The sequence below is a fragment of the Halonotius aquaticus genome, from assembly GCF_003605575.1.
Taxonomy (GTDB): domain Archaea; phylum Halobacteriota; class Halobacteria; order Halobacteriales; family Haloferacaceae; genus Halonotius; species Halonotius aquaticus.
In genome coordinates, this window is the sequence record NZ_QKNY01000018.1 from 223,770 (window position 1) to 333,241 (window position 109,472).

124 protein-coding genes, 1 tRNA gene, 1 other RNA gene and 2 pseudogenes (2 of these 128 cut by a window edge) are annotated in these 109,472 nt (G+C 62.9%); 63 read left to right on the top strand and 65 right to left on the bottom strand.

The annotated features are described in order from the left end of the window. Window positions 1-5, top strand: partial view of a transcriptional regulator gene (locus DM826_RS10710; protein WP_120103418.1) — the end only. Its footprint begins 286 nt before the window's first position; 5 of the gene's 291 nt are visible here — the last part of the coding sequence; the start codon falls outside the window, past its left edge; the stop codon is at window positions 3-5. A 6-nt stretch (window positions 6-11) separates the two neighbouring features. On the opposite strand, the gene DM826_RS10715 is transcribed toward DM826_RS10710, so the two are convergent. The 5 genes from DM826_RS10715 to DM826_RS10730 form a co-directional block, all read right to left on the bottom strand. Next, window positions 12-2,264, bottom strand: coding sequence for an NADP-dependent malic enzyme (locus DM826_RS10715; protein ID WP_120103419.1), 2,253 nt, complete (start codon window positions 2,262-2,264; stop codon window positions 12-14). A gap of 492 nt (window positions 2,265-2,756) precedes the next feature. Next, a complete protein-coding gene (locus DM826_RS13325; RefSeq protein ID WP_321167533.1) occupies window positions 2,757-3,644 on the bottom strand; it encodes a PAS domain-containing sensor histidine kinase in 888 nt (295 codons plus the stop codon). Between the two features lie 3 nt (window positions 3,645-3,647). Next, window positions 3,648-4,148: a PAS domain-containing protein gene (locus DM826_RS13330; RefSeq protein ID WP_321167531.1), complete on the bottom strand. Its 501-nt coding sequence runs from the start codon at window positions 4,146-4,148 to the stop codon at window positions 3,648-3,650. Window positions 4,149-4,268: 120 nt separating this feature from the next. Further along, window positions 4,269-5,384: a DUF7544 domain-containing protein gene (locus DM826_RS10725; protein ID WP_120103420.1), complete on the bottom strand. Its 1,116-nt coding sequence runs from the start codon at window positions 5,382-5,384 to the stop codon at window positions 4,269-4,271. Window positions 5,385-5,436: 52 nt separating this feature from the next. Continuing rightward, the gene (locus DM826_RS10730) at window positions 5,437-6,558 is read right to left on the bottom strand and encodes a M24 family metallopeptidase (RefSeq protein ID WP_120103421.1); all 1,122 of its coding nucleotides are present in this window, start codon (window positions 6,556-6,558) and stop codon (window positions 5,437-5,439) included. Window positions 6,559-6,664: 106 nt separating this feature from the next. Here DM826_RS10730 and DM826_RS10735 point away from each other — a divergent pair, with 106 nt between their 5' ends. Continuing rightward, window positions 6,665-7,534, top strand: a complete 870-nt coding sequence (locus tag DM826_RS10735) for a COX15/CtaA family protein (RefSeq protein WP_233735777.1) — start codon at window positions 6,665-6,667, stop codon at window positions 7,532-7,534. 39 nt (window positions 7,535-7,573) lie between these two features. On the opposite strand, the gene DM826_RS10740 is transcribed toward DM826_RS10735, so the two are convergent. The 4 genes from DM826_RS10740 to DM826_RS10750 are packed head-to-tail and all read right to left on the bottom strand — an operon-like array spanning window position 7,574 to window position 9,734. Further along, complete coding sequence (locus DM826_RS10740; RefSeq protein WP_120103422.1) at window positions 7,574-9,067, bottom strand: replication factor C large subunit; 1,494 nt, start codon at window positions 9,065-9,067, stop codon at window positions 7,574-7,576. A 37-nt stretch (window positions 9,068-9,104) separates the two neighbouring features. Further along, the gene (locus DM826_RS12880) at window positions 9,105-9,323 is read right to left on the bottom strand and encodes a hypothetical protein (RefSeq protein ID WP_165853300.1); all 219 of its coding nucleotides are present in this window, start codon (window positions 9,321-9,323) and stop codon (window positions 9,105-9,107) included. Then, window positions 9,289-9,453 (bottom strand): DUF5615 family PIN-like protein, encoded by a 165-nt coding sequence (locus DM826_RS13390; protein ID WP_165853301.1) that lies wholly within the window; start codon window positions 9,451-9,453, stop codon window positions 9,289-9,291. Before DM826_RS13390 ends, DM826_RS12880 begins: the two co-directional genes overlap by 35 nt. Window positions 9,454-9,455: 2 nt before the next feature. Beyond that, window positions 9,456-9,734: a DUF433 domain-containing protein gene (locus DM826_RS10750; protein WP_120103424.1), complete on the bottom strand. Its 279-nt coding sequence runs from the start codon at window positions 9,732-9,734 to the stop codon at window positions 9,456-9,458. Window positions 9,735-9,840: 106 nt separating this feature from the next. Here DM826_RS10750 and DM826_RS10755 point away from each other — a divergent pair, with 106 nt between their 5' ends. Together DM826_RS10755 and DM826_RS10760 are read left to right on the top strand one after the other, a co-directional pair. After that, on the top strand, window positions 9,841-10,278 hold the full coding sequence (locus tag DM826_RS10755; RefSeq protein WP_120103425.1) for a pyridoxamine 5'-phosphate oxidase family protein: 438 nt from the start codon (window positions 9,841-9,843) through the stop codon (window positions 10,276-10,278). Window positions 10,279-10,407: 129 nt separating this feature from the next. After that, on the top strand, window positions 10,408-11,115 hold the full coding sequence (locus DM826_RS10760) for a helix-turn-helix domain-containing protein (RefSeq protein ID WP_120103426.1): 708 nt from the start codon (window positions 10,408-10,410) through the stop codon (window positions 11,113-11,115). A gap of 19 nt (window positions 11,116-11,134) precedes the next feature. On the opposite strand, the gene DM826_RS13090 is transcribed toward DM826_RS10760, so the two are convergent. The 8 genes from DM826_RS13090 to rnpB all read right to left on the bottom strand — a co-directional run bounded on the left by DM826_RS13090 (window position 11,135) and on the right by rnpB (window position 18,418). Continuing rightward, on the bottom strand, window positions 11,135-11,305 hold the full coding sequence (locus DM826_RS13090; RefSeq protein WP_165853302.1) for a hypothetical protein: 171 nt from the start codon (window positions 11,303-11,305) through the stop codon (window positions 11,135-11,137). A 64-nt stretch (window positions 11,306-11,369) separates the two neighbouring features. Continuing rightward, a complete protein-coding gene (locus DM826_RS10765; protein WP_120103427.1) occupies window positions 11,370-12,842 on the bottom strand; it encodes a lipase maturation factor family protein in 1,473 nt (490 codons plus the stop codon). A gap of 74 nt (window positions 12,843-12,916) precedes the next feature. Then, window positions 12,917-13,291 carry a DUF5811 family protein gene (locus DM826_RS10770; RefSeq protein ID WP_120103428.1) on the bottom strand — a complete coding sequence of 125 codons (375 nt, stop codon included), beginning with the start codon at window positions 13,289-13,291 and terminating at the stop codon, window positions 12,917-12,919. An 83-nt stretch (window positions 13,292-13,374) separates the two neighbouring features. Beyond that, window positions 13,375-13,854: a pyruvoyl-dependent arginine decarboxylase gene (locus tag DM826_RS10775; protein ID WP_120103429.1), complete on the bottom strand. Its 480-nt coding sequence runs from the start codon at window positions 13,852-13,854 to the stop codon at window positions 13,375-13,377. 111 nt (window positions 13,855-13,965) lie between these two features. Further along, window positions 13,966-15,189, bottom strand: a complete 1,224-nt coding sequence (pan2, locus tag DM826_RS10780; protein WP_120103430.1) for a proteasome-activating nucleotidase Pan2 — start codon at window positions 15,187-15,189, stop codon at window positions 13,966-13,968. A 96-nt stretch (window positions 15,190-15,285) separates the two neighbouring features. Continuing rightward, window positions 15,286-17,094 carry an oligoendopeptidase F gene (gene pepF / locus DM826_RS10785; protein ID WP_120103431.1) on the bottom strand — a complete coding sequence of 603 codons (1,809 nt, stop codon included), beginning with the start codon at window positions 17,092-17,094 and terminating at the stop codon, window positions 15,286-15,288. A gap of 24 nt (window positions 17,095-17,118) precedes the next feature. Beyond that, the gene (gene truA, locus DM826_RS10790) at window positions 17,119-17,973 is read right to left on the bottom strand and encodes a tRNA pseudouridine(38-40) synthase TruA (RefSeq protein ID WP_120103432.1); all 855 of its coding nucleotides are present in this window, start codon (window positions 17,971-17,973) and stop codon (window positions 17,119-17,121) included. A gap of 60 nt (window positions 17,974-18,033) precedes the next feature. Beyond that, window positions 18,034-18,418: RNase P RNA component (rnpB, locus tag DM826_RS10795), an RNA gene on the bottom strand. A 117-nt stretch (window positions 18,419-18,535) separates the two neighbouring features. On the opposite strand from rnpB, the gene DM826_RS10800 reads away from it, so the two are divergent. Next, entirely contained in the window at window positions 18,536-19,138 is a 603-nt protein-coding gene (locus DM826_RS10800; RefSeq protein ID WP_120103433.1) for a TIGR00296 family protein, read from the top strand. A gap of 18 nt (window positions 19,139-19,156) precedes the next feature. On the opposite strand, the gene DM826_RS10805 is transcribed toward DM826_RS10800, so the two are convergent. From DM826_RS10805 to DM826_RS10820, 4 genes are all read right to left on the bottom strand, one after another. Continuing rightward, on the bottom strand, window positions 19,157-20,329 hold the full coding sequence (locus tag DM826_RS10805; RefSeq protein WP_120103434.1) for a nicotinate phosphoribosyltransferase: 1,173 nt from the start codon (window positions 20,327-20,329) through the stop codon (window positions 19,157-19,159). Window positions 20,330-20,383: 54 nt separating this feature from the next. Continuing rightward, on the bottom strand, window positions 20,384-21,946 hold the full coding sequence (locus DM826_RS10810; RefSeq protein WP_120103435.1) for an Hvo_1808 family surface protein: 1,563 nt from the start codon (window positions 21,944-21,946) through the stop codon (window positions 20,384-20,386). 31 nt (window positions 21,947-21,977) lie between these two features. Further along, window positions 21,978-22,547 (bottom strand): NUDIX hydrolase, encoded by a 570-nt coding sequence (locus DM826_RS10815; protein ID WP_120103436.1) that lies wholly within the window; start codon window positions 22,545-22,547, stop codon window positions 21,978-21,980. A gap of 200 nt (window positions 22,548-22,747) precedes the next feature. Beyond that, complete coding sequence (locus DM826_RS10820) at window positions 22,748-23,161, bottom strand: Lrp/AsnC family transcriptional regulator (RefSeq protein ID WP_120103437.1); 414 nt, start codon at window positions 23,159-23,161, stop codon at window positions 22,748-22,750. Window positions 23,162-23,257: 96 nt separating this feature from the next. Here DM826_RS10820 and carA point away from each other — a divergent pair, with 96 nt between their 5' ends. The 5 genes from carA to DM826_RS10845 all read left to right on the top strand — a co-directional run bounded on the left by carA (window position 23,258) and on the right by DM826_RS10845 (window position 26,419). Beyond that, on the top strand, window positions 23,258-24,319 hold the full coding sequence (gene carA, locus DM826_RS10825; RefSeq protein WP_120103438.1) for a glutamine-hydrolyzing carbamoyl-phosphate synthase small subunit: 1,062 nt from the start codon (window positions 23,258-23,260) through the stop codon (window positions 24,317-24,319). Window positions 24,320-24,422: 103 nt separating this feature from the next. Next, window positions 24,423-24,815: a DUF5778 family protein gene (locus tag DM826_RS10830; protein ID WP_120103439.1), complete on the top strand. Its 393-nt coding sequence runs from the start codon at window positions 24,423-24,425 to the stop codon at window positions 24,813-24,815. Between the two features lie 70 nt (window positions 24,816-24,885). Beyond that, a complete protein-coding gene (locus tag DM826_RS10835) occupies window positions 24,886-25,107 on the top strand; it encodes a hypothetical protein (protein ID WP_120103440.1) in 222 nt (73 codons plus the stop codon). 97 nt (window positions 25,108-25,204) lie between these two features. Then, window positions 25,205-25,453, top strand: a complete 249-nt coding sequence (locus DM826_RS10840; protein WP_120084019.1) for a hypothetical protein — start codon at window positions 25,205-25,207, stop codon at window positions 25,451-25,453. Window positions 25,454-25,543: 90 nt separating this feature from the next. Continuing rightward, window positions 25,544-26,419, top strand: coding sequence for a homoserine kinase (locus tag DM826_RS10845; protein WP_120103441.1), 876 nt, complete (start codon window positions 25,544-25,546; stop codon window positions 26,417-26,419). 107 nt (window positions 26,420-26,526) lie between these two features. Here DM826_RS10845 and pdxS read toward each other — a convergent pair whose 3' ends face one another. The 26 genes from pdxS to DM826_RS10975 all read right to left on the bottom strand — a co-directional run bounded on the left by pdxS (window position 26,527) and on the right by DM826_RS10975 (window position 42,112). After that, window positions 26,527-27,435 carry a pyridoxal 5'-phosphate synthase lyase subunit PdxS gene (gene pdxS, locus DM826_RS10850; protein ID WP_120103442.1) on the bottom strand — a complete coding sequence of 303 codons (909 nt, stop codon included), beginning with the start codon at window positions 27,433-27,435 and terminating at the stop codon, window positions 26,527-26,529. Between the two features lie 151 nt (window positions 27,436-27,586). After that, a complete protein-coding gene (gene secY, locus DM826_RS10855) occupies window positions 27,587-29,065 on the bottom strand; it encodes a preprotein translocase subunit SecY (RefSeq protein WP_120103443.1) in 1,479 nt (492 codons plus the stop codon). 3 nt (window positions 29,066-29,068) lie between these two features. Further along, the gene (locus DM826_RS10860; protein ID WP_120103444.1) at window positions 29,069-29,551 is read right to left on the bottom strand and encodes an uL15m family ribosomal protein; all 483 of its coding nucleotides are present in this window, start codon (window positions 29,549-29,551) and stop codon (window positions 29,069-29,071) included. Further along, complete coding sequence (gene rpmD / locus DM826_RS10865; protein WP_120103445.1) at window positions 29,551-30,015, bottom strand: 50S ribosomal protein L30; 465 nt, start codon at window positions 30,013-30,015, stop codon at window positions 29,551-29,553. Before rpmD ends, DM826_RS10860 begins: the two co-directional genes overlap by 1 nt. After that, window positions 30,015-30,662: a 30S ribosomal protein S5 gene (locus DM826_RS10870; RefSeq protein WP_120103446.1), complete on the bottom strand. Its 648-nt coding sequence runs from the start codon at window positions 30,660-30,662 to the stop codon at window positions 30,015-30,017. The genes rpmD and DM826_RS10870 overlap by 1 nt, the downstream gene beginning before the upstream one ends. Then, the gene (locus DM826_RS10875; RefSeq protein ID WP_120103447.1) at window positions 30,659-31,213 is read right to left on the bottom strand and encodes a 50S ribosomal protein L18; all 555 of its coding nucleotides are present in this window, start codon (window positions 31,211-31,213) and stop codon (window positions 30,659-30,661) included. The genes DM826_RS10870 and DM826_RS10875 overlap by 4 nt, the downstream gene beginning before the upstream one ends. Continuing rightward, entirely contained in the window at window positions 31,213-31,671 is a 459-nt protein-coding gene (locus DM826_RS10880; protein ID WP_120103448.1) for a 50S ribosomal protein L19e, read from the bottom strand. Before DM826_RS10880 ends, DM826_RS10875 begins: the two co-directional genes overlap by 1 nt. Next, window positions 31,664-32,383, bottom strand: a complete 720-nt coding sequence (locus tag DM826_RS10885; RefSeq protein ID WP_120103449.1) for a 50S ribosomal protein L32e — start codon at window positions 32,381-32,383, stop codon at window positions 31,664-31,666. Before DM826_RS10885 ends, DM826_RS10880 begins: the two co-directional genes overlap by 8 nt. 1 nt (window position 32,384) lies before the next feature. Next, entirely contained in the window at window positions 32,385-32,924 is a 540-nt protein-coding gene (locus DM826_RS10890; protein WP_120103450.1) for a 50S ribosomal protein L6, read from the bottom strand. Window positions 32,925-32,926: 2 nt separating this feature from the next. After that, window positions 32,927-33,319, bottom strand: coding sequence for a 30S ribosomal protein S8 (locus tag DM826_RS10895; RefSeq protein ID WP_120103451.1), 393 nt, complete (start codon window positions 33,317-33,319; stop codon window positions 32,927-32,929). Between the two features lie 2 nt (window positions 33,320-33,321). Continuing rightward, on the bottom strand, window positions 33,322-33,516 hold the full coding sequence (locus DM826_RS10900) for a 30S ribosomal protein S14 (RefSeq protein WP_120103452.1): 195 nt from the start codon (window positions 33,514-33,516) through the stop codon (window positions 33,322-33,324). Next, window positions 33,513-34,037 (bottom strand): 50S ribosomal protein L5, encoded by a 525-nt coding sequence (locus tag DM826_RS10905; protein WP_120103453.1) that lies wholly within the window; start codon window positions 34,035-34,037, stop codon window positions 33,513-33,515. The genes DM826_RS10900 and DM826_RS10905 overlap by 4 nt, the downstream gene beginning before the upstream one ends. After that, window positions 34,034-34,807, bottom strand: a complete 774-nt coding sequence (locus DM826_RS10910) for a 30S ribosomal protein S4e (protein ID WP_120103454.1) — start codon at window positions 34,805-34,807, stop codon at window positions 34,034-34,036. Before DM826_RS10910 ends, DM826_RS10905 begins: the two co-directional genes overlap by 4 nt. Further along, window positions 34,804-35,166, bottom strand: coding sequence for a 50S ribosomal protein L24 (gene rplX, locus DM826_RS10915; protein ID WP_120103455.1), 363 nt, complete (start codon window positions 35,164-35,166; stop codon window positions 34,804-34,806). The genes DM826_RS10910 and rplX overlap by 4 nt, the downstream gene beginning before the upstream one ends. Continuing rightward, window positions 35,163-35,561 carry a 50S ribosomal protein L14 gene (locus DM826_RS10920; protein WP_120084042.1) on the bottom strand — a complete coding sequence of 133 codons (399 nt, stop codon included), beginning with the start codon at window positions 35,559-35,561 and terminating at the stop codon, window positions 35,163-35,165. The genes rplX and DM826_RS10920 overlap by 4 nt, the downstream gene beginning before the upstream one ends. Continuing rightward, window positions 35,561-35,902 carry a 30S ribosomal protein S17 gene (locus DM826_RS10925; protein WP_120103456.1) on the bottom strand — a complete coding sequence of 114 codons (342 nt, stop codon included), beginning with the start codon at window positions 35,900-35,902 and terminating at the stop codon, window positions 35,561-35,563. Before DM826_RS10925 ends, DM826_RS10920 begins: the two co-directional genes overlap by 1 nt. After that, window positions 35,893-36,375 carry a ribonuclease P protein component 1 gene (locus DM826_RS10930; protein ID WP_120103457.1) on the bottom strand — a complete coding sequence of 161 codons (483 nt, stop codon included), beginning with the start codon at window positions 36,373-36,375 and terminating at the stop codon, window positions 35,893-35,895. The genes DM826_RS10925 and DM826_RS10930 overlap by 10 nt, the downstream gene beginning before the upstream one ends. Before the next feature lie 2 nt (window positions 36,376-36,377). Beyond that, window positions 36,378-36,608, bottom strand: coding sequence for a 50S ribosomal protein L29 (rpmC, locus tag DM826_RS10935; protein ID WP_120103458.1), 231 nt, complete (start codon window positions 36,606-36,608; stop codon window positions 36,378-36,380). After that, window positions 36,608-37,591 carry a 30S ribosomal protein S3 gene (locus DM826_RS10940; protein WP_120103459.1) on the bottom strand — a complete coding sequence of 328 codons (984 nt, stop codon included), beginning with the start codon at window positions 37,589-37,591 and terminating at the stop codon, window positions 36,608-36,610. The genes rpmC and DM826_RS10940 overlap by 1 nt, the downstream gene beginning before the upstream one ends. Then, window positions 37,591-38,058 (bottom strand): 50S ribosomal protein L22, encoded by a 468-nt coding sequence (locus DM826_RS10945; RefSeq protein WP_120103460.1) that lies wholly within the window; start codon window positions 38,056-38,058, stop codon window positions 37,591-37,593. Before DM826_RS10945 ends, DM826_RS10940 begins: the two co-directional genes overlap by 1 nt. A 2-nt stretch (window positions 38,059-38,060) precedes the next feature. After that, a complete protein-coding gene (locus DM826_RS10950) occupies window positions 38,061-38,483 on the bottom strand; it encodes a 30S ribosomal protein S19 (protein ID WP_120103461.1) in 423 nt (140 codons plus the stop codon). Continuing rightward, window positions 38,483-39,211: a 50S ribosomal protein L2 gene (locus tag DM826_RS10955; RefSeq protein ID WP_120103462.1), complete on the bottom strand. Its 729-nt coding sequence runs from the start codon at window positions 39,209-39,211 to the stop codon at window positions 38,483-38,485. The genes DM826_RS10950 and DM826_RS10955 overlap by 1 nt, the downstream gene beginning before the upstream one ends. Before the next feature lies 1 nt (window position 39,212). Then, window positions 39,213-39,467 carry a 50S ribosomal protein L23 gene (locus DM826_RS10960; RefSeq protein ID WP_120103463.1) on the bottom strand — a complete coding sequence of 85 codons (255 nt, stop codon included), beginning with the start codon at window positions 39,465-39,467 and terminating at the stop codon, window positions 39,213-39,215. Beyond that, window positions 39,464-40,210, bottom strand: a complete 747-nt coding sequence (gene rpl4p, locus DM826_RS10965) for a 50S ribosomal protein L4 (protein WP_120103464.1) — start codon at window positions 40,208-40,210, stop codon at window positions 39,464-39,466. Before rpl4p ends, DM826_RS10960 begins: the two co-directional genes overlap by 4 nt. Before the next feature lie 2 nt (window positions 40,211-40,212). Beyond that, window positions 40,213-41,229, bottom strand: a complete 1,017-nt coding sequence (locus DM826_RS10970) for a 50S ribosomal protein L3 (RefSeq protein ID WP_120103465.1) — start codon at window positions 41,227-41,229, stop codon at window positions 40,213-40,215. 4 nt (window positions 41,230-41,233) lie between these two features. After that, entirely contained in the window at window positions 41,234-42,112 is an 879-nt protein-coding gene (locus DM826_RS10975; protein WP_120103466.1) for a putative RNA uridine N3 methyltransferase, read from the bottom strand. 225 nt (window positions 42,113-42,337) lie between these two features. On the opposite strand from DM826_RS10975, the gene DM826_RS10980 reads away from it, so the two are divergent. The 3 genes from DM826_RS10980 (at window position 42,338) to DM826_RS10990 (ending at window position 45,602) form a co-directional block, all read left to right on the top strand. Continuing rightward, window positions 42,338-43,378 carry an NAD(P)-dependent alcohol dehydrogenase gene (locus DM826_RS10980; protein WP_120103467.1) on the top strand — a complete coding sequence of 347 codons (1,041 nt, stop codon included), beginning with the start codon at window positions 42,338-42,340 and terminating at the stop codon, window positions 43,376-43,378. Window positions 43,379-43,564: 186 nt separating this feature from the next. Next, on the top strand, window positions 43,565-44,809 hold the full coding sequence (locus DM826_RS10985) for an inorganic phosphate transporter (protein ID WP_120103468.1): 1,245 nt from the start codon (window positions 43,565-43,567) through the stop codon (window positions 44,807-44,809). Between the two features lie 85 nt (window positions 44,810-44,894). Continuing rightward, window positions 44,895-45,602, top strand: coding sequence for a DUF2270 domain-containing protein (locus DM826_RS10990; RefSeq protein ID WP_120103469.1), 708 nt, complete (start codon window positions 44,895-44,897; stop codon window positions 45,600-45,602). Between the two features lie 139 nt (window positions 45,603-45,741). Here DM826_RS10990 and DM826_RS10995 read toward each other — a convergent pair whose 3' ends face one another. Beyond that, window positions 45,742-46,605: a DUF4870 domain-containing protein gene (locus tag DM826_RS10995; protein WP_120103470.1), complete on the bottom strand. Its 864-nt coding sequence runs from the start codon at window positions 46,603-46,605 to the stop codon at window positions 45,742-45,744. 403 nt (window positions 46,606-47,008) lie between these two features. Here DM826_RS10995 and DM826_RS11000 point away from each other — a divergent pair. The 4 genes from DM826_RS11000 (at window position 47,009) to DM826_RS11015 (ending at window position 49,781) form a co-directional block, all read left to right on the top strand. Further along, a tRNA-Gly gene (locus DM826_RS11000) sits at window positions 47,009-47,079 on the top strand. Window positions 47,080-47,167: 88 nt separating this feature from the next. Then, the gene (locus DM826_RS11005; RefSeq protein ID WP_120103471.1) at window positions 47,168-47,506 is read left to right on the top strand and encodes an MTH1187 family thiamine-binding protein; all 339 of its coding nucleotides are present in this window, start codon (window positions 47,168-47,170) and stop codon (window positions 47,504-47,506) included. Between the two features lie 23 nt (window positions 47,507-47,529). Then, window positions 47,530-48,465 (top strand): methenyltetrahydromethanopterin cyclohydrolase, encoded by a 936-nt coding sequence (mch, locus tag DM826_RS11010; RefSeq protein ID WP_120103472.1) that lies wholly within the window; start codon window positions 47,530-47,532, stop codon window positions 48,463-48,465. Window positions 48,466-48,563: 98 nt separating this feature from the next. Next, entirely contained in the window at window positions 48,564-49,781 is a 1,218-nt protein-coding gene (locus DM826_RS11015; protein ID WP_120103473.1) for a potassium channel family protein, read from the top strand. On the opposite strand, the gene DM826_RS11020 is transcribed toward DM826_RS11015, so the two are convergent. The 4 genes from DM826_RS11020 to DM826_RS11035 all read right to left on the bottom strand — a co-directional run bounded on the left by DM826_RS11020 (window position 49,778) and on the right by DM826_RS11035 (window position 53,412). Further along, on the bottom strand, window positions 49,778-51,409 hold the full coding sequence (locus tag DM826_RS11020; RefSeq protein WP_120103474.1) for a GTPBP1 family GTP-binding protein: 1,632 nt from the start codon (window positions 51,407-51,409) through the stop codon (window positions 49,778-49,780). The two genes, DM826_RS11015 and DM826_RS11020, sit on opposite strands and share 4 nt — an antisense overlap. 110 nt (window positions 51,410-51,519) lie before the next feature. Beyond that, window positions 51,520-52,047, bottom strand: a complete 528-nt coding sequence (locus tag DM826_RS11025) for a DnaJ domain-containing protein (RefSeq protein ID WP_120103475.1) — start codon at window positions 52,045-52,047, stop codon at window positions 51,520-51,522. Window positions 52,048-52,122: 75 nt separating this feature from the next. Beyond that, entirely contained in the window at window positions 52,123-52,938 is an 816-nt protein-coding gene (gene pyrF / locus DM826_RS11030) for an orotidine-5'-phosphate decarboxylase (protein ID WP_120103476.1), read from the bottom strand. Between the two features lie 72 nt (window positions 52,939-53,010). Continuing rightward, on the bottom strand, window positions 53,011-53,412 hold the full coding sequence (locus tag DM826_RS11035) for a universal stress protein (RefSeq protein ID WP_120103477.1): 402 nt from the start codon (window positions 53,410-53,412) through the stop codon (window positions 53,011-53,013). A gap of 101 nt (window positions 53,413-53,513) precedes the next feature. On the opposite strand from DM826_RS11035, the gene DM826_RS11040 reads away from it, so the two are divergent. From DM826_RS11040 to tgtA, 4 genes are all read left to right on the top strand, one after another. Continuing rightward, entirely contained in the window at window positions 53,514-54,062 is a 549-nt protein-coding gene (locus DM826_RS11040) for an NUDIX hydrolase (RefSeq protein WP_120103478.1), read from the top strand. A 24-nt stretch (window positions 54,063-54,086) separates the two neighbouring features. After that, complete coding sequence (locus tag DM826_RS11045) at window positions 54,087-55,232, top strand: ISH3 family transposase (protein WP_120103479.1); 1,146 nt, start codon at window positions 54,087-54,089, stop codon at window positions 55,230-55,232. Window positions 55,233-55,523: 291 nt separating this feature from the next. Then, on the top strand, window positions 55,524-55,790 hold the full coding sequence (locus DM826_RS11050; protein WP_133304675.1) for a hypothetical protein: 267 nt from the start codon (window positions 55,524-55,526) through the stop codon (window positions 55,788-55,790). Window positions 55,791-55,863: 73 nt separating this feature from the next. Next, complete coding sequence (gene tgtA, locus DM826_RS11055) at window positions 55,864-57,354, top strand: tRNA guanosine(15) transglycosylase TgtA (protein ID WP_120103481.1); 1,491 nt, start codon at window positions 55,864-55,866, stop codon at window positions 57,352-57,354. Here tgtA and DM826_RS11060 read toward each other — a convergent pair. Then, window positions 57,351-59,242 (bottom strand): annotated as a pseudogene (locus tag DM826_RS11060) (ABC transporter ATP-binding protein). The gene tgtA and the pseudogene DM826_RS11060 overlap by 4 nt on opposite strands. Window positions 59,243-59,303: 61 nt before the next feature. Then, the gene (locus DM826_RS11065; protein WP_120103482.1) at window positions 59,304-59,762 is read right to left on the bottom strand and encodes a pyridoxamine 5'-phosphate oxidase family protein; all 459 of its coding nucleotides are present in this window, start codon (window positions 59,760-59,762) and stop codon (window positions 59,304-59,306) included. 102 nt (window positions 59,763-59,864) lie between these two features. On the opposite strand from DM826_RS11065, the gene arcS reads away from it, so the two are divergent. Beyond that, complete coding sequence (gene arcS / locus DM826_RS11070) at window positions 59,865-61,622, top strand: archaeosine synthase subunit alpha (RefSeq protein WP_120103483.1); 1,758 nt, start codon at window positions 59,865-59,867, stop codon at window positions 61,620-61,622. Window positions 61,623-61,636: 14 nt separating this feature from the next. Here the strand turns inward: arcS and DM826_RS11075 are convergent, their stop codons facing one another. Then, window positions 61,637-63,196, bottom strand: coding sequence for an HTTM domain-containing protein (locus tag DM826_RS11075; protein WP_120103484.1), 1,560 nt, complete (start codon window positions 63,194-63,196; stop codon window positions 61,637-61,639). A 399-nt stretch (window positions 63,197-63,595) separates the two neighbouring features. Between DM826_RS11075 and DM826_RS11080 the strand changes: the two genes are divergently transcribed. The 4 genes from DM826_RS11080 to DM826_RS11095 are packed head-to-tail and all read left to right on the top strand — an operon-like array spanning window position 63,596 to window position 66,361. Further along, a complete protein-coding gene (locus DM826_RS11080; RefSeq protein WP_120103485.1) occupies window positions 63,596-64,399 on the top strand; it encodes a YqjF family protein in 804 nt (267 codons plus the stop codon). After that, window positions 64,396-64,842: a thiol-disulfide oxidoreductase DCC family protein gene (locus tag DM826_RS11085; RefSeq protein WP_120103486.1), complete on the top strand. Its 447-nt coding sequence runs from the start codon at window positions 64,396-64,398 to the stop codon at window positions 64,840-64,842. The genes DM826_RS11080 and DM826_RS11085 overlap by 4 nt, the downstream gene beginning before the upstream one ends. A gap of 17 nt (window positions 64,843-64,859) precedes the next feature. Further along, window positions 64,860-65,276, top strand: a complete 417-nt coding sequence (locus DM826_RS11090) for a VanZ family protein (protein WP_120103487.1) — start codon at window positions 64,860-64,862, stop codon at window positions 65,274-65,276. A gap of 8 nt (window positions 65,277-65,284) precedes the next feature. After that, the gene (locus tag DM826_RS11095) at window positions 65,285-66,361 is read left to right on the top strand and encodes an archaeosine biosynthesis radical SAM protein RaSEA (RefSeq protein WP_120103488.1); all 1,077 of its coding nucleotides are present in this window, start codon (window positions 65,285-65,287) and stop codon (window positions 66,359-66,361) included. A gap of 21 nt (window positions 66,362-66,382) precedes the next feature. Here DM826_RS11095 and purQ read toward each other — a convergent pair whose 3' ends face one another. The 5 genes and pseudogenes from purQ to DM826_RS11120 all read right to left on the bottom strand — a co-directional run. After that, on the bottom strand, window positions 66,383-67,060 hold the full coding sequence (purQ, locus tag DM826_RS11100; RefSeq protein ID WP_120103489.1) for a phosphoribosylformylglycinamidine synthase I: 678 nt from the start codon (window positions 67,058-67,060) through the stop codon (window positions 66,383-66,385). Continuing rightward, window positions 67,057-67,320, bottom strand: a complete 264-nt coding sequence (purS, locus tag DM826_RS11105) for a phosphoribosylformylglycinamidine synthase subunit PurS (protein ID WP_120103490.1) — start codon at window positions 67,318-67,320, stop codon at window positions 67,057-67,059. The genes purQ and purS overlap by 4 nt, the downstream gene beginning before the upstream one ends. 61 nt (window positions 67,321-67,381) lie before the next feature. Beyond that, window positions 67,382-68,659 carry an aminotransferase class V-fold PLP-dependent enzyme gene (locus DM826_RS11110; RefSeq protein ID WP_120103491.1) on the bottom strand — a complete coding sequence of 426 codons (1,278 nt, stop codon included), beginning with the start codon at window positions 68,657-68,659 and terminating at the stop codon, window positions 67,382-67,384. Between the two features lie 91 nt (window positions 68,660-68,750). Next, a complete protein-coding gene (locus tag DM826_RS11115) occupies window positions 68,751-69,050 on the bottom strand; it encodes a DUF424 domain-containing protein (protein ID WP_120103492.1) in 300 nt (99 codons plus the stop codon). A gap of 5 nt (window positions 69,051-69,055) precedes the next feature. Next, window positions 69,056-69,793 (bottom strand): annotated as a pseudogene (locus tag DM826_RS11120) (tetratricopeptide repeat protein); the annotation flags it as partial. Between the two features lie 89 nt (window positions 69,794-69,882). Here DM826_RS11120 and DM826_RS11125 point away from each other — a divergent pair. Then, window positions 69,883-70,569 (top strand): metallophosphoesterase family protein, encoded by a 687-nt coding sequence (locus tag DM826_RS11125; RefSeq protein WP_120103493.1) that lies wholly within the window; start codon window positions 69,883-69,885, stop codon window positions 70,567-70,569. 17 nt (window positions 70,570-70,586) lie between these two features. On the opposite strand, the gene DM826_RS11130 is transcribed toward DM826_RS11125, so the two are convergent. Then, the gene (locus tag DM826_RS11130; RefSeq protein ID WP_120103494.1) at window positions 70,587-71,765 is read right to left on the bottom strand and encodes an aspartate kinase; all 1,179 of its coding nucleotides are present in this window, start codon (window positions 71,763-71,765) and stop codon (window positions 70,587-70,589) included. Between the two features lie 184 nt (window positions 71,766-71,949). On the opposite strand from DM826_RS11130, the gene DM826_RS11135 reads away from it, so the two are divergent. From DM826_RS11135 to DM826_RS11150, 4 genes are all read left to right on the top strand, one after another. Beyond that, window positions 71,950-72,822 (top strand): HVO_0234 family beta-propeller protein, encoded by an 873-nt coding sequence (locus tag DM826_RS11135; protein ID WP_120103495.1) that lies wholly within the window; start codon window positions 71,950-71,952, stop codon window positions 72,820-72,822. A 48-nt stretch (window positions 72,823-72,870) separates the two neighbouring features. Continuing rightward, window positions 72,871-73,728: a ribose-phosphate diphosphokinase gene (gene prs, locus DM826_RS11140; protein WP_120103496.1), complete on the top strand. Its 858-nt coding sequence runs from the start codon at window positions 72,871-72,873 to the stop codon at window positions 73,726-73,728. Window positions 73,729-73,791: 63 nt separating this feature from the next. Further along, a complete protein-coding gene (locus DM826_RS11145) occupies window positions 73,792-74,208 on the top strand; it encodes an HIT family protein (RefSeq protein WP_120103497.1) in 417 nt (138 codons plus the stop codon). Between the two features lie 128 nt (window positions 74,209-74,336). Continuing rightward, window positions 74,337-75,212: a transcription initiation factor IIB gene (locus DM826_RS11150; protein WP_120103498.1), complete on the top strand. Its 876-nt coding sequence runs from the start codon at window positions 74,337-74,339 to the stop codon at window positions 75,210-75,212. 75 nt (window positions 75,213-75,287) lie between these two features. Here DM826_RS11150 and DM826_RS11155 read toward each other — a convergent pair whose 3' ends face one another. Further along, window positions 75,288-76,397, bottom strand: a complete 1,110-nt coding sequence (locus DM826_RS11155) for a 60S ribosomal export protein NMD3 (RefSeq protein WP_120103810.1) — start codon at window positions 76,395-76,397, stop codon at window positions 75,288-75,290. A gap of 100 nt (window positions 76,398-76,497) precedes the next feature. Between DM826_RS11155 and DM826_RS11160 the strand changes: the two genes are divergently transcribed. The 11 genes from DM826_RS11160 (at window position 76,498) to DM826_RS11210 (ending at window position 89,931) form a co-directional block, all read left to right on the top strand. Then, window positions 76,498-78,048, top strand: a complete 1,551-nt coding sequence (locus DM826_RS11160) for an Hsp70 family protein (protein WP_165853303.1) — start codon at window positions 76,498-76,500, stop codon at window positions 78,046-78,048. Continuing rightward, on the top strand, window positions 78,049-79,179 hold the full coding sequence (locus tag DM826_RS11165; RefSeq protein ID WP_120103500.1) for a J domain-containing protein: 1,131 nt from the start codon (window positions 78,049-78,051) through the stop codon (window positions 79,177-79,179). Window positions 79,180-79,232: 53 nt separating this feature from the next. Further along, window positions 79,233-80,102, top strand: coding sequence for a zinc metalloprotease HtpX (gene htpX / locus DM826_RS11170; RefSeq protein WP_120103501.1), 870 nt, complete (start codon window positions 79,233-79,235; stop codon window positions 80,100-80,102). A gap of 67 nt (window positions 80,103-80,169) precedes the next feature. Beyond that, window positions 80,170-80,778, top strand: a complete 609-nt coding sequence (gene pspAB, locus DM826_RS11175; protein WP_120103502.1) for a PspA-associated protein PspAB — start codon at window positions 80,170-80,172, stop codon at window positions 80,776-80,778. Between the two features lie 148 nt (window positions 80,779-80,926). Continuing rightward, complete coding sequence (gene radA / locus DM826_RS11180; protein ID WP_120103503.1) at window positions 80,927-81,958, top strand: DNA repair and recombination protein RadA; 1,032 nt, start codon at window positions 80,927-80,929, stop codon at window positions 81,956-81,958. 420 nt (window positions 81,959-82,378) lie between these two features. After that, window positions 82,379-84,070 carry an ammonium transporter gene (locus DM826_RS11185; RefSeq protein ID WP_120103504.1) on the top strand — a complete coding sequence of 564 codons (1,692 nt, stop codon included), beginning with the start codon at window positions 82,379-82,381 and terminating at the stop codon, window positions 84,068-84,070. 218 nt (window positions 84,071-84,288) lie between these two features. Further along, window positions 84,289-85,626, top strand: a complete 1,338-nt coding sequence (gene hemL, locus DM826_RS11190) for a glutamate-1-semialdehyde 2,1-aminomutase (protein ID WP_120103505.1) — start codon at window positions 84,289-84,291, stop codon at window positions 85,624-85,626. A gap of 51 nt (window positions 85,627-85,677) precedes the next feature. Next, the gene (hemC, locus tag DM826_RS11195) at window positions 85,678-86,865 is read left to right on the top strand and encodes a hydroxymethylbilane synthase (protein ID WP_120103506.1); all 1,188 of its coding nucleotides are present in this window, start codon (window positions 85,678-85,680) and stop codon (window positions 86,863-86,865) included. Further along, entirely contained in the window at window positions 86,858-87,652 is a 795-nt protein-coding gene (gene cobA / locus DM826_RS11200; RefSeq protein ID WP_120103507.1) for a uroporphyrinogen-III C-methyltransferase, read from the top strand. The genes hemC and cobA overlap by 8 nt, the downstream gene beginning before the upstream one ends. After that, on the top strand, window positions 87,649-88,395 hold the full coding sequence (locus tag DM826_RS11205) for a uroporphyrinogen-III synthase (protein WP_120103508.1): 747 nt from the start codon (window positions 87,649-87,651) through the stop codon (window positions 88,393-88,395). The genes cobA and DM826_RS11205 overlap by 4 nt, the downstream gene beginning before the upstream one ends. Before the next feature lie 60 nt (window positions 88,396-88,455). Continuing rightward, window positions 88,456-89,931: a single-stranded-DNA-specific exonuclease RecJ gene (locus tag DM826_RS11210; protein ID WP_120103509.1), complete on the top strand. Its 1,476-nt coding sequence runs from the start codon at window positions 88,456-88,458 to the stop codon at window positions 89,929-89,931. Between the two features lie 5 nt (window positions 89,932-89,936). On the opposite strand, the gene DM826_RS11215 is transcribed toward DM826_RS11210, so the two are convergent. Continuing rightward, complete coding sequence (locus DM826_RS11215) at window positions 89,937-90,533, bottom strand: HalX domain-containing protein (RefSeq protein ID WP_120103510.1); 597 nt, start codon at window positions 90,531-90,533, stop codon at window positions 89,937-89,939. A 223-nt stretch (window positions 90,534-90,756) separates the two neighbouring features. Between DM826_RS11215 and DM826_RS11220 the strand changes: the two genes are divergently transcribed. Beyond that, window positions 90,757-91,500 (top strand): RAD55 family ATPase, encoded by a 744-nt coding sequence (locus tag DM826_RS11220; protein ID WP_120103511.1) that lies wholly within the window; start codon window positions 90,757-90,759, stop codon window positions 91,498-91,500. A gap of 9 nt (window positions 91,501-91,509) precedes the next feature. Here DM826_RS11220 and DM826_RS11225 read toward each other — a convergent pair whose 3' ends face one another. Next, window positions 91,510-91,842 carry an ArsR/SmtB family transcription factor gene (locus tag DM826_RS11225; RefSeq protein ID WP_120103512.1) on the bottom strand — a complete coding sequence of 111 codons (333 nt, stop codon included), beginning with the start codon at window positions 91,840-91,842 and terminating at the stop codon, window positions 91,510-91,512. A 432-nt stretch (window positions 91,843-92,274) separates the two neighbouring features. On the opposite strand from DM826_RS11225, the gene DM826_RS11230 reads away from it, so the two are divergent. From DM826_RS11230 to DM826_RS11325, 20 genes are all read left to right on the top strand, one after another. Next, window positions 92,275-92,835, top strand: a complete 561-nt coding sequence (locus DM826_RS11230) for a hypothetical protein (RefSeq protein ID WP_449405070.1) — start codon at window positions 92,275-92,277, stop codon at window positions 92,833-92,835. A gap of 282 nt (window positions 92,836-93,117) precedes the next feature. Further along, window positions 93,118-93,693 carry an archaellin/type IV pilin N-terminal domain-containing protein gene (locus DM826_RS11235; RefSeq protein ID WP_120103514.1) on the top strand — a complete coding sequence of 192 codons (576 nt, stop codon included), beginning with the start codon at window positions 93,118-93,120 and terminating at the stop codon, window positions 93,691-93,693. A gap of 279 nt (window positions 93,694-93,972) precedes the next feature. After that, window positions 93,973-94,515 (top strand): flagellin, encoded by a 543-nt coding sequence (locus DM826_RS11240; RefSeq protein ID WP_394338554.1) that lies wholly within the window; start codon window positions 93,973-93,975, stop codon window positions 94,513-94,515. Between the two features lie 332 nt (window positions 94,516-94,847). Further along, window positions 94,848-95,426 (top strand): archaellin/type IV pilin N-terminal domain-containing protein, encoded by a 579-nt coding sequence (locus DM826_RS11245; protein ID WP_120103516.1) that lies wholly within the window; start codon window positions 94,848-94,850, stop codon window positions 95,424-95,426. A 141-nt stretch (window positions 95,427-95,567) separates the two neighbouring features. Continuing rightward, window positions 95,568-96,026 (top strand): hypothetical protein, encoded by a 459-nt coding sequence (locus tag DM826_RS11250; RefSeq protein ID WP_120103517.1) that lies wholly within the window; start codon window positions 95,568-95,570, stop codon window positions 96,024-96,026. A 122-nt stretch (window positions 96,027-96,148) separates the two neighbouring features. After that, a complete protein-coding gene (locus DM826_RS11255) occupies window positions 96,149-96,892 on the top strand; it encodes a DUF7500 family protein (RefSeq protein WP_120103518.1) in 744 nt (247 codons plus the stop codon). A 132-nt stretch (window positions 96,893-97,024) separates the two neighbouring features. Continuing rightward, entirely contained in the window at window positions 97,025-97,387 is a 363-nt protein-coding gene (gene cheY / locus DM826_RS11260; protein WP_120103519.1) for a chemotaxis protein CheY, read from the top strand. Between the two features lies 1 nt (window position 97,388). Then, window positions 97,389-98,579: a chemotaxis protein CheC gene (locus tag DM826_RS11265; RefSeq protein WP_120103520.1), complete on the top strand. Its 1,191-nt coding sequence runs from the start codon at window positions 97,389-97,391 to the stop codon at window positions 98,577-98,579. A gap of 16 nt (window positions 98,580-98,595) precedes the next feature. Beyond that, window positions 98,596-99,102, top strand: coding sequence for a chemotaxis protein CheD (locus tag DM826_RS11270; RefSeq protein ID WP_120103521.1), 507 nt, complete (start codon window positions 98,596-98,598; stop codon window positions 99,100-99,102). Window positions 99,103-99,206: 104 nt separating this feature from the next. Then, on the top strand, window positions 99,207-101,249 hold the full coding sequence (locus DM826_RS11275; RefSeq protein ID WP_120103522.1) for a FlaD/FlaE family flagellar protein: 2,043 nt from the start codon (window positions 99,207-99,209) through the stop codon (window positions 101,247-101,249). Next, window positions 101,239-101,658, top strand: coding sequence for a flagellin (locus DM826_RS11280; protein ID WP_120103523.1), 420 nt, complete (start codon window positions 101,239-101,241; stop codon window positions 101,656-101,658). Before DM826_RS11275 ends, DM826_RS11280 begins: the two co-directional genes overlap by 11 nt. Before the next feature lies 1 nt (window position 101,659). Beyond that, window positions 101,660-102,118: a flagellar protein G gene (locus DM826_RS11285; RefSeq protein ID WP_120103524.1), complete on the top strand. Its 459-nt coding sequence runs from the start codon at window positions 101,660-101,662 to the stop codon at window positions 102,116-102,118. Window positions 102,119-102,121: 3 nt separating this feature from the next. Further along, window positions 102,122-102,880 (top strand): ATPase domain-containing protein, encoded by a 759-nt coding sequence (locus tag DM826_RS11290; RefSeq protein WP_120103525.1) that lies wholly within the window; start codon window positions 102,122-102,124, stop codon window positions 102,878-102,880. A gap of 2 nt (window positions 102,881-102,882) precedes the next feature. Then, window positions 102,883-104,559, top strand: a complete 1,677-nt coding sequence (locus tag DM826_RS11295) for a type II/IV secretion system ATPase subunit (protein ID WP_120103526.1) — start codon at window positions 102,883-102,885, stop codon at window positions 104,557-104,559. 7 nt (window positions 104,560-104,566) lie between these two features. Continuing rightward, complete coding sequence (flaJ, locus tag DM826_RS11300; protein ID WP_120103527.1) at window positions 104,567-106,312, top strand: archaellar assembly protein FlaJ; 1,746 nt, start codon at window positions 104,567-104,569, stop codon at window positions 106,310-106,312. A gap of 51 nt (window positions 106,313-106,363) precedes the next feature. Beyond that, complete coding sequence (gene hisA, locus DM826_RS11305) at window positions 106,364-107,101, top strand: 1-(5-phosphoribosyl)-5-[(5-phosphoribosylamino)methylideneamino]imidazole-4-carboxamide isomerase (RefSeq protein ID WP_120103528.1); 738 nt, start codon at window positions 106,364-106,366, stop codon at window positions 107,099-107,101. A gap of 51 nt (window positions 107,102-107,152) precedes the next feature. After that, window positions 107,153-107,764, top strand: a complete 612-nt coding sequence (gene hisB, locus DM826_RS11310; protein WP_120103529.1) for an imidazoleglycerol-phosphate dehydratase HisB — start codon at window positions 107,153-107,155, stop codon at window positions 107,762-107,764. 9 nt (window positions 107,765-107,773) lie between these two features. Next, a complete protein-coding gene (locus DM826_RS11315; protein WP_120103530.1) occupies window positions 107,774-108,274 on the top strand; it encodes an amino acid-binding protein in 501 nt (166 codons plus the stop codon). Between the two features lies 1 nt (window position 108,275). Further along, window positions 108,276-108,752 carry a hypothetical protein gene (locus tag DM826_RS11320; RefSeq protein WP_120103531.1) on the top strand — a complete coding sequence of 159 codons (477 nt, stop codon included), beginning with the start codon at window positions 108,276-108,278 and terminating at the stop codon, window positions 108,750-108,752. A 39-nt stretch (window positions 108,753-108,791) separates the two neighbouring features. After that, window positions 108,792-109,424, top strand: coding sequence for an IMPACT family protein (locus DM826_RS11325; protein WP_120103532.1), 633 nt, complete (start codon window positions 108,792-108,794; stop codon window positions 109,422-109,424). Between the two features lie 9 nt (window positions 109,425-109,433). On the opposite strand, the gene upp is transcribed toward DM826_RS11325, so the two are convergent. Then, window positions 109,434-109,472: the end of a uracil phosphoribosyltransferase gene (upp, locus tag DM826_RS11330; protein WP_120103533.1), read on the bottom strand. It continues 639 nt past the right edge of the window; 39 of the gene's 678 nt are visible here — the last part of the coding sequence; its start codon lies beyond the right edge, outside the window; it ends in the stop codon at window positions 109,434-109,436.

Below are 109,472 nucleotides of genomic sequence, written 5' to 3' on the forward strand. Positions count from 1 at the left end.
CCTAACGGCTGTTAGCCGGAGTCCTGGGCGTCGACGACGGCGACACCGGCGAGGTTGACGATATCCTTGACCTCATCGCCGCGCTGGAGAACGTGTACCGGCTTGTCCATCCCGACAAGCATCGGGCCGATCGCCGCCGCGCCGCCGAGCCGTTGGAGGAGTTTGTAGCCGATGTTGCCCGACTCCAGATTCGGGAAAATAAGGACGTTTGCGGGCGCGTCGAGTTGCGCGAAATCGTAGGTGTCGCTGAGGATATCCTCGACGACTGCGGTGTCGGCCTGCATCTCGCCGTCAACCGGGAAGTCGACCGCTCCGTCCCCGTGGAGCCGTGAGACAGCCTCCCGGATGGTGGCCGTCGCCTCGTTGCGAACGCTGCCGAAGTTCGAGTACGACAGCATGGCGGCTCGCGGCTCAACGTTGAAACTGCGGGCCAACTCGGCGGTGTGTTTGGTGACCTCCGCCAGCACGTCGGCGTCGGGGTGCTGATTGACCGTCGTATCGGCACAGAAGACAACGCGATTTTTGAACGCAAGCAGGTAGACCCCGGCGGCGTAGTTCGCGTCGTCTGCGGTGCCGATCACCTGCAGCGGCGCGCGCAACGCCGAGGGGTAGTGGTGGGTGAGCCCGGTCAACATCGCGTCGGCGTCGCCGGATTCGACCATCACACTGCCGAGATAGTTGGTGTCGCCTTCGATGAGCTCGGCCGCCTCGCTGCGGGTAATCCCCTTGCGACGCCGTAGCTCATACAGCTGGTCGGCGTAGGCGTCGAGTTCACGGCCGCTGGGGTCGACGACCTCCGGCTCGAAGGCCAATCCGAGGCTATCCGCCGTCTGGCGGATCTCGGCTTCGTCGCCCAGGAGTACGGGATCGGCGATCCCCTCCTCGTCGAGCTGGTAGGCCGCCCGGATCATCTTTTCATCCGTGCCCTCGGCGAGGGCAACGCGTTTGGGATCGCTTTTGGCCTTGTTGAGGACGATCCGCATCATCTCACGGGATTTGCCGAGCCGGGCCTCTAGCTGTTCGGCGTAGGTGTCGAGGTCGTCGATCTCGGTGCGCGCACAGCCGCTGTCCATCGCCGCCTCGGCGACCGCGGGGGCGACCTCGAACAGCACCCGTGGATCAAGGGGTTTCGGGATCACGTAGTCGGGGCCGAATTGGAGGGGTTGATCGCCGTAGGCTTTGACGACCTCGTCAGGAACGTCCTTACGGGCTAACTCTGCCAGCGCCTCGGCGGCGGCGCGTTTCATCGCCTCGTTGATATCGGTCGCCCGGACGTCGAGCGCGCCACGGAAGATGAACGGGAAGCCGAGGACGTTGTTGACCATGTTTGGATAATCGGAGCGGCCGGTAGCAACGATCACGTCGTCCTCGCGGGCGGCTTTCGCCGACTCATAGTCGATCTCGGGATCGGGGTTGGCCATCGCAAAAATGATCGGGTTGTCGGCCATCGAGCGCACCATCTCTTGGGAGACGATGCCGCCGACAGAGAGCCCGACGAAGACATCCGCACCGTCCATCGCGTCGGCGAGGTCACCGTCGGGCACATCGCGGGCAAACCGCTGTTTGTACTCGTTGAGGTCATCCCGGTCGGTTGTGATGATCCCCGAGGAGTCACACATCGTGATATTGTCGTGGTCGACGCCGAGTGAGACGTAGAACTCGGCTGTCGCGATCGCCGAGGCCCCAGCCCCAGAGAAGACGATATCCAACTCATCGAGGGGCTTGCCGGTGATGTCGGCCGCGTTCAGCAGGGCTGCACCCGAAATAATGGCTGTACCGTGTTGGTCGTCGTGAAAGACGGGGATATCCATCCGCTCGCCGAGCCGATTTTCGATCTCGAAGCACTCGGGAGCCTTGATATCCTCCAGGTTGATGCCGCCGAAGGTCGGCTCCATGGCGGCAACCGACTCGACGAAGGCGTCGGGATCGCTGATGTCGAGTTCGATATCGAAGACATCGATGTCGGCGAACCGCTTGAACAGGACGCCCTTGCCCTCCATGACGGGTTTGGAGGCCTGCGCGCCGATGTCGCCGAGGCCGAGGACGGCCGAGCCGTTGGAGACGACGCCGACGAGGTTGCCCTTCGCGGTGTACTCGAAGGCGGCCGTTGGATCGTCGTCGATATCGCGACAGGGGGCGGCAACGCCCGGCGAGTACGCTAAACTCAGGTCGCGTTGGGTGTTGGTCGGTTTCGTCGTCTCGATTGCGATTTTTCCCGCTGGCGGTTCCCGGTGGTACTCGCGTGCATCGTCATCTAATCCCATACCACGCTGATGCCGGGGCAGTCACAAAAGTACTGGCTCCGCCGGCCGGCGATCGACCCGTTCTCCCGCTGCGATCAGGGTGGTGTCAGAGCTCCGGTGGCGGTGGCGAATATGGCGAACTCGTACTTCGGTCGGAGAGTTGGGAGATGGAGCCGTGCAACATACGCAGGGTGAGTCGGTCACTCACGTTATCCACATCAGTCCTCTATCCGTCGGTGGTCTTTTAGGTGTCTTACAGCGCGGGCAACGTATATTCACACTAACATTGTAAATTCGTCCGTATTTGACACATTTAGTTGTAGTTCTGTTCATTTATGCTCGTAGCTTTTAACAATACATAAATATTTGCGCTAATTATTGTTAACTGCCATAATTTACGCTGTCGTATTTCTCAATCGCAGATGCACGCCTTTCATCTTGCATACCAACTGGTGACAAGACCAACCGGTTGTTTCGCCGCGTTCGATCAGATCAGAGCCCGTTTCGACAGCCTCACCTGTCTCGTTTCGGCAGCGTCACCCGGATTCGGTTGCCGCCGGCCTCGCGTGTTTCAACCGCGATCGATCCCTCGGAGAGTTCGATGACCCAGTAGATGAGCCAGAAGCCGAGGCCGCTGCTGTGGTACAGCGCGTCCATCTCATGGTCGCCGGTGAGCACGCTGGCCTCCATGGTTGGGATGGCGACACCGTTGTCCTCGACGGTCAGCGTGACCGCGTCGTCGACGGCGACGGTCACGTCGACAGTCGGGCAGTCGTCGGTGTTGTGCGTGACGGCGTTCTCGATCAACTCGACGACCGCCGCTTCGAGCGCGTTGATCCCGCAGGTCGGCGCGGTCTCGGGCGTCGACAGCGTGAGTTCGGCATCGGGATAGCGGTCGCGGACGGTCTCGACGCCGGCTCCGACGACCGCCGTAAGATCGAGCGGGCCCGACGATTTCCCGTCGGTCAGCGCCTCGATGATGCCGCGCTGTTTCTCCGCGCTGGAGAGGAGATTTTCGCCTGTGCGCCGGATGACGGCGGCGCGGTCGGCGGCCTCGGGCGCCGTCTCCTCGATCAGCTCGGCGTTGCCGATGATGACGCCCATGTCGTTGCGGACGTTGTGTCTGAGGAGCGTGTCCATCACCGCAAGCTGTCGCTCGCGGCGGCGCCGGTCGGTGATATCGCGGGCGAAACCGGCGATCCGGACGACATCACCGGCTTCGATGATCGGCTCGGCCTGTACCCACACCCAGTGTTGGTACTCTGTCGCCGCGTCGACCCGGTACTCCATCTCAACTGATTGGCCGTCAACGAGACAGTCCATCGCCTCCGTCACCGCCGGTCTGTCGTCGGGATGAACCGCAGCAAGGAACGCCTCGGGGTCGGCTTCGATGGCCTCGATCGGCTATCCGAACACCGACTCGTAGGCAGGGTTGACAAACAGTAACTCCGACCAGTCGCCGCTGAACAGCCACAACACGTCGCTGGTCGTTGCCGACAGCTCACGGAGGCGCGTCGACAGCGTCCGGCACTCCTGTTTGGTGCGCTCGCGGTCGGTAACATCGCGGGAGCTGACGACGTAGCCATCGAGGCGATCGTCGGTCACGTTCGACATTTGGCTTTCCAGCCAGACCCAGGAGTCGTCGGCCGCTCGAAAGCGGTATTTGACGCTACCGGCGGTGTATCCCTCGCGGTTGATCGTCTCGGTGAACCGTTCCCGAACCGCATCGACATCGTCAGGGTGGAGATAGTCGAAAGTGTTGGTGCCGACGAGATCGTCCGGCTCGTAGCCGAGGATGCGCCGCGCTGCGTCGTTGACGTAGGTGAACCGCCCGTCGTCGTCGAGGAGAGCGATCTTGTCTTGAGCGTGATCAAGGAGGACGCCAAGTGAGGCCGAGCGTGACATGGATGGGGTACCGCTTGAGGCAGCGTGAACCCGGGTCGGAGACTGCGGGACTAACTAAATAATCGTGATATATGCGTAAAAAACTGTGCCGTAAGCGGCGTCTCGGATAACGAACTTCGATTACTCGACGACCGCCGTTTCGCCACCGTCGTCGATGGCGTCCGTCTGGGGTCGCAGCCGCAGATCGTCGTCACAGGCCGCCAGCATCGCCACCTCGTAGTTCGTGACGTAGGTCAACACCGCGACCTGCACCGGTAACAGCAACACCCAGCCAATCAACAGCGTCACCAGCGCCAGCAGGCCTAACACCAGAAGTGCGGCGTTGGAGGCGGTCACCGCACTGACGCTCCCAAAGACGCCGAAGACGATGACGAGAGCGATGACCCCACCGATGGTAAGGACGATCCCGTAGACGAGTATCGAGAGGATCGCTCGGGCGATGCCGACCGCCAACAGCAGCAGGAAGTGGACGACAAGATAGACGCCGAACTGTGACAGTTGCCCGCGGAAAACGGGCCAGAATCGCCGCCACCCGTCGAGGACGCCGCTGTCGGTGACGACCATCGTCGGGACGACAAACTCGCTTGTGATCCGGCTCACGATCGTCGAGAGGAGCATGACGCCGATGACAAGGAGGCCAGCCGCCACAAACACCAGCGGGCCAACCGGAATGTCGGCAACTGCGAAGAACACCACGAGTCCAGCGAGCGGCCCGACAGTCAGCAGTCCGAGCCCAAATTTAAACACATACAACCGGAGCGCCTGGCCGAATCGACGTTTGGCCGGCTCGATGAGCCGAACCGTGTCGGTCTGGAGATCGTCGTAGAAGACGAATCGCAACGTCTCCGTGAGGAGGCCGAGCACCAGCACGATGGCGAATGCCAGGAGGCCGATCGCAACGAGGAGCCCGAGTTCGGCACCGGCCATCTCAAACAGTTCACTCGGCGGCGGCACCTCACCGGTCGGCGGCGCGCCGGCGGTCACGTTACCGTCGGGGGCGAACTCGCCACCCGTCGGCGAAGCGGTGATGTTCTCATCCGGGGTTACATTGCCACCGGCAGGGCCATCGCCGGGGAACGAGGAGGGGAGGTTCAACAGGCCGAGGCCGGAGCCGCCCGTCCCGACGAAGATCGAGATGAGGGCGAGTTTCAGCCATCGACCGACAGCAAACGGGGACAGAAACGACCGAGTTTCCTCGATCGCTTCGTCGACACTATCGATCGCGTGCCATGACATATGTGTGACCAGTCCTGACGCCCTCAAAGGGGTTTCGAAGGCTCAAATCGCGTTAGGGATCCCGATGCAGCACCGCTGGCCGGGTGAGTGTGGCGTCGCCGTCGACGGCGTCAACGGCGGCCACATCGATCGTCGGCCACGCGTCGGGCAGCGTCAGCGGTTCGATGGTGTTGTCAGTGACCAAGACGGTACCCTCGCTTTTCGCGCCCTGCACGGTCGGATTCCACGCGTAGGCCATCGGCGTGAAGACAGAGGCGTCGTGATCGGGCGTGGCGATCCACTCCCGGCCAGCGAAGCCGGCAGCCCCACCCTGATGATGGTGTGTCCACTCATCAGGCCAGTCGACAGCGACGTAGGCCCGCTGGATGGCGTCAAACACGTCGCCGGCGGTGCCACCGTCGGCTGCAACCTGCTGGGTCGCCGCCAGCGCGCTTACCTCGACGGCCGCAGCAGCATGGTGGCGGTCGGCGAGCCAGTCGGGCGCGTCGAAGGCAACCGTTCGGGTCGCACTCGCATAGAGGCCGCCGCGGTGGGCCGTGACCGACAGCAACGCGTAGTCGCCAAGTGCCGTCTCGGTCGGCGTGTAGTGGCGGTACCCCTGAGCACGCTTGTCGCCACCGACGAGAACCACCGGCGCGACGAGCCCGCGGGCTTCGAGTGCCGCCCGGAGTTCGGTGGCGACCTCGCGTTCGGTGTCCGTGGCGGCGATCGACCGCCCGACAGCCTCGATGGCCGCGGCCACATCCGCGCCGACCGCCCGATAGCGATCGATATCGGCGTCGGTTAGCGGCTGGCGGAGTGTTGTTGGGTCGACCGTCGCAAAGCCCGGCACGTCGAAATCGGCAGCGGCCGGCGTCGGCGACCGCTCGGCGACAGCCTCGGCCAGCGAGTCGGCATACCAGTCGGCGGCGGCGACCGTGAACTCGGATGGAAGCTCTTCGTCGCGGAGCCGCGGGGCTTCGATGGTGTCGGTGACGACGCGGAAGCCAGCCTCGCGGTCGTAGCCGGCGGCGGCGACGCCGACCGGCCCCTCGCGGTCGACGACGTTGCTGCCGCCGGTCAGCCACGCGAAGCTGTTGGGACGAGCAAACCAGACGGCCGCGAGATCGGTCGCATCGAGATAGGTAGCAAGTCGTGCCCGGCGGTCGGCTAACGGCGGCGTTGCAGGTGGCATATCACGCTCTTAGATTGCAGCTACTTGAAGCCGGAGCACCGCCGTCCGAATGCAGTGAACGCGCGTGTGAACAAGCCTAAATAGCCAGCGGCCCGACTTGCGGCAAATGCTTGAACGCCCAAACTGGTTCACGTTTCGACGGTTTGCGGCGGTCACGACAGCCCTGACGGTGTCGCTGATTACCCTCGGCGTCTACACCTCAGCGACCGGCTCCGGGCTGGCCTGTCAGGCCCAGTGGCCGCTGTGTTCCGACCAGTTGATCCCGACGCTGACGATCAACCCGGATTTTATCGAGTGGTTCCACCGGTTCGTTGCGATGATCACCGGCTTCTTCATTCTCGGGACGGCCGGCTGGGCGTGGCAACGCGGTGATCGGCGGACGACACGCGCCGCTGTCGGGGCGGTTGTCCTGCTCCCGCTGCAGATCTCGATCGGCGCGATCACCGTGACGATCAACGGGCTCGTGCCGTGGGGGTATGCGGTTCCGACGCATGCGGCGCACCTCGTGGCCGCGCTGTCGATCTTCACGCTGTTGTCGCTGACGACGATCTACGCCTACCGCGAGCACCACAGTCGCCCGCCACGCACACGGAGTCGACGCGCCCTCGGTGTTGCCCTCGTCGCCCTGTTGGTCAGTGGCCTGTTTAGCCGTGGCGTCCCGCTGTTGCAGTATTCGCCGGGCGCCCAAGCGTGGTATTACGCCGTGTCGCTGGTCGCGGTTGTCGGACTGTTGGCGACGGTGCACTGGCTGACCGGCGTCGACCGGCTCGGCCGGCAGTTGGCCGGTGCCGCCCTTGTGATCATCGTCGGCACCATGCTGATCGGCCGGGATCTCATCGTCTACACGCCGACCGTCCAACTGCTCAATTTCGGGCTGTATGTGGCCGCAGTAGTGCTCGTCTCCGCCGGGCTCTGGCGACTGTTCGGGAGGGCACCGTCGCCGTCGACACCGTTTGGAACCGAGCACTCAGAGTAGGACGCATCGTCGACAAGTCATGAAAGGCGTGCCCGCCGCCTACATAAAGTCGTTGAGCCCGGCCTGATTCTCATCGTCATCAGCAGTCTCGGCTGTGGCATCGCCGTCAGTGTCGGCGTCGACAGCGGAGCCGCTTGCCTCGCTGTCGTCGCCACGACTGGAGGCGGCAGGATCGCTGTCCGTCCCATCGGCGTCGCCGCCGTCGAGTGTGCCCCCGGCGAACGCGCCGCCGGAGTGGGCTTCGATCGCCTCCGCACGCAGTTCCTCGGCGTCGGCGACGATCGACTCAACCTTGTTCGTTGACTCGCCGCTGCCGGTGATAAACGAGACCGCCGCTTCGTCGAGGTCGTAGGCCGCCGTCATCGCCACGGTCAACTCTCGAGGTTTGCAGTGGTGTGTCATCGCCGACAGGAAGGGCAACACCGCTCGGCGGGCGGTGTCGATGCTGAGCCCGCTCCGCTCGGCGATCCGTTGACAGACTTCGTCTGCGGTCTCGTTGGAGCCGGGCCAAAACTGCGGGCGGTTGTAGCGCGTCCAGCCGCCAGAGGTACCGTCGCGGGCGGCAGCAACCCCGGCGGCCGCGTTGTCGGTCGCATACCGCCAGTAGCTGTAGTTTTGGGTGGCGCGCACGCGACCCAGCCAGCGGTCGGCGTTGGCTAAGACGTCGTAGGCACGAGCGGCCTCTTTGGGCTCATAGACCGCCAGCAGGTTGTTTTCGAGCCACTTCGTCAGGTCATCGGGTGTCTCATCGACCCGGTAGGCCGACTGCAGGGCCTCCTCAGCAGATTCTTCCTTGAGAACGGCATCGAGAAACGGAAAGAGATCCATCGCTCGATCCCGGCCGCTGGTGACGACATCCTCGGCCGTGATCGCATCGCGGCCTTCCGCGGCGGCCTGGAGGTCTTTGATCGCCCCCCGGAGGTCGCCGTCGTTAGTGTCGGCGATCACGTCGAGGGCGTCCTGTTCGTACTCGATGTCCTCGCGGCGACAGATATCCCGGAGGACAGGAACGATCGATCGACTCGACACATCGCGGAACTCGATGTCCTCACAGGCGTTTCTGAGGCCGCGGGACATCTCGTAGAACTCGTTGGCGATGAGGACGATCGGTTGGCTGGCGTCTTTGACCAGCTTCGTGATCGCCGACGCGCCGCCGCGGTCGTAGGTGCCGTGGATGTTGTCGGCCTCATCAAGGATGACGAGTTGGCGGCTTTCGGTGTCGCCGCCGCGCGCGCCGCCACCGCCCGCACTGCCAGCCAAGGTGGCGTTGTTCGCCGCCCGCCCGGCAAACCGCTCGATCACGTCGGCGGTTCGCTGGTCGGAGGCGTTGAGTTCGACCGTCTCCCAGCCCATATCGTTGGCCAGCGCGTGGGCCGCGGAGGTCTTGCCGACCCCCGGCGAGCCATAGAGGATCACCGCCTGTCCGTGGTCGTCCCACGTTTCGGCCCACTCGTGGAACGCATCGCGGGCTTTGTCGTTGCCGCGAACCTCCGAGAGGGTGGTCGGACGGTAGCGTTCGGTCCAATCAGCCATTATCCGGATGTGGCTCGTCGCTTGCTTAGTGGTTGCGCTACCGACGCCACTCATCGAGCCACACGAGCGCGTCAGCGAGTTCGTCGGGCGGATAGGCGGCAAGGACACGTTCAAGCGTCCGCACCGCAGCCTCGGGGTCATCGCGCAGATAGTTCCCGTCAGTGTAGACGACGATCCCGGCGTGGGTGACAGTTTCCTGTAGGTCGCCGGCAAAATCCTTCTTATCGTGTGAGCAGAATATGGCCGTTCTCAGCACAATATTCCAGGAGGCGTTTGTCGGCCGTCGACGCGGCGACGGTAGCTTTCGCTTCGAGAACGTCATGGCCGTTCGAGCGAAGCGTCGTGACGAACACACGAGGAACGTGTTCGTCAGCAAGAAACGTCACGGCTACGTCGCGGGTTCAGGTGGAGACAGCGATTGCTCTGCAAGCGTCGTTTCAGCAGTATCACGCTCCTGGCGGAAGGTACGCATTTCCGCTGGGTGTTCGTGGTAGTACGCCAGCGCGGTATACACCGCACCCAGAGAGATATCAAGTTGGTCGGCAACATCAACTGGCTCGTGATCACCATCAACGACTAGTTCGTAGACGTGGAGGACACCAACGCGTGTGTCCGCAATTCGGGGGCTTCCGCCGAGTACGTCCTCAGTACGGACGATCATCGTCATTAGCTGAGTATACCGCGGGAACGGATATAAATCTCCGTGTGGAGGATAGAACGCTGTGGCTGCGATAGCCGGTAGATTCATGCAGACTGTCCTGAAAGTGTGTGGTATGACAGATCATCAATCACACGCGATGGACGACAACGAGATCGGTGCCCTGCTCGGTACCGGCGGCACCGGCGTGATCGCCTTCGCCGACGAGGACGAGCCATACGCCATCCCGATCTCCTACGGCTACGATGACGACGCCGAGGCGTTCTACATCCGGTGTGGGTTTGCCCCCGACAGCGAGAAACGCCGGTTTGTCGACGACGGCGTCACGGCGTCGTTGGTCATTACCGACGACACCGGCACCTGGCGGAGCGTCATCGCCCGTGGGCAGCTCACCGAGATTTCCGAACCCGCGATCGAGGGCGGGGCCGCCCAAAGCATTCGCCGGATGAACATCCCCTACGTGACGATTCACGAGACGCCAGCGACAGCGATGGAGTTTGAACTCTACCGACTTGACCCCGAGTCGGTCACCGGTCGCAAGGAACAACCCTGACCGGCCGGGCGACACGACAACACCAGCGGCCGGCGAGAGACGTACGACAGTTGTCTAGCCTGTGGTTCGACAGATTTTTTCCCAAACCGTCGGTAGCGGTGATATGGGACAACTGGCGGTGTGTCGGCGATGACGACGACCGTACGTGAGGATCTCGCCCACCGGATCGCCGGTGAGGTCACACTGAGTGATGATCCCGGAGCCACGCTGAAAAAATGGCGTACCGATTTCAACATCTCCCAGACGGAGTTGGCTGCCCAACTTGACGTGTCGTCGTCGGTGATCTCGGATTACGAGAGCGGTCGGCGGGAGAGCCCCGGCATCGGCATCGTCCGCCGGCTGGTCACCGCCCTGCTCGACGTCGACGAGACCCGCGGCGGCAGCCACATCCGGCAGTACGGCCGCGTGCTGTCGGCCGGCTTCGAGAGCGACATCGTCCACGACCTGCGGGAGTATCCGGCTGCACTCCCGCTCGATGATTTTTATGACGCCCTCGACGCTACCGAGGTCAGCGAGGGCAAGTGGGATTACGTCAACGGCCACACCGTCATCAACAGCATCCAGACGATCACCCGCCTGAGCAACGAGGAATTTTATCGGCTCTATGGCCAAAGCACCGACCGCGGCCTCGTTTTCACCAACGTGAGCCGCGGCGAGGGACCGCTGGTCGCCATGCGCGTCGTCACCCCGACCCCGAACGCGGTCGTCCTGCATGGAATCGAGGCAGACGACCTCTGGGAACACGCTCCCGCCCTCGCCGAGATCGATGGCTTCTCGCTGGCGACATCGACCCGGGATCTCGAGGACGCGCTGGCGGAACTGCGGGAGCTAGCCTGATTGGCGGTATCGACACCGCTCAATAGTCGAGCTGGCTGTTGATTCCGACTGCGAGCGCAAGAACGCCACCGACGGCGACAACAACGCTGCCGAGCCACGCCTGCGAGGACGCGTCGACGATCTGACTCCCCCAGAGGCCAGCGAGGAGGGCGAGACCGCCGGCGACGATGAACTGGACGAACCGTTCCATCGCTTGCGTTGTTGCCGCGGCACCGACGAGAAGGTTACCGTTTGCGCAGCCACGCGGAAGCGACTCAGAGCACACGGCGACGCCCGATTCCACCCTCGCGCAAGTCGGATTCCGATACCGGCATGACGTACGTCCCTACTCGTTCGCGTCGCCACCAGTCGCCGGTTTCGGCGCGCTCCTCGCGGGTCGCAAAGCGGTAGCGATAGCGACGCACGCGGAGTTGTTCCGGCGGCGCGTCGGGAAACGGATTTGATTCGAGCAGCGACAGCGTCGCCGCGTCGTTCTCGAAGAGGGCCGCGAGGAAGGCTGTGAACCACCGCTGTCGCGGGCCAGGTTGGGGTCGCATCGCGGCGAACCAAAGTTGCCAGTCCAGTCGCAGGTGGTAGGGCGCCCACTGCGGCGGTCGCTCGTCGGTGCGGACAGGCTGGCCCTTGAACTCATAGGCCTGCCAGTCGTCCTCGGTAGGATTGCTCGCCGTCGTCCCCTCAACGACCAGTTGGAAGCGGTCGGTCGTCACCGAGCCGAACGCGCCGTAGGTGTTAACGAGTTTGAGCGGGTCGAAAGCGGTGTTCATCACCTGCGACCGCGAGAGCATGTTCGCGGTCGGCTGGATGCTGAGCGCGGCAACGACGATAGCAAGGAGGATCGACGCCGCTGAGAGCCAGGCTGGCGTTGCCGTCGTTGCGGGGACGGTGATCGGCAACACGGTCGTCAGAACGCCGTCGCTGAACAGCGCGACCGACTGGACGATAGTCAGCGCGTTCAGGAACGCGAAATTGCCCGTGAGCATAAGCCAGCCCTGAAAGCCGATGGTCGCCACGCCGGCGGCCGCGGCGAACGGCTGCGGGGCGAAATAAAGAAAGGGCACCGCGAGTTCGACGACGTGGTTGCCCAGTGTTTCGAGCCGATGGAACCGATCCGGCAACCGATGGGCGAACCAACTCAGCGGGTTCGGGATGGGCTGGGTTTCGTAGTGGTAGTCAAGACATGTCAGGTCGCGCCAGCAGTCGTCGCCGCGGATCTTGATCAGCCCCGCGCCGAACATATTGCGGAACAGCAGCCACTTCAACAGCCAGATCACGACCACGGGCGGCTGGCTTGGCCCCGCGCCGAGAAAGACAGCGAGAAAGCCGGTTTCCAGCAGCATCGACTCCCAGCCGTAGCCGTAGAAGACGCGGCCGGCGTTGACGAACGACTGGTAGAACCCCCACAGCAGGAGCCACAGCAGCATCGATGCCGGCACGGCGTAGGGCGCGGGCAGCCAGTAGGGGCCAGCCAGCAAGGCGACAGTCGAGAGGGCAACACCAGTCCATGCGACAAGCCCGATGGTGCGGTCGCTCGAAAAGAAATAGAACAGACTGGGTCGCTCCCAGAAGGTGGTACCCTCGACGTACTCCTCGATCGGGAGCAACCCGTCCTCACCGGCCAGCGGACGGAACTGCGTGGCGGCGACGAGAAACGCCAGCAGGTAGATGACCGCGAGGCCGCGCTGGAAGACGAAGCGAACGAGCCAGTAGCTCCCGGCCTCCGGCAGCATACGCGACGCTGGTGGCGTCAACGACAAATACGTACCGCAAACCGACGACTGCGACCGTCAGAAACCCGCGATAGCTATCGGGCTGTCGGCGTGATGCCGTCGCCGACGGCGTCCATCACTTGGAGGACAGCACTGGCAGCCAGCCCTTGGGCGACCTCGCGTTGGGTCTCGTCGTCGAGACCGGCTTCCAGCTCATCAACGTCGGGCGTGTAGCCCGCGGTCACGGGGTGGCCGGCCGGCGGGTCGACCGCAACGGTGGCGGTTGGGCCGCCGTCTTGGAGTTCCGAGCCGACATGGTAGCCCTCCGGGAGATACGACTCCGTCTCAGAAACGATGGCTGCGACAGCGTGTCGGAGCGCGCGCTTCTGGCCGCCCGAGAGTTCGACATCGGCGGTTGGCTGGTCGTCGATGCCCATCCCGGCACCTGCCCCCGGATAGTTTCCGTTCATTTGAGAGTCAAGGAGAATAGGTGCGGCCGTGATAAAAAGGCGTCGGCGACGGCGATCCTCCGGGCGGCGTTGGGTCAACCGCGTCAGCAGATCGGCTCGCTGTCGCCGTAGGCTGCGAGCACGACCGCCGCGGTGTGGCCGCCACCGTCAGCGTCGACCGTGGACACAAGCGTGTCGCGATCGGTAAACTCCCACTCGCGGAGCTCACAGCCGGCATCGAGTCCGCGGCGGGCGGCAGCCTCGACGGCGTCGGGATCGGTGCCGGAGGCTTCATAGAACAGTCCGGGGCCCGGCCCGGTCGCCCACGCGATTGCGGTCGTCGCCGTCTCGGCTGCCTCGTCGGGGGCGACGACAGACCGCCCCTCAACGACGGTCAACTGGTTGCCGGCTGCCCCAAGATCAGGCGCGCGGTCGACAACCTCGATCGTCGCGTCGGCCGGGATGACAGAGGAAACAGCAACCAGATTGTAGTTGTGGAGGTTCGCGTCGGCGAGTGCGGCGTCGTAGGCAGCCATCGCCGTGGGGGCGCGGCCGATCCCGCCGGCGACGTGGATCGTCGTCATTACCATACCGCGGCGGCCCGGCGGGTAATCGGTTACGGATCACCACGAGAAATGAAACGGGGTCACGTAGCTGCTGTTGGTGGATACCGCCGTCAGTCGTCGATAGCGGGATTAGTGACGGTACCGAACGACGCCGTCGTCGGTCTCATTGGCGTCGAGTTTCTCGCGGGCGTCGTCGATATCCTCCCGGGAGACGGTCGTCCGGTCGTCGCGGATGGCGAACATCCCGGCCTCGGTGATGAGGCTCTCGATGTCCGCGCCGCTGTAGCCATCAAGCTCGGCTGCGAGGTCAGCAAAGTCGACATCGCTGTCAACGTTGATCTGCTGGCTGTGGATCTCAAGGATGCGCTCGCGACCCTCGGCGTTCGGCTTCGGCACCTCGATGAGGCGGTCGAAGCGGCCCGGACGCAAGATGGCCTCATCCAGCATATCGAAGCGGTTCGTGGCGGCCATCAGCTGAATCTCGCCGCGCTCGTCGAACCCGTCCATCTCCGAGAGCAACTGCATCATTGTTCGCTGAACCTCGGCGTCGCCGGAGGTCTTCGAATCGGTTCGCCGGGAGGCGACAGCGTCGATCTCGTCGATGAAGACCACGGCTGGCTCGCGTTCGGCGGCCAGCGAGAACAGATCGCGGACGAGCCGTGCGCCCTCGCCGATGAATTTTTGGACGAGTTCGGAGCCCGTCATCTTGATGAACGTGGCGTCGCTCTCGTTGGCGACAGCCTTGGCGAGCATCGTCTTGCCGGTGCCTGGTGGGCCGTGCATCAGCACACCCGACGGTGGGTCGATGCCGACGGCGTCGAACTGCTCTGGGTTTTCGATGGCGTCTTCGACGGCCTCCCGCACCTCCGTCACCTGGTCGTCGATCCCGCCGATGTCGTCGTAGGTTACGTTGGGGGATTCGGTGACTTCCATCGCCTGTGCTCGGGCATCTGTCTCGTCGTCAAGCACCTGCTGGATGCCGAAGGATTCGTTGATGGCGACGCGGTCGCCGGATTCGAGTTCGTCTTCCAGCTCCGGCGTCACCTCGGTGAGTACCTCCTGGTTGTTGCCGTGCTGTTTGATGACGACGTTGCCGTCGTCGGTCAACTCCTCGACGCTGGCGATGTAGAGGGCGGCCGTCTTCAAGGCCTCATTGCGATCTTTGAGCCGGCTGACCTCCTGGTGGAGGTCGGTTCGCTGTTCGGTGGCTTCCGAAAGCCGGGTTTCGAGCTCCTCGTTGACAGCCATAAGCCGCTTAAAGTGTTTCTTGAGTGCCGACAGCCGCTCGGCGGGCGACATCTCAGGATCCAGATCCAGCCGTGGGCGGTCGGGAATCGACGGGCTACGTGACATTCATCATGTGATTCGGTCTGCCGGTAAATGTGCCTTTGGGTCGCGGGGAATGTGCCGTGGTACCACGGTTCTTGTCAGCGACACCGATCGAACGGCTCAGCGCAGCTCGTCGATCCGATCAAGATACGTATCGTAGACACCGAGGGCCGATTCGATGGGGTCGGCACTGGTCATGTCGATGCCGGCGAGTTCGAGGGCCTCGATCGGGTAGACGCTGCCGCCGGCGGCCAGCATCTCGCGGTAGTCGGCAGCAGCCGACTCGTCGACTGCGTCGGTAGCTGAATCGCCGAGAATCCCATCAACGATGGCGACCGCCGCAGAGATGCCGGTCGCATACTGGTAGACATAGAAGTTGTAGTAGAAGTGCGGGATTCGCTGCCACTCGCGGTGAATCCGGTCGTCGATGACGGCTGGCTCGTAGTAGTCGCTCTTGAGCCCACCGTAGAGCTCGTCGAAGACGTCCGGCGTCAGCGGCTCGTCGTTCTCGGCGCGTTCGTGGATCCGCTGTTCGAATTCGGCAAACATCGTCTGCCGATAGAGCGTCGACCGGAACCGTTCGAGGTATTCGTCGAGGACGTGCAGCCGGAGTTCGTCATCGTCGACAGTCTCAAGCAGGTGCTGGGTGAGCAGTGTCTCGTTGACCGTCGAGGCGACCTCGGCGACGAAGATCTCATAGCTTGCGTCGTGCCACGGCTGGGCCTCCTGTGCCAACTCCGAGTGCATCGAGTGGCCCAACTCGTGGGCCAGCGTAAACATCGAGGAGATGTCGTCCTGGTAGTTCATCAGGATGAACGGCTGGGTGTCGTAGGTGCCCGAGGAGAACGCGCCGGAGCGTTTGCCGCGATTCTCATACACATCGACCCACCGGCTATCCAACCCCTCGGCGAGTCGATCGCGGTAGGATTCACCCAGCGGTTCGACCGCCTCGATGATCCACTCCTTTGCCTGCTCGTACTCGACATCCGGCCCCTCCTCGCCGGTGATCGAGGTGTAGAGATCCCACATCTGCAGGTCGTCGACGCCGAGCGCGTCGCGTTTGATCTCGGCATGGCGGTGGAGGGAATCGAGATTGTCATGCACAGTCTCGACGAGCGTATCGTAAACTTCGACGGGGACATTTGGGCCATCGAGAGCAGCCTCGCGGGCTGTCTCGTAGTTCCGTGCGCGGGCGACCTTCACGTCCTTGCGAACCTGCTTTTTCAGCGATGTGCCGACAGTGTTGCGGACGGTCTCCCACTCGTCGTAGTAAGCCTCATGGACGCGCTGGCGAAACGCACGGTTCTCGTGTTTCTGGAGCGTCGTGAAGTTGGCCTGGCTGATCTCGATGTCCTCGCCGTCTGGATCCTCGACGGTCGGAAACTCCATGTCGGCGTTCGACAACATCGAATAGATCTCACTCGGCGACGACGTGACCTCGCCCAGCTCCGCCAGCAGCTCCTCGACTTCCGTCGAGCGCGTGTGGGGCTTGCCCCGAAGCACGTCATCGAAGAAGTGCTCGTACTCGGCGAGAGCCGGCTCCTCCTCAATGAACGCATCAATGTCGTCTTCGGTCAGCTCCTGGATCTCAGGTTCGATGTAGGAGGTCGCGCTGGAGGCCTCCGAGGAGAGCGCTTCAGCTTTCCCCGAGAGTGCCTGATACTCCTGATTTCGGGTGTCCTCGCTGGATCGAAGGTTTGCGTAGACAGACAGCTGAGCGACCTCGCGCATGATCTCCTCGCGGAGTTCCAGCAGTTCCAGCAGGGTTTCAGGGCTCTCGGTGACCCGTCCCTCGTAGGCTTCGAACTCCTCGATTCGCCCGGAGACCGTCTCGAAGTGTTCGGCCCACGCGTCGTCAGATTCGAAGATCGATCCGAGTGCCCACTTGTGTTGCTCGTCGATTTCGGCCCGTTCGGGAACCGTACTCATACAGGAAGGTGGCCGACAGCGCGCCTAAAGGTTGTCCTCCGCATCGTTGAGGTGATCGGCCAACGTCGTGCTAACGCGATGGCCGACGAACGCATCGCGTGCACGCTTGCCGAAGGCGCCGACGCCGCTGGCCGCGGCTCGGGAGTCGCACTCGAAGTCGACGCCGGGGTACGCGACCGCCGACAACACCAGCGGTTCGGGCGACGCTGTCTGCGGCTGGGGATCGACCGCGTCGTCGCCGAGCAGCGACTCGATCCATGACAGCGACTTGCTGCCGCTGGCGACGGCCTGGACGACCGCGACGAGCCGGCGGACGAAATGGCGCGGAAAACCACCGGCGGCGACGGTGAGCACCAGCACGTCGCCGTCGCGGTCGATGCTGGCGGTGATATCACGTTCGGTGCCGGTGTCATCGGGCGTCAAATTGTGAAAATCATGGTGGCCGCTGAGTGCGTCGACCGCGTCGGCAGCCCGGTTGTCGTCGATGGTGGGGCGGCCATCGAGCGGTCGGTGGGCGGTTCCGTTCGGCGGCGCGTAGAGCTCATAGACGTACTCGCGTCGCGCCGCGTCGTGAGTCGCATGGAAGTCGGCGTCAACATCGGCACTGGCCCACACCCGGATCGTCGCCGGTAACTCGCTGTTGAGCGCGCGCGGCGAGAGCCACTCGGGGCACTCGAAGGCGACCGTCTGAGCGACCGCCGACACGCCGGCGTCAGTGCGGCCCGCCGCAGCGTAGCCCGTTGGTTTGTTGGCCTCCGGCGGTAGGATCGACAGCGCGCGGAGCGCGTCGAACAGCGCACCCTCGACGGTTGGCACCGATGGCTGCCGCTGGAAGCCGTAGAACGGCCGGCCGTCGTAGGCAAGGCGGAACGCGCGCATCAACTGGCTGTTCCAACGCGGCGGCGAAAAGAGTTCACCTGTCGCTCACGAATTACTCCGGGTTGAGAGGAGTAAGCCCCCTTCTGTTTCGACCCGACATTCGGCTGAGCAGTCGCGTCGTGTTCGGACTACCTCGGCGGCCGGCGACCACACCGCGTGGCCGACCGACCGCCTGACGCGACCTTGCACCGGTGAGGATTCACCGTTCCATCCGTTCCTGCCCGTCTCGCGGGCGAAACCCGCATTCCTCGGTGGATTAACTCCCTTTCCTTACGGATCGGTTCGCGCACCTCATCGGTCGGGGCAGGGGGTCTCGTTGCTGTTTCAGCGCCAGCCGTCTCCGACTCCGGGCTTGCGCCCGGTCACCTGTCCGAACGGTGGGGGGACTTTCCTCATGGGGGGTGCCCGCTGGCACCATGCCCACGGGGATCGGGCTCTCTCTACCCGATTGATATGGACTCAGCGGTCGGATAAACGGTTCGGTGGGGCAGTTGGTCGTCGACCGCGATTCCTGCACAACGAATGGGAAGAATTGAAGTCGGCAGCCCCCATGGATACGTCTATGTCCGAGGCACAGACCGTTCAGCTGAGTTATGATGACGGTGCACGAGCGGTCGAGCTTGCGCGGGAAGCAGTCGAATCGTACGTCCTTCATGGCCAACGCGAACACCCAGGGAGCATGCGAGATGCCTTCTACGCCCGAACCGGGGCGTTCGTCCGTATCCAATCAACACGCGGACGGGGGCAACTCCGCGGCTGTGCCGGGGCCTATCGCACCGACGACCAGCTCGGTCACGCCATCGTCGACGCGGCGATTCAGGCCGCCTCGTCGGATTCGGCGGGCTCGGAGATCGGCGCAAAGGAGCTCTCGGATCTCTCGATTTCGGTCTGTGTCGTCAGCAACACGCTGCTGACAAACGATCCCATCGAAGATATCGAACTCGGCACCCACGGCGTCGCCCTCGACACCGGCAACGACCACGCCTGGCTCTATCCGACACTCCCCGTCGAACAAAACTGGAGCAAAGAAAAGTATCTCTCCTTGGTCTGTAAGAAGGCGAATGTCTCCCCGGTTGCCTGGCAGGACGACGACACGATGATCACCCTTTTCGAAGGCCAAGTTTTCCGCGAGCGACCTGACGGCGGCAGCGTCGAAGCACTCTAACCCCGCGAGGCGAGCGTGCTACACCCGGTCTGTCCGACCAAATCCGACCAGCGACGCGTCGCGGGCGGCCCGCTCGGTGGCTCCCGACAACGAGAGATCGAAGTCGTCGACAACGTCGCCATCGCGGATGAGCGGCTCCAAGAGCGGTTCGCCGTCGGCCGGTGCGTCGCCCGCACGGTGGCCGACGTGGTGGCCGCCGTCGGCCGTCCGGTAGACCGATTTCACGCCGGAGAGCTTCCCGCGTTTCGCGATCGCCTCGCCATCGACTTCGACGATATCGAGGGCAAAATCGACAGGATCGGCGTTTGAGATCGTACTGCCAACCCCGAAGCCATCGGCAACGTCGCGTAGCTCCCGAAGGTCGTCGACGCCGAGCCCGCCGCTGAGGAAAATGTCAACATCTTCGTAGCCAGCGGCGTCGAGTTCCCACCGGACTTCGCGGATGATATGCCAGAAATCACCGCGCCGCGAGCCCGTGGTGTCGAGACGGACGCCGTCAAGCGCGTCGCCGAAGGCGTCAGCCGCCCGGAGCGACTCGTCGACCTCGTCGCTGAACGTGTCACAGAGGGCGATCCGCTGGACATCGTCGCCGACGGCGGCGTCAAAGGCCTGCCACGCGGCTTCCTGCTCGCCGCGACCGAAACACAGCAGGAGGGCGTGTGGCATCGTGCCGCTGGCTTCGCGGTCGATCTGGTCGCCGGCAGCAACATGCGAGAATCCATCAAGGCCGGCCAGCAGCGCGGATCGCTCGACGACCGCCGCGATCGAGGGATGGACGTGCCGCGCCCCGAACGACAACACCGGCGAATCGGGGGCGGCCTCCCGAACGCGTCGGGCGGCGGTTGCGATTCCCGACGCGTGCGACAGAAAGCCGAGCAGCGCGGTTTCCAGCCGGGCAAAATCGAGATACGGCCCCTCGATTCGCATGACCGGCCCGCCGTCGAAACAGTGGCCCGCCGGGATCGCGTCGACATCAACCGCGCGGTCGGCCAACAGTGCGGCCGCGTCTTTCACACCGGCGAGCAGTTCGAACTCGCCGGTCGGGAACTGGTCGGCGGTTACCTCGGCGACGACCCGAGGGTTGCGATCAGCATGTTTGAGCGCGGCGTCGGTGCGCTCGAAGTAGGCGTCGGTCGCCCGACCGCTGTGGATGGCTTCGGGCGAGATGATATCGAAATCGAGGTCGCGCATAGCCCGGCTTCGGCGGCGGTCACAAAAAGCCCGGTGGCCCGCGGGTCGCTGTCGTCAGTCTCGCGGTCGGGTGGCCGACCACGCGAGGGTCCATCCGGCAGCGAGCAACGCGAGGAGCGCGCCGGCGACACCGAAGCCGGGGATCTGCTCGCTCGTCGCTGATGGTGTGAGCCCGGGGGCGAGCTCTCGCAGTCCGTCGGTCGTCGGCGCGTGGACGATCCGCACCCGGGTGCCGTCGCGTTCGATCCCGTAGGCCCCGGCGAAGGCATCGTCGTCAAGTTCGTAGATGCCGGGATCGGTTTCAGTTGCGTTGCGCGCCGTGAGAATGGCTGTATACGCGCGGTGGAACTCGGTGGCGTCATCAGTCGTCTCCCATTCGGTTGTCCAGACGTAGCCGTCGTCGTCGCCGCGGCGGTAGGGGACGAGCGCGTCGCCAGCCCAGCCGTCGGAGGGTGGCGCACTGTAGGTTCGGCTGTCGTAGTCGCCCTCGGATTCATACAGCGTCCCCGGATCAACGGTATTGGCTCGGACGGTCGTCGCCTGGTACCAGAACATGACGAAGATCGACGCCTCGCCGGCGACCTCAGTGCCGTTGCGGCCCGGTTGGGTGTAGCGTTGCCAGCCGGCGGTCGCCGTGGTCGACGGCTCAATGGGCGAGATGTTGAGTGGTTCGCGGTGGATGATCTCGCTGGTCGTCGTCGGGGGATCGACCATCCGCTCGTCGACACCCGCCCACCCCTCTGTGGTGACGATCTCGTGGACATACCCCGGGCCGTCGGAGTACGGCTGGAGGACGACCGTGAGGATGCCGCGGTTGCTCGCCCCACCCTCGCCGCTGGTCGGGGACGCTCGCTGACACCGCCAGCGATCATCGTCACAGCGTTGTCTGTACAGATCCTCGATGTAGCCTGCTTCGCCCTCATAGAGGCCAGTCACCGCCAGATCGGCGTCCTGTGTTTCGCCCCTGAACCGGGGGCTGGTGAGGTCGTGGCGTTGATCCTGCAGGGCGTGGGTCAACTCGTGAATCAGCGTCGCCTCGCTGACCCGCGGGGCATCAGGATCGTCGGCGACGATGACGATCTCGTCGCGTGTCGGGCTGTAGAGCCCGTTGACCGAGCCGGTCAGCGTGTCGGTGATCGCCGTCTGTGTGCTGGTGTTGTCGCCAACGATGAACAGCGCCTTCCAGACCTGATCGTTCCAGCGGGTGTATCGCCGGTCGGAGCCGTTGGGTGCCAACTCATCGCGGCCGAACGTCTCGCTGTCGACAACCCGGATCGGCACCGATTCCGTGAAGGGTTCGCCGCGGAGGTACTCCACGCGAGCCATCGAGCGGGCCAGCAGGCGATCGCGTTCAGCGGCGTCCAGCCCGTCGACCTGCGTGACGTTGATCGGATCGTCATGGCAGATCCCATCGACACAGCCGAGGCTCGTGTTTGCGGACTGCGAGTGGCTAGTCGGGGTTATCGGTGGCGACGGTGGCACCCCGACTGATGTCGCGGGCGTTGCTGTCGACGCTGCTGTCGCGGGTGCTGCTGTCGCCGCCGCTGCTGGAACGACAGTGCTGATGGCAAAAAAGACAAAGGCGACGACAAGCAGCGATCGACCGCGGCGATCCATACCGATCACACGTAGCCGGGCCTCAAGAACGTTACTCGGCGTCGAAGTCCCGGCGCATGGCGATCTCGAACCACGGACAGAGTCGCAGTTGGCGGTACCACTCTGGGTGTTTGTGGAGGTGGTCGTAGTCGACCCACAACAGACCGCCGATCTCCTCCTCGTCGGGATCGAGCGTCGTATCTTCGAGCGTCACCTGCAGGACAGCACAGACCTCCCACTCGACGCCAGCGTTCTCATAGTAACGTTTGTACTCAAATCGGTCGGTAAGCTCGACCTCGTCGTACTGGTCGGGAGTGACGCCGAGTTCCTCTTCGAGTCGCTGGATCGTCGCATCGACCTGGCTTTGGCCCTCGACGGGATGGGAGGCGACGGTGCCGTCCCAGTGGGTATCCCAGAGGCGTTTTTCCGGGCTGCGCTGGGCGAGCAGGAGTCGCCCCTCGCCGTCGAAAACGAGACAGGTAAACGCCCGATGACGGATCCCATCGCCGGTGTGGGCGTCGAGGCGGTTGACCAACTCCTGTTCGGTGTCGTCGGCGTCGACGGCGATCACGTCCTGGCCGGCGTTTGCGTGGCGGTCGTCGCCCGCGTCGTCAGCACTCATAGGTTGGTATGTACACAGCGGGGTCAATAAGGGTTCGATACGGGTCGCAGCAGGGTTCCGTGGTAGCAATCAGATGAGACTCAACAGTTCAAGCACGATATCAGCCGCCCACTCGTACCACGACCGCGAGTCGCTGTCGGTGTCCTCGTCGTCGGCCATATCACAACGAATTCGGAATCTAACAAAGTGTTTGTGACGCTCTACCCGAGCCGTTCATCGAGAATCAGCCGCGTTTTCGTTCCCTTGACCTCGTCTAACTCGCGGGCTTGGCTGATCAGGTCGTTGACGGCTTGGGTATCGACGCAGTCGACGACGAGAACGATATCGTCCTCGCCGGAGACCTGCCAAACGAAATCGACCTCCTCCCAGTCGGCCATCCGCTCGGAGACCGCGCTGGTGGTGACGTTCATGTCGACGGAGACTTCGATCATCGCCTTCACATTCCCGGTGCGCGTGGTAACGGTGAACCGCTCGATGATCCCCTCACTGGTAAGCCGATCGACGCGGTTGCGCACGGTGCCCTCCGAGGTGCCGATCTCGTCGGCGATCTCGGTGTAGGGCGTCCGGGCGTCCCGCCGTAGGATCGAGAGGATCTGCCGGTCGAGATCGTCCATGCCGTGAGATGTGCCGGCAGGCCCTTACCGATTACGAATTTCGTAACGAATCTTCGAACGACGCACTTATTAGCGATCACCGATACGTATCTCGTAATGTCAGACGCCTACATCGCGTTAGCCGACGGTCGCGTGCTGGAAGCGCGCTGCCGTGCGCCGGGCACCACCCGCGGCGAACTCGTATTCACAACCGCCTATACGGGCTATGAGGAAAGCCTCACCGATCCCTCCTACGAGGAGCAGGTACTCACCTTCTCGTATCCGCTAATCGGCAACTACGGGGTGCGCGCCGACCGCTTCGAATCGAGTCGCATCCACCCGCGTGCCGCCGTCGCCCGCGAGTTCACCGAGGAGATGGCAACCTGGTTCGAATCTGAGGGCGTCCCCGCGATCGATCACATCGAGACGCGTGATCTCGTCACCTCCATCCGCGAAGATGGCGCGATGAAATGCGGGATCGCCGCCGGCGAGGACGTCACCCCGGAAGACGCCAAAGCCGAACTCGACCAGTGCAAGGAGATGAGCGACCATACCGAGATCGGCCAGCAGGTGACCACGCCCGAGCCGACCGTCCACCGCGGCGGCGGCGAGGCCGACGTGGCCCTCATCGACTGTGGCGCGAAGGGATCGATCATTGATTCGCTCACGGAGCGCGGCGCGGACGTCCACGTCCTGTCGTGTCAGACCGCCGCCGAGGAGATCCGCGAGCTCGATCCCGATGTGCTGTTTATTTCCAACGGACCGGGCGATCCCGCAAACTTCCAGAACGCCCAGTCGCTCGTCGAGGCGTTCGCCGGGGAAATTCCGATCGCCGGCATCTGTCTCGGCCAGCAGATCGTCGCCCGCGCCTTCGGCGGCGACACCGAGAAGATGGCCTTCGGCCACCGCGGCGTCAACCAGCCTGTCCGCGACCTTGAGACCGATCAGGTCGTCATGACGACCCAAAACCACGGCTACACCGTCTCCGACCCGGGCGATCTTGTGGTCACCCAGCGCAACGTCAACGACGACACCGCAGAGGGGCTGGCCGACGACGAACGTGGGATCATCACCCGCCAGTATCACCCTGAAGCCAACCCTGGCCCACACGACTCGCTTGGCTTCTTCGACGACGTGTTGGCGATGGTTGATACGCAGTCGGCTGTCACCGCCGACTGAGGCGCGGCGTCAAAACGACCACAGAGAACGACCGGGTCGAATCGACCACCGCGAGCCGGAAATCGGCAGTCGTTTACTGCTTGCTGATCGAGGTGTTGGCATCATGGCTGACGTGCTCGATCAAGATCTTTACGAGCGAACCAAGGCATTACTCGAACCCGGCGACATCGAGTTGGCGGGTGTCATTGTCCACACCGATCTCTCGGGTGAGGAAGACCTCGAAATGCAGGAGCTCACCGTCGACCTCAACGATGTGATCGCCGCCCACACAGACAAGGGTGAAAGCTACATCTACGCCGGCAACGACGACCCCGAGTTCGCCTCCAACCAGTTCCACGGGCGAACCCTAGAGGACGATGAATTCGTCTGGGAGTGCCAGCAGCTACTGCGAGACGGGCGGTTTCATCTCGTCTTCTACTATGAGGCAACCGCCGACCACGAGGCGATCATCGAGGCGATGGAAGACCGCGATCTGTCGGTGACCCCGGTACCGTAGTTGAGCGCCGACAACAGGTCGTGGCGACGATAACCGAGAGGTTGACACGGCTGGCGATCCAATCGGTTGTATGGCAGAGACGACGTTGCGGGAGTTTCTCAGCACGGATGCCCTGCTGTTGGCGACAGTGTTGCTCGTCGGCGTCGCCGGCTCCGGGGTCGCCCGGTGGAGCCTCGGCCAACTCGGGTTCACGACGCTGGGGGAACTGGTCTATATCGCCGGCTACGGCGGGATGGTTGTCGTCGTCTGGTATGGCTGGATTCGGCCGCTGGATATCACCGGCCCGGAGTAATGACAGTCCCAATACAGATGGGAAGGCGAGACACCGGCAGTTGCGGCGACAGAGAACGGAACTTTAATGCGCGTTTCAACGACACCTCCTACTAGGCATGCTGCCGTTATTCATCGACGCGATCCTGGTCGACTACAACATCGGGCAGTTCCTGCTGCTCGGGTTCGTCCTCACGACCCTCGGTGCACTCCCACTGAAATCACAACAGGTGATCGGCATCAACACGATGCTGTTCGGCGTGATCTTCGTGTTGACGCCAGCGTCGCTGCTGCCAAACGTCTACCTCTTTTTGGGGTTGACGCTGTTGGTCATCGGCCCGATGGTCTACGTCACCGCCCGTGGATGACGATCGCGGGCCGATGAGCACGACGGCAGCCACCGGCCGGCGGCGGCCGGCTTCGCTACCTTTTTCGGGCGACTGCGATAACCCCAACGCATGATTACGGTTCGGGCCCCGGCGACGAGCGCGAACCTCGGCAGCGGCTTCGATGTCTTCGGCGTCGCCTTCGATCGGCCGGCTGACATCATCCGCGTCGAACGCGCCGAGCAGACGACCATCGACATCACCGGGGTCGGCAGCCAGTATATCCCGACTGATCCCGACGCCAACACCGTCGGCGCGGTCGTCGACGCCTTAGACGCGCCGGCCCACATCGAGATCGACAAAGGCGTCCGGCCAGCCTCGGGGCTGGGCTCCTCGGCGGCGTCGGCAGCCGGCGCGGCCGTCGCGCTCAACGAACTCTATAATCGCGGGCTCAGCCGATCAGAGCTCGTCCCCATTGCCGCCGAGGGCGAGGCCGTCGTCTCCGGGACGGCCCACGCCGACAACGTCGCCCCATCAATCCTTGGGGGCTTCACGATCGCCACCGCCGACGGGGTCGAATCCGTCAGCACCGACATCTCGCTTGTCGCCTGTCTGCCGGAGATCGCCGTCTCGACGCGGGATGCCCGCCGGGTCGTCCCCGAAACCGCACAGATGGCGGAGGTCGTCGAGACCGTCGGCAACGCGGCGACGCTGGCTGTCGGGATGTGTCGCGGCGATCCTGATCTCGTCGGTCGCGGAATGGATGATCCGCTGGTGACGCCCGCCCGCGCGGAGTTGATCACCGGCTACGACGCGGTTCGCGAGGCCGCTGTCGACGCCGGCGCAACTGGCGTGACCGTCAGCGGAGCCGGCCCGTCGGTGCTGGCGGTCTGTCGTGCACGCGATCAGCGGGCGGTCGGGAGTGCGATGTTGACGGCGTTCGACGACCACGAGGTCGATGCCCGCGTCTATCAGACGCAGGTAAGCGACGGTGCGACGATTCTGTAGCGTATGCAGTCGTTGTCACTGAGAGACGAGTAAACAGAAGCGAGAAGAAAACGGCGCGAACAGCGCAGCCGGAAATACCGCGTTAACAGCGTTGCTATTGTGCCGAGTTAGACGCCGCGACCCTGCAGTTTTTCATCCTCGTCGAGATCAACGTTCGCCTGGCCGCGCATTCCTTTGCCAGGATCCTTGGCGATCTCTTTCAGGGCCTCGGGGTCGTCATAGTTGTTGACCGCGGCGACAACTGAGGTGCCCATCGCTTCGGGGTTCTCCGCGCCGAAGATGCCCGAGCCGACGAAGATGCCGTCACAGCCGAGCTGCATCATCAACGCGGCGTCAGCGGGCGTGGCGATCCCGCCGGCAGCAAAGTTGACGACCGGCAGCCGGCCCATCTCGGCGGTCTCGTGGGTCAGCTCCCGCGGCGCGCCGTGTTCGCGGGCCCACTCGTCGCGTTCCTCGTGGGCCATCCCGGTGAGCTTGCCGATCGATCGCTGGATGTTGCGCTGGTGGGTGACCGCCTGGTTCACGTCGCCGGTGCCGGCCTCGCCTTTGGTGCGGATCATCGCCGCGCCCTCGTCGATCCGCCGGAGTGCTTCCGGGAGATTTCGGGCTCCGCAGACGAACGGCGCGGTGAACTCGGTTTTGTCGATGTGGTAGCGGTCGTCGGCCTGCGTGAGTACCTCGCTTTCGTCGATCATGTCCGCGCCCGCGGCTTCGAGAATCTGAGCCTCGGCGGTGTGACCGATCCGGCATTTGCCCATCACCGGGATCGACACCTCCTCGGCGACCTCCTCCAGCGCGCCGGGGTCGGCCATGCGGGCGACGCCGCCACGTTTGCGGATGTCCGCGGGAACGGATTCGAGATGCATTACCGCGACCGCGCCGGCATCCTCGGCGATCCGGGCCTGTTCGCGGTTGACGACATCCATGATGACGCCGCCTTTCTGCATCTGTGCGAAGCCGCGTTTGACCAACGACGTGCCACGCCGCAGCGTCTCTAAATCGGTTGCCTCCGACATACCTACTGTAGGGGACGAGCACACTTAACGGGTGCTTTTCTTGGGATTATGACGAATGAGACAAGCGGTTGTCGGCGGACAGCACGGTCGCTCAAAGCCGTGTCACAGCTGAATCAACGAAAGAAATCGAAGCGGAAAATCGGCGTGGCGACTACTCGTTGCCGAACATCTGGCGCATCATCGGATGCATCTCCATGAGTTGCTCTTCGGCGATCTCCTCGTACAGCTTGTACGTAATGGAGACCGTCAGCAGCAGCCCTGTACCGGAGACATTCCCGATGGTGCCGAGCATGTTCGCCATCACCGCAAGCAGGCCGACCAGCGCGCCGCCGATAACGGTCACCTGCGGGATGTACCGCTCCATGACCTTCTCGACGACCTGCGGGTTCCGCCGGAAGCCAGGGATCTGCATCCCAGAGTCTTGAATCTGCTCGGCGGTCGCCTCCGGGCCCATCCCGGTGGTTTCGACCCAGAAGATCGCAAAGATCGCCCCGCCGACGATCATGAAGATCAGGTCGATCCCGACCCGAATCCCGATCTGCCAGGGGTCGATCCCGCCGGGCGTCAGCCCGAGGAACCACATCCAATCCTGCCGCGATTGGATCGGCGCGAGGTAGTAAAACAGCCCGCCGATCGGCTGGCCGTCACTGTACTGACCGAGGATCGCCGGCAGCCCGTTGCCAAGCTGGCTGTAAAGGATCTGGCCGACGAACTGGATGTTCGCCTGCAACGCCCGCACGAGGATCATCGGTAGGACGCTCGCGTAGATCAGCTTCACCGGGAACCGGCCACGGGCCCCGCGAACGCGGGTGTGGCTCAGCGGGATCTCAACTCGCACCGATTCGGCGTAGACGACGATCACGAAGATCAACAGTGTCGTGAACAACGCCAGGATGCTTCCCGGGTCGAACAGAATGCTCTGGAACCACTGGCCGGTAAACGTCGGCCCAAGCGAGAGGTCACCAAAGAGAATTCCGTACCAGCTCGCAAGGATCCCGGTTGTCGTGCCGAGGCCCTGCCAGCTGAGGATCCCACCGATGAGCTGTTGGCTCACGCCGGCGATAATGAAGAGGCCGACACCGGAGCCGACCCCCCATTTGCTGACGATCTCATCCAAAAACAGGATGAGAATGCCGCCAACGAACACCTGCGCGAAGATGATCAGCTGCACCCCAAAGGTGCCAACCCCAAGCGATTGGCCAAGGGCTTGATTCGCTGGGAGGAAGCCGCCGCTGAACACCATCGGCGCGGCGGTCAGTGCCGTCATGACGACGACGAGGAACTTCTGGAGCCCCTGATAGAGGATCTGATCGCGTGGATCATTCTCCGTGTCAAGGCCAAGGAGGTTCGCACCACCGAGCAGCTGCAAGACGATCGAGGCGGTGACGATCGGGCCGATCCCGACCTGCAGGACTGAGCCCTGCCCGCCGGCAATGATCGAGCGGAACTGTCCGAAGATGTCGCTGCCTTGGCCACCCAAACCGAACAGCTGGATGTTCGTCAGGAAAAAATACACCATGAGGACACTCGCGGTCCACAGGAGCTTCCGTTTGAACGGCACGTGCCCCTCCGGCCGTGCCACTGTCGGCATGCGGGTGAGAACCGGTTCGGCGGCCTCCTTCCAACCCATGTATTAGTCCTCGTCAGAGTCGTCGTTTACATCTTCCGCTTTCTGGCCTGCTTCGGTGAGTTCCGCCGCACCGCCAGCCTCCTCGATGAGTGCCACCGCGTCGGCGCTGAAGGCGTCGGCGGTGACAACCAGTTCGTTGCGAACCTGGCCGTCGCCGAGCACCTTCACCACATCGACATCGTGGCCGGCGTCGGCAACGTCGCGGGCGTCGATGACGTAGGCGTCACCGTCGGTCTCCGCGACGCCGTCGGCCGCCAGCAGTGCCGCGTCCTCATCGAGTTTCTGGACGCTGATCTCCGCAACCGAATCCTGCAGCGAATCCGGTCGGGTGAACCCGTGTTTGCCGATCGGCTTGTAGTTGTGGAACTCGTGTTTGTCACGACCCGCGCGACCGCGACCGCCACGGTGACCGGCACCGCGCCGGTTTTTGTGGGAGCCGCCGCTGTGGGTGCGGGAGCCGCGTTGTCTGCGTTTTTTCGATCCCATTATCGCATCGCCTCCAGCAGCGCGTCGATATCCTCGGTCTCATGGCGACCCAGCTGGCCGCCCTCGATGACCGGGTGTTTGATGCCGTCGTGACCGCCGCGTGGCGGGTGCAGTCGGACGACCGGGGCGAGGCCTTCCTCGCGAAGCGTCGTCTCTTCGTCGACGAGGGCTTCGGCAAGCGCGTCGACATCGGCGTAATCGGTGTTGTCGGCGACCCACGCGTCATCGATGTCGCCGTCGCCCGTCTCGGGCTCACCGCGGCGACGCAGCAACGTGGCCACCGTCTCGACGCTCGGTTCGCCGAAGGCCACGTAGTCGTTGACCTTCGTGATCATGCCGCGGTAGGTGTCGGTCTCGGGGACAAACGTGACGTGGTTGCTGCTGTGGAGATTCAGCATCTCCAGAGTGTCACGCACGCCCTGTGACATGTTGACCTCACCGCGGAGCTGAACGATCGCTTGCATTATTCGTTGGCCTCCTGTTGCACCGCTTGTGCGCGCTGTGGTGTCCGCGCCTCGCCGGCGTTCTCCAGGGCGTTGTAGGTCGCCTTGGCGAGATTGAGCGTCGTCCGGGTGTTGCCGTGAGACTGTGTCCAAGCGTCCTGGACACCGGCGAGCTCAAGGATGTGCCGGACGGTTTCGGCTGCGGCCAGTCCCAGCCCCTGTGGGGCGGGCTTGATCTGGACGGTCACCGAACCGGCCTTCCCTTCGGCCGTCCGGGTCAGGGAGTTGACGCCACCGGCGGAGTCCTCCCAAGACCCCGAGCCACGGTCGACCTTGATGATGTTCATCTTGGCGACGTCGATGGCTTTCTCGATGGCACCGCCGACCTGCTCGTCGCGGGCCTGGGCGTAGCCGAGATAGCCATCACGGTTGCCGATGACACAGACACAGCGGAACTTGACCCGGCGACCCGAGTCGGTCATCCGCTGAACCATGTTGATGTCAAGCACCTCATCTTCCAGCCCCGGGAGGAGCTGGTCGACGAGTTCGGGCTCCTTCAGCGGGAGGCCGGACTCCATGGCCTGATCCATCGTCGTGATATCGCCGTCCTGTACCTTGCGGCCGAGCCGCGTGCGCGGTTCCCAGCCGTCGTTGTTACTTTGGCTCATACGTCCTCCTGCAGTGTCTCGAGCACATCGTCGAAGTGCTCAGGTAGTTCAGTGGCGTCGAAGTCCCCGCTGTAGAGCGGCTCGTCGAGCTGCTCGGCGTAGTCGGCGATATGCTCGCCGCGATTACGCGACCAGTCGGCTAACACGTCGTCGCTGTGGGGGATGTCGAGGCCCGCGTCGATCGCTCCTTCCTGTACCGAAAACACCTTGTTACCCGGCGTTGCCGTGTGCAGCCCGATGTCGAGGACGGCCTCGCTGTGGCCCTCCGCGACTGCGCGGCTGCCCAAGAGGTACCCGGTCAGATACGCGCTGGGAACGTTGCCCGTTGGGGCCTCCCAGCCGTAGTCGTCGAGCTCCTCGCTTGTGGCGGCAACGTGGGTGATATCGCCGTTAGGGCCGGTGGTGATCAGCTGCGCCCTGACGTGGCTGTTGCTCGTCCGAGCGACCAGACGGGGATTGCCGGATTTCAACAGGCGCAACCGCTGGTGGTAATCAGTGCGACCCTCACGGCGGCGGCGCATCGGCACGCTGTATCGTGGTCCAGTTGCCATTATGCGTTCACCTCAATGCCGTAGTTCGTTCGCACGTACGCTTCCAGCCGGTCAACACTGTCAAACTCGCCACCGCTGGCTTTGTTGTACAGCTCGCGGTACTGTGTTCGGTCGATCGTTCCGTCCTCGCGAAGCTCCTTGAGGCGGGCACGCTGGGCGCGAATGCGGGCGACCCAGTCGTCCTTCCGTGCCTCACGGGCCCCGGATTTCCCTTTGCGGGAGCCGGCGCCGGTCTGGTGGCCGTAGGAACGCTTTTCGGCGCGTTCGCGGGCTCGGCCACGGGAGTTCGTCTTCGCGTCTTTCGCCCGAATGATCCCCTCGTCGACGAGCTCGCGGATGTCGTCGCGGGTGATCGCTTCGGCGATCTCTTCTTGTTCACCGGGATCGAGCCAGACGCGGTTTTCGCCAACATCGAGGATGTCAGCGGCCAGCCGCTTCTGGGAACCAAGATCAGTCATCGGATTCGACCTCCACTTCGATGTAGGTTGGGTTCAGCACGCGGATCTCCTCGTCTTCACAGATCTCCTCGATCCGTTCACGCTTCCGCTCGCCGACCTTGCTGGCGATCCGTACCGCTTGGGTGTCGCCATCAACGTCGTCGAGGTCGTCGGTGTTGTGGACACGGACTTCCTCGAAGCCGCTGGGGTGGAGCCCACGGGCGGCTTTCGGCGATCGGAACCCGGGGGCGACCTTCGGGCCGCGGCTCTTCATGCCGCGTCGCTGTTTCGAGAGGGTACCACGCGGCGCGCGCCAGGATTCCGGCGTGCGCTTTTTCATGTGGTAGTCATCTCGCTTGAAGGCGGGTTTGCCCTCACGTCGTTTTTGCTGGAGTGCTGATTCGGTCTCCTCGTCAAGCTCGGGCGTCTTGTCAGCGTGACCGCGGGCCCGAAGCTCGGTTTCGACATCCTCGTCGGGTTCGGCCTCGTCGGCTTCCTCCTCGGTGTCGTCTTCGACCTCGGCCTCGGTCTCCTCGCTGACTTCGAGGTCGCCGACGCCGGCTTTGATTCGCGCCGCAAGTGCGTTGCCAACGCCGTCGACATCGCTGAGTTCGCCCTGGCTGGCGGCCTGAATGTCCTCAACGGACTCGTAGCCGGCCTCGCGCAGTGCGTCAGCCTTCGAGGGGCCAACACCACTGATGTCCTCCAGCTCTTCGGGGGTATCGTCGGCCATCTCAGGCACCTCCTGCCTTCGCCGGCTTCTCGACGATGTAAACCCCATCCTGGAAGACGCGGTTGTCCTTGTCGGTGACCTTCGTCAGCTGTTCGATGTCGGCGGCGGTCTGCCCGACAGCCTCCTTGTCGGAGCCCGTCAGGGTGATCTCCTCGCCGTCGATCTGTACCTCGGTGTCGCCGCGGATCGGCGTCCGTCGGGCCGCCTTCTCCCCGAGGAAGTTCTCGATGACGACCTCGTCGCCGTCGACATCGACCTGCATCGGGAAGTGGGCGTAGTGGACTTCCATCTTGTACTCCCAGCCGTCGGTGACGCCGTGAACCATGTTGCGAACGTGGCTCTCGAAGGTGCCGACCGTCGCGGTGGTCTTGGCGTCCTCGGCGTCGGTCGAGATGACGACTTCGTCGTCTTCGACGCTGACGTCGACATCGGGGTACCAGAGGCGGCGTGAAACGCTGCCGTCGGGCCCCTCGACGGTGAGGTCGAGATGATCGACCGTCGCGGAGACGTCGTCCGGAAGTGTGATTGTTGTACTGGTCATTGTTAGTAGACGTATGCGATCACTTGGCCACCGATGCCCTGTTCGCGGGCCTCGTAGTGGCTCATGACGCCGTGGCTTGTTGTGACGATGAGAGAGCCGTAATCGCGGGCCGGGAGGAACCGCTTCTCCCATTTCTCATAGCCGTCTGCCCCAACCGAGTAACGGGGTTTGACGATGCCACATTCGTTGATCGCGCCTTTCAGTTCGACCTCGAACTCGCCGGCTTTGCCGTTGTCGACGAACTCGAAGCCGTCGATGTATCCTCGGTCGTAGAAGACCTCAAGGATCGAGCCGATCGTGTTCGAGGCGGGCTGTACGGTGATACCGAGATGGCCGACGCTTTCGGCGTTATCGATGCCCGAAAGCGCGCTGGCCAGTGGATCGTTGCCTGCCATAGTTAGCTGTACTTCCTGAATCCCATATCGCGGGCGACCTCACGGAAACACTGCCGACAGAGGTTGATGTCGTACTTCCCGACAAGCCCCTGTTTGCGCTCACACCGGCGGCACTCAAGCTGCTGGCCGGTCTCGGTGTCGGCGGCGTCCGTGGTTGTCTCCTCGCTGTCGTCGCTTGTCTGTTCGCTCTGACTCATTCGTCGACCTCCACGTCAAATTCGGATTCGAGGTACGCCGTTGCGTCCTCGGGGGTCATCCGGTGTTCGGACGGGATCGACCGCGTCTCCCGATCACGTTTCGAGACCCGGTAGCCCGGCCGGACGAGCGTGACGGTCACGTCAAGCCCGTAGATACCGATCTGTGGGTCGTACTCCTGGCTCGGGAACTCGGTGTGTTCGGCGATCCCGAAGCTGATGTTCCCGGTGTCGTCAAACTGACTTTGGGAGATATCAGCAAGCGGCAACGCCGTCTCCAGGAAGGCCTCGGCGGCCTCGTCGCGGAGCGTCGTCTTCGCACCGATCGGATCGCCCTCGCGGATTTCGTACTCCTGGACGGTCTGTTTGGCGAGCGTGCGAACGCTCTCCTGGCCGGTGATCTCTTCGAGGATCTCCTGGGCGTTCTGCAGTTCACGCCCACCTTCGCCGACGCCCATGTGGACGACGACCTTCTCGATCCGTGGCTGGCGCATCGGGTGGAACTCTGCTGCTGATTCGCTCATTCGGCATCAGCCTCCTCGTCGACGTCGTCAGCCGCATCGTCGTCGGCAGCGTCGCTGCCGGCGGCGAACTCGCTGTCGTCGTCGACGAAGTTCTCGTCGATGACGACGACGTACTCTTCGACCGTCTCGAAGCCGCCGCTCTCGTTGTTCGCGTACACCGTGTTGGAGCCGCTGCCCTGTGTGACAACGATCTCATCGATCTCGCCGATGTCGCCGGCGTGTTGGCCGTCGACTGCGGTGACGAGCGCGCCCTCCTCGTAGGTGAAGTGGGCGACGATCGATTTGTCGTCGTTGTCGATGACGAGCGAATCGTTCGTCGCGTACTCGCTGGCATCCTCGACGCGGACGTTGGTGCCGTCGTGGAGTGTCAGCTGGAAGTCGCCACCGGTGACCTGCTCCTTGCGGTCGATCTTCCCGAGGCGGCTGCCGGCGGCGTCGCCGTCGATCGGCGTCAGCGCGAGCCGGCCACCCTCATCGGGGAAGACCCGGTAATACTCCTCGCGTTCGGTGAAGGCGATGATGTCGAACATGCCGATCGGTCGGCGTTCGTCGCTGATCGCATCGCCGTTGACGAGGATCGAATCCTGGTTGAGCGCGTAGCGCGCTTCCTTCTTGGAGTCAACATACCCCAGCACGTCCCGCAGCAACACGAGCAGCGGCACCCCGTCTTCGCCGTGGGGGCCAGCCCCTGCTTTGACCGTGTATTTCTCGGTCTTGCGTTCGACCGGCCACGAGTTCGGCACTGAGAGTCGTTTCTGGTGGTTGCTCATGCGCTATCCTCCTCGCCGCTGAGTCGGGCCTCGCGCCGCTCGTCCTCAAGAGTCAGCGCGGTCACGGTGACGTTGCTGGCATCGAGTGGCCGGGGAACCTCTTCGCCGTCGGCCGTCTCGATGGTCACGTCTTCGACGTGAATGACAGCGTCCTTGAGGTCGACAGTCAGCACCTCACCCTCGGTGCCGGCGAAATCGCCGCGCTGCACCTCGACGGTGTCGCCCGCGTTGACGCGGACGCTGCGGCGATCGTACTCCTCGCGGAGGTCGCTCGACAACGGGGCCATGACCTGCTTGTGTCGCTCGTGGAGCGACGCGGTCGCGTCGGCCTGTCGTTGTTTGTGTGGTTGTGTCGTCATACGATCATACTCGCCGTGGATGCGATGCTCCCGAAGCGTTCGGCGACTTCGCGTGCGATGGGCCCCTTGATGTCGGTGCCGCGGGGCTCCTCGTTTTCGTCGATGAGGACGGCCGCGTTGTCCTCAAACTTCATGCGAATGCCGTCGGGTCTGCGGATCGGCTTGCGCTGACGGACGACGACCGCCTCCAGCACCTGCCGCCGCATTTCGGGCGTGCCCTTGGTGACCGAAACGGTCACCTTGTCGGCAAGCCCAGCTTTGGGGTGTCGATTCTTCGTTCCGGAGTAGCCAGCCACGCTGATGACGCGCAGTTCGCGCGCGCCACTGTTGTCGGCACACGTGATCAGCGAGCCCTTTTCGAGGCCCTGTGTCACGTCAGCTTTGAGGGCCTCCATCAGGCATCGCCTCCGGTTGCGACGACAACGTGGGATTTCGTCTTCGACAGCGGGCGGGTCTCCGCGATTGTTACTTCGTCACCAACATCGAGTCCGTCGAGTACGCCGGGAACGTGGGCCGGAATACGGGATCGGCGTTTCATATACCGATCGTATTTGGGCACGAACACGTCGTACTCCTGCTCGACGATGACGGTCTTTGCCATATCCGTCGAGACAACAGTCCCACTGCGGGTCTGGCCTCGAACGGGTAGCTGTCCGTAGAACGGACACGTCTCGTAGTCATACGCCTCCGGGTTTTCGGGTTCCGGGGGCATGGGTACGTCAAGTCCTATCGCCATTTCGAATCTCCTGTGCGTTCAGTCCGCGCTGCAGGCCGCGCACACAAGGTGTGTCCATCCACCGTTACGTAGACTCCGCCCTCGCATCCACCCGCGAAGGGGTTTGCGGAACATCCCGACGGCCAAGACTGACGGGGGCGAACCCCCGCAGTATCCTCGCCGAGTTCGAACGGAGACCCTGCGGCCCGAGGGGCCTGAGAGCCCGCTGTGGCGTCTGCCACACCGGCCGCAGCGGCTTCATCTGTGTCGCCTGCAGTCTGGTCAGCGGTCGATACATCGAGTGCCATCTCGAATGTTGTCCCCGCCTTGGGGACGCGTTTCTCACCCGAGTCAGTCGCAACGACGAACGTTTGCATCGTCTCGCTGACGACGCGGCCGCTGAGCCCGACAAGGTCGGGGTTGGGCGCGTCGGCGACCCTGATCGGGACGCCGATGAGTTCGTGTCGCGTGAGTGTCTCGGGTGTGAGTGGCATCGTTATTCCTCAGTCTCGTCTGCGTCGCCGTCGAGATCGCCCTCTTCGCGCTGGATCGTCTTGATCCGCGCGATGGCCCGCCGAAGCTTTTTGAGCTTGGTCGGATCCTCAGGCACGCCACCGGCGGCCTGCAGGGCTTTCGTGTTGAGCAGCTCGGTTTCGAGCTCTTCGAGTTCGACCTCGCGCTCGGCGGCCGTCATGTCGCGGAGCTCCTCGGGTCGGATGATCGCCATCAGTTATCCGCCTCCTTCTCGTCGGCGTCGTCTGCGTCTTCCATCTCCTCGACGAGGTCGGCGGCCTCTTCGGCCACATCCTCGTCAAGGTCTTCGTCGGCAACGGAGTCGCCGTCGCCATCGTCGGCGTCAGCTGACTCGTCGGCGTCGCCGTCGTCCGCATCGGCATCGTCGTCATCGTCAGCAGCCGACTCCTCGTCGTCGGTCTCCTCCTCGATGACCTCCTCGACGATCTCCTCGTCGATCGCCTCGGCGGGATCCTCGTCGGGAACCTCAACATCCTCATCCTCGCCGGGTGCGGCCTCATCGGGCTCGCCGGCAAGCAGCTCCTCGACGCTCTCGTCATCGTCGGCGTCGACGACCGCCTGCTCGACGGGTTCGAACTCGACGTCCTCGTGGATGGCGAAGTCGTCGGGCAGCGTTGCGCCCGGCGGGATGATCTTCACGGTCACGCCGATCGTGCCGAGCTTCATCACGGCGACGCCCTGGCCTTCGTCGACCACGTCTTGGGCGGGTTCGCCGTTGTGTTTGATGTAGCCACGGTTGAACTTCTCCACGCGTGAGCGTGCGCCCGTGACCTTGCCGCTGAGGACGATCTCCGCGCCGAGCGCGCCGGCTTCCATGATCCGGTCGATCGTGGTGTGACCGGCTTTCCGGAAGTACCAGCCGCGTTCGAGCGCGTTGGCGAGGCGGTCGGCGACGATCCGGGCGTTGAGATCCGGCTCGTCGACCTCCTGCACATCGACCTGCGGATCGTCCATCCCGAACTCCTCGGTAAGGGTGGTGGTAATTTTCCGAATATTCTTCCCACCCTTGCCGATGACCATCCCTGGCTTCTCGGCTTTGAGGACGATCTGGGTGCCCATCGGCGTTTTGGCGATATCCATCCCGCCGTAGCCCGCCCGGTCGAGCTCTTCCTGGAAGAACTCGTCAATCTGGGCGCGCTGGAGGCCGTTTTCGATGAACTGCTGTTCGTCGGCCATCAGTTCTCCTCCTCCGGTGCTTCAAGCACCAGCTCAACATCACAGAGCGTGGTGTTCGAGGGGCTGGCGCGGCCAAAGGCTCGTGAGGTACGGCCCTGCTGTTCGCCCACCTTGTGGGGGGCGACGTGGACGATCTCCATGGCCGGGCCATCGAAGCCCTGCTCGGTGCCGTTGTTGCGGGCGTTGATCAGGAGCTTCTTGAAGTCCTCGGCGGCCTTCTCGGGGTAGCGGCCGGCATCCCAGCCGTCGATATCCGAGCGGTGACCGACACCGGTGTTGTGTTGTTTGAACGGCACCGACCGCTCCTCGGCGATGACCGCATCGAGGTACTCCAGGGCCTCGCTGACGGGCATCCCCTTGATCGCGCGGGCGATGGCCTTGCTGTGCTTCAGGCTGATGGGCCGCTCCCGAAGCATCGCTTTCGCGGTGGTGTCGGGGTCGGCCTCGACGCTGTAGTTGATTCCCATAGTTATTTGAGCGGCACGAACTTTGAGGAGCGGGTCGCGCCAATCCCGGCCTGTCCGTGCTCGACCGAGCTCCGGGTGAGCTGGAACTCGCCGAGGTAGTGCCCGATCATCTCGGGTTTGACCTCAACGCGCTCGAAGCTCTGTCCGGTGTAGACCGCGAACGTCAGCCCAACGAACTCCGGCAGGACGGGCATGTCCCGCAGGTGGGTTCGGAGCGGGTTGTCCGCCGTCTCCTCCTCGGTGCTGTCTCTGGCTTTTGCCAGCAGCTTCTGGTGTTCCGCGGACAGTCCACGGGTGATAGTGCGCCGCTGTCGAGCGGGAAGCAGTTCCGCAACCTCGTCAAGCTCCATTGCCTGCAGCTCGTCGAGCGTGTGACCGCGGTAGGTGAACTCACCTTCACGGCCGGTTCGGTATTCAGTACTCATTAGTTACCTCCCGTGCTGCCACGTCCGGTGCGTTTCGAGGCGATATCGCCGACCTTCCGTCCCGGCGGGGCGTCCCGCGAGACCGATTTCGGCTTGCCGGGGTGTTGGCGGCCACCGCCACCGAAGGGGTGGTCGATGGCGTTCATCGCAACACCACGGACGCGGGGGTACTTCGTCCCGCGCGCCTTCATCTTGTGATGTTTGTTGCCAGCTTTGACAAACGGCTTTTCGGTCCGGCCACCGCCGGCGACGACGCCGATCGTGGCGCGGCACTCGGGGTTGAGCCGTTTGACCTCACCGCTTGGGAGCTGGATGACCGCAACGTTGCGGTCATGGGTCATCAGCTGGGCGGAAACGCCCGTCGCACGGGCGAACTTCCCGCCGTCGCCGGGGGAGCTCTCGACGTTGCAGACGAGCACACCCTCGGGGATCTCACCCAGCGGCAGCGTGTTGCCGGGTTTGATCTCCGCGCTGACGCCGACCTGGATCGTCTCGCCGACGGTGACTCCCTCGGGGGCGAGGATGAGCCGTCGGTCGCCGTCCTCGAACTCCACGTCTGCGAGGGGGGCACTCCGGGCGGGATCGTGCTCGATGTCGACGATCTCGCCGGAGATCGTATCGGTGTCTTCGGACTTTTTGTGCGACAGTTCGGCTTTGTAGCGGTGTGATGGCGCGCGGAAGGTTGGGCCACCACGGCCGCGTCGTTGTCCCTGAATTCGTCGTCCCATCTTAGAACACCCCGATTCTGGAGGCGATCTCAGTTGCGTCGTCGTCCTCGCTCAGCGTGATCGTCGCCTTCTTCTCGGCATCCGGCGTGATCTGCGTGTTGATGTCGACGACGGTTACGTCGTACCGTTCTTCGATCTCGTCGCTGATTGCCGGCTTGTCGGCGTCGATGTGGGTGATGAACTGAAGCTTGTTGTCGAAGTCCATCTCGTCCATCGCCTTCTCGGTGACCAGCGGATGTTCGAGAATCGAGTTCATCGGTCGGCCACCTCCGCAATCGCGCTTTCGGTGTAGATCGTGAGTCGGCCGGCGTGGGTACCCGGTGCCAGATCCTCGACGTTGACATCGTGGGCGGTCGCCACGTCAGCGCCCGCAAGGTTGCGGGCGGCCTTCGAGGGTTCCTCGCTGGTCACGAAGAGGATCGATTTTGGCTCCTGGTACTTGCGGCCACGGGTCGTTCCCTGGCCGGCACGGATCGTCTTCCCCTCGTCGGCGCGCTCGATGTCGTCGGCGACACCGAGGGCTTCGAGCAGGGAGACGACCTCCTGGGTTTTGACGAGGTCTTCGAACTCGTCGCTGACGACAAGCGGGAGGTCGAGATCGTCGTCGAACTCGTGGCCACGGTCGGCGACGCGCTCGGCGTCGGTCGTGGCGGCAAGCGCCGAGCGCGTTGCCAGCTGTCGTGTCTGTTTATTGATCGATTTGCCCTGTTCCTTCTCGGCCTTCGGTGGGTGTGCACGGCGGCCCCCAACGGCGTGGGGGACGCGTTTCACGACGCCGTCCTGTCGGGGGTCGTGAGACATGCCGCGGCCGCTGCCCATCGATTCGGCGGGCGTTCGCAGCCCGGCGAACTCGTCGGCACCGTAGGCCTGTTTCCGGTTTGCCTGTGCGGCGACAACGGCCTGCTGGATGAGATCCGGACGGAAGTGGGTCTCAAAGATCTCCGGAAGCTCGACCGAGCCGGCGTCGTCACCGTTCAGGTCACGTACTGTTGCCTGCATAGTTAGCCCTGATTGGATGCGGTTGAGACGTACCGAACCTCGGGATCGAGGCGCGGCTGGTCGTTCGGCCGGATGGCCGGGCGGAACCGCAGCAGCCGTTGATTCGGCCCTGGCAGCGACCCTTTGATGAGCACGTAGTTGCCGTCGACCTCGCCGTGGTTGACGAAGCCGCCGTCTACGGAGGCCTCGTCGCCGTCGCCGATGTCGATCAGGCGCTTGTTGAGCTCAGTTCGCTGCTGGTAGCCGGTCTGTCCTTGCTGTGGCACCGTCGAACGGACGCGGGAGGGGTTCCACGGACCGAGGTTGCCGATCCGACGTCGCCATCCCTGGCGGGCGTGTTTGCCCTTCCGTTTCTGGACGCCCCACCGCTTGACGGGGCCTTGGGTGCCTTTCCCTTTCGTGATCCCGGAGACATCGAGGTACTCGCCGGCGCGGAACACGTCGTCAACGCTGTGTTCGCCGCCGTCTTCGAGCAGTTCGAGGGCGAAGTCGGCGCGCTCGCTGAGTGAGCCGCCGCCGACGCGTGTCTCCATGATGTCGGGTTTCTTCTTCGGAACGTTGGGGCTCTCGTCAGGAACGGTGTGGGTGATCAATCGCAGATCGTCCACGTTCCCGGCGTCGAGTTCGTTCCGAAGGGCCTCCGAATCGCTCTCGAAGGTATCTTCGGCCGGCAGGTCGAGGGCGCGGTCGAGTTCGTCGTGGAACTCGGTGGCCCAGACCTCGGAAACCGGCTTCTGTCCGTACGGCGTGTCTTCGTAGGCTCGGAGCGCGACCGCCCGCATCGGCGGTACCTCGACGACCGTGACGGGAACGGATTCCTCCATCCCTTCACGCGAGGAGTCCGCCTCGTCGTTGACCATGACAACGTGGGTCATGCCGGCCTTGTAGCCAGCGAAGCCCTGCGGCGCGGGTGCGCCGTCGTCGTCAGGCCACGAGCGGATGCGTGGGACTTCTGAGTCCGCACGCTTGCGGGGGCTAAAGCCCAGCGAGCCTTTGCGTGGTCTGCTTGGTTGTGGCATGTGGTTACTCCGTGAGTGTGAGGCAGGCGAGCGACGCGAACATCGCTTCCTCGGTTCGCACCGTCTCGCTGCCCTGTCGCGGAATCGTATTGAGCCAGCGGTCGAACCCCGGATCGGAGTCGACGTGGTCGTCGTCCAAACCGTATGGCTTGGATCTCCCGGCTGCGTCAGCAGCCGAGATCGCCTCGGGTGGAATCCCGAGTATCTCCGGCAGCCCGCGGCCCGGCGCGCCGAAAGCGACGGTCAGCCCGTCCCGGTAGTCGGGACGGAACTCCGCCAGTCGCCCGATGGACAGCTGCTGTCCATGACGGGAGGTGGCGATCCGTCGTCCGGCGGCGTCGGTAAGGGCGGCCGACAGGTTCACAGTCGCCACGTCGAAGCCCGGTGTGGGCTCGTCGACGAGGCGCGCGCGAACCGGTTCTCTCGAAGAGATCCTGACGGTGACGCGCTCTCCCTCGGCCGGTGTCGCCATCGACGGCGGCACCGTGAGAGAGATCGGGTGTTGCAGTCCGCAAGTGACCCGGACGCGGCCTTCAGGTCCGACCTCGGTCACGATTCCCTGGTTGACAGCCGACTCGGACGAATCGGCTGTGGTCTGCGACGAGAGCCGCAAGGGCGGAAGCACGCCCGCAAACTGCAGTTCGTCGCGTTTGCCCCACACCTCGCCTTTGAGGTGCGGCGGTGTCGCGGCGTACTGCAGCACGATGCGGACGAAGGCTTCACCCCACCGACGTTCGCCCTCCCTGTCGGGGAAGACGCAGAGTCGGTCGGCCCGGAACACCGCTGCCGCACGGGCAACGTAGCCGAGCTTGCGAGTTGCCTCGCGTTTGTCCTCGGCCTCCCGGACGACCGACGACGGAATCAGTAGTGTGAGTCCGTCCATCGGTCTGTCTCGTCGCTAGACTGTAGCCTGGCTTTCCGACGAGAGCCTAAAAGGATAGCGGAACAGGCCGCCCCTTGTGTCCCGTTCACACGCTCATCAGCCGCTGATACGGCCGAATTTAGGTTGTGAACGAATCCCACTCACCGTGTCATGTCACACCATCGGTCATACTGCTCACCTACAATGTTAATGAATGTTTATTATGGTTCGGCAAGAGATGCTGGTATGCGCGCCGCACGATTACACGAGTATACCGACGACATGACGCAGGGGCTTTCAATCGACGAGATCGAGAAACCGCAGGTGACGAGAAGCGACGGAGTCGTCGTCGCCGTCGAGGGCGCGGGCTGGTGCCAGACGGACAACCACATCATCGAGGGGATGTGGGAACAGTACGTCCCCCAACCGCTGCCGATGACGCTGGGCCACGAGAACGCCGGTACCGTCATCGAAACCGGCGAGGAGGTCGGCCTCGTCGAGGAGGGCGATCAGGTGATCTGTCACCCCGTCCAGACCTGCGGGACGTGTCGGCCCTGCCGGCAGGGCGAAACGATGTACTGTGAGAACGATGCGTTCAACGGGCTGACGACCGACGGCGGCTTCGCCGACGAGCTGCTGACCAGCGAACGCGCGGTGATCCCGCTACCCGACGGCGTCGATCCCGCCGACATCGCACCCCACGCTGACGCGGGGATCACGGCCTACCACGCCGCCAAGAAGGCCGTCGACGGCCTCAACCCCGGCGACGCCGCGGTCGTCATCGGCATCGGCGGGCTGGGCCACATCGGCCTCCAGTGTCTCAACGAGATGAGCGCGGCCGACCTCGTCGCCGTCGATATCAAAGAGTCGGCCCGACAGTTGGCTGACGACCTCGGCGCACACTACACAATCGACCCGCAAAGTGAGGACGTAGCCGACGTGGTCAGCGACATCACCGACGGCGTCGGCGCGGCGCAGGTGCTGGACTTCGTCGGTGCCGACGAGACGACCGCGCTGGCACCCGATATCTGTGCCGCGGGCGGCGACCACCACATCATCGGCTACGGCGGCCACATCCACGAGCCAGCCCAGGCCCTCGTCAACGGCGAGTTCGCCTTCCAGGGCAACATCGTCGGGCGATACGCCGAACTCCAGGAGCTGGTCGCGCTGGTCGAACGCGAGGCGGTCGATCTGCATACGACCCGGTACGATCTTGACGCCGTCAACGAGGTTGCCGAAAAGTTGGAGCACGGTGAGATCGACGGGCGGGCCGTGATTACGCCGTAGGAGGCGACTCGCTCTCGTTCAGATCGTTTTTCGTGGAACAGGTGGCGTCACTGGATCGCGACCGCCTGCTATCGGCAGGGAGGTGGGAGTACGCTTCGAATCCGGTGTGACATCTCGATGCCAGCGAGCCTGACTGGCACTGTTCAGAACGCATAAACCACCGTTTGGCATTAGTGGCGCATATCGATGGTAGCACTCCTGACCGTCGTCGGGATCGGTGTCGCCGTGTTCGTTGGCTTCAATATTGGCGGTTCCTCGACGGGCGTGGCCTTCGGCCCGGCGGTCGGCTCCCGGCTCGTTCGAAAGACAACGGCGGGGGCACTGTTCGTTGCCTTCGGCTTTCTCGGGGCGTGGACTGTCGGCCGGGAAGTCATCGCCACGATGAGCAGCAGTATCGTCCCAGCAGCCCAGTTCACACCCCTCGCCAGTGTTGCCGTCCTGTTTTTCACCGGCGCGTCGCTACTGGTCTCAAATCTCTACGGGGTTCCGGCCTCAACGTCGATGACTGCTGTGGGTGCCATCGTCGGCTTGGGCCTTGCGTCCGGTACCCTCAATCAGGCACTCATGTTCGTCATCGTCTCCGCGTGGATCGTCGCCCCGCTGGTCTGTCTGGTGATCGGGGTTGTGGTCGGCCGCTACATCTACCCCTATCTTGACCGCTATATCGCGTTCACCACGTTCGCGCTCCACTTCGTGCAGTTCGATCGCTCCGGCATGATCCCACGGCCGTTTATCAATCCGAACGCCTCACTGCAGGATATCGTCGGCTCACTGTCGGTGATCGTCATCGGCTGTTATATGGCGTTCTCGGCGGGGGCGTCGAACGCCGCCAACGCCGTCGCCCCGCTCGTCGGGGCGGGCGGCTCGCTCACCGTCGATCAGGGTGTGCTGCTCGCGGTGGGAGCGTTCGGGCTTGGCAGCTTCACGATCGCCCGTCGCACGCTGGAAACGGTCGGCGACGATATCACGGAGCTCCCGATTCTCGCCTCGCTGATCGTCTCGGTCGTCGGCGGTACGGTCATCACGATTCTTTCGTCGTTGGGGATTCCAGCGAGTCTCGCCGTCAGTACGACCTCAACGATTATCGGCCTCGGCTGGGGGCGAGCGAGTCGGGCAGCGACGCTGGCAGAGTTGGCAACGCCGTCCGCCGACGGGACAACTGTCGATGTCTCGACGGGCGCGTTGGTCACCTCGCGCGCGGAGGACGCGCCGACCGGGCCGACGATCGGCGATATTGCGCGCAACGAGGAATCGGCCGAGAAGCCGGCTGAGACCCCAGATGTCCCGGACATCGGTGCTGAAGGGCCGGCGGATCTCGACGCGCGAAGCCTCTTCGACCCGGCGGCAGCCAAGCGAATCGTCACCATGTGGGTGCTAACGCCGTCGCTGGCGATCGTCACCTCATACCCGGTGTTCGTCATCATCCTGTGAGTGGGGCTGAAAGCCACGCCAGCGACACCGCGCCGGGGCGCATGCGGCGATGGGGTTTACCTGTCGGCTGGCAGTAGGCGGGTGTATGGCAGACTCGTCCGACGAGTTTGATCCGGAATCACCCGAGGAACGTGAGGTTGCCGGCGAGGCAGCCGGTGATCGCACCGATTTTTTGTCGCTCATGGGCCATGCGTATCGGGGTGAGTTGGGCCGAACAACTGCCTGGCGCACCCGGATCGATAGGACGACCAACTGGGCGGTCGTCCTCACGGCAAGCCTGCTTACGTGGGCGTTTTCCGGCGACAGCCGACCACACTACATCCTGCTGCTTGGGGTCGTGATGGTAACCGTCTTTCTGGGGATCGAGACCCGTCGCTACCGCGTCTACGACATCTGGCGATCACGGGTGCGGATTCTCGAAGAGAACGTCTTTGCCAACGTGCTTGACTCCGAGGGCGTCGAACAATCCAATTGGCGGGAACTCCTCAGTGATGATCTTCGGGAGCCGGCGGTCAAAACACCGATCGTTGAGGCGGCCTCCCGGCGGCTCCAGCGGGTGTATTTCGCCTTGCTGTCGGTGTTGCTCGGGGCGTGGCTCGTTCGGTTGACCGTGTTTACCGGAACACCGGCCGGGCTCATCGAGACGGCGGCGGTCGGCCGGGTGCCGGGACTCGTCGTGAGCGTTGCGGTCGGCCTCTACTATACGGCGGTGGTGGTACTCACCTTCTGGCCGCATAACCGACAGGCGAAAGGTGAACTGCAGTCACAGCCGGATGCCGAGGAGTGGCGATAGCGAACAACAGCGGGTGGCGACGTGTGCCCACCGCAGCCCACAGCGATATGTAGCGACCCCGCGTGTTCCGATGCGAACAGCGTCGACGATGCCTCGGGGAGCTAACGCGGTGATAGTGAGCAGTAGCAGCCCAACCGAGTCATTCCGCGGCTGTCGTCCACCAGCGAGCCAGATAAACAACGGCTGACACCCAAAGCGCGGCCAAAAACACGTATAGCCCGTCGCCAAATGGGTACAGCGAGTCGGTGAAGGCTCGCGACCCAGCATAGCCAAGCAGGCCAACCACACCCGGAACGCCGAGATGGGCGACAACCGACGGCTGCCAGGCAGCGTCCTGCGGGCGATCCCGATCGCCGTGGAGATACAGCCCAGCGACGGTCAGCGGCGTCAACACCGCGAGCACGACAATCAATCCGACTGTCGACACAACGAACACGGCCGCTTCGTCGGAGCCAAGAAACACAGCCGAAAAGACCACCGGGAGCGATGCCACGTAGGCACCGATACTGAGCGGCCAAGTGTTGTCGACCGCCACGAACTCGCCGTAGCGCTCCACAAGCGGTAGCGAAAACGGATACCGCCACGCCGAGCCGAACGTCGCTTTCCCCATCGCAATGAGTCCGAGCCCAACGGTGAGAACCAGCGCGCCACCCCAGCCGGTAAGCAACAGCGGCACAAGGAGGCCGATACCCGTCGAAAGGGGTGGCGAAAAGACAGCGATGTCGGCGACCCCTTGTCCAGTCCCCTCGGTGTAGCTGACCAACAAGCCGAAGGTAACGACTGTCAGCCCCAACACGGTGAGATGCCAGTCGAGCGCGTTGCGAGCGTTTTGCTTCGTGAACTCGTTGCGAGCCAGCAGATAGACGAGTCCCGCGCCAACGACACCGGTTGGGATGGCGATAAAATGAACCAGGATGCCGGCGACCGACCGGGATGCAAGCAGTTGCGGCCCCCTCGGTGCCGCCTCGTCAGTCGGTGTCGGTTGGGAGTTCTGTCGAGGCATAGTGATGTGCTACCGTTGGTCACCTCTGATGGTAAGTTGCTGTCCCAGTCGGCGTCGACGCCGAATCCGCATTCGACCAGCAAGGGAGAGAGCGACAGCCACGTGGAGCAGAGAAAACAGCCGATTCACGGGCGACGCTGTCTCGACCGCGCGCTGATAGATTCCGCTGTTGTGGTTCCACCAGCGTGGCGTCGCACGACGAGATAGCGGTGGGGACACGGTAACGGCGAATAGTTGCCTACGAGATAAGAAACTGAAGGCAGCGTTTCACGCTGTGAAACGGCCGTTGAGAGTCAGGAAGCGCAGGCGACGACGCCCGGCGTGTCGCACCACAGACGCGGCTTCGGTAGGGTGGTTTCGCAACCCTTATACAGTCATCGGCGGTTACAATGAAATGCACAGGGCGTCGGTAGTGTAGTGGTATCACGTAACCTTGCCATGGTTACAACCCGAGTTCAAATCTCGGCCGACGCACTTTCTCTCACACACAACATCCGTGAGCGGCATCTATTGAAGCCCACAAATCAGCGGAATTAGGACAGTCGAACACGACGACTCTCCAATGACCGTCATCGCACTGCTCAGCGTCGCCCCGGTGATCGAAGACAGCATGGCCGGCGAGGTCGCCAAGGCCGTCGACGCCCTCGACGACCACGACGTGCGCTACGAGACGAATCCGATGGGCACCGTCATCGAGGCCAGCGATATCGACACCTTGCTCGCGGCTGTCGGCGACGCCCACAAGGCCGTCGACGGCGACCGCGTCAGTACAGTACTGAAGATCGATCACAAACGCACCAGCGATCAGGCAGCCACCGAGAAGGTCGATGCCGTTGAAGCCGAACTGGGTCGACCGGCGAAAACGGATCGGTCACCCGGAACCGACGACGAATCTCTTTAGGAGATCACGAGCAACCCACCCGTATGGAGAGCATCAACCGCTCGGCGATCGAACTCATCGATGAGGCGTTGGACTTTGCAGACCAACTCGGCATCGCAGTAACTGAACTCGACTGTGGGGCGACCATCCTCGATTTCGGCGTCGGCGTCGACGGCGGGGTCGAAGCCGGCCTCATGTTGGCCGACATCCAGACCGCGGGGTTGGCGACGGTCTACACCCAAATGGATCGGATCGCCGACGCGCCGATCCCCTACGTCGAGTTGACAACCGACCACCCACCGATCGCGTTGCTGTGTGCCCAGAAGGCCGGCTGGGAGCTCGACTTAGGCGATTTCGATGGGCTGGGCTCGGGGCCGGCCCGCGCGCTCGTTGGCGAAGAAACCGACTTCGAGCGCGTCGGCTACTACGACGAGTTCGACTTCGCTGTCTTAGCCATCGAAAGCGTCGAACTGCCTGACGACGAGATCGCCACCTACATCGCCGAGACCGCCGGTGTCGACCCGGGCAGCCTCTTTTTACCGACCTACGCGACCGGGTCGACGGCCGGCAGCGTCTCGATGGCAGCCCGCGCCGCCGAGTTGGCGGTCTTCCGGCTCTCCGAGTTGGGGTATCCACCAACTGAGATCCTGACCGCAACCGGCCGCGCGCCGGTCGCGCCGGTCAGCTACAACGAGTCGGTGGCGATGGCCCGGACAAACGACGCCCTCGCCTACGGTGGCGAGGTGTATCTCCAAGTGCGGGAGGAATCAACCGTCTTCGATAAGGTGCCATCGAGTGCCCGCGAGGAGTACGGCGTACCCTTCGAAGAAATCTTCGAGGAGGCGGGCTGGGATTTCTACGAGCTACCGGAATCCGTCTTCGCGCCCGCAAAGGTGACGATCGATGTCGTCGACGGCGACACCTACGTCGTCGGCGAAACTAACGAGGAACTCCTCGCCGAATCGTTCGGGCTGCAGTAGCGACACGCCCCGGCTGAGCGGCGTGGTGATGTGGCTGCAACGACAGCGACAGCAGGGCCGTGAGAACACTTAACTCGATGCCACGGGAGGGGTAGCGCATGGAACCACTCGAAGTCGAGGGGCTTCGGGAGTCAGTCTCCTATGAGCCGGTGAGCGTCAAGGAGCTGCTCGTCGAGATGAAAGACACCTCGGAACTCCTCATCGATCTGGCCTACTCGGCGGTACTCCACCAAAGCGACCAGATCGCCCACGAGGTCTTAGAGCTCGAAGCGAAGATGCAGGTGCTGCAGGTGCGCGCCCGGATGAGTCTCATGCTGGCAGCTCGCAGCCCGGATGAAGCTGAGGCACTGGCACCCGTCTTGGGTGTCGTCGAGGCTGCCGATACGATCGCCGATGCCGCCGGCGATATCGCCAAGATCGTCATCGAGGAGATCGGCCTCCCGCCGTCGATGCGGGGCGCGCTGTCGGCAGCCGTTGAGCTGCTGGTTCGGGGGACCGTTGCCGATGACTCGGGGTACGCCGGTCAAACGCTCCAAGCGATCGATCTCGAATCTGAAACCGGTATTCGCGTCATCGCTGTCCGCCGCGGCGACGAGTGGATTCGCAACCCCGGCCCGGAAACAACGATCGAGGCCGGCGACGTGACGCTGCTCCGGGGCCCCGAGGCGGCGATCGGTGGGGTCTACGAGCGGTTGACCGGCGATGACTACGACCCCGAGCCGGCCCCCGAGCCAGCGATGGCGGATCTCGAACGCGCCGTCGACTCCATCGTGTTAATGAAGAACCTCTCGGAGTTGGCCGTCGATCTCGCCTACGGCGCGATCCTCTTCGATAACGAGGCGTTGGCCAGAGAGGTCGCCAATCTGGAAGTCGAGGTCGACGCCCTTCAGTCGCGGTTTGAGGCCTGGGTGCTGCAGGCCGCCGCCGAGGCCGACGACCCGGTCGCGCTGCGCGGGCTGATCCATCTCGGCATCAGCACCGAGGTTATCAGCGACGCCGCCGTCTCGATCAGCGAGGGCGTGTTGCGCAACATCGGTGTCCATCCGGTCGTCGAACTCGCAGTCCAGGAAAGCGACGAACTCATCGCCCGTGTCGAGATCGATGCCGACAGCGAGCTTGCAGGCACCGAGATCGTCGAGGGGGTGCCGGCCGTCGACGTCTCAACGAGTGTCATCGCGATCCGTCGCCCGGAAGACGGGTGGCTCGTTGGACCCGACATGGACACGACGCTGCGAGCCGGCGACGTGCTCATTACGAAAGGCACCCGCACCTCGGCCGCGGAGTTCGAATCGTTGGCAACGGGGTCGCACGATTAGTCGTCAGCCGGCGTCGATGGCTGGCCAGTGTCGGTCGACACCACAGTCCCGACACCCTTGCTTGCGCCCTCCCGGAACACGAACCGCTGGCCTTCCTCGATGAAGTACGGGCGGAACTTGAACTCGATTTCCGTCGTCCCGGTGTCGCCGGGCAGGAGTTTGCCACCCTCGGGCGCGAAGATCGCCGTTTCGCTGAGCGTTTCGAGATGGACAACCGGCTCGTAGCCCTCCCGGATTCGGGTTGGGTGGTTGAGCACCATCACCTCGGCTTCAAACGAACGGGTCGCCCTCGGCTCGGCGTGTCTCGGCAGCAGCACCATCCCGCGTTCGATCTCGCTCTCGTCGACGCCTTTCAGCGCGATGCCGACGATCCGGCCGGCTTTGGCAGCGTCAACGCGGTGATAGTGCATCTCGATCGAGCGGGCTTCGACCTCGCGGAACTCCCCGTCGGCCATCGGCCCCAAGAGGAGTTCATCGCCGGCTTCGACGTGGCCCGAGTTGATCGTCCCCGAGGCGACCGCGCCGACACCGGTAACGCTGTAGGTGCGATCGATATACATTCGGAACTCGCCGTGGTCGTCGCTGGCGCGCTTCGGCAGTTGGCCAAAGAGGCGGTCGAGGTCGTCCATCCCGTCGCCGCGAACCGCGCTCGTCCGGATGATCGGGACGACCGTCTCGCTCAACTCTTCGGCGGCGGTCTCAATGCTGTAGCGATCGGTTCGAAGCGGACTGCGCTGGACATCCCGAAGCATCGATTCGACCTCCTTTTCGACCTCGGCGACGCGCTCCTCGCTGACGGTGTCGACCTTGGTGATCGTGACGATGGTTGGCAAGTCGGTCGCCAGCAGGATGCCGAGATGTTCGCGGGTCGTTTTTGTGGGGCCATCATCGGCGGCGACCGCCAGCAAGCCGTAATCGAGTTTTTGCCCAACGAGGCCGCGGATCGTGGTTCGCAGCCACGGCTCGTGGCCGACAGTGTCGACAAAGGAGACGAGGCGGTTGGATTCTTCCACCACGCGTGCGCGGTCACTTTTTCGATGCGGGTTATCCATCCGGATCGGGTCGCCGGTCGCATCGAACCCATACACCGCATACGAGAGATCCGCTGACAGCCCGCGTTCGACCTCGTGGGGCTGCACGTCGAGAAAGCCCCGGGTCGCACCGTCACCGTCGTCGGCCTCGCCGGTGACAAGCGAGCCGACGAGCGTCGATTTCCCGTGGTCGACGTGGCCGGCGGTGCCGATGACGATGTGGCCGTCGTCGGCCGCCAGCATCGCTCCCTCGCGGATCGTTGCCATGCCGACGAGGCCGCTGTCACCGGCCCCCCACGTCTCCACATCGTCGATATGGGCGTCGGCCTCCTCAGCGAGGAGGGAGAGGACATCCATCGTTTCGGAAAAGGCGTCCTGTGAGATGCCGGCGATTCCGCCGTCGTCGGTGACGCCGACGACGTAGATGGCCTCGCCGTCGCCGGAAAGGACGCGATGGCGGAGTTGGGCGACGAGACTTTCCTTTCGGCCGTCTTCGAGATGGAGGGCTCGGGTGAGTCGTTCCTTGAACTCGATGTGACCGCCTTCCTCTTCGCCGTGCGCTAGGGCCTGCTCTAAGGCGGCCCGATCCGCGCTCATAGAGAGGCGTTAGCAAGGGGCAGTAAAAACGCTTTCCGTGGTGTGACAATACATGTCACAAGTGAATTCTGTACTGGTCGGGAGTATGCACAAACCATCCCGCGCGTGGCCTACCCACCAAGCGTCTCGTAGGCTTTTTTCACTGATTTGAACTCGTCTTCGTCGCCCTCGGGGGCATCAGGGTGGGCGGTTTTGACCTTCTCACGGTAGGCGGATTTCACCGTTTCGGCGTCAGCCTCGGCGTCGACATCAAGAATGTCAGCAGCCGCCGACTTCGAGAGACCGGTCTGCTGGCCGACACTTCCACCGCCGCGAGCACGCTGTCGACGGCGGCGGCCTTGTCCGCGTGCTCGCTGACGGTTCGCACGCTCGCGGGTGAAGCGGCCCTCGAAGGGGCCGGCATCGAAGCCGCCCGGGCCGTCACCGCCGCGGGTCGATCGGGCGTAGCCGGCCGGGTCGGCACGGATGCGTTCGGCGAGCTTCCCGCTGGCCTGATACCACATGAGATAGGCCGCGCCGCCAAAGGGGACGGCGACAAGGAGGAAAAACGGGGAGACGACGATCCCGGCGATCAGCATGAGCGCGGTGATCCCGATAAACACCGCCGCGATCCCCATGAGCAGGCCGTCTCGGTTCACACCCGCTGTAGGGGTTCCACCGGTGAAAATCTCTCGGCCGGACGATGCGATTGGATCCAGCGGAGACAGTGAGACTCAGTCGTCGCCGCGGTACTGATTGAGTCGCTGTTTGAGCTGTTTGGCCGACTGGCCCGCAGCAGCGGCAAAGTCGTCGCCTTTGTCCTCACCAGCAAAAATGATCCCACGGGAGGAGTTGACGAGGCCGACACCGTCGTCACGGAGACCGTGCTCAACGGCGGCTTTTGCGTCGCCGCCCTGCGCGCCGACACCGGGAACGAGGAAGGGCAGGGAGGGCACCTGCTCGCGGATCGCTTCGAGTTCGTCGGGGCCGGTCGCGCCGACGACGAGACCGACATTGTTGTGTTCGTTCCACGCGACGGCACGGTCGGCGACGCGCTCGTAAAGCGTCCCACCCGAGTCGAGGTCGAGACCCTGGAAGTCAGTGCGGCCGGGATTTGAGGTTCGACAGAGGACAAAGACACCCTTGTCAGCGCGATCCAAGAACGGCTGAAGGGAGTCCTGTCCCATGTAGGGGTTGACTGTGATCGCGTCGACTTCGTCGAGGATCTCGGCGTACTGCCGGGTCGTGTTGCCGATGTCGGCGCGTTTGGCGTCCAGCAACACGGGCACGTCCTTTCCGTGAGCGTAGGCGATCGTTTCCCGGAGCGCGCGCCAGCCGTCAGCCGATTCGTAGAAGGCGGCGTTCGGTTTGTAGCAGGCCGCATGCTCGTGGGTGGCGTCGATGATCCGGCGATTGAACGCCCACTGCGGAAGGTCGTGGTCGGCGAGGTGGTCGGGCAGTCGATCGAGTTGAGAGTCGAGACCGACCGAGACGACGCTGTCGACGGTGGCGATCCGGTCGGCGAGACGATCGAAGAAGGCGGTAGCCATTTGCCGAAGGATCGCAGGCGACCCTCAAGCGTCTTTCGTGTCCCGAGTGGCCGTCGGCGTCGGTGGCCTGTATCAGGTCTCCAACTCACGGGGGACGACCGCCATCGGGCGATCCGAGTGCAGCAACACCTGCTCGCTAACACTGCCGATGGCGACCTTGCTTGTCTCAGTTGGCTTCCGGACGCCAAGGACGACCTCATCGGCATCGACCTCCTCGGAAAACGAGAGGATATCCTCGGCGGGGACGTTGCCGCGGCTGAACTGCTTGGTCTCGACGGTCGTCACCGCTGCCAGCCGCGAGGCGACGGCGTTGAGCGCGTCCTTGCCGTCGCGGATCGCCTCGGGGTCGGCGTCCTCGTCGTGGATGGAGTTGATCGCATGGACGGTATCGTCCTCGGCGACGCGGTCAAAGAGATAGTCACAGAGAGCCGCGCTCGTATGTACCGAATCGGTCGCAACGACGAACGTTGTCATGGCTATCCGGATGCCGCTGAGCGGGTAAACGCTTACTGACGACGCGGCCGACGAACACCGGAGACCGGTGCCGTTTAGCGGCCACCGAGCAACGGGCAGGTATGGCTGACGACCCGCTCCGCTGGGAGACGCTGGATACCGACATCGACTACGCGTGCCCGGGCTTTGAGGTGCGACGCGACGACGTTCGACTCCCGGACGGCACGGAAACCGACTACCACTACGTCGACGAGTCGCCGGCGGTCGTCATTCTGCCGCTGACACCCGACGGCGATATCGTCATCATCGAGGAGTGGCGACAAGCTGTCGACCGTGTCAACCGCGGACTGCCTGCTGGCTCAATGGAAGGCGACGAGGAGCCAACCGACGCGGCCCACCGCGAACTCCGCGAGGAAACCGGCTACGAAGCCGACCGGATCGAACACCTGCTGACGACCGAGCCCTCGAACGGGATCGCCAACTCGGTGCATCACCACTTCGTCGCCTACGACTGCGAGCCGACGGCCGAACAGGAACTCGACGCCAACGAGAGCATCCGGGTCGAGACGGTCGGCTACGACGAGTATCTCGACAACGTTGTCAACGACGATCTGAACGATGGGCGGTCGGCACTGACGCTGTTGCAGTATCAGTCGATCACATCGGGTTAGTAGAAGTGTCCGCTCGGAGAAGGTGTGCAAACACCCCGAGCTGACAACGAGCTAAAGGAGAAACATCTGCTTAATTTTGTCGTCAACAACCTCGAAGAGGAACTTTCGATTGACCTCGGAGAGAACGTTGAGACCACGACGGAGGAACTCTACGAGGTTCTCGCCGGCGCCAGCGCCGGCGGAACCTCGATCAACCACATCTGCGAGAAGACCGAGGAATCACCCCACGCCAATACCGTCCGTGGATATCTCACCGATCAATTCGATCTTGACGCCGTTGAATCGGTTGGAGATACACTCCTCCAGCGAGATACGGTTGAGACGCTGCCTGATCGACCGGTGGAGGTCTGTACTGACCTCCACCTCGATCCCTACTACGGTAACGAGGAGGAAACAGAGGCGCTGTACGCCTCGCAAGCGAAACGCGGTACTACGTCATTTCACGCCTATGCGACGCTCTACGTACGAGTGCGAAACAAACGGTATACACTGGCGGTTCGCCAGCTAACCGCTGGCGAAACCACCGGTGATGTCCTCGGTGAATTCCTCGAACTGCTTGACGGCCTTGACCTCCGCGTCAAGGCCGTCTATCTTGGCCGAGGCTTCTACAACAGCACTTGTCTCACCCTGCTGTACGCCTACAACTACGCTTACGTGATGCCGATCATCAAGTGGGGCAAAACGATCCAAGACGAGCTCAACAGCGGCTGGAGCCGTGAAATTGAGCACGAACTCGCTGGGAAGGTAACATTCCCCGTGTTCATCGACTGTGTCTACCAGCGAGGACGGTACGACGAGTACGGGGTGGCGCGTCACGGCTACGCCGCTGACGCGCCGTTCATCGACACACCACGTGATGCCAGACACCACTACAGCAAGCGGTTTGGCATCGAATCGAGCTACCGATTGGCCAAGCAGAGCCTCGCTATGACTAGTTCTCGTGACGCTGGGTTGCGGCTGCTGCTGTTTGTTGTAAGTCTCGTCCTCCAGAACAGCTGGCGATATCTTCACTGGAAGTACGTGGCGGCGCCGCGACGCGGCGGCCGCCACCTCTGGGAGTGGTCGTTCATTGAGTTTTGCGAGATGGTGCTCCGCGCAGCGTGGACAATGCTTGGCGTTCGTCGATCCGTTCCAGCGAATCAAGCACTGGACGAGCGGTTCTTCCGATAGCTATCGCCAGAATGGGCGACCGTAGTGAGTGGCAACACTGTCGCGTCGGCGGCTAATCGCCGCCGACAGCGACGGCCGAGATCAAAAGACCCTGTTCCAGACGCCTCGACGCTCAGATAGCTACCGAACCCACCCATTCAGCGTCGGCTATCGGCAGTGGTGGACTTCTCGATGTGATCGACTGAGTATGAGTTGAGCCACTAAGTGATCCGGGCGAGAGAGATACACCAAAAGATCGATTGCGATACATCCCACACAATACGCGACAGACAGGAAAGCAAAGACAGTGTCATGCCAGCAACCGAGATCAAGCGTGGCGTAGTTGGTCTGTTCACCGGCGTTTTCTCGACAGTTTTTATCAGAGAGGTGTTAGAATCAACACTCGGGTGGGCAGGACTGTCAACGGCAGCGTACGCATTTACCATCGGTATCGTCGCCCTGCTTGTCGTAGGTACCGTGCAAAATTGGAAGTACTATCAGATGGCTATCGCGTCGGGTGCCGCAGTACTCGGTGCTGTGGCAGGGATTGTCGTCCTCCTCAGTCTTGTTTCGGCGTAGCGAGTATTCAGTGCCAGGAGACAGCTGCGAGCGAACGCAATCCTTACCGACCAGCCCGCGGTAGCGACGGGTAATGCGCGACCACTTCGAGATGCGGGACGCCGACGCCGCCGGGCGGATCGGCCGACTGGAGGTTCCACGGGCCGACCGAACCATCGAGACGCCCGCGCTCATGCCGGTGATCAACCCCAACCGGCTCACGATCGAGCCCGCCCGCCTCGAAGCCGAGTTCGGCGTCGAGATCCTGATCACGAACTCCTACATCATCCGGGAGACCGAGTCGCTCCGCGAGCAGGCACTCGACGAGGGCCTCCACGCGATGCTGGAGTTCGACGGCGCGATCATGACCGATTCGGGTTCTTTCCAGCTCTCCGAATACAGCGATGTCGAGGTGACGACGAAGGAAATCATCGAGTTCCAGCACGCCATCGGCTCGGATATCGGCACGCCGGTCGACATTCCGACGCCGCCGGACGTGAGCCGCGAGCAGGCCGAATCGGAGTTGGCGACGACCCAGCAGGCGCTGGCCGACGCCGAAGCCATCGACGTTGGCGAGATACTGCTGAACGCGCCGGTGCAGGGATCGACGCACCCCGATCTCCGCGAGGACGCCGCCGCCCACGCGGCCGCGACCGATCTCGACGTGTTCCCGGTCGGTGCAGTCGTCCCGCTGATGAACAGCTACCGATACGACGATATGGTCGAGGCCGTCGCCGCCGCGAAACGCGGCCTCGGTGCGGACTGTCCCGTGCACCTCTTCGGCGCGGGCCACCCGATGATGCTCGCCTTAGCCGTCGCCATGGGCTGTGATCTCTTCGATTCCGCCGCCTACGCGCTGTACGCCCGTGCTGGTCGGTATCTGACCGTCGCCGGTACCCAGCAGCTCGACGACCTCGACTACTTGCCCTGCTCGTGTCCGATCTGTAGCGAGCGAACGCCCGCCGACCTCCGCAGCGAGGACGACGACACCCGAACGCGACTGCTCGCCGAGCACAACCTCCATGTCACCTTCGAGGAACTCCGCCGGATCAAGCAGGCGATCCGCAGCGGCAATCTACTGGAGCTCGTTGAACGGCGCGCCCGCGGCCATCCGGCGATGTACGACGGCTACCGCGCGCTGTTGGATCACGCCGACCAGCTCGAAGCCGAAGATCCCGTCTCGAAGGGGACGTTCTTCCACACCTCCGCCGAGAGCGCGCGCCGGCCCGAAGTTCTGCGCCACCACGAGCGACTTGACCGGCTTGCGGTTCCTGATCGGCTGCTGCTGACCGAGGGCGGCGCGCCCGACGGCGACGAGTACGATGACGCATGGCGCGTTGTCCCGCCGTTCGGCCCCTTCCCACGGGAACTCTCCGACAGCTACCCATTTACCGCGGCCGTTCCCGACCGGCCGGATCGCGCGGGGCAAGTGGCCGCGGCCGACGGCGTTCGGGCACTTGTCGAGGCCAACCCCGACACCGAGTTTACACTCGCCATCAACGACTGGCATCGGGATGCGATCGATCGGGTACCGGAGCGGGTGGAGATCGAGTCGCTTTCGACCATCCACGACGACGGGGATTAGTCGGCTGTCGCCGGGTTTTCGTCGACCTGCACGCGCCAGAGATCCGCATAGGCACCGTTTGTCGCCAGCAGATCGTCGTGGCTCCCCTGTTCGATGATCTCGCCGTCGTCCATGACCACGATCCGGTCGGCATCCTGGATCGTCGACAGCCGATGGGCGATCACGAGCGCGGTTCGGTCGGCGATGAGCCGCGAGAGACTGGCTTGGATGTGCTGTTCGGTTTCGGTGTCGACATCGCTGGTCGCCTCATCGAAGATGATGATCGCGGGATCGTTGAGGATCACCCGCGCGATAGCAAGCCGCTGTCGCTGGCCACCGGAAAGCTTCACGCCGCGTTCGCCGATCTCGGTGCGGTAGCCGTCCGGGAGATCCTGGATAAATCGATCGGCTTCGGCGGCATCGGCCGCCTCGACAACGGCCTCTGGCACCGACTCACCGTTCCGGAGCGCGGTCAGCGTCTCCCGATCCCCGTAGGCGATGTTTTCGGCAACCGTCCCGGAGAACAGATACGGCGATTGGCCGACGATGGCGATCCCCCGCCGGAGCGACTGGCGGGCATACTCCCGGACATCAACGTCGTCGACACGAACGCTGCCGCTGTCAACATCGTAAAACCGGGGGACAAGTCTCGTCAGCGTCGACTTCCCAGCCCCGGTTTCGCCGGCCAGTCCGATGGTTTCGCCGCGCTCGATCGACAGCGACACGTCGGTAAGCACCGGCTCACGGTCGCCGTAGCCGAAGGTTACGTCCTCGAAGTCGATATCGCCGCCGATGAACGCCGGGTCGTGTGGGTCGTCGGGGTCGTCGATCATGGGGGCGTGGCCGAGCAGCCCGAAGACGCGTTCGGCACTCGATTTGGCCTGCTGGTATTTGTTGGCCGACCGCCCGATCCGGCGCATCGGCGAGTAGAGCCGCCGGAGATAGAGAAAAAACAGCGCGAACGAGCCCGTCGACAACCCACCGGCGTCGCCGAGGAGGATGATATCTCGTCCGCCGACAAAGAGGATGGCGACAAAGGCGACACCGGTCATCAGCCGAAGGGCGGCGAAAAATCCGCGTCGGAGCCGGAGGGCGCGGATCTGCTCGTCGTGGTACTGCTCGCTCTGTGTGGCGACTCGCTCGTGTTCAAATTCGTAGCGGTCGAAGGATTTGATGATATCAACGCCGGCGATGTTGTTTTCGAGACGGCTGTTCAGCCGGGAGACGGTCTCACGGATCGACTGATAGCGCGGCTCGATCCACGTGAGAAACCCCGCGCTGGCGAGGCCGATCAGCGGCACCGGCAGCAGCGCGATCGCGGCAAGCTTCGGCGAGTAGCTCCAGAGGATGATCGTGATCCCCGAAACGGTGGCGACAACGCGGATGAGTTGGCGGAACTCGGAGTTGAGAAACTGTTCGAGCCGGTTAATATCGCTGTTGAGCACCGACAGCATCGCGCCGGTCTGGTTGTTGACGAAAAACGTCATCGAGAGCCGCTGGAGGTGATCGTAGGCGTCGTTGCGGAGATCACGCTGTACTTCTGGGCGGTTGATTGGAGCAGATACCGGGAGGCAAACCGGGTGACCGATCTGATGAGATACGCCACCGCCGCGATGACGACGAGTCGCCGGAGGAGTTCGAGCCGGGCGGCCTCGCCGACGATCGCCCCGGTCGGCAACAACCCCACATCGGTAAGCAGGCCGGGATCGGCCTCGCCGAGCACAACACGATCGATGGTCGCCGCGACGATCAACGCCGGAACCAGTCGGGCAAACCGAGTGATGACCGCCGTCGTGACACCGACAAGCAGCCGCGGCCAGTACCGCAGCGCGTACGTGATGAGACTGACCATCGGGTGCCCGTCGACGGTGTCACGAATGTGCTCGAACCCCCCGTGGTCGTCGGCCATGCGGTCAGTTGCGGCGCGTGCGGCCTAACGGTGACGCTCCGGGTGTAGTAGTACCACACAGTCACTCGTTGGGAGACGCTTCCGGCATCCGGTCGCTGAAATCCCACGTGTACAGCCGGTTAGGGTCGATCCGGATTGTGACCTCCTCGCGCTCTGGCGACAGGAGACGGTCGGCGAGGTCGGAGTCGGTGCCGCCAAGATACCGCGCTAACAGCTCTCGAAGCAACGCCTTCTCGGGGTCGGCCTCGACGGTGGCGGCCCCGTTGCCGCGAACCCCCTTGTACGGCGGGTCGTTGGTCGAGATCTCGAAGGCAACATGCTCATCATCGGCGAGATAGTCGACAATGTCGGCGTTCGCGCTGGTCGCACACCAGAAGGCATCGTCACGATACAGAAACCACAGCGAGAGCATCCACAGCGACTCGCCGTTGGCGTGACAGGAGAGCCGCAGCGGCACCGTCGACGAATCAAGGAAGGCTTCGGTTTCAGCCTCGTTCCACGCGCCGGCAAGCCGATCCATACCGGCCTATCGGACGGCAGCGCGAAAAACGCTCGGCCCACGCGCTCAGTGTGGTCGATTCCAAAGGCAAGATAGTTGCCCGTCGGCAGTCGACGGAAGGCAATGACCGACTATTTCGAAGTCCTCGACCGCGACGGGGCCGCCCGGATCGGCGAACTCCGGCTTGCCGAGCCGGTGACGACGCCGGCCCGCGTTGACGACGTACTCGTCGACAGCGGGAGTCTGTGGAACGCCGACCGCGAGGTTCCCGACGGCGACGAGGGGTCGCTGACGATCCTCCCGCACCGGTCGCTGCCGGCCGGCAGCCGCGAGGATGTACAGGACGCCTTCGGCACCGAACACAGCGATACCGAGTTTCCGACCGCTGCGGTCGTCGCCAGCGACACCCCAACACCACAGGGGGCCGACGCCTACATCCTGAGCGACGCCGCGGGCTTTGTCGGCCACGGCGAGGGGTTCAAAGACGCGATCATCAGCGCAAAGGATGCGCTGCCGGCCGACACCGCGCTCGTGCTCTCCGGGGTTGCAACGCCGCGAAATGTGGCCTTACTGGCCTACGCCGGCGTCGATGGGTTCGACGCGAAACTGGCGAAGGTCAAGGGAAGCCAAGGCAAATACCTCACCAGCGACAACGAAGCCTTCCTCGACGATCTCGACGAACTCCCCTGTAGCTGTCCGGCCTGCCAGCAACCCCGCGACGAGTTCGACCGCGAGGACTGTATCGAGCACAACGTCGCCGCCCTCGAGGCCGAGTTGCGGCGTGTCCGCGAGCGGGTTCGGGCGGGTCGCCTGCGAGACTACATCGAAGGCCAAGCCCGCCACGACAACTGGCTGACCGCCGCGTTTCGGGAGTTCGACGACCAGTACAGCTATCTCGAAGCACGAACGCCCGTCTTCCGAACCAGCGAGATATCGGCGGCGACGAGCGACACGATCCGGCGCGTCGAGATCCAACGGTTCGCCGAGCGCGTCACGAGTCGGTACCGCAACCGCTTCGACAACCCCCTCGTGCTCGTCCCGTGTTCGGCCCGAAAGCCCTACAGCGACTCCCAGAGCCACGGCCAGTTCCACGACGCCATCGGCTACCGCGGCCACACGGTCTCGATGACCTCGCCCATCGGCATCGTCCCGCCGGAACTCGAACTGACCTACCCCGCCCAACACTACGACTCGGTCGTGACAGGCCGCTGGTCGGAAGATGAAAAGCAGTTTGTCGCCAGCGTCCTCCGGCAGTACCTCCGGCGCAACGAGTATCCTCGCGTCGTCGCCCACGTTCCCGATCACGGGTATCGGGATATCGTCGAACGCGTCGAAGCCGACAGCGACCTCGACTTCGAGTACACCGTTGAGGGCCACCCGACCAACACCGACTCGCTGGCGAACCTCGCTGGCGCACTGGAGGGCGAACTCAAATTCTCCAAGCGGGAACGCCAGCACAACACGATCAAAGCCATCGCCGACTACCAGTTCGGCGAGGATGCAGGCGACGCGCTGTTCGGCGATATCGAGATCCAAACCACGGGGCGCTACCCCAAGCTCCAAGTCCGCAACGACGACGGCGACCAGTTGGCGACGATGGTGCCGCAGTACGGCCTGCTGGCGATGACACTCGCCGGCGGGGATCGCTGGGTCGCAAGCGATGCACCGACCAAGACGGTCGACATCGAGGGGTTCGTCCCTCACGGCAGCGTCCTCGCACCGGGTGTCGTCGACGCCAGCGACGACATCCGACCGGGGGACGAGGTCGTTATCCAGGGATCGGCCGCCTTCGCCGTCGGCCGCGCCGAGATGAGCGGCCCGGAGATGGTCGACTCGACCCGCGGCGTCGCCTCCACGGTGCGACACGTCCGCGAGCGATAGCGGTCACCGAGGGGCTATCCGGCCTCGCAGTCGTGTTCGATCAGCGTCTGCCGGGTCGGCTCGTCGTACGTTCCATCGATCGGGCTGGGCTGAATCATCCGGTAGAGCGTGATCGATTCGACCGGTTGGTCGTAGCGACTGGTTGCCTGTCGGCAGGCCCACTCGGCGTAGCCCCGCCCGATGGCCCCATCGTTGTCGCCGCTCACCGCGGACATGAACTTCCGTTCACGGAACGAGTTGTAGGTTGTCGCCGCATCCGGCGGGCGATCGAACGAGGGGCTGTCGCCCAACGCCGCCACCGTCGAACCGTTGTCGAGGGTGGCGTTGGTGATAAACCAGCTGTAGGAGTCGGTCGGATTCGGCGCGTACAGTCCCCACGACTGATCGAGGATCGCCGTCGCCTCGTCCTCGTATGGTGGTTCGTACTCGGCAACGTGGCCGACACCATACAGCAGCACGAAGACGAGCGCGAAGACACCCAGAATCGTCAGCAGCGATCCCGCGTAGGCCCGGCCGAAGGCAACGAGGTCGCCGCGACCGCGTCGGGCTGCCGCCTCGGCAAGTCGGCGTTCGATCGGCTCCCCACCGAACCACCAGCCGAGTCGGCCCGCTGGCGGCGGTGTCGTCACTGCATCCGGCAGCGCACGGACGACGGCGTTCCAGAACGGCGGCGTCAGATACGGGATCACCGCGGCCGTCAACACGAAGGGGAACAGCCCGACCATCAGCGTCGGCACCATCCCAAGGAAGGCCCCGATATAGACGAGCGCGGCGGCCGCCCGGAGCCGTCCGGCGGTGAAAAACAGGAAGCCAATCGAACCGGCCAGTAGCGTCACCCAGCCGTAGTTGAGAATTTCCAACAGCGTCGGGTAGGCACTCAGATAGTTGCCAAGCAGCACCGTCATCTCGTCGTTGGCGAAGGCGATCTGGAGAGCCTCGCCGGCGTACCACGTCTCACCCTGGTGTTTGAGCACCGCATTCTGCGTGAAAACGACCAGCGGTTGAGCAAGGACGGCGGTCGTCGCCGCGCTCATCACCGCCTCACGATACTCGCCTCGACGAACAGCGTCGACCGACCACCGCTCGCCGAGCGGCGTCAACAACGTCAGCGGCAGCAGCGTCCGCAACAGGATGTCGCCGCCGTTGAGCACCGCCGGATTGCGCGCGTGCAACGACACCAGCAGGACGAACGAACAGAAGCCGACGAGCCGCGTTCGGTAGCCGACAACGAAGGCGAGCGCGAACAGCCCGGCCAACACGAACAGCAGCGCTTGAAACCACAGCGATCCCGAAAGCGCGTGGATCGACAGTCCGGCGAACTGCGTGTAGGTTGCCTCGTGAACGGCCAGCGGGTAGACACCGCTGTTGGTATAGTATTTCTCGATCCCAGGCGCACGGTGGGCAAGGTCGATAAGGAGAATCGATCCCAGTAGGATCCGCATTGCCGCCAGCGCACGGGTGTCGACGCGGAGTCGACGACGAGCCGCGGCGACAGCCGGCGCGAGCGGCCCACCAGTGCCGAACAGCCGGGTCGCCGACGCGCGGAACCGGGCGAGGGGCGAGGCGTCGGTCATACGTTCGAGGGAGGGCTCACGGATTGTGCCGACAGCACTGCTGGCAGGTGCTTCGAGCCACGGGAAACTGGCTGCAGCGACATACTCGGGGCTACGATGCGCGGCGGATAGGTTTTGTGTGTCAGCGACCGATAGTATGCAGATGCGCAGTTGTGGGAGTGTAACGGGTGTCGAAAGCCCTCGACGCGCTCGACTCCCGGGACTCGCTGCGCGCTTCGTCGCTCGCTTCGCTCGCTCCTGCAGTGCTTACATCGTCCGGGTTCGCCGAGCGCGTCTCGCCCTTTCAGTCCACCAGGGAAGCAGTTGATTAGCTGGTCGACCCGCCTGTTTACCTATTGTCTCTGAACATCGTCCGGTGACCACACGCTGAGCCTCGTCAACAGTGCAGTGGTGTCATTGATGTATCGACACCGACAGCAGACGCCCAACGATTCTACTGCTGGCGGTCGATTATCCCGTGAGCGAACCCCCTATGTTGCTACAGCCCCAAGTGATCGTATGGGCATTCCACTGGCGATGGGGTGGCGACACCTGCTGTTCGAAAACTGGCGGGTCGACCCCGACGTGATCGCCGAACGGCTTCCCGAGACGCTCACCGTCGACACCTACGACGGCTCGGGCTGGCTCTCGGTCGTGCCGTACACCAACGTCGCCGTCCGGCCACAGGGGTTGCCGGCCGCGGTCGGCCAGCCGCTGCCGGAACTCAACCTGCGCACCTACGTCACCTGCGATGGCGAGCCGGGGATCTACTTTTTCAGCCTCGACGCACAGGGGATCGCCGGCGTGCTCGGCGCGCGCGTGACCCAGCATCTGCCGTACTACTACGCCCGGATCAGCCTCGAGGGTGACGGCGACCGAATCCGATTCGACAGTCGCCGTCGGCATCCGGGGGCGCGACCGGCGCACTACGCCGCGACCTACAGGCCCAGCGGCGAGGCCTTCGATTCGAGTGCAGATCCACAGGCGCGGTTCCTCACGGAACGCTACCGGTTTTACACCGAGGGATCGGATGGCACGCTGCGCTACACCGATGTCGACCACGAGCCGTGGACGCTGTATCCGGCCGAAGCCGAGACCGAGACAAACACGCTGTTCCGCGCCGATGGGTTCGAACACCCAGATGGCGAACCAGTGCGATACTATAGCCCCGGGGTTGATGTGACCGCCGGCACAAGCAGCCGCTGGACTGGAGGCACCCAATGAGTAACCAACCGGTGACAACCGACGGCGATCCGCTGGCCGAGCTTGGCGGCCGGCCGGTGTTGCTGTTCGACGGCGTCTGCAACCTCTGCAATCGAAGTGTTCAGGAGATCATCCCGCGGGATCCAACCGGCAAGATCGCGTTTGCGCCGCTACAGTCGGAGATCGGCCGCGCCCTCCAGGAGCGACACGGCTTCGACACCGACGACCTCGACACCGTCATCCTCGTTGAGGGCAACTCAGTGCAGACGAAATCCGACGCGGCGATCCGGGTCGCCGAACTGCTGGGCTGGCCCTACGCCGCGCTCGTCCTTGCTCGATTAGTACCGCGAAGCGTCCGCAACGAAATCTATGACTTCGTTGCCGACAACCGGTATAACTGGTTTGGGCGGAAAGACCAGTGTATGGTGCCCGACGAGGACGTAAGCGATCGGTTTCTGGAGTAACGCGGCGACGACACCGCATGAAGAGAGCTGACCAGTCGGTGTCGACGCTGTGGCTTGCGGTCGTCGTGCTGGCAGTCGCTATGCTCGTTGCCTCCGTGATTCCGGTTCCGGCAGCGACGCCACAGACTGATCCGACCGGCAGCGTCGACACCACGACGCTGCTCCATATCGTCGGCTACGTGACGCTCGCTGCGGCTGGGGTCATCGCGGTCGCACGCGAGGGATGGCCGGGGCGTCCTCGCTCGCGTCGCGTCGAAATCAGTGCTGTCGCCAGCATCGTCGGCCTCGTCGCGCTGTTCGGTGTCGGCACCGAACTCTTGCAGGCAACAATCTCGTGGCGCACGTTTGCGGTCGCCGAAGTCGGGCTCAACGCCGCGAGCGCGGCGGTCGGCGGCCTGCTCGCAACGATGTGGTTTTACCGTCCAGTCGAATAAGGTCAGCAATGAGTAAGCCAAGTCCGGAGGTCTACGAGGAAGACCGCGGGATGGACGCCCACAACTCCGTCATGCGGGAGATCCGCGGGCTGAAGGAGAAACACTACGACCCCCACGAGCCGACTCGCGTCTGGCTCGACGAGGACAACACCCCCGGCGGCGTCTACGACTCGCTGACGATTATTCTCAACACCGGCGGCTGCCGGTGGGCACGGGCCGGCGGCTGTACGATGTGTGGCTATGTCGCCGAAAGCGTCGAGGGCGGCAGCGTCGCCCACGACGCGCTGATGGATCAGATTCAGGCCTGCCTCGACCACGAGGCCAACAACGCCGACGAACCCGCCGACCTCATCAAAATCTATACCTCCGGATCGTTCCTCGACGAACGCGAGGTCGGCGCGGAGACACGGCAGGCAATCGCGGAAACGTTCAGCGACCGCGAGCGGATCGTCGTCGAATCGCTGCCCGATTTCGTTGACCACGAGAAGATCACGGACTTCACCGACCACGGACTCGCTGTTGATATCGCGGTCGGCCTCGAAACCGCGACCGACCGGGTTCGCCACGACTGCGTGAACAAGTACTTCGATTTCGCTGACTTCGAGGCCGCCTGCGAAACCGCACAGGATGCCGGCGCGGGGATCAAGGCCTATCTCCTCATGAAGCCGCCCTTCCTCTCAGAGCGAGAGGCCCGCGACGACATGGTCGACTCCGTGCGCCGCTGTGCCGCCGTCGATGGCTGTCACACGGTATCGATGAACCCCTGCAACGTCCAGCAGTACACGATGGTCAACGAACTGTTTCGGGCAGGGGGCTACCGCCCGCCGTGGCTCTGGTCGGTCGCCGACGTACTGGAGCGAACCGCCGATGTCGATGCCATCGTCGTCTCCGATCCGGTCGGTCACGGCTCGGATCGCGGCCCGCACAACTGCGGGGAGTGCGATGACAGAGTCCAGAAGGCGATCAAAGATTTCGATCTGCGGCAGGATCCCTCGGTGTTCGAGCAGGTGAATTGTGACTGTGAGCGAACGTGGGAGCTTGTGATCGAGGAAGAGACGAGCTACGCAATGCCGTTAACACGGTAAGCGAGAGGCCGTCGAGTCAGATTACGCGCGGAATCCGGTCAGAATGTTTTCGCCGTCAGTGCCGCCAACGTCAGGCAGCGTCGCCCGTTCGGGATGCGGCATCAACACCGCGACCGACTCGCGCTCACCGAGGATGCCGGCGACGTTGTGCGTCGAGCCGTTCGGGTTCGCGTCGTCAGTGACGTTGCCGTCGGCATCGCAGTAGCGGAACAGCACACGGTCGTTGTCGACGAGGTCATCGTATCGTTCCTCGGTGATTTCGAAGCGACCCTCGCCATGGGCGATCGGGATCTCGATCACGTCGCCTTCCTCAAAGTGCTCAGTCCACGGCGTATCGGCGCGTTCGACCCGCAGGTGGACGTGTTCACACTGGAAGCGCGCGCTCTTGTTCGTCGTGAACGCACCTTCGGTGAGGCCGGATTCACAGCCGATCTGGGCACCGTTGCAGACGCCGAGAACCGGGGTGCCGTCGGCGGCAGCGTCCCGAACCTCGTCCATGATCGGCGAGCGGGCGGCCATCGCGCCAGCTCGGAGATAATCGCCGTAGGAGAAGCCACCGGGAACCACGACGCCGGTGGTATCAGCTGGGAGGCCGTCCTCGTGCCAGACGCGTTCGGCGTCGATATCGAGAGACTCCAGGGCGCGAACCGCATCGCGGTCGCAGTTCGAGCCGCCGAACTGGATGACCGCGACCGTCATGCGGACTCCGCGGCGGGGGCCGCCGACACCTCGTAGTCGTGGATCGTCGGATTCGCCAGCAGGCGTTCGGCCATCGACTCGGCGCGCTCCTCGGCTTCGGCGGCGTCGTCGGCTTCGAGGTCGATCTCGAAGCGATCGGCCGAGCGGAGTTCGGAAAGTTCGAAGCCGAGGCGTTCGAGGGCCTGCTTGGTCGTCTCGGCTTCCGGATCAAGGACGCCGTGTTTCAGGCGGACGGTCACGGTCGCGGTGTAGGCAGTCATTACCGTCGACTGGGTGAGGGGCGCGAAAAACTCTTTTGAACCGGCGGGGTTGTCGCCGCGATCAGGCAAACAGCTGTCGAGCGTCGTCGACGGCCTCGACGAGGGCGTCAATCTCCTCGCGGGTGTTGTAGACGTAGAACGACGCTCGGGCGGAGGCTGCCGCCCCAAGCGTGTCGTGAAGCGGTTGGGTACAGTGGTCGCCGGCCCGGATCGCGACGGCGAAATCGTTGAGGATGCTGGAAAGGTCGTGGGCGTGGACGCCGTCGACATTGAACCCGACGAGGCCGCCGCGGTCGTCGCCCGGCGGGCCGTAGATCGTCACATCGTCATAGCGGTTCAACTGATCGTAGGCGTACTCCGCCAGCAACTCCTCGTGGGCCTGAACGTTTGCCATCCCGATGTCCTCGAGATACTCGATGGCGGCATCGAGGGCGATCGCTTGAGCGATCGAGGGGGTTCCGGCCTCAAACTTCCACGGGAGGTCTTCCCATGTTGAGTCTTCATAGGTGACCTTTCGGATCATGTCGCCGCCGTAGAGATACGGCTGCATCGACTCAAGCAGGTGTTCTTTGCCGTACAGCACGCCGATCCCGGTCGGCCCAAGCATCTTGTGGCTCGAAAAGGCGAGAAAGTCGGCGTCGATCTCGCCGACATCGACCGGCCGCGTTGGCACGGATTGGGCCCCGTCGACAAAGGAGTAGGCGTCGACCTCGTGGGCCATCTCGGTGATCTTCTCGACAGGGTTGATCGTCCCAAGCGCGTTGGAGATATGGACGAGCGAGACCATCTCCGTGGAGTCGTCGATCAACTCGGCGGCGTGTTCCATATCGAGGCGGCCCTCGTCGTCGATCTCGATAAACCGGAGTTCCGCGCCGGTGCGCTTGCAGATCTGCTGCCAGGTCACCAGCGAGGCGTGGTGTTCCATCTGGGTGGTGACGACCGAATCGCCCTCGCCGAGTTCGGCCAGCCCCCACGCGTAGGCGACGAGGTTCATCGCCTCGGTCGTGTTTTTCGTGAAGATGATCTCCTCGCGGCCGTCGGCGCCGATGAAGTCGGCGACCGTGTCGTGGGCCTCCTCATAAGCGACGGAGGCTTCCTGGCTCAGTTGGTGGATGCCGCGGTGGACGTTGGCGTTGTAGCTGTAGTAGTAGTCAACGATGCTGTCGACGACAGCTTTCGGCGTTTGGCTGGTCGCGGCGTTGTCGAGATACACCAGCGGTTCGGTGTCGTCCTCGCCCTCGCCGGGGGTGGTCACGTCGCCGCCGACGTTGCGGTCGAGCACCGGGAAATCAGCCCGGATCGCCTCGACATCGATCGGATAGGCGTCCTGCGTACTCATTACCCGCCTGTAGGGCCCCCGGGGGTAACACGTCTTCGGTTCGCCTAAGAATATGCAATGAGCAACGGTTTCGTTACGCCGAAAACACAAGCTAAATCCACAACAGTTGGGCGTGTTCGGTGCCGTCAACATCCAGCACCCGCTCCTCGTCGATCAGGCCGGCGTCGACGGCGACGCCGACCGACTCCTCGCCGACGAGGTTGCCGACAGTCGCCCCCTGCAGGGCGTCGATAACGGCCTCGGGATCGGCGTCGGTCGCCTCCTCGCCAGCGTAGAACTCCTCGGTCACCTCCAAGGAGATATCGCCGTCCTCGTAGGTCTCACCGAGACAGTCCTCATCGCAGACGGAGACAAGCACACCTTTGGCTGTATCCCGCTCCCGCAGTAACATTAGAACTCCTCGGTCAACTCTTCCTCAGCCTCCGCGCGGATCTCTTCGGCCTGCTCGATGGCTTCCTGGGCCTCCTCTTCACGACCAAGCTCTTCGAGGGCGCGGGCTTTCTCCTCAAGGATCTCGGCGTTGCGCATCCCCAGCCGGATCGCGTTGTCGAAGGCGTTGAGCGCGTCCTCGGTCAGGCCGCGTTCGCTGAGGAAGAAGCCGCGGTTGTACCACGCCTGCGGGAACCGGGGGTCGATCTCGACGGCGCGCTCGGCGTGTTCGAGTGCCTCCTCGGTGCGGCCAAACTCCCATAGCGCGTAGGCGAGATTGGTTTCGGCGGTCGCCGCGTGCTCGGAGTCCTCGTCGATGCGGAGGGCTTCCTCGTAGGCTCCGATGGCCTGATCGAACTCCTCCAGTTGGCCGTGGGCGACGCCCTTGTTGACCCAGGCCTCCTGGGCCTCGATCGAGTCCTCGTCAGCAAAGCGGGCGGCGCGCTCGAAGGCGGCGGTGGCCTCCTCGAAGCGGTTGATCTCCATGTAGGAGAGCCCGACATCGATGAGCTCCGGCACGTCGACCTGCTCGGCAGAGACGTTGTGCTTGTCGAGTACGTCGGTCAGCACGCGGGAGTCGACCGGGTCGACCTGGTCGGGATCGACGCCAAGATCCGTCGGATCGAGGGTGAACTCCTCGTAGTCCTCGTCGACGCCTTGTCCCTCGGAGAAGGCATGTGAGCGATCGTCGGCATCGTCTGTCATATCCGCTCGTTCGACGCCGCGTCGGGTAAGGGTTGCGTCAGGCTGTGATCGCCCCAACGCCTTTTTCGCCACCACCGCAACTCCCCGGTATGCGATACGGCGTTGTGGCTGACATCCACGGTAATCTCCCCGCCTTCGAGGCCGTGATCGACGCGATGCCCGCGGTCGATCGGTGGCTCTGTGCCGGCGATGTCGTCGGCTACAACCCCTGGCCCGCCGAATGCGTCGCCCGTGTTCGGGAACTCGACGCCGCGACCGTCATGGGCAACCACGACCGCGCGGTCGCCAGCGACACCGGCTTCCGGTTTAATTCGATGGCCGCCGCCGGTGTCAGCTACGCCCGCGAGAAACTCGACGAGGACGCTATCGACTGGCTCGATTCCCTCCCGAACCGCCGAACCATCGACGGCGGCGAAATCCTGATCGTACACGGCCACCCCGAGAATCCGGATCGCTACACCTACCCCGATGAGTTCGAGCCCGAAATGTTAGAAGACAACGCCCGCGTGACAATCACCGGCCACACCCACGTGCAGGGCGTCCGGGAGTTCGACGAGGGCGTCGTCATGAACCCCGGCAGCGTCGGCCAGCCACGCGACGGCGACCCGGAGGCCGCGTTTGCGGTGCTGGATATCGACGAGGGCGGCGACGCCGATACTGCCAACGTCGATGTCGAAACCCACCGCGTCGCCTACGATATCGACCGCGTGATCGACGCTGTCGAGGACGCAGAACTACCGAGAAAAATCGGGACGAGACTGCGTGACGGGCGGTAGCGACCACCCGAGCGTCACTATACCTCACGTTGGACGATCTCTAAGGTTTCTTCGCGGTCGTCCCAAGCGACAAACAGCGCGACCGAGGTCGCACTCGTGATCACGTCATGGAGGTTGATCCCGGCGTCAGCGATCGGCGTCAGGACACTCTGGATAACGCCCGGTCGGTTCGGGAGCTCGCCGCCGGTGACCCGGATGACGGCGATGTCGTCTTCGACGGTGACACTTGAGAGCGTGTTGCCGCTGACGACCCGCTCGTGGAGCACTGGTTCGGCCTCATCAGCCAGTTCGCTGTCGACGTAGAAGGTGATCGAATCCATCCCGCTGGCGACGGCGTCAATGTTGATCCCGGCGTTCCGCAGCGCGTCGGAGAGATCAGCCAGGATGCCGGGGCTGTTGCGGATCGACCGTCCGGCGACGGTCAGACAGGCGAGTTTCTGTTCCTGCATATCGATCAGATTCTGGAACTCGCCTTCGATCTGGGTGCCGCCGGTCAGCAGATCGCCGTGTTGGTAGTGGACAACCCGCACATCGAGGTGTTCGTGTTTGTACGACAGCGCGCTCGGGGCGACGACCTCCGCCCCGCGGAAGGAGAGATTCCGGAGTTCATCAACGGAGATGCGACCGACATTGCGCGCGCCTTCGACGACCCGGGGGTCGCCGGTCATGACGCCCTCAACATCGGTAACGATGACGACCTCGTCGGCGTTCATGTAGTTGCCGAGCATGACCGCGGTCGTATCCGAGCCACCACGGCCCAACGTTGTGATATCGCCGCCCTCGTTTTGGGCGAGGAAACCGGTGATGACGGGAACGACGCCGTCGAGTTGCCCCGCAAGATCGGTGGCGCGTTTCTTTGTCGCCTCGACATCGACCTCGCCGACATCGTTGGTGATGATCGGCCACTCGTCGCTGCCGGGCTCCAAAAAGAGGGCGTTGACCTCCCGCGCGGCTAAGGCTGCCTTCAGCATCCGGACGCTGGTGCGTTCACCCATCGAGACGATCTCCGCGCGATCCTCGTCGGAGACATCGAACTCGATGTCGTCCAGCAGATCGTCGGTTGTCGATCCCATCGCGCTGGCGACGACGGCGATCTGGTGGCCAGCCTCAACGGCCGCGGCGATCGAATCCGCCGCGCGGTTGATCCGCTCGCCGGTACCCAGACTCGTCCCACCAAATTTGGCGACGACCCGCATCAGCACCCCTCCTGTGTCGCTGTAGCCAGCCCAGTGCTCCCGATATCGTAACGACGCATGCCCGCCCGTTGCGTGGGGACCTGCATAACGTTGTTCACTCCGGGTCGTTGGGGCGGTGCCGTCGGCAGGGTCGTCGACGCCGGAGTCGGCTGGCTTTTTGTCCGCCGGCCACCGAGAAACGGGTATGCAAACGCTGACCGAAAAGCGGGTCTTCGGCGCGAAAACCGGTGTCACCGATATCTTCGTCAGCACCGACAGCGGGGTCGCCGCTGTCACCGTCTCAGCCGACCAGATCGGGGCGTTCGGCCTCGCCCATCGAGGCTCGGCAACCGCGGTTGCGGCGACGGGCGACCGGCTCGTCGTTGGTACCGATGAGGGGTTGCTCGCGGCTGATATCGACGCCGCCGACCGGAGTGCCGACGTGCCTGATCCGACGTTCGCCGCCATCGGTGGCGACACGATCGACGCGGTATCGGCTGTCGCTCTCACACCCGAGGGGCTGATCATCGCCGACGGCGATGGGGTCGTCTACCGCGGCGAGCACGCCGAAACGGTCACCGAGCCGCCAGCCTGGGAACGGCTTGGGGCGACCGACGAGGTTCGGGCGATCGATGCCGGCCTACTCGCAGCGGCCGACGGCGTCTACCGCATCGATGACGACGGACTGACAAACACCGGTCTCACCGATGTCCGTGCGGTGACCGGCATCGGCCAACCGCTGGCGGCGACAGCCGATGGCCTGTTTCGGCTGGCCAACGGCTGGCAATCGATCGCCGATGGCGCGTTTCGGGCGGTTGCCGCCGACGGCCACGGCCACGCTCACGCCGTCGGCGATGCGGGCCTGCTCGTTCGCTCGGCCGACGACGGCGCGTGGACGACGACAACCCCACCGGTCGAGGCACCGATCGTCGATCTCACAGCCGACCGCGGGATCGTCGCGGCGGTTACCGACGACGGAACGCTGTGTGTTACCGCCGGCGACGGGTGGCGACACCAGCGGCTCGGTCTGCCCGGGGCCCGGGGGGTCGCCATCGGTGGCGGCACGGATGGCTCGTAAGCGACGCACACCGAAACCCCGTTTAGGTGTGGCTGAACTAGGGGTCGTATGGCTACGATCGTACCCGCACCGAGCTCCCAGTCGGTGGCGGCCGCGCTTGCGGCAACCGGCGTCGGCACGCTGACGACCCCGACCTACGAGTGGTTCACCGACGACGAAACGCTGCTTTCGGTTCCCGAATTCGACGACGACGCGGCGATCGTCGTCGGCTCGACGGCGACCAACGATGCCCACATTGAACTCCTCCAACTCCAGGATGCAGTCCGAGAGGCCGGCGCAACCGATATCACGACGGTTATCCCGTATCTCGGCTACGCCCGGCAGGATCAGGCGTTCAAAACCGGCCAGCCGGTTTCGGCCCGCGCGATGGCGAAGGCGATCTCGACTGGCACCGATCGGGTGATCGTTGTCAACCCCCACGAGCCGGACGTGACCGATTTCTTCACCGTGCCGACCGAGGCGGTCGATGCGGCCGCCGCCCTCGCCGACCCGCTCGACGACCTCTCGGAGCCACTGTTTGTCGCCCCCGACGAGGGCGCGACCGCACTGGCGACGACGACGCGGGACGCCTACGGCGAGGGTGAGGTGGACTACTTCGAGAAGGAACGCGACTACGATACCGGCGCGGTCGAGGTGACACCGAGCGACGCCACCGTCGAGGGACGGGATGTGGTGCTCGTCGACGACATCATCGCTACCGGCGGCACGATGAGTGGCGCGATCAATGCCCTCCACGACCACGACGTGGGCCGCGTCTATGCCTGCTGCGTCCATCCCGTGTTGGCCGGCGCGGCACGAACGAAACTCGCCGCCGCCGGCGTCGAGGCTGTCATCGGCACCGATACTATCGAACGCGCGGTCAGCGATGTGAGCGTCGCCCCCGCCATCGCTGACGTGCTTCGGTGATGCTCTCCGCGACCGGGAGCGCCGCCACCAACGTTCATATCGCCGCCGGTCGAAAGGCCGCCCATGCCAACGATCTTCGAGCAGATCGTCGATGGTGAGATCCCAGCGCGTATCGTCCACGAAACCGACACCACGCTCGCGTTTCTTGATGCCAACCCGTTAGCCCGCGGCCACACACTCGTCATCCCGAAAGAGCCCTACGAACAGCTCGATGATCTCCCGGCCGAGATTGCCAGCGACGTGTTCAGCGTCGTCCACGAGTTGACACCAGTTGTTGAGGAGGCTGTCGACGCCGACGCGACAACGATCGGGATCAACAACGGCGAGGCCGCCGGCCAGGAGATCCCCCACGCGCATGTCCACATCATCCCGCGGTTCGAGGGCGACGGCGGCGGGCCGATTCACGCGATCTCGCCGACCAACCCAGAGCCCACCGAGGACGAACTCGACGCCATCGAAGACGCGATCAGCGAGGGCTAAGCGGCCGCCAGTCGGGCTTACGAGGCCATACCGTGGTCGCGGCATCGGATAAAAAACGTCCACAAGCCCACACACTTGTTACGTATCTAACTAATATATTGCTCGGTGCGAATACTGGGGGTTGCAGTATGGCTCCCAAACAACCCCGCTGTCCCGACTGCGACGGGCAGTTGCGAACCGAGGCTGAGGAAACGGTCTGCAGCGACTGTGGGCTCGTCGTCGACACCGACCGCATCGACCACGGCCCCGAGTGGCGATCGTTCGACGATAGTCGAACCAACCCCAAACGAACCGGCGCGCCGTTGACCGAGGCCCGCCACGACAGAGGGCTATCGACCGAAATCGGCTACGATCGAGACCTCAGCGAGCATCGCCGCCGGAAGTTCATCCGACTGCGACGCCAGCACAACCGCGCCCGGATCGGGCGCAAACGCGACCGCAATCAGTTCTATGCCTTCCAAGAGATTCGACGGCTGATCAGCACGGAGTCGCTGCCGACACCGGTGCGCGATCAAGCCTGTTCGCTGTTCCGCACCGCCCAGAAGGAAAGTCTGCTTCGGGGTCGCTCACTGGAAGGGTTTGCGGCGGCCTGCGTCTACGCCGCCTGTCGAATCAACACGGTATCCCGAACCATTGAGGAAACAGTCGCCACAGCAAAGGCCGACCGCGCGGAGTTTCAGGCTGCCTACGACGCGCTCAACCGTGAACTCGGGTTGCCAGTCGAGCCGACCAGTCCCGCCGAGTACCTCCCGCGGTATGCAAGCGAGTTGGAACTGTCAAGTGCTGTCGAACGCCGCGCCCAGGCGCTTGTCGACCGCACGAAAGAAGAGGGGATTGCCAACGGGCGCAACCCGAGCGGAGTCGCCGCGGCCTGTCTATACACGGCTGCCAAGGAGTTAGATGCTGAGGTAACCCAGCGTGAGGTCGCCGAGGTCGCCTCGGTAACGCCGGTGACAGTACGAAATACGTTTCAGGCACTTGCCGCCGAGCCGCCGACGCAGTAGTCACTGGTGTGGTGCAACCACATCACTTCGCCTCACAGCCGTACGCCGGCGCAGACACCACTCTGCCGTCTCTCACTACGACTCAGGGAGGATATACACGTCGCCACCGTCTTTCACGACTGGCACGGTCTCAGCGTCGGGATCAACAAAATCGGGACGAGCAACGGTTTTCGCCTCGTAGCTCTCGGGGTCAAGCAACTGGATCGAGTGGTCGTCCTCGACTGTCACGACGGTCGTCTCAACAGCATCCCGTCGGTGGCCGATCGGTTCGACGGTGGGCAGCCCATCGCCGTTGCCGCTTGCCTCGTAGGGGTCGCCGGTCGTGAGTCGTCGGCCTGTCAGATTGTTGTGTGCGCTCCGTACCAGTACTGGCCCGTCGCCGTCCTCAGGGTCGACCACGTCGCCGGCGGTGTATTTTGGGAGGCGAGCGACGAAGGTGACCCGGTAGACCTCGTTGCCATCGCTGTCCTCGGTCACCAGGGTTGGGTGGTCGTCGACGGTGCCGCCGAAGCGGTCGGTGATGCGGTTGGCGACGGCCTGCCCAAGTTTGTTCGTCGAGAGCTTGATCGTCGGACCGGCGTCGTCATCGGTGTCGATCTCGGTGATAAACGCCTCTCTGTCGCCATCGGCTTCCTTGCCGGCGACGTAGCTCTCGGCGATCTCGATTGCCTCGGCGGCCTCGTCGTCGGTTGGCTCACGATCCTCAGCACGTACCTGGACGATGCTGGCGTAGTAGCCGCCGGCGATCCGGCCACAGCGATCGCAGACCTCCTTGGCGATCCGGACGGGCACGATCAACTCCTCCTCAAGCAGGGTCTCACGAACAACCCCCGAGAAGGTGCAGTGCATCCGGATCGTCGTCTCGTCGACCTGTTCGGGCTCGACGCCCCACTCGACGTTGGCGGCGTCGATGTGGACGGACAGCGACTCGCTGACGGCATCGATGGCGATGTCGGTGTAGTCAACGGCACCAACATCGACCCAGCGGTTGCCGCGGTGCACCGCGCCACAGCGGCCACAAACCGAGACCTGCACGCGCTCGGGTGCGTCAATAAAGTCGAATTCGTCGAAATAGCAGCTATCACAGAGCGCGTCGCTGTCGGCCCGCGGCGCGCCGGGCCGCGGTTCGGCCCGCTCGGCGACCGTCTCGCCGCACTCCGGACAGAAGCCGCGTGACTCAGTCATCATCGGCCGATAGACGCGGCGGCTGGTTAAGCGGCGCGAATCGGCTGCCGTCGCCGCCGCGACCTCACCGCTTATGTGTGGAGAACCCGACGCTGTCAGTATGGGTTCAGGCTACACCGTTGGGATCGATCTGGGGACGACACGCAGCGCGGTCGCCTACGTCGCCGGCGGCGATCCGGAGGTGATCACGACGGGCAACAGCGGCGAATCGGTCATCCCCTCGGTGGTGCAGTTCACCGAGGACGGCGAGGTCAACGTCGGCCAGACGGCCGCCAATCTCGCCGTCCAACACCCCGAACGGACGGTCACCGAGATCAAACGCGAGATGGGAAGCGAGGAACCGATCTCGGTTGCCGGCGAGGAGTACCTCCCCGAACAGATCTCCAGCCTGATTCTCGAGCATGTGATTGATGAAGCCGAGGGGAGCATCGGCCGCGACGTTGACAGCGCGGTGATCACGGTGCCAGCGTACTTCGATGATCCGAAACGCACCGCAACCGAAACCGCCGGCGAGATCGCCGGCCTCGATGTCGAACGCCTGCTGCCGGAGCCGAGTGCGGCCTGTCTCGCCTACGGGCTCCATGAGAGCAAACTCGGCTCCGGGGAGGCCGAACTCGCCTTCGTCTACGACCTCGGCGGCGGCACCTTCGATGCGACGCTCGTCGAGATCGATTACGAGATCAACAGCGTCGAAACCTTGCATACCGCCGGCGACAACGAGCTTGGCGGCAGCGACTGGACCGAGCGGATCGTCGACTGGATGATCGAGCAGATCCACGCCGACACCGGGGTCGACATCGCTGACAACCCTGAACAGTTAGCGCGAATTCGACAGGAGGCCAAAAGCGCGAAACACCGGCTGTCGGATCTCCCGTCGACGGATGTGAGCGTCCCCTTCGTCGTTCCGGAGCAGTCCTACACCTTTGCGGAGACGCTGAGCCGCGAGCAGTTTGAGGAGCTGACTGCGGATCTCGCCGCCGCGACAACCGAGCCACTGGACGACCTCTTTTCGCGGGCCGATTACGCGCCCGACGACGTCGACAAGGTGCTTCTCGTCGGTGGATCGGTACGGATGCCCCACATCCAGGAGCTCGTCGGCGACTACTTCGGCCAGGAGGCCTCAAATGAGATCAACCCCGAGGAGGCCGTCGCCCTCGGCGCGGCGATCCAAGCGGAGATCATCGACGACAGCGGCGCGGACGCCTCGGCGATGTTGCCCGGCGAAACCGATGATATCGTGTTGATCGATGTGGTACCGCAGTCACTTGGGGTTCGACTCTCGGATGGCTCGATCGACCACATCATCGAACAGGACGAACAGATCCCAACCTCGACACGAAAGGAGAGCTACGGCACCGTCGAGGAGGGCCAGACCTCGGTGCAGATTCGCGTCTATCAGGGCGAAGGCGACACGGCCGCGGAAAACACCAAGATCGGCACCGCCGTCCTGCGGGATATCCCGCCGCGGCCGCCGGGTGAGCCATCGCTGGCCGTCGAGTTTCGGATCACGACCGACGGCCAGCTTGAGGTGACCGGCGAGGATCTCAAAACCGGCAAGCAGGTCGAAACCGCGATCGAATCGGCGCTCAGACACTCCCCCGAGGAGATCGACGACCTCGGTGAGGAGTTGCCGGCACTGCGTGAGCCCTAAATGCCAGACAGCTATGGGGGAACGCCGTCGGCCGACTCCTACTACGAGCGACTCGGCGTCGACCCCGATGCCAGCGAGGAAACGATCAAGCGCGCAAGCAAACTGGCTAAGCGTTCGGTTCACCCGGATAACAACAGCAGCGAGCAGGCAACCGCCGAGCGTGAGTTCGATCGGGTGACCGACGCCGCTGACGCGCTGACCGACAGCGAGTCGCGGGCCGCCTACGACACCTTCATCGACGACCAAGGGCCAGCCACCGGCACCGATCGCTATGAGGAGTGGGACGCGGCCGGACGACAAAAGTCGCCGACAGCGTGGCTCTCGGAGCCGCGATCGAGCGGTTCGTCGTCGTCAGCGAGCGCGTCGACAACGAGCACATCGACGACGAACGCGTCAACAACGAACAACAGCCGTACCTCTTCGCGCACACGCACGAACGCGAGTCGGGAACCGAACGCGAATCGCCGGCCAAACGACCGTCGGCGACCGGGCGAACAGACAGCAGCGTCGACACCGACCGATGAGGCAGCCGAGACGGCGGCAAACGAGAGTGCCACCGCGGCCGCCAGCACCCCTGAGGCCGAAACTGAGGACACAGCCGAGACAGCGTCAACAACGCCAACCGGACGGCCAAACTCCAAGCGCGCGCCGGAAAGCGTGTTGGGTGAGGATCCCGAGGAGCTCTACAACAAATACGTACTTGACTCCGATGCCGCGTGGGGGTCAGGCGAGGCCGAGGCGGGACAGACTGGAGGCGGTAGCGGCACCGCAGGCGCGTCGCCATCGGTGGCGGGAGCCGTTGTGTCGCGGTTCGTCTCGGCGGAGGTCGCCGCCGACATCGATCGGGTCGCCGCCGCGCCGAAACCGTGGTGGCTCCGTGGGGGCCTCGCGGTTGTCCTGTTGGCCCTCGCAGTAGTGGTCGGCCCGATCGCCGAACGCCTCGCGTTGCTTCCCTTTGTCGCGGTGCCACGGATCGGTCTGTGGCTGTATCCGACGCTTGCGGCCGGGGGGACACTCGCCCCGGAGCTGGTTCCACTCGAAACCCCGGTGCTCTGGCTGGCGGCCTACGCCGGACTGTCGGTCGGGTACTTCTTAGTTGGACGGCGGCTCCGAATGGCTGGACAGGAGTAACGGTGACCGGCTGCTTCGGTAAGGTTTAGCCCGTTGAACAACTACCGATAGGTATGCAATGGAAGACAGATTGGGGACTCCGTGGACGGATGGTGTTCACGATGTTTCTCCTGTTCGCCCTCTACATCGTCTTTATCGGCGTGCTGGCGGTCTACTGGGGGAACCTCCTCGGGATCGTCGTCGTGATGGGGCTGTTCTCGTTCGCCCAGCTCTTTTTCAGCGACAAACTCGCCCTCTACAGCATGGGAGCCCGCGTCGTCGACGAAAACGAGGCCCCTGAACTGCACCGCACAACCGAGCGGTTAGCCCAGCAGGCCGACCTGCCGAAGCCACAGATCGCCATCGCCGACACCCGCGTCCCGAACGCGTTTGCGACAGGCCGCAACCAGCAAAACGCGACCGTTGCGGTCACACAGGGGCTGTTGAACACACTGAACCAAGAGGAGCTTGAGGGTGTCATCGCCCACGAGCTCGCCCACGTCAAAAACCGCGATGTGATGGTGATGACCATCGCCTCGTTCCTCTCGACGCTGGCGTTCATCGTCGTCCGCTGGGGCTGGCTGTTCAGCGGCGACGGCCGGAATCAGGCGCCGGTGTACGTGGCGATCATCGCCTCGCTGCTCGTGTGGGTCGTGTCGTTCTTCCTGATCCGCGCGCTGAGCCGGTACCGCGAGTATGCGGCCGACCGCGGGGCGGCGTCGATCACGGGCAACCCCTCGGCGTTGGCCTCCGCGCTGATGAGCATCGACGGTCGGATGGATCGCGTGCCGGACGATGACCTCCGCGATCAGGCCGAGATGAACGCGTTCTTCATCATCCCGATTCGCTCGGGGATCGTCGGCAAGCTCGCCAGCAGCCACCCGCCGACGGAGAAACGGATCGAGAAACTCCGCGAGCTGGAACGCGAACAGGAAACGGCCTGAGCCGCTGACGACTTCCACGCGGAGCCGCGACGACGACCCTTTTACCGCCGGCCACCAACAATTAGCTATGGGTTTGATGGACACCGTTCGGTCGATCTTCGGCGTTTCCGCCGAGACTGACGCGACACGGAAGGCCGACCCCGAAGATCTGTTCGGGATGTCGACGGCGTATATGACGATGGAGGCCGATCTCGGCTATGAGAACGCCGGCAAAGCCGCACTCTGCTTTTCGTCGGTCGATAGTACGGATTTCAGCGACACTGTCGATGAGGTCAAATCGATTCTGGAGGCCGGCGAATCCGACACGGGAACCACGTTTGACACCCACAGCGACGATCACGGCTACAGCTGGGTTGTCCTCGACGACACCGATCCCGAGGATCTACTGACGACGATCCATTTCGCGGCCGATACGTTCATCGAACAGGGGTATGGCTCCCGGCTGTTGGCGGCCGTCTTCGCCTTCGACAAGAGCGGTACCGACCACGCCTACTGGATCTACTCCTTCCGGCGGGGGGCATACTACCCCTTTGTGCCGGAGGGCGACCACGAACGAGACAACCAAGCCGAGTTCAAACTCCAATCGGTGCTGGACGGCGAGCTCGACATCGAAGCCGACGAGCAGTATTGGTATCCGCTGTGGCCCGACCGTCCCGGCGGCTACCCGTGGGAATAGTGATGGCAGCGTAATCGACCACGCCACCGTTGGTACCGCTGATACGTACCGAATCATCAGCCGATAGTCAGATCTCGTCGATCACATTTTACTTTCACTACGCTGTTAACGAGGCTTTATATGCGAAAGCGAGCAACGTCAGGGCACAATGGCTGAGGATGAACTCGAAACGCTGCCCGGTGTCGGGCCGGCAACCGCGGACAAACTCGTCGACGCAGGATACGACAACTACCAGAGCATCGCCGTCGCCTCCCCGGGCGAGCTCTCGAATCAGGCCGATATCGGCGACAGCACGGCCAGCGACATCATCAACGCCGCCCGCGAGGCCGCCGATGTTGGCGGCTTTGAGACCGGCGAAACGATCCTCGAACGCCGCCAAGAGATCGGCAAGCTCTCCTGGCAGATCGATGAGGTCGACGATCTCCTCGGTGGCGGGATGGAAACCCAGTCGATCACCGAGGTCTACGGTGAGTTCGGTGCGGGCAAATCCCAGGTCACCCACCAGATGGCCGTCAATGTCCAACTGCCGCCCGAACAGGGCGGGCTCCGCGGCTCGGCGATCTTCGTCGACACCGAGGACACGTTCCGCCCCGAGCGGATCGACGACATGGTGCGCGGCCTCGACGACGAGATCCTCCAGGCAACGCTTGACGACCGCGAGATGGAGGGCTCAATCGACGACGAGGAGACGATGGAAGCCCTCGTCGCCGACTTCCTCGATCGGATTCACGTCGCCAAGGCGTTCAACTCCGACCACCAGATCCTGCTGGCCGAGAAGGCCAAGGAGCTCGCCGGCGAACACGAAGACAGCGAGTGGCCCGTCCGGATGGTCTGTGTCGACTCCCTAACAGCGCATTTCCGCGCCGAGTACGTCGGCCGCGGCGAGCTCGCCGAACGCCAACAGAAACTCAACAAACACCTCCACGACCTGATGCGGATCGGCGATCTCTACAACACCTCGATTCTCGTCACCAACCAGGTCGCCTCCAACCCTGATTCCTACTTCGGCGACCCGACCCAGCCGATCGGTGGCAACATCCTTGGCCACACCTCCACGTTCCGGATCTACCTTCGCAAATCGAAAGGCGACAAGCGGATCGTCCGGCTGGTCGACGCGCCGAACCTCGCCGACGGCGAGGCCGTCATGCGCGTCCAAAATGAAGGCCTGAAACCAGAGTAACTGAAGGCCTGAAACCAGAGTACCGCCGCCAGGGGGCGTCGAGACGAACGACACCCCACAGCGACGACCTGTTTTTGAGTGAAGTATGTGTCGGCGAGGCGTGCCGCCGCCCCGCGGGTGCCGCCCGCGAGGACATAATCTCCAGCCGAAACGATCACCGCCATCGGTCGACATCTGTTTCGTTCTCCGGCGGTGGTCAGCTCACGCATCGAGCATCTGAAACCTTATATGCATATTATTTGGTTTCATATTTGACGCTCGTATATAATTTAGGTACTATTTCTTGAATTGTAAACGGTTACCATTATATATGTCCACACCATCAGTCACGATCGTGATTCAGAGCACAAACACACGGCGTGATCACAAAATGAAACCGAATTGTAAACCAAGCACACGCGATTCAACGGAGCAACAACAATGACAGATCTAGCCACAGCGGTCGAAGCGATCAACAACACATGGATCCTGACGGTATCGTTCCTGATCTTCTTCATGCACGCGGGCTTCGCCATGCTCGAAGCAGGGCAGGTTCGCTCGAAGAACGTCGCAAACCAGCTTACGAAGAACATGCTGACGTGGGCCGTCGGCGTCACCGTGTTCTTCCTCATCGGCACCGGGTTCAGTAGCCTCATGACCGGCGGCGGCTTCTCGCCCGCTGCCGGTGCCGGCGGCTACGTCGGCTGGTTCTACGGTGCTGTCTTCGCAATGACCGCCGCGACGATTGTGTCGGGCGCAGTTGCCGGCCGCGCGAAACTCCGCGCCTACATCACCTACACGTTCCTGCTGGCTGCAGTGATCTACCCGATGGTCATTGCGATGACGTGGTCGGCTCCCTCGGGAGCGGGTATTACCCAACTGCTCGGCCTTCCCCGGTTCGCTGACTTCGCCGGCGGCATGATCGTCCACGGCATGGGCGGTATCGCCGGCCTCACGGCCGCCGCGATCCTCGGCCCGCGGATGGATCGCTACAGCGAGGACGGCTCGCTGAACGTCATCCCCGGTCACTCGATGACATTCGCCGTTCTCGGCACGCTAATGTTGTGTTTCGGCTGGTACGGCTTCAACGTCGGTACCGCCGGAGCGTTCGATCTCGGTGACGGTGCCAACACGCTGAGCCTCATCGTCATGACGACGACGATCGCCATGGCCACGGGCGCGATCGGTGCAGCCGGCGTTGCCTACCTCAAATCCGGCAAGGTCGATACGCTGTACACCGCAAACGGAATGCTCGCCGGACTGGCCGGCATCACCGCGATCACGAACACCACCAGCTGGTGGGGGGCCATCGTTGTTGGCCTCCTCGCTGGTGCGCAGCTCCCCATCGTCTTCGAGTTCGTCTCGGAGAAACTCAAGATCGACGACGTCTGTGCGGTCTTCCCGGTTCACGGTAGTGCAGGCGTGCTCGGCACGCTCCTGATGCCGTTCGTTGCCGTGCCGGGAGTCGTTGACTCGGTTGTCAATCAGTTCCTCGCACAACTCGTCGGTGTCGTCATCATCGGCGGCTGGACGCTCACCGCGACCGCGATCATCTGGTACGTGTTCAAAGCGATGGGTGAGGCACGCGTCACCCCCGACCACGAACAGGATGGCCTCGACCTCTCCGAACACGGCGTCGAGACCTACCCCGAGTTCGGTGGCGACCGCGTTGCCACCGACGGCTTCGGCCCAACTGACGACGAGGAGATCCGCACTGACGGCGGCAGCGAGGATGTCGAACTCCGAACCGACGGCGGCCGTGAGGTTCGCACCGACGGCGGCGAAGAGGCCGATCTGAAGATGGTGTTCTCGGTCGTCCGCCCAGAGAAACTCGGTGACGTCAAGAAGGCCCTCGCCGAGGTCGGCGCGCCCTCGCTGACGGTCACCAACGTCTCCGGTCGTGGCAGCCAGCCCGCCAAGAAAGGCAGCTGGCGCGGCGAGGAGTACACGGTCGATCTCCACCAGAAGGTCAAGATTGAGTGTGTCGTCGCCGATGTCGACGCCGAGGAGGTTGCCACCGCGATCAAGGAGGCAGCCGCCACCGGCGAGCCGGGCGACGGCAAGATCTTCATCCTCGATGTTGAGGACGCGATCCAGGTGCGGACAGGCAAGGAGGGTACCGAAGCGGTCTGATTGACAGCTGCCGACACACCTCTGACTGATTTCACCACACCAAGCCCAACGAATCCGACGACACTCCTGGTAGTTCACCTGACAGGCTTCCGTCCTGTCGTCCCTTTTCACGACTCGATCACCCCACAAGCGGCAGCACTCGAACAGCCGCTGGCAGGCAACCGCTTCAGGCGAGGAGCTGTCGATACCCACAAGTTCAGGGGGCGAAAAAAGCCGGTATGAACCACGAGCGGTCACGCGAGCTGTACGGCCGGGCCCTCTCGGTACTGGCTGGCGGTGTCAACTCCTCGGTGCGGGCGACGAAACCGTACCCATTCTTCATTGAGCGCGGCGACGGTGCCCACGTCATCGACGCCGACGGCAACAAGTATCTCGACTATGTGATGGGGTATGGCCCGCTGCTGTACGGCCATGATCTGCCGGAGCCGGTCGCCGCGGCGATCCAATCCCACGCCGCCGACGGACCGATGTACGGCGCGCCAACGGAAATTGAAGTCGAACTCGCGGAGTTCGTCGCCCGCCACGTCCCAAGCGTCGAGATGCTGCGGTTTGTCAACTCCGGCACCGAGGCAACCGTCTCGGCGGTCAGACTCGCCCGCGGCCACACCGGCCGCGATAAGATCGTCGTCATGCAGGGCGGCTACCACGGGGCCCAGGAGTCGACGCTCGTCGAAGGCGACGCCAACAACCCACAGCCGTCGACGGCGGGCATCCCAGAGGAGTTCGCCCAGCATACCCTGCCAATCCCGTTCAATGACCCGGACGCCGCCCAAGCGGTCTTTGAGGAACACGGCGACGACATCGCGGCCGTCCTGACTGAGCCGATCCTTGGCAACATGGGGATCGTCATGCCCGTCGACGGCTTTCACGAAACCCTCCGAGAGCTCTGCGACGACCACGGCTCGCTGCTCATTTTCGATGAGGTGATCACCGGCTTCCGGGTCGGCGGGCTGCAGTGCGCACAGGGCAAGTTCGGGATCACACCGGATCTGACGACGTTCGGGAAGATCGTCGGCGGCGGCTTCCCGGTTGGGGCGATCGGTGGCCGCGCCGAACTCATCGAGCAGTTCGCCCCCTCCGGGGATGTGTTCCAGTCAGGAACCTTCTCGGGGCATCCGGTGACGATGGCGGCCGGGCTGGCGAACCTAGAGTACGCCGCCGAAAACGATGTCTACGACCATGTCAACAGCCTCGGCGAGCAGCTTCGGAGCGGACTCCGGGATATTCTGGCCGATCAGGCCCCGGAGTACACCGTCGTCGGCACCGACAGCATGTTCAAGGTCATCTTTACCCGTGATGGCGCGACCGATCGGGGCTCACAGTGCGGGGCGGGCTGTCAACAGGATCCGGACTGTCAACACTACGATCACTGCCCGAAGACCGGCGCGGACGTTGCCGACGCCGACACCGAGCGGTGGGAACGGCTGTTCTGGCAGGCGATGAAAGACCAGGGCGTCTTCCTGACGGCCAACCAGTATGAATCGCAGTTCATCTCCTATGCCCACACCGAAGCCGACATCGAGGAAACCCTTGCCGCCTACGCCGAGGCGCTGTAGGTCGCTGCCGGAACTGATGGGCTTTTAGACGGTGAGCCCAGAGAGGGCTGTATGTCATCAACCACGACCGTCAGACTCGCAACGCGGGGCTCAGAACTCGCCCGCCGGCAGGCGACGACGGTCAAATCCACGCTCGACTCCCGACGCCGGGAGGTGACGCTCACCGAGGTCGACACCCGGGGCGACCAGATCCGCGATGAGCTGATCCACCGCCTCGGGAAGACCGGCGCATTCGTCCGGGCGCTCGACGAGAAAGTCCTTGACGGCGACCTGGATGCCGCGGTGCACTCCCTGAAGGATATGCCGACCGAGATGCCGGCCGACCTCGTCGTCGCCGCCGTACCCGAACGCGCGCCGTCCGGCGACGTACTCGTCACACCCGATGGCGGCGATATCGACGACCTCCCAGAGGGCGCGGTCGTCGGCACAAGCTCGCTCCGCCGGAAGGCCCAACTGCTGGCCGCCCGCCCGGATCTGGATATCGTCGCCCTCCGGGGCAACGTCGACACCCGCCTCGAAAAGCTGCTCGCGCCATCGTTGCAGCGGGAACACCAGGCGCGACTCGAAGCGGTCGGCAAACTCGACGAGATCGTCGGCGATGCGGCCGCTGTCGTCGACAGCGGTGACAACGCTGCCGACGACGACAACGCCAACGACGCTGACAACGATGACGCGGACTACGACCGCTCACCCGAGGAGTGGTTCAACGATCTCACCGATCTCGAACGCGACGCGATGGGTCGAAAGGTCGACACCGAGATGGATGCGATCGTCCTTGCGGAAGCCGGCCTGCGGCGCAGCGACCTGCTCGAGAGCGTCCCAACCCACCGGCTGCCCAGAGAGCAGTTCGTCCCCGCACCCGGCCAGGGCGCGATCGCGGTCACCGCCGTCGACGACGACGTAATCGACCAGCTTCGGGAGGTCGTCGATCACCCCCGCAGTCGGATCGAAACAACCGCCGAACGGACGGTGCTGGCTGAACTTGGCGGTGGCTGTATCGCGCCGATCGGCGTGAGCGCGATCGTACAAGGCGAATACGTTCACACACGCGCGCAGGTGCTTGGCCCCGACGGCGAAGAGACCGTGGAGGCGACCCGTGATCTACCGATCACCGATCACGCCGCAGCCGCCGCAGACTTCGCCGCCGACCTCCGGGAGCGTGGTGCCGCCGAGTTGATCGAGGCCGCCGAAACCGCGGCGACCGCAGACACGACAGGAACCCGGGAGGACAATGGCTGACGATCCCGCGACGGTCTATCTCGTCGGGAGTGGCCCGGGTGATCCAGAACTCCTGACGGTGAAGGCCAAACGCCTGCTGTCGACAGCGGATGTCGTGCTCCACGACAAACTCCCTGGCCCGGAGATACTCGAAGAGATCCCCGAAGACAAGCGTGAGGATGTGGGCAAACGCGCCGACGGCGAGTGGACACCACAGGAGTACACCAACCGCCGGCTCGTCGAACTTGCGGAGGCCGGTCAGACAGTTGTCCGGCTGAAAGGCGGCGACCCCTTTGTGTTCGGTCGCGGCGGCGAGGAGATGGAACACCTCGCAGCCAACGACATCCCATTTGAGGTCGTCCCCGGGATCACCTCCGCGACCGCCGCTCCTGGTGTCGCCGGGATTCCGCTGACCCACCGGGATCACGTCTCCAGTGTCTCCTTTGTCACCGGCCACGAGGATCCAACGAAGGACGAATCAGCCGTCGACTGGGAGGCACTGGCCGACACCGGCGGGACGCTCGTCGTGTTGATGGGTGTTGGAAAACTCCCGTTGTACACACAGGCACTGCGAGACGCTGGGATGACTCCGGAAACACCGGTCGCCCTCGTCGAGCGGGCGACCTGGTCGGAGATGACCGTCGCCACCGGCACGCTCGGTTCGATTGTCGAGGTGCGGGATGCGGCGGAGATCGAACCCCCGGCGATCACGGTTATCGGCGACGTGGCTGCGACCCGGAAGAACGTTGTCGACTTTCTGTTGAACCGGAGCGACAGCGATCCCCACCACGGCGGGAGGAAGCCATGAGCAGCGAGGTGCGCGTGGCCGTCTTCCGGCCTAACGACGATCGGTTGACCGACGCCGTCGAGCTTCTCGATTCGCTGGGGGCGACACCGATCGCCGATCCGATGCTTGAAATCGAGCCGACCGGTGCGGTGCCACAATCGAACGCTGATTACGTCGTCTTCACGAGCAAAACCGGGATCGAACTCGCCGCCGAGGCGGGCTGGCAGCCCGGCGAGACAACGCTTGTCAGCATCGGCTCGGGAACGACCGCCGCGGCCACCGACGCTGGCTGGACGGTCGACCGCGAACCAGAAACATACAGTTCTGCTGGCCTCGTCGAGTTACTCGCCGAGGAGGTCGCCGGCAGCGATGTCAACGTCGCCCGCAGCGACCACGGCAGCCACGTGTTGCTGGACGGCCTCGTCGACGCTGGGGCCGACGTGACCGAAACCGTTCTCTACCGTCTCGTTCGGCCGGCCGACGCCGGCGAGAGCACCGAGTTGGCAGCCGACGGCGAGCTTGAAGCGGTCGCATTTACCTCCTCGCTGACGGTCGAACACTTCCTTGATGCAGCCGCCGACCGTGGCCTCCGGGATGCCGCCATCGACGGGCTCGATGCGGCTGTTGTCGGCGCGATCGGCGAGCCGACCCGAGCAACCGCCGTCGACCACGGGATCGCTGTCGACATCGTCCCCGAGGAGGCGACCTTCGAGGCGTTGGCAACCCAGGTTGTTGAAGCAGCAGCACCAAGCTACACGGGGTGATCGAATCCTGACGGTGGGAGAGCCGGAGGCTTATATCCGATACCGCACAACCCATCGGTGATGGCTTCGAGTCCCCCGGTTCCCGAACTTGCCGAGCCGGCCACCGCCTGCGCCGAGCGGTTGCTGGCGGCCGACAGCGTGGTGCTGGCCTCGCATATCGACGCCGACGGGCTGACAAGTGCCGCCATCGCGGCGACCGCACTCGAACGCGCCGGGATACAGTTCGAGACCGTCTTTTCGAAGCAGCTCGACAAGGATGAGATCGCTGCGATCGCCGCAACCGACCACGAGACTGTGCTGTTCACCGACTTCGGCAGCGGCCAACTCGGTATCATCGCCGACCACGAAACCGCCGGCGATTTTACCCCCGTCATCGCCGATCACCACCAGCCGGCTGACGCGACCACTGAGTACCATCTCAATCCGTTGCTGTATGGGCTCGACGGCGCGACCGAACTCTCGGGGGCGGGCACAACATACGTGTTGGCCCGCGCGCTCGCAGCAATCCAACCAGCCGCTGACGGTGGCACACCCACCGGGCAAACACCGACCGAAAATCCAGATGGCGACAACCGCGATCTCGCTGCGCTCGCGGTCGTCGGCGCGGTCGGCGACCGACAGGCCGGCGTCGACGGGCTGACCGGTGCAAACGAGGCGATCGTCGAGGAGGGGGTTGCTGCCGGCGTCGTCGAGGCCGGCACCGACATCACCCTCTACGGCAAGCAGACCCGGCCGCTGCCGAAGCTGCTGGAGTATGCGACCGAAGCCCAGATTCCGGGGATCTCAAACGACACTGCGGGCGCGATCGACTTTCTCACCGATCTCGATCTAGAGCTTGAAACTGACGATGGCTGGCGGTGTTGGGTCGATCTGACCGATGCGGAACGACAGACGCTGCTCAGCGCGTTGATTCAACGCGCGGTCGCCAGCGGCGTGCCGGCCGGTCGGATCGACGATCTCGTTGGGACGAGCTACCAACTCGCTCACGAGGAGCCCGGCACCGTCCTGCGAGATGCCAGTGAGTTCTCAACGTTGTTGAACGCGACTGCGCGGTACGAGCGTGCGGATGTCGGGCTGGCGGTCTGTCTCGGCGACCGCGAGGAGGCCTTCGAGCAGGCTCGAACACTGCTCCGAAACCACCGCAAAAACCTCTCACAGGGCGTCGATTGGGTCACAAGCGAGGGCGTCACCACCGAGGACAACATCCAGTGGTTCGATGCCGGCGGCGAGATCCGAGCGACGATACTCGGTATCATCGCCGGCATGGCCATCGGCGAATCAGGAATCCGCCGGGAGCTGCCGATCGTCGGGTTCGCCGAGAAATCCGCCGAGGAGATCAAGGTCTCCGCACGCGGAAACCACACACTCACCGGCAAGGGGCTGGATCTCTCAGTGGTGATGCGAGATGCCGCCCGCGCGGTCGACGGCGACGGCGGCGGTCATGACGTGGCAGCCGGGGCGACGATCCCAGCCGGAGAACAATCAGCGTTCGTCGCTGTTGCTGACGAGATTGTTGGTGAACAACTGTCGTCGTAAGGAACTTACTGACCGCCGATATCCCGGAACATCACCCGATAGTCATCGGCTGATAGCGTGTCAGCGAGATCAAGGAGCTCGTCGTCAAGCGCTTCGAGGCGATCGAGGAGGTCGTCGTACTCGTCGCTGGCGTCAAGTTCGGAATCGGATTTCTGGGATTCGAGCAGCGCGCGTTTCGAGGCCAGCGACGCCGCCTCCTGGAGCAGGTCGCCGTACTCCGACCGAGTGAACAGCGTGTCGACAGCCTCCATCAGTTCATCCCGCGTGACGGGTTTGAGGATATAGAGATCGAAGCCCATATCGATGATGTCGAAGTCAGGCTCAACACCGGTGACCATCGCCACCCGGCACTCCATCTCCTCCGCTTCGATCACGTCAAGCACGACTTCTCCGGGGTCATCCGGGAGTCGCCGATCCAAGAGGACGGCATCGATCGAGTCCGGGAGTTCCTCGCCGTCCGGGGCGGCCTCGCCGTGAAGCACATCGATCGCTTCCGCAGCGGTCGTCGTCGTGACGACGGTGTACTCCGGTTCGAGGAACTTGTTGTAGAGATGGGTAACGGTCGGATCGTCCTCGACGACGAGGATAGTCTCGTCGCTCATCGCCGACCCACCCGCGATTGTAACCCGGTGTGTTCGACCGGTCGGACGCTAGCCACCCGCATATGTGTTATTGGAGTCATGACGCAGCATAAATCCGTGTCAGACGGCCGTCGGACGGCCTTAGATGACAATGTACGTTTGAGAGAAATAAAGGTATGCATGCGGGTGGCCACAGCCCGCCGGAGCCGGTGGGCTCATTTAGGGGGCGGTCGTACGACCCCGCATGCCAGAGACAGTGCAGACCGGCGTCGACGGCCTCGATTCGATTCTCGGCGGTGGGATCGTCAACAACGCGACCGTCCTCGTCAGCGGGAACCCCGGGACGGGGAAGAGTCTCTTCGGGATCAACTACCTGTATTCGGGTGTCATCGATCATGGCGAACGCGGGATCTACATCTCCTTTGAGGAAAACGCGGAGGATATCAAGATGGCCGCCGAGTCGATCGGCTTCGATCGTTTCAGTGAGCTTGTCGACGAGGATGAGATCAAGATCTACGACAAACGTGAGATGCTCCAAGACGGCAACTTCACCGAAACGATGGATCGACTGCTGGAGGTGTTTACCGAATCGGAGTACGATCGGCTCGTCTTGGATTCGCTGACGATGTTTCAGCTGTTTTTCGAGGATGAACGCGAGAAACGCACCTATCTGCTGAAGTTCTCGGATATTCTCAAACAACACGGGCTGACCTCGCTGTTGATCAACGAACAGGGCGCGGTGTTCCCGGACACCGAGATCGGCCTGGAAAACTTCCTCACCGATGGCAACATCTACTTTATCCAGACGCCGACTGACTCCGGAGTCAACCGCTACGTCTGGGTGGCGAAGATGCGAAAGCAGGATATCAACACCGACATCTTCCCGATGGAGATCAGCGACGGCGGGATCACCGTCTACGAGAAAGCCAGCGGCTTCTCGATGATGGCTGGGGAATCCGGCCCCGGCGGCGATGGGCCGTCGTTCTGACAGCCCCTGTCAGTTCGACATCGTCCGCCAGACATCGTCGAGTTTGTTTTTGACCGCCGAGCGTTCGGCGATATCGACGGAGACGCCGCCCTCAAAGCTGACCTCAACTTTGTCAACATTTCGGCGATAGACCTTGATCCGGCGGTGTTCATCCGACAACGGCCGATCGTGCAACGTCAGCAGATCAGCGTCGGTCAGTTCGTCGATCCGCCGGTAACAGGTGGCGATCGGCACGTCGAGTTCGTCGCTGAGGTCTTGGGCTGACTTCGGCTCTGTCGTCGCCGACAGGATATCCGTGTTGTACTTGTTGCCAAGCACCTCGATAAGCTCCTCCGATGCCATTCTGTGATAGCTACCAACGACTGGGCAAAAAGCGTATCGGTGGGGAGTTTATTACGTTTTCACAGCCGTGAGTATCAAAACTAATATCCAAGCATCTGGGAATCGAGGAGAGGGTGGTGAATCGGTTCGTCGACGACGAGGGTGAGGAAAGAGAGCAGCGTGGTGGTGACGTGTCGATCGTAGTAGCACGTCACACAGTGACCCAAAGAGGCGACAGAACAGTTAGGAACCCGTTTCGGAGGGGTATCGGCTCTCGGCGTGGCTACCGTCGAATTGCCGTGAAACAACTCGGCGTTAGATTTAACACAATATACCCATAATATATCGATAACAGACTGGAGTGCGGTCGGTATCCAGTCGGGGGAACACACCATGTTCAGCACAGCAAGCCGGGGTCAAGTGGGGATCGGTACCCTCATCGTGTTCATCGCGATGGTTCTAGTGGCAGCTATCGCTGCTGGGGTGCTTATCAACACCGCTGGCCTCCTACAGGCGCAAGCACAGTCCACAGGTGAAGAAACGACGGCACAGGTTAGTGATCGGATAGCGATTGGTGAAGCAGTTGGCTATGATACGACTTCTAGCGACTCTGACGACACAGCGGGGGAAATTGATACACTGAATGTCTCAATGCGGCTGGCGGCCGGTGCTGACCCGATCAACCTAAGTCAAGCATCATACACAATCGATACTGGGGGAACTGCAAGGGTGATTAGCGGTGCAAACAGCAGCGGTGGTCCAGTGACGTTCCACCAGATACAAGGACTCAACGAAAAACCGAGGATCCTAGCAGACCAAAATGATCTGATGGTTGTCGAATTTAATCTTGAAGACGGTACTGCCACCGGTGGAGGAGGTATAGATGGGATCACTTCCATTGAGGATGGAGACGATATAACAATCATTGTGCAGGCTCCGGCAGGTGGGAGCACGTACGCCACCCTGAAGGCACCGCGCCGGATCAATCAGGGCGAATCCTACATCGTCTCCTAAAGCCTGTTCTTTCCGCTGGGGCAGTTTTCAACTCCGATTCGTTTCCTGGCTTCACCCTGTTTGCGGCGTCACTGCTTGATAGCTATCAGAATCGCCCCGTGTTATAACGTAGTGAGCTGGTCTATTTTCGCTAGTGTCCTCCTATAAGATCAACAATCAAATAACAATTCTGTTTAGATTACATTATTTTCAACAAAGATAATTTGAGGATCATTTTTATATGTATTCTCAATGGGATTTCAGGTAACGCCTGCCCTGTTCCGGGTCAGGCAAAGTCACACTATGTTCGAGTCACACACCCGAGGCCAGGTCGGCATCGGGACGCTCATCGTGTTCATCGCGATGGTGCTCGTCGCGGCAATCGCCGCAGGTGTCCTCATCAACACGGCCGGCCTCCTCCAAGCACAAGCCCAACAGACCGGTGAAGAAACAACCGCCGAAGTCAGCAACATCGTCCAAATAAACCAAGTCATCGGTGAGGACAACACCAGCGACGGGCGTATCGATATCCTCAACGCAAGCGTTCGCCTCGCGTCGGGCTCCGACCCAGTCAACCTGAGTGAAGCCTCCTATACCGTTGAAACAAACGGCAGTGCAACTGTTGTCAACGGAAACAATCGGACGAACGATGCCATCTCGTTGTTCCAAGCTCAAGGGCTTGAGGACGGGACAAGCATCCTCTCAGATCAAGACGATCTGATGATTGTCCAGTTCGATCTCGCAAAGACAGCTGCGTTGGATCCACTCGGAGAGTCAGATAAGATCACCCTCGTCACGCAAGCTCCCGCGGGCGGAAGTACCTACAAACAACTCCAAGCACCTCGTCGAATCAAAGACGGCAATGCGTACATCCTCTAACCACAACCTCGCCGTGTGAATGTGCCACGAAAGTCACCGTGTTGGCTTGTAACGGAACTCGCCTCGAAGCGTGTCTCCGCTACGCTCCACCCGTTATAGAGGAGAGGGAAGAGACAGGGAGTCTCCGACAGTCGCTATCTCACCGCCATATTTATTATTCTGGGATAGTAAAATCGTGATAACGTCTGACCTTTCGTGGGTTCAGGCGGGGTCAAAACCATGTTCAGCACAGAACGCCGCGGCCAGGTAGGGATAGGTACGCTTATCGTGTTCATCGCGATGGTGCTCGTTGCAGCGATAGCTGCTGGCGTGCTTATCAATACCGCTGGCCTCCTACAAGCACAGGCACAGCAAACAGGCGAAGAGACGACCGCCGAGGTTAGCAATGTTATTCAGGTCGGCGAAATTGTTGGTACAGCTCCTAGTAGTAGCGAAAAGATAAAAACGATCAATCTGACTGTCCGTCTTGCATCAGGATCGGATCCGATCAATATTAGTAAGGCATCGTATACGGTGTCCACAAACGGCAACGCAACCGTTGTAAGCGGCGATCCAAAGAGCAGTAATGTTGTAACTAAACTTGTTGGAAAACAGGGAACAGTTAAAGGCGATAGTAGAGGTACCAACAACTCCGATGATATGATCCTTTCGGAGCAGCAGGATCTAATAATTGTGCAAATGAATCTAGACAGCTCCGGTCTTGAGCCACTTGAGGACAACGGGGAGCTACAGATCGTCGCACAGGCTCCGGCAGGTGGCAATACGTACAAATCGGTTACAGCACCACGACGGATCAACGAGGGTGAGTCCTACATCCTCTAATCTCGACTGTGGGCACGACCCGCGCTTCTGCGTGGGTCAACGTTGACACAGTAACGTCGGCGTCGTTGACGCCGAGTACTGTGTATGGGTTTGGTACGCTTGCGCCCGGACGCTCTCGTTCTGGGCTTTTCTGAGAGAACACAAAAACCGCTACTGCCAAGAGTAGCGTCATGCTTGGTCATTGGTGGTTTGTGTCTTACTGTTGGCTACAGGTACATTCTCTTCTAATTGCACTATTATCAGAACAGATAATTTGGTAGTCATTTTTATTACCATCGACTGTCACATCCCAGATACCGTCTGGTCCAATACGGGCTCAGGCGTACCAAACCATGTTCAACACAGACGACCGAGGTCAGGTGGGGATCGGAACCCTCATCGTGTTCATCGCGATGGTGCTGGTCGCAGCAATTGCGGCTGGTGTTCTGATCAACACCGCAGGCCTCCTACAAGCACAGGCACAGCAAACAGGCGAAGAGACGACTGCCGAAGTCAGCAACGTCGTCCAAATTGGTGAAGTTGTTGGGATCGAAAACGACACTGACAATCAGATCGAAGAGCTCAATGCGACGATTCGGCTGGCGTCGGGGTCTGACCCGATCAACATGAGTGAAGCGTCGTACACTCTCTCTAGCCCAACTGGTAATGCGACCGTGGTCAACGGTAACAACAATGTCAACGACGACATTACGCATCACCAGCTCCAAGGTATGGACAATGGGGTATCAATTCTTTCCGATCAGGAAGATGTTCTGATTGTCAACTTTGATCTCGCAGGTGAAAGTGGAATTGAGCCACTCAATTCTTCAGAAACGGTGACCCTAATCACACAGGCTCCAGCAGGCGGACAGACGTACAAGGAGCTGAAGACACCGCGACGGATCTTCGAGGACTCAACGTACATCCTCTGACGCAGCGGTTTCCTTCGCTTTTTATTTTTCACACTCAATCCTAAAGTCGCGACTGAACACATACGGAATAGTTTGCGGTAGATTACTCCTCTGCGGTAACTCAAGGTAACAATTATTACTATTGTACTAGTTGGATACCGTATGGACAGACGGCGACTGTTGATGGCCGGTAGCACAGCGATGTCAGTTGGACTAGCTGGGTGTAGTGGCCTGCTCGGTGGTAATGAGGAAGATGACGGCCCGACACAGCCGGTGATCGCTCGCATCGGGATCGAAACAAACGCCGGCGAAGGCCAAGTCACGGGACAGATATCAAATCCAACTGACGAGGCCGTTAACCGAACAATATATGCACGGATCTATACGGCTCCACAGGAGCCGAGTACCCTGCTTGAGGAGAATCCCGAAGAGACGCTCTCGCAATCGATTAACAATATTCCACCACAGAACACCGGCGCGTTTCTGTTGTCGATCCCCGGCGTGTATACAGTCAGTCGTCTTAGCGACAACATCGAGGCTGCACTCGTCCCACCAGGAGAGAACCCAACAGAGGGAGACTATCAGTGGTTCGGCCCTGATGCAGAAACGCTCAACGCATAATCATACGTCCACTGGTACCAACAGTTGTGATGTATGTCATCGCAGCCGAGGGATTCTGACCTGCGTGGCATCCAATTGATCCGAGGACAACACTCTTTATCGCAACGCCAGAAGCTACCCCTATGAGTTCGGATGATCCTGAGGACGACCCACAAGAAAAGGGAATCCTCGCGCCCGATGAGCTCGATATCACCGATCATCCGAAAGTCGAATCACTCTCCGAAGGACGGTATGTCGTGTCACCCGACGACACGCCCGTCGATCCAGACCCCGAACAACAAGGAAAATCGGGTTCGACCGAGTCACAACTCCCTGCCAGCGACGACACAGCAAACGACACAGACGACAATGCTGAGGAGAGCGCGGAAGGTGACGACGACACCGAGCAAGCGCCACGCGGAAGCGGTGGTGGAGATGACGATGACGACACAGCAGAAGAGCCACCGGCCGACACAGACGACGACAGCGAGGGCGCAGCCGAGCCGCCAGCCGTCAGGTTGACCCAACAGACTGTCAGCCAGTTTCTCGCTGAATCACTCACCTCAACCGAGACAGCCTACGGGTTCGACGCGACAGTCAACATCGAGGGGAGTGTCAAGCGCGGGCGGATGAGTTCCGACGATGTTGCCGAAACCTTAGAGGGGCTGTTGCGGTGGTACGCCTCCCAGACAACCGACGAGATGGAGCCGGAAGCCGCCCTTGGGATCATTCTCGCCGGCAGTACACTCGAGGTTGAGTACCCGGTACAGAGCGTCTACGCCATGCTCAAGCGATATGGGCTTCAGCCGGATGATTCGATCAGCGATCTGCTATCAGCGATCCGCGAGGAAGGGTCGTTCACCGTGCCGCCGTCAGAGAATCGGTGAGCAACGTCTCACCGACAGCCAAACGGTGAGTGCTCTAGCATCGTCAGCCCCCCGTGATGCGCCGGCACTACTCTCAGGGCTGATAGCTATAGGGGAGTGTTTATATTACCTCGGGTGTCCTATGTTCGATATATGGCAAAGCGTGTGATGATCGCTGACGACTCGGAGTTCATGCGGAACCTACTCCGAGAGATACTCGAAGACGACTTCGAAATCGTTGGGGAAGCCGAAAACGGTGTCGAAGCGGTCAACCTCTATGAAGAGGAGGATCCCGACATCGCCATGATGGATATCGTCATGCCGATCCGCAGTGGGATCGAGGCGACAAACGAGATCACGAACAATGATCCCGACGCGAAGGTGATCATGTGTACCAGTGTCGGCCAAGAGGAGAAGATGAAACAGGCGATTAAGGCCGGCGCGTCGGGATACATTACCAAACCGTTCCAGAAGCCAAACGTCCTCAACGAGATCAACGACGTCATCCCGGCCTAGTATGAAAGTCGATATCCGGGAGCTGGGGCAGTTCAACCATCTCGCCTCCGAAGGGGCCAAACAGGCCGCCAAATCGCTGTCGACACTGGCGGGTATCGAGATGGATGTCGATGTCACCGACGTCAGCCTCGTCACCGAGTCGGTGCTCGCGGAGACGTTCGCCGACCGCTCGTTTGTCGGCGTCGAACTCGGCTTACAGGGCGGCCTAGAGGGTGAAACGGTGTTGGCCCTCGAACGCGAGCGCGCGCTCGTACTGCAAGAGTTGCTGTTGGATGCGACCGACACCGACTACTCCTCGAAAGGCAGCACCATCGCGAAAAGCAGCGTCACCGAACTCGGCAACATCATGATCGGCGGCTTCATCGACGGCTGGGCCAACCACCTCGATACGGCGATCAACATGACGCCGCCGCGGTACACCGAGGCCAACGGGCCGCGCATCCTGCCGGATCAGGCCATCGAGGCAGCAAAAAACCACGGCGTGTTCCTCTTTGAGAGCAAGCTGTCGGGAATGGACGTCGACCTCGATTTCTCGCTGTACATGCTGCCGGAGTACCGCCAATTCGTGCAGCTGCTGTCGGGCAACGACCAGGGCAACCAGATCCCGGTCAACCGACTCAGCACCTTCGAGGAGTTGGCCAAGGAGGGGGCGGGCAACGCCGCCGGCCAGATCGGCATGATGACCGGCCTCGACACCAACGTCGATGTGAGCCGGCTGCGGTTCGTGCCGCTGTCTGGCGTCCCAAAGCAGGTCGGCAACGACCAGTTTGTCGGCGTCGTCTTCGAGTTGACAGGGCTGCCGAGCGGGTATCTCGTCGTGTTGTTTGACGAGAAATCCGCCATCACGATCGCCAACGCGATGATGCCCGGCGATTCGACGGAGGATGAGATCGGCTCGATGACCGAAGGCGCAATCAAGGAGCTCGGCAACATCATGACCAGCGGCTTCATCGATGGTTGGGCGAACGTGCTCCAGACGAGCATCGAGCATTCCCCGCCAAACTTCGTCCACGACATGGGCGAGTCGATCATGAGCCCGGTCGTCGGCAAGCTTGGCCAACAGCAGGATTACGCTTTTGTCATCGATTCAACGATCGAGATCGATGGCAACGAGGGGCAGTGTGATATCTACGCGTTGCCCAACGAGCGAGAACTAGCCCGGGCACTGTCGGCACTGCCGGCACAGGACTAATCGTCGGGAGGCGCTCGTGACACGGGATCGGCAGCGCAAACAAAGCGCGCCAATAAAACAGGTCGGCATCGCCGAATATGCCGTGGTAACCGATAACACGGTACTGTCGACCAGCGGGGTTGGCTCATGTCTCGGGATTGTCCTTCGGGACTCATTCAACGATGTCTCGGGGTTGATTCACGTGATGCTGCCAACAGCAGAAGAGAGCCGCGATGGCAACCCCGCGAAATTCGTTGATACCGGGCTCCCGCTGGTGATCGAGGAGATGATCGAGGCCGGAGCAAGCAAACGGCGGCTGGAGGGCTGGGTTGTCGGTGGCAGCGAGATGCTCTCGTTTTCCTCGGATGGCGACAGCATCGGAAGCCGCAACATCGCCGCCGCCAAACAGGCCTTCGAGCACTACGGGATCGACGTTGCCGGCACCGATGTCGGCGGCAGCCACGGCCGGTCGATCCGCTTCGATCCAGCAAGCGAGTCGGTGACAATTCAGACGGCCAAGGACAACACGACACAGACGATCTAACGTCTGACGGGAACTATCAGCACTGATATGTGTCTGACGCTAGATATCAGTTTTGAGAGTTGGATGGGTGGTTTCAAGTGTATCGGTGGTCATAAACCGTTACAATGGGTCTCGGCATCGCACTCCTCGTCGCAGTACCCACCCTAGAGATCGGTGCCCAACTCGGGGGCAATCTCTCGGCGTGGGTCGTGACGACCGCAACCATCGGCTTGGTCGGGGCGAGTATCATCGACCGTATCCTCGAAGGTGAGGAAGACGCCGGCGGCGGCGGTGGTGGCGGCGACGGGGGCATGGACGGCGACCTCGGTGGGGGAATGGACGACGACCTTGGCGGCGGGATGGACGATGATCTCGGCGGGGGCATGGATGATGACCTCGGCGGGATGGACGATGACTTCGGTGGCGGGGGGATGGATGATGATTTCGGCGGGATGGACGATGACTTCGGTGGCGGCGGTGGTGGCGACTTCGGCGGTGGCGGTGGCGGCGGCAACACCGACGAACTCGCCCACCAGATCGAGGAGCTAGAAACCGAGGTGTCTGATCTCTCCTCGACGGTCGGCACCATCCGCGAGGAAAACACCGAGATCAGCGAGCGCGTCGAGGAAGTCGAAGAGGATGTCCGCAACCTGCTTGACATCTACGAGATGGTGACCCGCGGCATCAACCCCTTCGTCGACGACGGCGGTGGTGGTGGCGGTGCCGGCGGCGGCTTCGGCGGTGGCGGCGGCGACGGCGGCGGCCTCGGCCTGTTCGACGATGACGAAGAGGAGGCCGAGGACGTCGACGACTCGGTGATGGACGCCGACGCCGACGGCTTCTTCGACGACGAACTGACCGAAGAAGAGATCGAACCCGCAGACGATGGCGGCGACGAGGCCGGCGGCATGGACGACAGCTTAGACGAGATGGGCGACGGTGATTTCGCCGACGATCTCGATGCCGACGACGATGACTTCGCCGACGACCTCGACGACGGCGACGAGTTCAGCGATGATCTCGATGACGGTGATGCCGAGAGCTTCGAAGATGACCTCGATGACGGTGCTGAGGGGTTCGAGGACGACCTTGGCGGCGAAGATGACTTTGGTGACGACCTCGAAGGAGATGCAAGTGATCAAGATATGTCCGGCGAAAAATCATTCAGCGAACTGAAAAACGAGTACGACTCCGGGGATGCCGAATGGGCCGACGAAGATGACCTCGACGATGGTGGCGAGGAGGATCTCGATGCCGACATCGACGATGAGTCCTCATCCGATGGGCTCGATGAGGGCTTCGATGACGGCGAGGACGCCTTCGACGAGGGCTTCGACGACGAAGACGACGGACTAGATGACGGCGAGGATGCCTTTGATGAGGGCGGTGACGCCTTCGATGACGGTGGCGACGCCTTTGACGAGGGCGGCGACGGCTTCGACGAGGGCGGTGACGCCTTCGATGACGGCGAAGATGCCTTTGATCAGGGTGGCGACGGCTTCGACGAGGGGTTCGAGGAGGAACCCGAACCAGCCGACGCCGCCGGCGGAACACCGGAGCCAGAGCCCGAACCCACCGGAGGAGCCCAACAGGAAGCCGGACAACAGCAGGCCGACGGCCAGCCGGCCGGTGGTCGCCAACAAACCCAACAGCGAGAGCAACAGCAGCAGGCTGGCGGCCAACAGGGTGGTGGCCAAGCCCAGAGCCAACGCGGCGGCCACGAGGAGGCCGGCGGCTCACGGCCGCTGTCGCCGATCCGAGAGCGCGGGGCGGGCGACTTCGAGTACGTCACCTCCGATCACCTCTCGACGGCCCGTGAGAAGCCCTACCTCACGACGCTGCCAAGCGATTACCTTGGCGATCTCGTGATCATGGAGTGGCTGGAGTTCCTCGTTGATGAGTCAACCGTCACCGACGCCGCGCGCGCGGTCAACTACTACGAGCGCATCGAGTGGGTCGACCCCGCCGTCGCCGACCACCTCCGATCGTTCCTCTCCGGGTTCGGCAACGTCGATCGCAACAAGATCGACCGCCCAGGCACCGAGTACCTTACACGTGAGCATCACATACATAGTCTGAAATACATCATGCAGCTCAACGGTACCACCGCCACATCGGTCATTATCGACCGCTGGGACAGCTTTACCCCGGACAACAATGGGTTTTAGCGTCAGTGCCTCAACCGCGCTCATCTTCGCCGCACTGTTTTTAGCCCTCGGCATCTTCTATCCGGCAATGGCGAACAGTTACGAGCGCGTGCAAGCGGCTGATGCCGACCAAGCGGATCGCGCCCTTGATCAAGCCGACAGCGACATCCGGATCGATGCGGCAACTGGTGGGACAGTCGATGTCACCAACAACGGCTCGACAACACTCCCGGTCGACGAGACAGATCTGCTGCTTGACGGCGAGTACCAACCACGAAGCACCGTCACAACTGATGTGGGTGGCAACACAGCCACCGACCTCTGGCTGCCGGGTGAAACACTAACGCTTGATCCCAATGCGGGCCTCGGCGGTGTCAATCAGGTACGTGTCGTCACCGAACACGGCGTCAGTGATTCAGTGGTGATCTAACGTGGCTAGTGTTTCTGTCTCCCATCTGATCATCTTCATCGCCAGCCTCGTTGTTGCCGCCGGCGTCGCAGGGACGCTGACGACCGGCGTCGAACGCGTCAGCAACGCCGTTGAGGACGGCAGTCTCGATGTCAGCCAGCAGGTGCGGACGGATATCGATATCGTGAGCGATCCCGCGAATCCAACCATCGACACAACAACAGGCAATCTGACCGTTCACGTCCGCAATACCGGCTCACAGGCGATTTTCATACGTCCAGACTCCGTTGATATGGTGCTGAATGGGCAGTTTGTGACAAATAGTGACTTCACCATCACCGACGCCAACGGTGCAAAGACGGTGGCCCGTACCGGTGACGTGATGGCCATCGAGATCGACGACAGTCTTGTCCAAACCGGCGACAACAGATTATACCTAACAATCAATAGCGATGAGGAAGTATATGAGTTCAGGAACTGACCAATGAGCACAGCACGTCGTGATATCCTGTCGATCGGGCTCGAAGGCCATGACCAGTTGAACGCCGAGCTCGGCGGCGGGTTCCCACCCGGTAGTATCGTTCTCATGGAGGGCGACTACGGGGCGGGCAAAAGCGCGCTGAGCCAGCGGTTTAGCTACGGCTTTACACAGGAGGACACGACGGTTACCTATCTCTCGACGGAGCTGACTGTCAGCGGATTTATCAATCAGATGCACTCGCTGTCCTACGATATCACCTCGGAGCTATTGGAGGAACAGCTCCTGTTTTTGAGCGCAGATTTCGACAGCGGTGGCGCGCTGCGTGGCAATGAAGACAAAGAGCGGAAAGAACTGCTCAAACGCCTGATGGACGCCGAGGCGATGTGGGAACCGGAGGTCGTCATCATCGACACCTTCGATGCGATCCTCCGTAACGATCCCAAGTTCGAATCCCTCGTGCGCAACGACGAAGGGCGACAGGCTGCCCTTGAGATTATCTCGTATTTCCGGGATATGATCTCGATGGGGAAACTCATCATCATCACCGTCGACCCCTCGACGGTCGACGACGACACGATCGATCCGTTCCGGTCGATCGCCGACGTCTTCCTTGAGTTGGAGATGGCAGAGGTCGGCAGCGAGACCCGGCGGTCGATCTCGGTGAAACGGTTCGCCGGGATGGGCGAACAGGTCGGTGACAGCATCGGGTTCTCGGTGCGCTCCGGCACCGGGATCGTCATCGAAAGCCGGAGTGTGGCCTAACGATGACCGATCAAGGAACGGCAACACCGTCGGACGAACTCAGACAGGTCGCCAACCGACGGCCACACCTGCGGGAACACCTCCAGAAGTTCAAACAGATTGCCGGGGAGTTCCCGATGTTGGTCGAGGATCCTGAGGATTACGAGACCCGGCGGCCGAACGTCATCTATCCGGTCGGTGGTGCGGTCTACTGTCACGTCTACGGTGACCTCGGCCAGAAGACGAAATACTACACCATCGAACCGACGCTCTCGGAGGATGAGACGGTTACCCTCCAGAAGGTCAAGCGAAAGCTGCTGTCGATGAGCGGCCACAAGGAGTCGCCGGACGACGACGCCGGCTACGACGACCTCATCGAGGAGTTGCTCGATCAGACCACCTACGTCACCGACGGCGACATGTCGTTTTACGACCGGGTCAAACAGCTCTGGAACTTCGGGAAGGTCAAAGTCGACCAGAACACCTACGACAGCATTCGCTACCGGCTCAACCGCGATATCGTCGGCTTCGGACCGCTGGAGCCGATCATGCGCGATGACCAAAACGAGGATATTCACGTTATTGGCCCCCATGAGACCCACGTCGACCACGCCACCTTCGGGATGTTGCCGACGACGGTCGACTTCGGCACCCCCAATGAGTTCGACAACTGGCTGAAAAACATGGGCGAGCGGATGGGCGATCCGATCTCGGACTCAAATCCGATCGTCGACTCGACGATGCCCGATGGCTCCCGTATCAACATCATCTACTCTGAGGATGTCTCGTTGAAGGGCCCATCGCTGACGATCCGACAGGGCCAGGAGATCCCACTGTCGATGATGCAGATTACCCACTGGGGAACGCTGTCGCCGATGATGGCGGCATACCTCTGGATCTGCCTCGAAAACGAGCAGACGGTCTTCGTTGTCGGCGAGACCGCATCCGGGAAAACGACGACGCTCAACGCCTCCTTCTCGTTTATCCCCCGAGATTCGAAGATTTACACCGCGGAGGACACCGCCGAGGTCATCCCACCCCACGACACCTGGCAGCAACTGCTGACCCGTGAGGGGATGGGCGACGAGGACGCCGAGGTCGACATGTTCGACCTTGTGGCGGCCGCCCTGCGCTCGCGGCCGGACTACATCATCGTCGGCGAGGTTCGTGGGGCCGAGGGGCGGATGGCCTTCCAGGCCGCCCAGACCGGCCACCCGGTCATGCTGACGTTCCACGCCTCCGATATCGTCACCATGATCCAGCGGTTTACCTCCGAGCCGATCAACGTCCCTGAGACGTTCATGGGGATCGCCGACGTCGCGCTGTTCCAAAACCGTGTCAAACAGGGCGATGACGTGCTGCGCCGTGTCACAAGTGTCCAAGAGATCGAGGGGTACTCCTCGGAGATGGGCGGCGTCGTGACCCGGCAGGTCTTCGAGTGGGATCCCGTCGAGGACGAACACACGTTCAAGGGGATGAACAACTCCTACGTCTTGGAGGAACAGATCGCCCCCCTGCTTGGCTACGCCGACACCCGACAGATCTACGAGACACTGAATCACCGCGCGGAGGTTGTCGAACGGATGATCCAGGAGGGGATTCTCGGCTACCACGAGGTCAACGACGCCATCGAATCCTTCCAGCGAGACGGCGTCGAAGGGCTCCCGTTCACGATGAGTACGGCGCCGGACATCAAGTAGGTGGCTTATGGCGACACAGGAGGGCTCCGGCGACCGGCTGAACTCGCTGTTGGCGTTTGTCTCCGACGTATTAGCCTCCTACAGTCGGCTGGATATGTCGCGGCGGCGGTATATGGTGCTCATCTTTCTGCCGACATTCAGCGTGTTTCTGTTGTCGATCGCGGCGGCGATTGTCCTTGAGATCCCGGTGACCGCGAAGATCCCGATCCCACTGCTCGGGTTGTTGGTGTGGGTGACTGGGCTGTTGTATCCGAAGCTCTACATCACTCAGAAGCGAACCGAGATCGAGGATAAGTTTCATCTGGCGATGACACATCTGACGGTGCTGTCAACCACAAACATCGACCGTGTCGAGGTGTTTCGTCGGCTGGCAGCCGAAGACGAGTACGGTGCGCTGGCCGACGAGTTAGGTCAGATTGTCGGGCTTGTCGACACCTGGAATCAGAGTATCGACGACGCCTGTCGCCGGCGAGCCAAGGAGGTCCCAAGCGAGGTGATGTCGGATCTCTATGAGCGACTGGCGTTTACCCTTGAGGCCGGCGAGGAGCTCAAGGAGTTCATGCTCGACGAGCAGGATTTCATCATCGAGAACTACGAGACAATCTACGAGGGCCAACTGGCCAACCTCGAAGTGATGGAGGATCTCTACATCTCGATGATCCTCTCGATGACCTTCGGGCTCGTCTTCGCCATCGTCCTCCCGATCCTGACGGGCGTCAACCCGACAGTGACCGTCTCGGCAGTCATCGGGTTGTTCTTCCTCGTCCAGGTGGCGTTCTTCTTCGTCATCCGGAACATCGCGCCCTACGATCCGGTGTGGTACTTTCCGGAGCCGCGATTTATCGAGGACAAAGAGCTGTGGGCAGCGATCTTTATCGGCAGCCTCGGCTCGTTGTCGATCATCTTCTTCATGGGGCTTGGCTTTCTCGGCATCGGCCCCGGGATCGACGGCGTGCTCTTTTTCCTTGATACCGTCCCGCTGCCGCTGTATGTCTCGATCCCGGTGACGCCGCTGTTGATTACCGGGATTGTCATGCGCATGGAAGAAGAGCGGATCAAGGAACGCGACGAGCAGTATCCGAACTTTATTCGGTCGTTGGGGACAGCCGAAACCGCCCAGCAGGCGACGACCGTCGAGGTGTTGAAAACGCTCCGCGAGAAGGACTTCGGTGGGCTCACCCCGGTCATCAACCGCCTCTACCGGCGACTCAGCATGCGGCTCAGCCCGGAGAACGCGTGGGGCGATTTCTCACTGGAGGCCAAATCGTATCTGATCCAGAAGTACAGCGAGATGTATCTCGTGGGGCGTCAGATGGGTGGGACGCCACAGGTGCTGGGCGAGCTCATCAGCCAGAACATGAACACGATCAATCAACTCCGCGAGCAGCGTCGCCAAGAGACGGTGACACTGATCGGGCTACTGTACGGGATCTCGGCGGCGGCCGTCTTCGCCTTCTTCATCGGCCTTGAGGTCGCCAACATCCTCGGGGAGTTCTCCGGGGCGTTGACGCTGGATCAAGCGGAGTTCGGCCAACTCATCTACACCCAGGCGTACAACGTCCCCGTCATCGAGTATCTGCTGTTGTTGGTCGTGCTGTTCAACGCTGCGCTGTCGTCGCTAATGATCCGGACGATCGACGGCGGCAACAAGGCAACCGCCTACGTTCACTTCGTGTTGTTGACGTGGCTCGGCGCGGGCGTGGCGATCTTCACCCGGCAGGTCGTCAGCAGCCTCCTGCAGATCCAACTCTGAGCCGACGCGCCGACCGACGCGTTTTATCAGTCAGCCGTCGAAGCCGAGGGTATGTCCGAGCCGTTTCCCGACTTTGAGGTGATCCCGGCGGTCGATGTACAGGACGGCGAGGTTGTCCAACTCGTCGCCGGCGAGCGTGGTACCGAAACGCGGTACGGCGATCCCGTCGACGCCGCCGAGGGATGGGTCGAGCGCGGCGCATCAACGCTGCATCTCGTCGATCTCGATGGTGCCTTCGAGGGCGAACGCGTCAACGCCGACGCCTTCGAATCGATTATCGAGACCGCCTCGGTCGATCTCCAGATCGGTGGTGGGATTCGCACCGTCGACGATGCCGTTGAGCTGCTCGATCTTGGCGTCGACCGCGTCATTCTGGGCACCGCCGCGGTCGAAACCCCCGAGATCGTCGCCGACATTTCGGATCACGAGCCAGGCTCGGTGATGGTCAGTCTCGACGCCAAAGGCGGCGAGGTTGTCGTCTCGGGGTGGACGGAGAGCACCGGCCTCGATCCGGCCGCGGCGGCCGGTCGGTACGAAGAGTTGGGCGCGGGCGCGATCTTGCTCACGGATGTCGACGTTGAGGGGCAACTCGCCGGCGTCAACACCGATCTCGTCGAGGGAGTCTGTGATGCTGTCGAGATCCCCGTCGTCGCCAGCGGTGGGGTGGCGACCATCGAGGATATCCGCGCACTCCGCGAGGCGGGTGCAGCCGCGGTCGTCGTCGGCACCGCACTCTACGAGGGCGAGTTCACACTCCAAGATGCGATGGCGGCAGTCGACCCTGACTGACGGGCGTCGCCGAGGGAAACCACCATAGGCCCCCACGCTCTGAACACACCTATGAGCGATTCCTCAGCGAGCGACGCGGGCTCCCGCGCGGCGGCCGTCAGCCGCGAAACCGGCGAGACAACGATCGATCTCACCCTCGATCTCGACGGCGACGGCGACAGCGAAGTCGACACCGGGATCGGGTTTTTCGATCACATGCTGACCGCGCTGGCGACTCACGGCCTCATCGATCTCACGGTGCAGTGTGACGGCGACCTCGCGGTCGACGACCACCACACCGTCGAAGACGTGGCGATCACCCTCGGAGAGGCGCTCGACGAAGCCCTCGGCGACAAACGCGGGATCGTTCGGTACGCCGACCGTCGGGTGCCGCTCGACGAAGCCCTCGCCTCGGTCGTTGTCGACATCAGCGGGCGGCCGTACTTCGTCTTCGACGGCGAGTTCTCCCAGACCGATATCGGCGACTTTACCAGCGACATGGCGCGGCACTTCGTCGAGTCGGTGGCGATGAACGCCGGGCTGACCGTCCACGCGAGCGTCGACGGCGACAACGCCCACCACGAGGTCGAAGCCCTGTTCAAAGCCTTCGCGCGCGCACTCGACGACGCGACCCGGATCGACGACCGCCGGACGGACACGCCGAGTACGAAGGGCCAACTATAGGGGTAAGCCATGTTCGATGAGATAATGGAAAAGTTCGAGGGCAGCCCGAGCCAGCAGGCGGTGATCCGGCTGCTCCTCGAACGTGGGTTTTCGGTCAACGAGGAGGGTCGGGTCGTCTCCGGCGGTATCGAGATCCCCTTTACCGGGATCGCCCGCGAGATCGATGTCGACCGCCGGGTCGTCGATTCGACGACCGACGCGATCCGCGACGATCCCGAACTCCAGCGCATCTTCGCAAACATCGGCGCGATCCCAAGCTTGCGGGATCTCGCGCCCGTCTTGGATCTGACCGTGTTGACGGTCGAAGTCGCCGCCGCCGACGAGTCCGGCATCGTCGCCGCGGTCACCGACCGGATCGCCGCGGCCGACATCTCGATCCGGCAGGTCATCAGCGAGGATCCGGAGTTCACCGACGAGCCAAAGCTCTACATCATCACCGACGAGTCGATTCCCGGCGACGTGCTGGTGACGATCCGCGACCTCCCGTTCGTCCGGCGGGTCGAGTTCTGAGATGGAACGCGTCGAGCGAGCCGTCCGGATCGTCGCGGTACAGGCCGCGTTGCTGACGGCCGCGCTGCATCTGCTGTGGGCGATCCCGCGGCTGTCGCCTGCGATGCTCGCCGAGTCGGTCACCGACAGCCGACCGTTTCTTTTTGTGCCCGCTGCCGTCCTCCTGATCACGGTTGCAGTCGCCGTCTTTCGCGGCTATCGCTACCGGCGACTCAGCTCACTCGGTGGCGGTACCCTCGCCGCGCTGCTCATCGGCTATCCAATGTACCACGGCGGGGACGCAGCCGACGCGTTGGCGACCGAGCCGCTGGCGGTGGTGGCGGTTGCGGTCGAAGCCATCGGCGTCGTTGCCTTCGCCGGGCTCTACTACGTCCACCATCCTGATCGACTGGGATTGGCGGCGGCTGACGCCGCTGACACCAATGGCGACAGCGAGGGCGACGACGCTGTCGATACCGACGCCGGCAACGACAACTGACCAGTATCGCTTAAGCCGTCCGCCGGCCAACCAGTTCGTGTGTCTGAGTCCTTTCGGACAGTCGCCGAGCGCGCGGAGGCCAGCTTCGAGGTCAACGGCTCGGAGTTCATCGGCTACGTCGCGCCTGTCGAGACCGTTGAGGCTGCCGAGTCGGTCATCGAGGAGGTCGAAGCCGACCACCCGGAGGCGACACACGTCGTGCCCGCCTATCGTGTGCCGGCTGGGACTGCTTCGGCCGGCCAGCCGGGATCGGTGATGCTGCGGGAGTGGGCCAGCGACGACGGCGAGCCCAGCGGCTCTGCTGGCGACCCCGCACTCAACGTCCTCGTCCAACAAGAGATCCGCAATGTCGTCGCCGCGGTCGTCCGATACTACGGTGGGACGAACCTCGGCGTCGGCGGGTTGGCGCGAGCGTATTCGCGGGGGGTCAAGGAAGCCGTTGCGGCGGCTGGGATCGTCGAAGATGTTCCACACGAGCGGTTCGAAGCGACCGTTGAGTACGACGATTCGGGAACAGTGCGCGGGATTCTGGAATCCGAGAGCGTCGAGTTCGATGCCAGCTACGAAGAAGCGGCCGCGTTCGCCGTTCGGGTGCCGGTCGCAGAGGCCAGCGACCTGCGGGAACGACTGCGAGACGCGACGAGTGGACGAGTCAGTATCGACGACTCCTGAGCAAGCGGCTTACACTGTCCCGAAGGCCCGATCACCGGCGTCGCCCAA

Bases quoted from the DNA above. Each gene is read 5' to 3' on its own strand.
- DM826_RS11015 (WP_120103473.1), top strand. From the start codon at position 48,564: ATGGAACCACTCGAAGTCGAGGGGCTTCGGGAGTCAGTCTCCTATGAG.
- DM826_RS11205 (WP_120103508.1), top strand. From the start codon at position 87,649: ATGAGCAGCGAGGTGCGCGTGGCCGTCTTCCGGCCTAACGACGATCGG.
- DM826_RS10805 (WP_120103434.1), bottom strand. From the start codon at position 20,329: ATGCGCGACCTCGATTTCGATATCATCTCGCCCGAAGCCATCCACAGC.
- DM826_RS10765 (WP_120103427.1), bottom strand. From the start codon at position 12,842: ATGCTGCCGGAGGCCGGGAGCTACTGGCTCGTTCGCTTCGTCTTCCAG.
- DM826_RS11150 (WP_120103498.1), top strand. From the start codon at position 74,337: ATGGCTCCCAAACAACCCCGCTGTCCCGACTGCGACGGGCAGTTGCGA.
- DM826_RS10885 (WP_120103449.1), bottom strand. From the start codon at position 32,383: ATGGCCGACGATACCCCCGAAGAGCTGGAGGACATCAGTGGTGTTGGC.
- DM826_RS10890 (WP_120103450.1), bottom strand. From the start codon at position 32,924: ATGACCAGTACAACAATCACACTTCCGGACGACGTCTCCGCGACGGTC.
- DM826_RS10715 (WP_120103419.1), bottom strand. From the start codon at position 2,264: ATGGGATTAGATGACGATGCACGCGAGTACCACCGGGAACCGCCAGCG.
- prs (WP_120103496.1), top strand. From the start codon at position 72,871: ATGGCTACGATCGTACCCGCACCGAGCTCCCAGTCGGTGGCGGCCGCG.
- DM826_RS10735 (WP_233735777.1), top strand. From the start codon at position 6,665: ATGCTTGAACGCCCAAACTGGTTCACGTTTCGACGGTTTGCGGCGGTC.
- DM826_RS13330 (WP_321167531.1), bottom strand. From the start codon at position 4,148: ATGTCACGCTCGGCCTCACTTGGCGTCCTCCTTGATCACGCTCAAGAC.
- DM826_RS10920 (WP_120084042.1), bottom strand. From the start codon at position 35,561: ATGGAGGCCCTCAAAGCTGACGTGACACAGGGCCTCGAAAAGGGCTCG.
- radA (WP_120103503.1), top strand. From the start codon at position 80,927: ATGGCTGAGGATGAACTCGAAACGCTGCCCGGTGTCGGGCCGGCAACC.
- DM826_RS11235 (WP_120103514.1), top strand. From the start codon at position 93,118: ATGTTCGAGTCACACACCCGAGGCCAGGTCGGCATCGGGACGCTCATC.
- DM826_RS10870 (WP_120103446.1), bottom strand. From the start codon at position 30,662: ATGAGCCAAAGTAACAACGACGGCTGGGAACCGCGCACGCGGCTCGGC.
- DM826_RS11085 (WP_120103486.1), top strand. From the start codon at position 64,396: ATGAGTAACCAACCGGTGACAACCGACGGCGATCCGCTGGCCGAGCTT.
- DM826_RS11155 (WP_120103810.1), bottom strand. From the start codon at position 76,397: ATGACTGAGTCACGCGGCTTCTGTCCGGAGTGCGGCGAGACGGTCGCC.
- hemC (WP_120103506.1), top strand. From the start codon at position 85,678: ATGTCATCAACCACGACCGTCAGACTCGCAACGCGGGGCTCAGAACTC.
- DM826_RS11040 (WP_120103478.1), top strand. From the start codon at position 53,514: ATGGCTGACGACCCGCTCCGCTGGGAGACGCTGGATACCGACATCGAC.
- DM826_RS11275 (WP_120103522.1), top strand. From the start codon at position 99,207: ATGGGTCTCGGCATCGCACTCCTCGTCGCAGTACCCACCCTAGAGATC.
- DM826_RS13090 (WP_165853302.1), bottom strand. From the start codon at position 11,305: ATGGAACGGTTCGTCCAGTTCATCGTCGCCGGCGGTCTCGCCCTCCTC.
- DM826_RS10815 (WP_120103436.1), bottom strand. From the start codon at position 22,547: ATGAGTGCTGACGACGCGGGCGACGACCGCCACGCAAACGCCGGCCAG.
- htpX (WP_120103501.1), top strand. From the start codon at position 79,233: ATGCAATGGAAGACAGATTGGGGACTCCGTGGACGGATGGTGTTCACG.
- rpmC (WP_120103458.1), bottom strand. From the start codon at position 36,608: ATGGCGATCATCCGACCCGAGGAGCTCCGCGACATGACGGCCGCCGAG.
- DM826_RS10995 (WP_120103470.1), bottom strand. From the start codon at position 46,605: ATGCCTCGACAGAACTCCCAACCGACACCGACTGACGAGGCGGCACCG.
- rpmD (WP_120103445.1), bottom strand. From the start codon at position 30,015: ATGCAAGCGATCGTTCAGCTCCGCGGTGAGGTCAACATGTCACAGGGC.
- hemL (WP_120103505.1), top strand. From the start codon at position 84,289: ATGAACCACGAGCGGTCACGCGAGCTGTACGGCCGGGCCCTCTCGGTA.
- DM826_RS11265 (WP_120103520.1), top strand. From the start codon at position 97,389: ATGAAAGTCGATATCCGGGAGCTGGGGCAGTTCAACCATCTCGCCTCC.
- DM826_RS11320 (WP_120103531.1), top strand. From the start codon at position 108,276: ATGGAACGCGTCGAGCGAGCCGTCCGGATCGTCGCGGTACAGGCCGCG.
- DM826_RS10955 (WP_120103462.1), bottom strand. From the start codon at position 39,211: ATGGGACGACGAATTCAGGGACAACGACGCGGCCGTGGTGGCCCAACC.
- DM826_RS11215 (WP_120103510.1), bottom strand. From the start codon at position 90,533: ATGAGCGACGAGACTATCCTCGTCGTCGAGGACGATCCGACCGTTACC.
- DM826_RS10960 (WP_120103463.1), bottom strand. From the start codon at position 39,467: ATGAACTCGATTCTCGAACATCCGCTGGTCACCGAGAAGGCGATGGAC.
- purS (WP_120103490.1), bottom strand. From the start codon at position 67,320: ATGACTGCCTACACCGCGACCGTGACCGTCCGCCTGAAACACGGCGTC.
- DM826_RS11240 (WP_394338554.1), top strand. From the start codon at position 93,973: ATGGTGCTCGTTGCAGCGATAGCTGCTGGCGTGCTTATCAATACCGCT.
- DM826_RS11220 (WP_120103511.1), top strand. From the start codon at position 90,757: ATGCCAGAGACAGTGCAGACCGGCGTCGACGGCCTCGATTCGATTCTC.
- DM826_RS10845 (WP_120103441.1), top strand. From the start codon at position 25,544: ATGATTACGGTTCGGGCCCCGGCGACGAGCGCGAACCTCGGCAGCGGC.
- DM826_RS11255 (WP_120103518.1), top strand. From the start codon at position 96,149: ATGAGTTCGGATGATCCTGAGGACGACCCACAAGAAAAGGGAATCCTC.
- DM826_RS11315 (WP_120103530.1), top strand. From the start codon at position 107,774: ATGTTCGATGAGATAATGGAAAAGTTCGAGGGCAGCCCGAGCCAGCAG.
- hisB (WP_120103529.1), top strand. From the start codon at position 107,153: ATGAGCGATTCCTCAGCGAGCGACGCGGGCTCCCGCGCGGCGGCCGTC.
- DM826_RS11250 (WP_120103517.1), top strand. From the start codon at position 95,568: ATGGACAGACGGCGACTGTTGATGGCCGGTAGCACAGCGATGTCAGTT.
- pdxS (WP_120103442.1), bottom strand. From the start codon at position 27,435: ATGTCGGAGGCAACCGATTTAGAGACGCTGCGGCGTGGCACGTCGTTG.
- DM826_RS10975 (WP_120103466.1), bottom strand. From the start codon at position 42,112: ATGGACGGACTCACACTACTGATTCCGTCGTCGGTCGTCCGGGAGGCC.
- DM826_RS10950 (WP_120103461.1), bottom strand. From the start codon at position 38,483: ATGAGTACTGAATACCGAACCGGCCGTGAAGGTGAGTTCACCTACCGC.
- DM826_RS10985 (WP_120103468.1), top strand. From the start codon at position 43,565: ATGGTAGCACTCCTGACCGTCGTCGGGATCGGTGTCGCCGTGTTCGTT.
- DM826_RS11210 (WP_120103509.1), top strand. From the start codon at position 88,456: ATGGCTTCGAGTCCCCCGGTTCCCGAACTTGCCGAGCCGGCCACCGCC.
- DM826_RS10760 (WP_120103426.1), top strand. From the start codon at position 10,408: ATGACGACGACCGTACGTGAGGATCTCGCCCACCGGATCGCCGGTGAG.
- DM826_RS10905 (WP_120103453.1), bottom strand. From the start codon at position 34,037: ATGAGCGAATCAGCAGCAGAGTTCCACCCGATGCGCCAGCCACGGATC.
- DM826_RS10770 (WP_120103428.1), bottom strand. From the start codon at position 13,291: ATGAACGGAAACTATCCGGGGGCAGGTGCCGGGATGGGCATCGACGAC.
- DM826_RS10835 (WP_120103440.1), top strand. From the start codon at position 24,886: ATGGCAGAGACGACGTTGCGGGAGTTTCTCAGCACGGATGCCCTGCTG.
- DM826_RS11295 (WP_120103526.1), top strand. From the start codon at position 102,883: ATGACCGATCAAGGAACGGCAACACCGTCGGACGAACTCAGACAGGTC.
- DM826_RS10730 (WP_120103421.1), bottom strand. From the start codon at position 6,558: ATGCCACCTGCAACGCCGCCGTTAGCCGACCGCCGGGCACGACTTGCT.
- DM826_RS10860 (WP_120103444.1), bottom strand. From the start codon at position 29,551: ATGGGATCGAAAAAACGCAGACAACGCGGCTCCCGCACCCACAGCGGC.
- DM826_RS10895 (WP_120103451.1), bottom strand. From the start codon at position 33,319: ATGGCAGGCAACGATCCACTGGCCAGCGCGCTTTCGGGCATCGATAAC.
- DM826_RS11160 (WP_165853303.1), top strand. From the start codon at position 76,498: ATGGGTTCAGGCTACACCGTTGGGATCGATCTGGGGACGACACGCAGC.
- DM826_RS10940 (WP_120103459.1), bottom strand. From the start codon at position 37,591: ATGGCCGACGAACAGCAGTTCATCGAAAACGGCCTCCAGCGCGCCCAG.
- DM826_RS11245 (WP_120103516.1), top strand. From the start codon at position 94,848: ATGTTCAACACAGACGACCGAGGTCAGGTGGGGATCGGAACCCTCATC.
- DM826_RS10740 (WP_120103422.1), bottom strand. From the start codon at position 9,067: ATGGCTGATTGGACCGAACGCTACCGTCCGACCACCCTCTCGGAGGTT.
- DM826_RS10840 (WP_120084019.1), top strand. From the start codon at position 25,205: ATGCTGCCGTTATTCATCGACGCGATCCTGGTCGACTACAACATCGGG.
- DM826_RS10880 (WP_120103448.1), bottom strand. From the start codon at position 31,671: ATGACTGATCTTGGTTCCCAGAAGCGGCTGGCCGCTGACATCCTCGAT.
- DM826_RS11165 (WP_120103500.1), top strand. From the start codon at position 78,049: ATGCCAGACAGCTATGGGGGAACGCCGTCGGCCGACTCCTACTACGAG.
- DM826_RS10810 (WP_120103435.1), bottom strand. From the start codon at position 21,946: ATGGATCGCCGCGGTCGATCGCTGCTTGTCGTCGCCTTTGTCTTTTTT.
- secY (WP_120103443.1), bottom strand. From the start codon at position 29,065: ATGGGTTGGAAGGAGGCCGCCGAACCGGTTCTCACCCGCATGCCGACA.
- DM826_RS11090 (WP_120103487.1), top strand. From the start codon at position 64,860: ATGAAGAGAGCTGACCAGTCGGTGTCGACGCTGTGGCTTGCGGTCGTC.
- hisA (WP_120103528.1), top strand. From the start codon at position 106,364: ATGTCCGAGCCGTTTCCCGACTTTGAGGTGATCCCGGCGGTCGATGTA.
- DM826_RS11135 (WP_120103495.1), top strand. From the start codon at position 71,950: ATGCAAACGCTGACCGAAAAGCGGGTCTTCGGCGCGAAAACCGGTGTC.
- DM826_RS10990 (WP_120103469.1), top strand. From the start codon at position 44,895: ATGGCAGACTCGTCCGACGAGTTTGATCCGGAATCACCCGAGGAACGT.
- DM826_RS11020 (WP_120103474.1), bottom strand. From the start codon at position 51,409: ATGAGCGCGGATCGGGCCGCCTTAGAGCAGGCCCTAGCGCACGGCGAA.
- DM826_RS10830 (WP_120103439.1), top strand. From the start codon at position 24,423: ATGGCTGACGTGCTCGATCAAGATCTTTACGAGCGAACCAAGGCATTA.
- DM826_RS11290 (WP_120103525.1), top strand. From the start codon at position 102,122: ATGAGCACAGCACGTCGTGATATCCTGTCGATCGGGCTCGAAGGCCAT.
- DM826_RS10945 (WP_120103460.1), bottom strand. From the start codon at position 38,058: ATGGGAATCAACTACAGCGTCGAGGCCGACCCCGACACCACCGCGAAA.
- cheY (WP_120103519.1), top strand. From the start codon at position 97,025: ATGGCAAAGCGTGTGATGATCGCTGACGACTCGGAGTTCATGCGGAAC.
- DM826_RS11125 (WP_120103493.1), top strand. From the start codon at position 69,883: ATGCGATACGGCGTTGTGGCTGACATCCACGGTAATCTCCCCGCCTTC.
- DM826_RS11110 (WP_120103491.1), bottom strand. From the start codon at position 68,659: ATGAGTACGCAGGACGCCTATCCGATCGATGTCGAGGCGATCCGGGCT.
- pyrF (WP_120103476.1), bottom strand. From the start codon at position 52,938: ATGGCTACCGCCTTCTTCGATCGTCTCGCCGACCGGATCGCCACCGTC.
- DM826_RS11230 (WP_449405070.1), top strand. From the start codon at position 92,275: ATGGTTCTAGTGGCAGCTATCGCTGCTGGGGTGCTTATCAACACCGCT.
- DM826_RS11080 (WP_120103485.1), top strand. From the start codon at position 63,596: ATGTATCGACACCGACAGCAGACGCCCAACGATTCTACTGCTGGCGGT.
- tgtA (WP_120103481.1), top strand. From the start codon at position 55,864: ATGCGCGACCACTTCGAGATGCGGGACGCCGACGCCGCCGGGCGGATC.
- DM826_RS10900 (WP_120103452.1), bottom strand. From the start codon at position 33,516: ATGAGTCAGAGCGAACAGACAAGCGACGACAGCGAGGAGACAACCACG.
- DM826_RS10910 (WP_120103454.1), bottom strand. From the start codon at position 34,807: ATGAGCAACCACCAGAAACGACTCTCAGTGCCGAACTCGTGGCCGGTC.
- DM826_RS11185 (WP_120103504.1), top strand. From the start codon at position 82,379: ATGACAGATCTAGCCACAGCGGTCGAAGCGATCAACAACACATGGATC.
- DM826_RS11130 (WP_120103494.1), bottom strand. From the start codon at position 71,765: ATGCGGGTCGTCGCCAAATTTGGTGGGACGAGTCTGGGTACCGGCGAG.
- arcS (WP_120103483.1), top strand. From the start codon at position 59,865: ATGACCGACTATTTCGAAGTCCTCGACCGCGACGGGGCCGCCCGGATC.
- DM826_RS10725 (WP_120103420.1), bottom strand. From the start codon at position 5,384: ATGTCATGGCACGCGATCGATAGTGTCGACGAAGCGATCGAGGAAACT.
- pspAB (WP_120103502.1), top strand. From the start codon at position 80,170: ATGGGTTTGATGGACACCGTTCGGTCGATCTTCGGCGTTTCCGCCGAG.
- cobA (WP_120103507.1), top strand. From the start codon at position 86,858: ATGGCTGACGATCCCGCGACGGTCTATCTCGTCGGGAGTGGCCCGGGT.
- truA (WP_120103432.1), bottom strand. From the start codon at position 17,973: ATGCGCGCGTTCCGCCTTGCCTACGACGGCCGGCCGTTCTACGGCTTC.
- flaJ (WP_120103527.1), top strand. From the start codon at position 104,567: ATGGCGACACAGGAGGGCTCCGGCGACCGGCTGAACTCGCTGTTGGCG.
- DM826_RS10875 (WP_120103447.1), bottom strand. From the start codon at position 31,213: ATGGCAACTGGACCACGATACAGCGTGCCGATGCGCCGCCGCCGTGAG.
- DM826_RS10755 (WP_120103425.1), top strand. From the start codon at position 9,841: ATGACAGATCATCAATCACACGCGATGGACGACAACGAGATCGGTGCC.
- DM826_RS10925 (WP_120103456.1), bottom strand. From the start codon at position 35,902: ATGGCGATAGGACTTGACGTACCCATGCCCCCGGAACCCGAAAACCCG.
- pan2 (WP_120103430.1), bottom strand. From the start codon at position 15,189: ATGTCACGTAGCCCGTCGATTCCCGACCGCCCACGGCTGGATCTGGAT.
- rplX (WP_120103455.1), bottom strand. From the start codon at position 35,166: ATGACGACACAACCACACAAACAACGACAGGCCGACGCGACCGCGTCG.
- DM826_RS11005 (WP_120103471.1), top strand. From the start codon at position 47,168: ATGACCGTCATCGCACTGCTCAGCGTCGCCCCGGTGATCGAAGACAGC.
- DM826_RS11280 (WP_120103523.1), top strand. From the start codon at position 101,239: ATGGGTTTTAGCGTCAGTGCCTCAACCGCGCTCATCTTCGCCGCACTG.
- DM826_RS10750 (WP_120103424.1), bottom strand. From the start codon at position 9,734: ATGACGATGATCGTCCGTACTGAGGACGTACTCGGCGGAAGCCCCCGA.
- DM826_RS11115 (WP_120103492.1), bottom strand. From the start codon at position 69,050: ATGTTACTGCGGGAGCGGGATACAGCCAAAGGTGTGCTTGTCTCCGTC.
- DM826_RS10970 (WP_120103465.1), bottom strand. From the start codon at position 41,229: ATGCCACAACCAAGCAGACCACGCAAAGGCTCGCTGGGCTTTAGCCCC.
- DM826_RS11225 (WP_120103512.1), bottom strand. From the start codon at position 91,842: ATGGCATCGGAGGAGCTTATCGAGGTGCTTGGCAACAAGTACAACACG.
- DM826_RS11065 (WP_120103482.1), bottom strand. From the start codon at position 59,762: ATGGATCGGCTTGCCGGCGCGTGGAACGAGGCTGAAACCGAAGCCTTC.
- DM826_RS11095 (WP_120103488.1), top strand. From the start codon at position 65,285: ATGAGTAAGCCAAGTCCGGAGGTCTACGAGGAAGACCGCGGGATGGAC.
- DM826_RS11035 (WP_120103477.1), bottom strand. From the start codon at position 53,412: ATGACAACGTTCGTCGTTGCGACCGATTCGGTACATACGAGCGCGGCT.
- DM826_RS10820 (WP_120103437.1), bottom strand. From the start codon at position 23,161: ATGGACGATCTCGACCGGCAGATCCTCTCGATCCTACGGCGGGACGCC.
- DM826_RS11145 (WP_120103497.1), top strand. From the start codon at position 73,792: ATGCCAACGATCTTCGAGCAGATCGTCGATGGTGAGATCCCAGCGCGT.
- DM826_RS11075 (WP_120103484.1), bottom strand. From the start codon at position 63,196: ATGACCGACGCCTCGCCCCTCGCCCGGTTCCGCGCGTCGGCGACCCGG.
- DM826_RS11050 (WP_133304675.1), top strand. From the start codon at position 55,524: ATGCCAGCAACCGAGATCAAGCGTGGCGTAGTTGGTCTGTTCACCGGC.
- carA (WP_120103438.1), top strand. From the start codon at position 23,258: ATGTCAGACGCCTACATCGCGTTAGCCGACGGTCGCGTGCTGGAAGCG.
- rpl4p (WP_120103464.1), bottom strand. From the start codon at position 40,210: ATGCAGGCAACAGTACGTGACCTGAACGGTGACGACGCCGGCTCGGTC.
- DM826_RS10775 (WP_120103429.1), bottom strand. From the start codon at position 13,854: ATGACGACGATCCACGTCGCCGGCGGGATCGGCCGCGCCCCCACGGCG.
- mch (WP_120103472.1), top strand. From the start codon at position 47,530: ATGGAGAGCATCAACCGCTCGGCGATCGAACTCATCGATGAGGCGTTG.
- DM826_RS10980 (WP_120103467.1), top strand. From the start codon at position 42,338: ATGCGCGCCGCACGATTACACGAGTATACCGACGACATGACGCAGGGG.
- DM826_RS10800 (WP_120103433.1), top strand. From the start codon at position 18,536: ATGTCCGAGGCACAGACCGTTCAGCTGAGTTATGATGACGGTGCACGA.
- purQ (WP_120103489.1), bottom strand. From the start codon at position 67,060: ATGACGGTCGCGGTCATCCAGTTCGGCGGCTCGAACTGCGACCGCGAT.
- DM826_RS10930 (WP_120103457.1), bottom strand. From the start codon at position 36,375: ATGCCACTCACACCCGAGACACTCACGCGACACGAACTCATCGGCGTC.
- pepF (WP_120103431.1), bottom strand. From the start codon at position 17,094: ATGAGTACGGTTCCCGAACGGGCCGAAATCGACGAGCAACACAAGTGG.